Source organism: Pseudobdellovibrionaceae bacterium (genome assembly GCA_023898385.1).
Classification (GTDB): Bacteria; Bdellovibrionota; Bdellovibrionia; order Bdellovibrionales; family UBA1609.
The window spans coordinates 2,191,514-2,306,180 of record CP060220.1; the positions used below are offsets into that span (position 1 = coordinate 2,191,514).

Consider the following 114,667-nt stretch of genomic DNA (forward strand, 5'->3'; position numbering starts at 1 on the left):
CAGTTTTACATATTCCTCGGAGGCCTGTTGTACTCCAGCAGGGTCATCCAAATCTTTTCGAGGAAGCACCGGCCCCACAACAGGTGTGTCATCGGTCAGTGTCACCCATAGCGGGTCATAATTGGGGTTGCTGTAATGAAACAATTTTGATTTGACGGCGGGATAATTCACATCGGCCATGGCGGGCAAGATTAAAGCCGGCACAAGCAAACTGAAGACAAGCCCCCGCAAGAGTTGGCCGGTGACAGTGGCCAACCAATAAAAAATAGGGGCTAACAATTCATTAAACTTAATCCGCAAAACGGCTCTCCCAAACGTCCAGTATTTTCCACCCATTATCCCCCCAAAAAAGTAGCAAAACCTGGTCCTACGCCCACTCCCACCTAATGGGAGCAGAGCCCAAAACCCTATGCAGATTACACACATAGTGACAGAAATTGTCCGTCAACACCCACCAAGATGGACGCGCCCCCAATTATTGGATAAACTAAGCCCATATCCACCCAAGATCCCCTGGAGCTAAAGGGTTGGTTGGAGCGCGCGCCCGGACTCACATCACGATGTGCATGGCGTATCCGGGTTGCGGCACGAAAGTGACGCAATCCGAAGACGACATGCGGCCACTCGTGCCGTGAGTCCGGGCGCGCGCTCCAACCAACCCTTTGGCTCCAGGGGATCTTGGGTGGGACCTCATTTTAGGAGCACATATGAGTCCATCTATCTGGCAAATTTTAATTGTTCTTGCGATTATCTTGATCCTGTTTGGACCAAAGAGAATTCCTGGCCTTGGGAAATCTTTAGGTGAAGCCATTCGCGGGTTTAAAAAAGGTCTCAATGAAGACGAGATCGACGTGACTGATTCGGCCCGAAAAGAAGAACTTCGCGATGGCAACAGCGACAAAAAAACCTCCGAAAAGACAGAAAAAGAACGAGTCTAATTGCGTCTAGTTGAGCAGTGCTTTTACGGCCTGGGTGATTCCCGACGAATCCAGGCCATGCTTGGCATAGAGCTCAAGCGCTTTATAGGCACTTTGACCGAATTCATCTTTTACTCCGAGTGATCGAGCGTTGACGCTCACACCCTCATTCACCAATGCGTGGACCAACAAACTGCCCATTCCCCCTATTAATTGATGATCTTCAACAGTAAGCAATAATCCATTCGTTTTCGATAAACACTGAGCGATGGTTTCCACATCTGGCCTATTGATGACCGACGGATTTACAACGAGGGCTTCAATGCCCTCCGCTGACAAAGCGTCGGCAGCCTGCAGGGCCTGACCAAGCAGTGCACCACTAGCCACTATGGTCACTTTTTGCTGACATGATTCTTCGATGTCGCGAATCACTTGCGCTCGACCCAATTGATATTGATAGCCCTCTGACAAATAGGTTTCTGGAAACGTCTCTCGGCCAAGAAAGAAAATCTGGCTTCTTGGGACCTCTCCCTGTTTAAGAGCGGACACCCATCGGTCAATTGCCTGCCCCACAAGAGCATCCGCCTCATTACTTGAAGTTAGATTGTACACATCCACATGGGGAATACTGCTCGCCATAGAAAAATATGTGAGGGCCTGGTGAGAGGCACCATCGGCGGCATCTTGAAATCCCACGTGAGAATAAATCGCAATCACCGGTGCTTCTGACAATGAGGCCATAATCAAGGGAAGACCGCCTTTAGTCACACCAAATTGGGCAAAGGTGTCTACTACTGGGATATAACCTTGCTTCGATAATCCGGCTGCCATACTTAGCATATTGGCTTCGGCCACACCCACATCCAGACTCTGATGGGGAAACTCTTTTTGAAAGGGCTTTACCCCGGTCGATCCTGCTAAATCAGAGGAAACCGAAACTACTGGTAAACCTTCTTGGGCTTTTCGAATCAGAGCCTTGGCCACTCCGGTCTGTACTTTGTCCTTCGGCTTTGACGATGAGTTTTTTGACGCCGACTTTTTTACTTCAAAGGTATTCACTAATTCTCTGGCCCATTCGATAAACTCGGCAGGCACTGAGTCCCCATCATAAATTTCTGACAAAAATGAGTGAAGATCATTGGGATTGCTCAACGGAAATCCATGAGCCCCCGAACTCGACGCCTCAGTGGCTTTTGTTCCGTAGCCCTTGATCGTATGAACATGCAAGGCCACCGGGTGACGGGGATTGTTGCGAACCATTGACACAGCTTTATCAAAAACTTGAGCGCAAGCCTGCAAATCATGGCCGTCTTTTAACTCCAGCACTTGCCAACCCAACTCTTTTAGTGAAGCAAAAGTTGGCGCCATCGAAAATGACTCTTCATCAATTCGGCCAGAAAGTTTTGTGTTGTTGTCACTAATCACCAAAACAAAAGGAGCCATTTGCCCTTTGGCCGCCAAGCCTGGTATTGCGGCAAGGGCTTCTTTGGCTTCACCCTCCATGCATGCTCCATCAGAAATCGCAGTCACTATGACACGATTCACGCCAGCTAACGCATCAGCAAATGCCAAGCCCTGTGATTGAGGCAAAGACGAACCCAAGGGGCCGTTGCTTAAATAAACTCCCTCCGGAAACAAATGGGATTCACCATGCCCAGTCAAAACACTTTCAATAGAACGAAAGCCCTTGAGGCTGTCTAAACTAAGGTTGGCCACACCAAAGTTGGCCTTTAGTGCATACAATCCGTTTTCGCAGTGACCTGCATCATTGATCACATGAAAATCATTGTACCAGGGACGGTTATTTTTCTTTGCCCAATAAAACACCAATCCATAAACGGCTGACATGATTTCAGCAAATGCGGCCGGGCCACCAAAATGGCTGGCCGCCCCACCCATCACCGCTTGCATATCCATCAGTGCCACCATAGCCCGTGTGGCTTGCGGATCAGGCAACGAAATGGTTTCTCCGGAGGCCAGAACGACGTCCTTCGAATACGTCGGATTCGAAGCTGGATTGCCAGCCAATTTTACGGGTCGTTCTAGTGGTGTAAGATGTGGCATAGGCCTCTCCCATTTCGATGCTTTTAAGTCCCGTTTATTATCGAAATAACTGGCGAGTTTCAATGCCCACGCCGGCAATGGTCAGGATCGAACGTGCTCCGCATCATTGACGGCCCATTTCCATTCAGATCCCCCACAATGGTTTTGGCATTTAGATCCCTTTCACGGTAGTTTGGGCCCATGAACCTTAAAGATCTTCCCAAAGTGGAGCTGCATCGACATCTTGAACTTTCTTTGCGTCACAGCACCATCCGTGAACTGGCCCCGCAAATAGGTGTCATAATCAAAAACGACAAAGATTTTGCGGATCATTTTCTCATTGAAGACCCCATGCTGGATCTGCAATCCGTCCTCCATAAATTTCTCGATACACAAAAGCTGCTTCATTCAGAAGAAATTATTGAGCGCATCGCCTTTGAAGCGGTAGAGGATGCCGCCCGTGAAAACATTCGATGGCTTGAATTGCGCTACGCGCCCACATTTGTAAATCAGGGTCACCCCCATTTGAATTTTAAAAAAATTCACTCTGCCATTGTGCGCGGAGTGAAGCTTGCTGAATCTAAATATAATATCGGCGTTGGCCTTATTGGTATTGTACAAAGAACGCTCGATGACCTTGCGGCACAAGCGGTGGCCGAGTTTATCATGGATCACAATGACACTTTCTTAGCCATGGACCTTGCCGACAATGAGGCTGGGTTTGATGCAAAAAGATTCAGCAAACTTTTTCAAATGGCAAAGGACGTGGGACTTGGCATCACCGTGCATGCCGGTGAAGTGAACACACCCGAAGCTCCCACGGCCGTGAAAGAAGCCATCGAATACCTAGGGGCCGACAGAATTGGGCATGGAGTACAAATTTATCGTGATCCAGAAATTATGAACTATGTAAAACAAGCCGGCATCCCGCTTGAGCTGTGTCCCACAAGCAACTATCTCACGCAAGCCGTGCCCACAGTGGACGATCATCCCCTAAAACAGTTCATGGATTTTGGAATCATCGCTACGATCAATTCGGATGACCCAGGCACCTTTAACATCAACCTCACCCACGAATTCGAATTGGCTAAGAGCCGCTTCAAACTTACAGACACCGACATCCTCACCTGTGTCAAAAATGCCGCTCAACACAGCTTCATTGAAGATGCCCGAAATTGGTCGCCATAAAAAAATGGCTCCCCTAAGGAAGCCACACAAAAAACTAATCTTGTTTCTGCGCCATCAGTTGAGGTGCTGCGGCTGCGGTCCTCCCCGACGAATGACCTCCTCAGAAATGCTGTTGCCCTTGGCTTCAGCGTTAGCCATAAATTTCTTGGCTAGCTCTTGCACCTGCGAACCTTCGGGAATGGTTAGCCATTCGCTGTCCACACCGGGTACGGCTTTAGGTACTGAAAAACCAAAAACAGGATGGCGAACCATCTCTGCTTTTTCCAGCTCGCCACTTTGAATGGCAGACAGGAGCGTGCGGCTCACGGGAATGGGGAATCGCCCTCCCTTGCCGTAGCCTCCGTTGGTCCATCCCGTGTTCAAAAGCCATACGGGCACATTGTATTCACGCATCAATTGAGCCAAAAGATTTCCATAAACAGACGCGGGCCGCGGCATAAACGGAGCGCCGAAACAGGCACTAAATGTAGCCTGCGGCTCAGTGACACCCATTTCTGTACCAGCCACCTTGGCCGTATATCCCGAAATAAAATGATACTGGGCCTGCCACTCATCCAACTTGGCCACAGCCGGCAAGGCGCCAAAGGCATCGGCCGTCAAAAATACAATGGAGCTTGGCGGTGCTGCCTCGCGGCCTTGATCAAAAACATGATTGAGAGCTTCGATGCTGTAAGAGCCACGAGTGTTTTCAGTCAATGTGCCATCGTTAAAATCTATCGTTCTTGATTCATAGTCAAACCGCACATTTTCTAAAATGGAACCCTGTCGATTGGCGGCCATGTAAATGTCTGGTTCTTTTTCTGGATCAAGATTAATGAGCTTGGCATAACAGCCGCCCTCTAAATTTGACAGGCCATTTTTTGACCAAACAATCTCATCATCACCAATTAAAAACCGGTGGGGATCGGCCGATAAAGTGGTTTTACCTGTTCCTGACAAACCAAATAGCACACATGAATTGGATCCATCGCCTAGGCAGTTGGCCGAGGCGTGCATGGGAAAAAGGCCATACTTCGGCAAAAGATAATTGCACAATGTGAATGCGGATTTTTTTATCTCACCAGCGTAGGCCGTACCCACGATTCCCACTTTCATCGAATGAGGATCTAGGACGATGGCCTTTTCAAAGGGCATATTTATACCCAACTGTGAGGTGGTCAATTCGGGAGCGTGGTAAATCTGAATAGTGATATCATCGGCGATCTGCTCCTGCAGACTCTCGATATAATTTTCACGAAACATATTGCGAGCAAAGGCTATGTGCCATGGACTTGTGGATCGAACTCTGACTTTGAAACAGCCCACGTACTCTTGCATTTCATAATAGCTTTGGCCGGCCAGCTGCTTTTCTAGTTTTGCAAAAAACTCTTCCGCCTCGTTAGGAGAAATGCCCTGGTTGACTTTGCCCCATTCAATATCTGAAGCCACATCGGGGTGTTGAACGACAAATCTTTCTTTTGTGGACCGACCCGTTGATGCCCCTGTTTCTACCATAAGGGCCCCATCACGACTTAAAACTCCAAAATTCGCCTGTACCGCGGCTTCAATCAGTTGAGTGGTATTCATAGTTTTTTCACCCTTTCCCCTGTGCATTGGCTGGTTTGAAAACTGTTAGTACTACGAAACTAGTTTAGATGCGGCGTGTTTACCAACTGTTTGCCACTGATTTTTTGACACGCTCGCTCACTCTGCGGGGTCTTCTGGGGCATGAAGCCGGCCCCCTTGAATTTTCACCACCCTATCGGCCACCACTTCTAAATCCTGCGGATCATGTGTGACTAAAAGAGCGGGAATTTTATAGGCCGTGATGATGGTTTTAACCAAATGCCGGGCCTTACCCTTAAGAGCGGCATCCAGGGCCGAAAAAGGCTCATCCAATAATAAAAACCGAGGCTCGCCGATTATGGCGCGGGCCAGAGCCACTCTTTGTTGCTCTCCTCCAGAAAGTAATCCCACTTTGCGCTCAAGAAACCCTGTTAACTCTAAAGATTCAGAGAGTTCGGCTATTTTTTGTCTGGCATCTTTAGTATCTCTGGCCTTTGCCGCGAACTTGATATTTTCAATGGCCGTCATATGCGGGAACAATTCAAAGTGTTGAAACACCACTCCCAAACGCTTCTCCGGTACAGAAAATTTGGCCACATCACCATCCGGAAAAACCCAACTCATTCCGGGGCATGCCTCAAGGCCAATCAACAAACGCAGCACACTGGTCTTACCCGATCCAGATGGTCCCCAGAGGGCCGTGACGCCGTGATCTGGGATTTCCCAAAATGGTATTTCAATTTTAAAATCCCCATAGTCTTTAATTAAATTCTTCACTACCGACATGAATTACCCTTTAACACCGCTGAACACTCGCCCCAGCGTCACAAACAGGCCCCATAAAGCTCCGCCTAAAATTAGAATCACCCAAACCAACTGGGCTGATTCTTCAATCCGGTAAGAGGCCAACAGAGATTTCGCCCTCAGCGCCACGGTCAACTCCTCGGGTGCGATAATGCTTGATAAAGCAAAATCACCCGTGGCCCAAAAAGCTGTAAACCCTGCGGCTAAGCCAATAGCCGCTGACACCTGCGGCCGCGTGATCTTCCAAAAGATCATTGACCATGAACCCCCTAAGGTTCTGGCCGCACGCACCTGGCCCAATAGGGGCGTAAAGGCGCTGTCCACATTGTAGCGGTACATCACAGGTAAAGAGATAATCGCCACTCCCAGAGCGATCAGCAATAAACTCGTTCCTACATCATCGCCGCTGATCAGCCATAAACCAAAACCAGTTACCGCCGCACTGGGTGCCGCATAACCCACTAGAAAACTTTGAAATCGACTGTGGGGCAAACAATAAACCACCAGAGCTAGGAGGATAAACACAAACGCTCCGGCCAAAAAACCTACGGCCAATGTTCCTGCAACATCAGGCCACAAATTCTTAAAACCTGAATGCAACAAAATTCCGATGTCGCCGCTAGCTACCAGTTGCCCCATAACCACCACCAAAACCGCTGACAGAGGAAATAAAATCCCCCAAGGCCAATGTATGAGGTCTGTTCTCAATTTTCGAGACTTTAAACTTTGAGTTTGTCGAGACAACAAAAAACCAAACGCCAACAACACAACTGTTTGCCAAGTGCTTAACACGAGAGCCTCTCCCAAGGCGCCCGACATTCCCATCTTGTTATAGATGAGAACCTCCATGGTTGTTCCCTTAACGCCCCCCAAGATCAGTGGCACGGCAAAACTTGTAAAACTCACGGAAAACAAAAATAAAAAAAGCAACGCAAGATCACGTCGCAAATATCCCCATAGGCCTGCACGCCACAAATCCAGTCGGGTAGCCCCTTCAATCCATGCCAACTCCAACATGCCACCCAATTTGTAGTCGACCATTCGGCTCACAGCTACCGCTACCAAACCCACATTGATCACCCAGTGAACAACTACAATCCCCCACAGACCGAACAACTTAAGCCCCACCTCCTGGGCCACTCCCATGAGCGAAACCAAAACAAATAATGTGGGCACAAGGCTTGGCAAAATGAGAAATAGCTCAAAGACCCTTCGCCAAGTACGGTCTGCAAGAAACAAGAGTCCAAGGCCGCCGAGACTGCCGAACAACAGCGCTCCTGCGGCACTTAAAAAAGCCTGAAGGCACGTGAAATAAAAAACGGGCCCCGCTTCAGACCACAGCGGCCAACGCCAATGATCTACAAAACCAACAATAAGAAGAAAGGGAGATATGAGAAGTACAACGATGGCAAAGCGAATCCAATATGGGCTATTGGCCACGACTGACCTGCACCCAATTTTGCAGCAGCTGATCTTGCATGGTTAGAAATTCTTCCCAACGATTGGCCGGCAATATTTCAAGGTCCGGCAGATCCTTCCACAAGGGATCGCTCTCTACGTTCTCGATGACTGGCAACATAAAGTTGTGATCCGCAATAATTTTTTGTGACGGTGGTTCCAATAAGTAGCGCACAAATTCTTTTGCCAAGTCACATTCTTTACAGCGCTTAGGTACGGCCATAAACTCCACTTGAACCGGGTGACCTTCTTTGATTGCAGCCGCTTGATAACTACGGTCGCCATCTTCGCGCCAATGATAAAGTGGTGATGTCAAATAAGACAGGGTAAGACCCGCTTGTTTCTGCTTAAACAGCCCATAAGAAGCTGACCAAGAGGGCGAAATACTTTGTATGCTGGGTTGGATTTCTTTCAGGTAAGTGAACATTCCCTCTGACCCGTAGACGGCGTACAACCAATACAAAAACTGCAGGCCTGGCGTGCTACTTCGAGGGTCTTGCAAGCTCAGTTGACTTATATATTTTGCATTTTTTAAATCTTCTAAGGACTGCAGCTCTGGCAACTCGCCTTTGCGATAAATAAATGTGATTGGTGCCCAATCGTAGGGTATAAAAACATCTTTTGCGATTCCACGAAGTTCTTCTCGCCACTTTACATCTGATGCCATTTCTAGGGGAAGCCACTCCAGCTCACTTGCTGCCATGTTTTGAGTGAATTGGTCTAAGCCGATCACCACATCAGCCGCCAATTTTGATTTTATTTTAAGCTTTTGCAGCATAATCACTGAATCGCCCGCATTGAGATAACGAACTTTACAGTGGCAGTTTTTTTCAAATTCCTCTTTCAGTTTTGGCCCCGGTCCATAGTCACTCATAAAGCTGGGGTAAGTAAATACGGTGAGGTTTCTTTCAATGGGCGCACTTTCACGCATTCCTTGGGAGTCTTTTTTAAACTTCCAAAGTCCAAAAGCAAAAATGACCGCGGCCAATAAAGTTAATATGATTATGGATTTAATTCGCATAGCAGCCGATTATCATAGCTCGGCTTAAATTACCACCAGATGCCTCGCTGGCGTTTAAAAAAGAAATAATCAAAACCCAAACAGCGCCCTGCCCCAAGCCAAAACATCATCACAAATACGGCAAGATACACCTCAGTGAGATCTCCGAGCGACTGGACATCGGCATAAACGAAGTTGAGGTACAAAAAAATTCCAATCAACGCCGCAGGACGGACCAAAAAGCCCACAATAAAGGAAATACCAATGAAAAATTCACAGCCCGTCAAAAGGTACGAAAAGGCCTGCCAATAAGGCACAATGACGGATTGTATAAGATCTATGTACCACTCTGCCGCCGTGGTGTGAGGAATCCACTCTTGCACTGCGCCGGCCAAGTGAGCTTCCCTCAAATATCCAGTCTCCAGTCGTTCCAGGGCTCCGTGAAAAAAATAATACCCGACATAAATTCGAAAAAACGCCACCGGAAACAGATGACCTACATATTTAATACTTTCTAAAAATGCCACGCCCATGCGACCATACTCCGGCACGCCATCCACTGGTGTCAAATCAATTTCGGACAGTGCTCCTCAAGAAAACACACCTCACATTGAGGTTTCCTGGCCTTACAAACAAGACGCCCATGCTGGATCAACCAATGTGAAAATACAATCCAGTACTTTTTGGGAATCAGTTTCATTAGTTCTCTTTCTATCAGCTCTGGGTTTTTTGACGCCACCAACCCCAGACGCCGACTCAGGCGCCCCACATGGGTATCAACCACCACGCCAGAGGCCACATCAAAGGCATTGCCCAAAACCACATTGGCTGTTTTTCGACCCACTCCTGCAAGCGCGACGAGCTGTTCTAAATCTTGCGGAACCTCTCCACCATAGTGATCCACAAGATCTTGGCAGCAGGATTTAATATTTTTAGCTTTATTGCGAAAAAAGCCCGTGGGTCTGACGTCTTCTTCTAGGCCTGAAAGATCGGCTTCAGCAAACGCTCTGGCCGAAGTGTATTTGGCAAATAGATTTTTGGTCACCAGGTTCACACGTTCATCTGTACATTGTGCACTGAGAATAGTGGCAATCAGAAGCTCCACAGGATTTTTGTGATGCAAGGCACATTCGGGATTGGGATAATACCGCTTCAATAGGCGTAAAATGGCGTCCACTCGATGCTGTTTTGCCTCAGCGTTTTCCTTTTTCGTGACTTTTTTTGCTGAGGTTTTTCGAGTTTTTTCTAGACCTTTTGCCACAATTTCTCCTTGGAAAACTCCGAATCTCGACCAAGGGTCAGATGTAGCCCACTCCCTTTCCTTAGTAAAATAAAAAAAGGGGGATGCCTATGGAAGGACCGCGAGCACCCAAAGAATCTGAGCTTAGCGATGTCATAGAATTTTTAGATCGATATTTAAGACCACAATGTGAATGGTCTATCAGGGACGAATATCCCAACTCGCTTTGCATAAGCAACCAATCCAATATTCGCGTGATCATGGATGGTCCGAAAGTCATCTCTCATGCGGTGGTGAAATACCTAATTATTAAAACAAAGGTGGGTTTGTTTCGGGTGGCGGCCATTGGCAGCGTTCTCACTCACCCCGACTACAGAAGCCAAGGACTCAGTCAAAAAATTCTCAAAGATTGTCTGCAGCTGGCAGAATCACAAGGTTGCGATTTTTCAATTCTATGGACAGACCTCTATGAGTTCTACCGACGAATGGATTTTGAACTGGCGGGCTCAGAGGTTAGTTTTCTTATTGATCGGGAGCTCGCCGCGCCTTTTGACACTCAAATAAAAGTTCTTAACTCCCCTCAAGTCCAGCCTGAAGCACTTTTGAAATTATATGGAGCACACACCGTCACCTCCATGAGAAACGTCAACGACATACGACAATTCTTAAAGATTCCAGATAGTCGTATTTACACGGCGTGGAACAAAGACAACCAGCTTCTGGCCTATGCCGTTGAAGGCAAAGGCGCTGATTTGCAAGGATATATTCATGAGTGGGGAGGCGGCCTTAAAGATTTACTCCCCCTTTTGTCGCATATTTACAGAGAACAAGGGCGAGCTTTAACTATGATCGTCCCCGGCCATTCCACAAACCTGATAAAAAATATGCGTGACCGAGGGCTAAGCCCCATATTCGGGCATCTTGGAATGATTCGCCTTATGAATACCGAGAACGTTTTTACAAAACTTCGACGATATGCCCACTCTATTGGCATCAATGACTTTGTGATCGGAGAAGATCTTGAAAGTCACAGCTACTATTTAGGAGCTGGCAATAATATTTTGAGAACAAAAAAAATTACGCACTTGACCCAATTGTTGTTTGGCCCGCTTCGCGCCTCACACATTGATGCTTTTCAACTAGAAACTGTAAGAAAACTCGAGCAAGTTCTGCCAATACCCATGTGGATTTGGGGATGGGATTCTGTATGATCAAATCGGTCCGCACACAATTACAAAAAGATTTTATTCTCTTAGCGGGAATTCAAATTGCCTCTATCATTGTCGCAGTCATCCTTGTTGCCATCGGCCCCGCCTGTACACCTGAACTTGAAGAGATACAAGCTCCGCTTGGGCCCGAGGCCACACCCGATGCTATTGCCACGGCCTTTATTGAAGCCCTCTCGGGCAATTCCGTTTTGCAGGCAGACACCGGGGCCAGAGTTTACTATGAGAGTAACGTGAGAGTGGATATTGGTTCAGTCAATCTCTTGGCGACCACAGAACGCGAACTCATTCAAAAAGAAGAAGACAGTGAAAAAATCAGGCTCGTCATAAAACATACACAAACAGACCTCACTCAAGGCGATGACCCCGTTGTGACCATCACGGACGACATCATCGACATCTCAAAAGAACAGGCTCTCGCCGCTCTTAAACTCTCCAGCCAAAACCAAAAGTCGTCGGTTATCAAAGAGATGTCTGAGTTGCACGCCAGTGCCGATGAACTCAAAGACACCTATCACAATCTCCGCACCCGAAGTTTTAAGCTAATCCCCCCTGGACCCATCGTTGATTCCTCTGATTGTCGGGGGTTGCCCGGCTGCCAACTGGACGCCACCGAGGTGTCTTATGATGTGGTCATTTGGCAAGGCGAGAAAGAGCTTCAACGTTACTCTGTGTCGCAAGTTTTCAGCCCTCAAATACCCTATTTAATGACCGGTGAAGAGCACCTTCCTGTGGTGCAAGAGTGCTATCGATACTTAGAATCCCTTGATGGCCGCAGCTACTATGTCAGCCGATGTTTTGCCTTAAAGGACTTTGAACAGTAATCAACTCTTGGCCTCCACTAATGCGCCGCAAAGATTATTAATCTCCCTATGAGAGAACGCCGTCTTTTGTTAAAGGTAAGGCCCTTGGAGGTGTTCCTATGAAAAAGATAGCCGTGGTGTTGTCGGGTTGCGGTTTTAAAGATGGATCTGAACTCACCGAAGCTGTGAGTACATTGATTGCACTGTCTGAGAGCCACGCCAACTACAAGGCCTTCTCCCCATCCGTTGATTTTGAGGCTGTGGATCATTTATCGGGCGAACCGCTGGGAAGGAGAAATACTCTTTCTGAGTCCGCTCGTATTTCTCGTGGTCAAATCGCTGATTTAACCCAATTGAATGTGGACGATTATGACGCGCTTGTTTTTCCCGGCGGCTATGGGGCTGCCAAAAATCTCTGTGATTGGGCCAGTAAAGGGGCTAAGTGCCAAGTGCACCCGCAAGTGGAAAAAGCCATTTTAGATTTTCACCAGCAAAACAAACCCATCGGTGCCATCTGCATTGCGCCCGCTTTAGTGGCTCGAGTTTTGGGATCTCACGGAGTAACGGTCACCATTGGAAATGACGTTGAAACTTCGCGCGAGATTGAAAAAACCGGAGCCGTCCACGTCAATTGCCCTGTGGATGATTATGTCACCGACCGCGAAACAAAGGTCATCACCACTCCGGCTTACATGTATGACGCTAAACCACACGAAGTCTTTACCGGCATTCAAAAGCTCGTTCGAGAACTTGTGGAAATGGCTTAGATGTTTTTTTAATAATGAGGTCAATGTGACTCGAGAAGATGTTTCTGATCGCCTAGGAGTTTTCATTTCCAGTGTTTGTATCTTTCACTGCACGGTGGTTCCCATACTGCTCGCAGCCCTTCCGACTCTGGGCCTTCAATGGCTTAACCATAACCCGCAAGTGCATTTTGGTCTTTTTCTTTTGATGCTGATATTGGCATCGGCGGCGTTTGCTTGGAGATTCACCAAGCACCGCTCACTTCGGCCAGGAGTTTGGATGGGTACAGGAGTTTTGCTAGTGGGCCTTGGGCATTTTGTCTTGTCTAATCATCAAACCCATGAAAATCACGGGCAGAGCTCCCATCATCATGGGACCACCCATCACGCCACTATGGCCATAAACCACTCGGCGACGACCATGGCAATTGGCGCCTATGGGCCCACACTTTTTGCCATTGCCGGGGGAATATTTTTAATCATTGGGCATCGGCTGAACCAAAAGTTGGGGCGCCAGTGCTGCCGCGTCAAAGAGATGCATTGATTTTGCTGCAGAAAGCTCCAATCTTGTGATCAATACAATACAATACAATACAATACAATACAATCCAATCCAAATTAGTTTAACAATCAATGCTGTGGAAACTCGAGAGTCAAGCAAGCAAACGATCAACGAGTAGGGCAACAGGTACGTTTTTTTCTAAAATTCGGTCACCTTCTTGATGGCAAATGATCACCTCAGGTATCGACTCACCAAAGACACGCCTTACTTCTCTATATTTTGAAATGTTTGGTGTTCTTTGCACACTGACCTTCGCTTCTACAAACAAAAAAGTACTTGGGTCTTTTTCGATAAGAAAATCTATTTCCTCATTGTCCCGGGATCGCCAGTGATAAATTTTCCAATCTAACCTAAAGTTATTTATGGCTTTATAAATTTCTGAGTAAACCAAATTCTCAAATAGCCCACCTTGCTGAGGAGACGTAAGGATAGGTCCGGGGGAACTCCAACCCTGAAGGCGAGCCGCCAAACCTGTGTCGATAAAATAAACCTTTGGCGCTTTCACCAATCGAGAGGACATGTTGGTCGAATAGGGTTGCGTCACACATACCAAATTCATTTGCTCAAGCACAGAAAGCCACTCTTTGGCGGTTTTGGCTTCGACGCCGGATTCTCTACCCAGGCTTGCGTAATCGACCAACTGCCCCACCCGTCCGGCCAAAAGACGAAGAAACTTCAAAAATTCAGCTCGCTTTTGAATCCCTGCAGACAGGACAATATCTTTTTCCACATAGGTATTGATGTAATCGTCAAGGTAGTCTTTGGCGTTAATCCCTTCTGTGGCGTAAAGCTCAGGCCAGCCTCCTTGGTACAAAATGGTTTGAATGGGAACGTCTAAGTGTTTACGAATTTCATGAATCGATAATGTATTCATGTCAAAGTAGCTGACTCTTCCGGCAAGACTTTCTTTTACATTCTTGTCCAAAAGTATTTGGTTAGAGCCAGTTAGTCGATACAATGTTTGTTGCGATTGGTTCGTTCTTTTCCATAAATCCACTTGCCGCTTGATGGATGGAAATAAATTTGGGGCATACTGAACTTCGTCTATAAACAACTTTCTTCCACGAAATTGACTCAAAAAAACTTCAGGATCGCGGTTAGCTAGCTCTCGGAGTTGGGGGTCGTCCAAGGACACCTCTATAAAAGACGGGTCCAACTTCAAAATGAGACTGGTTTTGCCGCATTGCCGGGGGCCTCGAATGATCTGCACTGCCCTGCGGCTTTCTACGATTTTATCCGAAATATCCCTTTTAATCCACATACTTGGCTATTATGTATTAGGATTCCTTAATTGTCAAAGCGATCTAGACCAAAAGGCCTAAGCTGCGCTGGGGCGATCTCCCTCATGAATGGGCATCGCCTCAACTAATTTTTGTCTTTGAACTTCTGAAGCGCCTTTTTGTGGGAGGGGTTCCACCAAAGATCTTGGAATCGGCCTTGCTCTGATTTTGAATCAAAATCTTTGATTGCGGCAATCGGCTCCTGGGGCCACGAACTTTGTTGCATCACCCAGGCCTCTGCCGCCTGATAAATGGAATGTTCCCCCTCAATCCCATCAATCAACCCGAGCCGAAGCGCCTCATAGGCACTGAAGGAGCGTGCCTCCAACGAGAGCGATCGCAAGGTGGACATGGGTATGCGAGACAACCAACGGCCACCCCCTTTCCAACCCCAGGTGAGACCTATTCGCCGTTGCCAAAAACCAAAATAGCTATGAGGCGTAGCCAACACATGATCAAACGTACTCAATAGCTCCATACCACCACCCAAACAATCACCTTGCACCACACAGATTGTGGGCCCCGGCCATTGGCTCAACTGATCTAGTACTTTAGCAATCACTTGGTTGTCGGCGATGCCTTCCTCCCTCGATTGTTGCTTTGAATAATGCGACAGATTGCCTCCGGCGCAGAAAAATCGGCGTGAGCTAGAGCCAAAAATAATACCCTTCAGTGAATGGCCTGAGTATGTATCGAGCCCATCACGTAGCCTATTGGCTTCCTCAATTCCGAAGCTATTGCCGTATTTAAGGTTATCTAGAGTGATATAAAGAATCTGATTTTTGTTCACGAAGTTTAAAGCCATGCGAAGACAGTATCATATTCCACCACTAGGCACCAACAAGCCACCGGGCCAGGGAGAGCGGGGCGCGCGGCCCCCTTGCGCCGACCCGAGTGGCCGCATGTCGTCTTCGGATTGCGTCACTTCGTGCCGCAACCCGGATACGCCATGCACATCGGGAGGACGCAAGGGGGCCGCGCGCCCCGCTCTCCCTGGCCCGGTGGCTTGCTGGTGATTCATAACATTGTTGATCTACGTTTGAGAAAAATAGCCTGAATACAGCACGATCAACCGCCGCCCTCTATTGCAATCGTTTTTGCTTCTAAAAACATGCTAATTGAGCCCGCCAACTGTCTGACGACTAGGCATTTATTTACATGTAATTTCAAATCTTCGTTTGGGTTGTTTAAAGTTCGATTGGCACCAACAAAATCGGACATCTCCCTGAACTGGACAACTCGTATTTGACTTTCTACCTATCATGGAGAGACCACAACCGCTATCATTTATCGTATAATTTGAACAAAGTTGACCCATCGAACCAGCCTGCATAGGCATCGCTGTCACTTCCCACCGCCCATCAAGTGCACCGCCCCCACCAGAACCTCCACCACTGCCTCCACTTGCTGCGATACAAATTGCTGTTCCGTCATTTCTGTAACCTCGAAGAGCCTCGCCTGTGGGACACTTTTCTAAGTTGGCTCCTGCCGGCTCGCAAATAATTGCTCCAGAGTTGTCATAGCCTCTAAAAGACTCATTGACGCCACAGTTTCCAATGCTGGCAACGATAGATCGGCATATTTGAGTTCCATCTTTTTTAAATCCCGCAGACACTTCACCGGCGGGACAAGCGCCGCCGGTCATGGAGCGAAGGCTGGCACAGCGGCGTGCGCCTGAATCGGTAAAGCCAACAACCACTTGTCCTGGGGGACAGTCACCCACTAATTGAGTTAAAGTACACTGACCGTTGTTGAATGTTCCGCCCAAGGCCAAACATGAATCTTTAGCTGGGTTTCCTAAGTTACATGTGCCTTTACTGGCATTGTATTTACCCCCCAGAGACTCACAGGTGGTTTCTATGCTGTTGTCCACCTGTGTGGGCAACGTGCAATTGCCCGTGGTGGCATTAAATGTACCACCCACGGTCTCACACACTGTTTTTTGATCTGTACCAAACTCACATTTTTTGGTTTGGTCGTTATAAGTACCACCCATTTCTGCACAGGTCTGTTGAGCGGTGGGGCCGGGCACTATTCCCATGTCGCAAGATTGGGTTTTATCATCATACTGACCACCCATGGTGCTGCACACTTGCTGGGGATCAGTATCCACTACACACTTTTGTGTGGCTTGATCAAAAGTTCCGCCCACCGAGGCACAGTTAAATGACAACGTGAGTGGTACACCAGGTTTTCTAATTTCTATATCAAATCGATTGATGTTAAAGGGCACGGGTTTGGCGTCACCAGGGTCATAGGTGAAGTCCACAGTGATCACAGCCGTTGGGTTTTTACAGCCCGTGTTTGCACAACTCGCAGATGCATCGGGTTTCCAGCTGATGTCCATAGAAATCGGACATTGGGATGAGGGATAGGGCGTCATCGTGCCATCACACGCGGCTCCTGTCGCCGTGAATCCATTGCCTGGCCCCGCTGTGGATTCATACTTCACACCGCCAGCGGCATCCATAATTTGGGGAATGGCCTGACCCGCATCCACGACATCTTTACATTCGTAACCACTGGCAGCATCCGCAAGACAAGTGCCGCCCTGATTCACATTGAGATCTTCAACGGTTTTACCCCAGGCTTCTTCATTCACAATAAAACTGCGCACATTTTCGCGAAGGTCTTGTACAGCCAGTCGCATCTCGATGGTCTTTTGACCGCGCAACATCTGAGCCATCATTGACGCCGTTCCGGCAATCACGATGCCCATGATTCCCACTGTGACCATGATCTCAATTAAGGTCATACCTGACTGATTAATTTTTTTGTTGGCAAACATACTTATCCCCCGGTTATCCCACCTTTTATCTTATCGTCATAAGGCCAGATCACTTGAATAAAATACGCCCACTTTCGAAGAAATTTTTCTGAAATTGAGACAGCGAATTGCCTCAAAATGAGAGTTACTAGTTATTTTAAGGGGTTACTATCGAGACTTTGGTATTGTGAAAAACAGCTCCGCTGCCTCATAATAACGGTTACCACAACTGTGATTGCTAAGGCATTGAAACAACGGAGGAAACCACCGATGGATCGCGGAGCTGTAAATCAATATTTAACACTTTTGAGACAGAGTTACCAAGTTACTTCTTACCAAGAAAAGCAAAAAATTATTGATGTGGTTGGTCTTAATTTTGGTTGGCATAGAAAATCTGTGATTAGGGCTTTGAATCGGCCTGATAGTGAACGAAAGAGCCACCCTGGTCGAAAGCGGAAGTACTCAGCGGGAGCCATAATCCATCTGAAAAAGGTATGGCTGAAGATGGATCAAATGTGTTCTAAACGGATGCGGGCGGCACTGCCACGGTGGTTAAAAGATTATAACCACTGCAGCGATGCGATAAAGGAAGAATTGATGAGCATGGGGGCAAGTACGATAGACCGCTACTTGCGAAGCTACAAAGCTCAACTTAAGCGAAAAAACAATACTGGCACGAGGCCTGGCAGTGACTACTTTAAAAACAGGATCCCGATTAAGCCGCTGGATCACAACGTCCATGAAGCTGGGGTCGTTGAGGCGGATACAGTCGCTCATTGTGGCGACTCGTTAAGTGGAGTCTTTGCCTGGAGTCTGACCTTAACAGATGTTAAGACGGGTTGGACAGAAGTGCGAGCCCAATGGGGTAAGTCAGGCATAGGAGTGGTCAACGGTATTACAAATATCGAAGAAAATCTTCCGTTCAAAATTAAAGAATTTTGCTGCGACAATGGTTCTGAGTTCTTGAATCACCAGCTGCTCAACTATATGTCTCAACTTGGCCAGGCACACAAGATAAAGCGTGGTCGTCCATACCGCAAGAACGATCAGTGCCATGTTGAGCAGAAGAACTACACTCATGTACGGCAGCTTTTTGGTTACCATAGAATAGACCAAAAAGAACTCATAGAGTTAATGAACGACATTTACGCTAATGAGTGGTCACAGTTGCAAAACTATTTTATGCCGCAGATGAAGTTAATCAGAAAGACAAGAATAGGTTCAAAGTACAAGCGAGAATACTCAAAACCAATGACACCCTATGACCGAATCATGGCTGAACCAACCATATCCTCAGAAGTGAAAGCTCGTCTAAAGCGGCAATACGACAACCTCAATCCCTTTGCGTTAAAGGAAGCTCTCGACAGAAAGGTCAATCGCTTCTTCAAGCTAGTGAACTTCAAACCCATAAGGAACGCATCATGACCAGACGAAATGACAGAATGCAGGAAAGTAACTCAAGTAAATGGGTCAATATGACAGTTCAAACAGGGGCCGGCTGAGATCCAGAAAGTGTTGCCTCAGTGTTGCCTAAAGGTGCTTTAGAACCGATCGATCAGATACTTGTACGTATCTTGGGCGTTAACGAATTGCATACCCACGCCTGGTCGGCCTGAAGTGCGGCCTTTGACTGTGGTCCACACCACCTTGGCATTCATGAGGCGTTCCGATTTCATGTCGGCCAAATTGATTTTCATTCGCACCAAATCACCCACAGCAAAGACTCTGGGGCCGTCAAACTCACAATAGGCACCCCCTTTTGAAAGGTTGTACATATTGCCAGAAAGTGAATCGCCTTCCATGATGGCTTCCACTTCAGCCACCTGGTTGGTGCGAAAACGTCTGAATTTTTGTTGTGGAATATTTTTTGAAACCACTAGTTTGCGGGCCAATCCGAAAAGGGTTTTTTCTTCTACGGGTTCTTGCACCACATGAAGATGAGGCATATCAAATGCATTGTAAGTATCTGGTAGCTGTTTTTTTTCTGTAATTAGAATAATCGGGAAGACGTGTCCTTCATCGGTAAGTTCTTTTAAGTGTTCATAGCCTTCATCGCTGAGCTGTCGAGCATGACAGATCATTAGATTAAAACATTTACTGTTAAGGACGTTGATTAAGCCCACTCGATTAAAGGTAGATTCAATTTGGTAGGGCAATTTAGCTTCCAGGCGCATTCGAATTTGTTCGGCATGAAAGCGAGACTCACTGAACACAATAATTTTTTGCATGAAGGCCCTCCCTATCCCAATTCCTTCTTATCGGCAGATTTTTCCAGACGTTTAGAGGGGAATGCTAAAAAATATAAAATTTTTTTTATTTGAATTTTTTGACTATTTTGTGAACAGTGGATGGACAGAGACTTTGTCCTTATAAACCACTTAGCCTCCGAATAAAACTAGGTTTTCATGCTGATCGATCAATGGTGCCGGGATGACACTCAAAATTACCCCGACACCCCACGTTGACTTAAACAGGATACTTAAGGCCGGTTTTGCCCACCCATTCACCGCGAGGGCGATAGATTCTGTTGTTGCTGAATTGCTCATAAATATGAGCTAACCATCCAGAAATCCGAGAAGTGGCAAAAATGGGCGTGTACAAATCTAGTGGTATGCCCATTGAGTAGTAAACAGTGGCTGAGTAGAAATCCACATTAGGCAACAAGCCTTTTTCACTCTGCACAGTTTTATCAATAATGGCCGACATTTCATACCACTTGGCTTCACCGGCTTTTTTCGTCATCAGCTCACTCATACCACGTAGGATCTTCGCACGAGGATCTCCGTTTTTGTAAACCCGGTGACCAAACCCCATGACTTTTTCTTTGTTTGCCAGAGCATTTTTGATCCATTCCTGAGCACTGGCCACATCGCCAATGGATTTAAGTGTCCGCATCACTTGCTCGTTCGCGCCCCCATGCAATGGCCCTTTTAGAGCACCGATGGCACTGGTCACTGCCGAATAAATATCGCTCAATGATGAAGCTGTAACTCTTCCCGCAAAAGCCGAGCAGTTAAGTTCGTGATCTGCGTGCAAAATCAAACAGGTGTCCATCACTTTAACAGACTCAGCATCGGGTTCTTTACCCGTTAAGGTGTACAGGAAATTCCACGCCACGGTCTTGTCGGGATTCGCCGGCAAATAGTCTTTACCCTGACGGAGCCGTTCGAAAAGTGTCACGAGCTGCCCCATTCTCGCTGTGAGGCGCATGCCCACTCTTTGTTGAGCCGCCAAATCGGTACTCTGAGACTCATCATCATAAAGGGCCAACATTGACACTGCTGTACGCAACCATGCCATGGGATGCACATTTTTTGTGGGCATTTGCTTTAGAATTTCTAGCTGAGCTTGCGGCAGCATGATGTAGCCATTGAGTTCTTTTTTAAAAACAGTGAACTCTTCTGGCGTGGGCAGGCGGTCGTTCCACAAGAGGTAAACCACTTCTTCAAAATTAGAATGTTCAGCCAAGTCCTCAATGGTATAGCCTCTGTAACACAACGTCGCATCAACGATGGATGAAATCCCCGTGGTACAAGCCACAACTCCCTCTAGGCCTCGGTCTACTGCGCCCGAATAAATCTCTGCCATGCTCTTTTCCTTTCACTATGCTCTGCGGAGCCAGTCTACACGAGATTGCATTCTTGTAAAAGGCTTGTTCAGCTTTTTGCTAGCTTGATGACGCGATCTTTGACCTCGGCCACGACCACCGTCAAGTCGCGGGGAGGGGCTTGCCCTCCTAAATAGTTTTGCACTTGATACAAAACCTCATTGCGCAACTCATGCACGCCACGCTCTGGGGCATTCAGTATGGCCTTAAATAGTCGGTCTTGCCCGAAGGGTTCACCTTGTAAATTGGTGGCATTGACCACGCCTGGAGTGCAAAATATGAGGCGATCTCGAGGATTCAATGCCACCGTCGCCGATTCAAGCGCCGCATTAAATCCTTTTTCGATGGGTCCACCCACAGTGGTTAAAGCCTTTAACTCACCGCTGCCATACTCTTGAACGAGGGCCACCACTTCACCCACCCGACAATAAGACAGGACAAAGTCACGACGATTAAACATTCCATAAAAAACGTCCGCCGACTCGCCCACCTCTATGTGCGGGGCCAATTCGTTAACCATCAATTGCACCACGACGTGGGGTTCTGATCCTTTTCGAGCTTCCATTTGGCCAGTGAGTTTAAGCAGGACCGACAACAACAGTGCCGACATGGCATGCCCTGAAGATCCAGCCACGATCATTCCAAACTTGGCCCGATCTTCGTGTTCAAAAATATCAAAGTAATCCCCACCCTTTACGGGGCTAGGTACAAACTTGCTAGAAAACTCTATACCTTGAATGTTCGGCAATTCTGTCGGAACAAGTGCCTTTTGTATGGCCTGACTCAATTTCAGATCATGCTGAATGCCGGCAATGAGTTTTTCCAATTGCTGATTCGCCACGGCCAGCTCCTCGCGAAACACTTTGAGGTCTTGCTCCCGGTGGGACACTTCTTTTTCTAGTTGTGAAATTCGAGCCTTGAGTTCGTCGTGCGATTGGTCTGCCATTAAGTTTATTGTTAAAACTATGACGACTGCTGTCAAGCAGCCCCTTTTCATCAATGGGGTCAGAACATAACGCTAGCTGCCAACAGAATCTCTTGAAAACGCAACGTCCCTACTCTAACTCAAAGGTATGTGCGTGGGGGAGAGCGACGATATCTTAGACCGGCTGCAAGCCGGGTTCATTCATCTGCAAAAAGGCCAAAGCGGTGGCTTAATTGCCCTGCTTACTGAAATCGAAACTTACCTGCAGCCAACATCTATGGGTCACGAATTACTTTTTGAACTTTCAATTATGCGCGACCATATTCTCCATACAAGCAAAGACGAACCTTCTTTTGAATCTTTGAATCGCTGGTTTTTTTGCGAATGGGGCTTCAATATCGTGCACCCCGATAGCATGACAGGGGAAAATCACTTTCTGCCCACGTCGGCGTTTCAGGCTCGACAGGGGCATCCATTGATCGCAGCTATTTTTTACCAGCATTTGGCAAAGGATTTAGGTATCCCCTGTGAGATCATCAATATGGTCGACACTAATATTATAAAAACTCGACTCAAAAACAAAGTGGTGTTCATAGATCTTTTAAAAAAAGGCGAGCCGCTTAAAGAAGAACACTTTCTCGAACAAATCAACACCTGTGGACATCGCCGCAACATTGATCTGCTCTCCCCGTTAGATATTCTTGACGGCCCAGCGCTACTTAGAGTTTTTCTCCGGCGCCTGGCTTCATTATTTCGAGCCACATCAAATAAACCGGCCCTTATCAAAACCCTTTCTGCCAAACTTTTATTGGAGCCCGCAAACATTCAAAAACTGGCGGAACGAGCCATCTTGTGGCGTGACGTGGGTGAGCCTGAAAAAGCACTGAATGATTTAAAACGATACTTTGCTTTTTCTGATAAGGCCCAAGCCCCGCAAGAAATAAAATTGATCTTCTATGAGCTGCAAGCCTTTCAAATGGCTGCTCGCCCCGAGCTTCTTCACTAGCTGCAAATTTTATAGACGCTGATAGGCCTGAAACACATTTTGCGTGTGCAAACGAATTTGCGCCAATGCCACAAATATATCGCCCAAGGCCTGCACACAGGCCACCGGCTCTGATTGAACCAATTTATGCATCCCAAGTAGTTCTGTGGTTACTCGCGACGTGTAACGATCATCATTAAATTTAGCTAATGGATCTTCTTTTTGATCCTCAGAGGCTGATTGAGCTTCCGTTAATCGCACAAAAACCAATTCATAGTCAGCGAGAATCGATTCGAAAAACACGGCCAGATTTTTGCGATTGTCAGTAGAGACAACAAGGCCTTGTTTATTCATTTCCAAAATTCTGTGCACTACAAATCGAGACTTGTCTGCAATACTCTCAAGCTCATGGGTGAGTCGCAGCAATGCTTGAACCCTCTGACTTTGGGTTAACGAAAGTCGACTCTGCATCACAGTCTGTAAAAATTCATTGAGCTCCACGTGCACCTTGTCCGTGATGCTCTCGTATTTAAAAATACGATCCACTTGCTCTGACTCTAGACTGCCTTTGGTCACCAATTCGTGAGTGAGCTGCAAAACGCTTTCGACCATGGCCGACATTTTTTTTATTTCTTGAACCGCTTGCTCGAGCGCCAGCGTCGGGGCGACCGAGGTGAAATGCCCCAACAAAGTGAGTTTTTGAGGCTCTTTATTTGCACTGGACTTTGGAAACACCCATTCAATCACCTTGCGAGTGGGCCAGAGCAGTAGCAAAAACAAAAACACCAAAGACACGTTAAATAACACATGAGAGATCGGCACATATAGCAAAAGACTTGGTCGTAGATGTCCTAAGTTTTTAGCAACGGCACCACAGGCCCGAACAAAATCTTCAAACGCCAATGAAACCACAACGGCCATAGCCAGATTGCTGAAAAAATGAAAAAAACTACCCCGCTTTGAATTTGTACCCACATCCAGTGATACTAAAAATGCCGGAAGTGCTGTGCCCACGTTAATACCCAAAACCATAGCCAAGGCCATCTGCACAGTGATCACTTGAGCACTTAGAGCCGCCATCACCAAACCCAACATGGCAATACTCGACCGCAACAAGGCCGCTACCAGAGCTGAGACAACCAACAGCTCCCAATAAAGAGCGCTACTTGGTCCATATACTGGGTTTAGAAAACTCAACGACGCATTGGTAAATCCACTACTTAGTAACCCGTACCCCAAAAGTAGCAACCCTACCGAAAACACCCCTCGCCCTATTTGCGAAAGCCACTCCTGTGGGGCGTAAAACATGGGCAATGCTCCCACACCAAGCAAATAAAGTTCAAAGTAACCCCTTGGCAGTAAAAATAGCACTGAAGTCAAAGCCGTTCCTAAATTTGAACCCAAGAGAAAGGCCATCAATTGATTCAGACTAAATAACCCCGAACCAGCAAACCCCACTCCCATAAAGGTAGTGGCAATACCCGATTGTACAAATAGGGCCACAAACAAGCCCGACAGGGCCGAAATAAAAACATTCTTACTCATAAACGACAAGGCCCAGCGAATCCATGCACCAAACAAAAACTGCAGCGACTCTGAGAGCAAGCGAAGGGCCAATAGGACAAGTCCAAGTCCACCAATGACAGATACAATCAGATACCAAATATTTGCCGAAAAATATAAAGCCATTTGCCTTCCTTAAATCAGTCTAATCAATTTATTGTCCTGAACACAAGTACATGTCATATCGAATCGATCTCCCTTTAAATTGGTGCTGATAGCCGGTTTTCAATTCCGGTGCCTTAATAGGCCGCTTCACAACCACCCGATGAGTGGCCACCTGCAGTGCTCGCTCCAACAATAAAACGTCAGACTCGCCATCCACCGGATCATTTTCCTGCAATACCTGCATTTGTTTTTTCGATTTTGCCGGCTTTTTGGGATCAGGAAACATGGGATCAAGATAAATCACCTGGGGGCGTTGATGCACAGGCAGCGCTTCTAAAAATTGTATTGAGTTAGCCTCAACAAGCTTCAAGTGATTCAGACATTTTGCCAACGTTTCAATGCCCGCTTGAGCAGCTCTTACCATACCGTCTCTCACCAACTCCACGACCAGTGAATTCTTCTCCACAGCCACTACGTCAAAACCAGATGCCGCCAACACCAACGCATCCGTACAAAATCCGGCCGTGGCATCGATAACTTTTGTAAGCCCCAAAGGACCTCCCAATGCCTTAAACAAGATGTCGTTTCGCCCAAGCCGTGATTTCAATCGATGGCCCACAGGCCCACCCACTAAATCTACGGATACAGAAACCGGCGACTTCATGCCTAAGGCTGTGGCGTGCATCCGACCTGAGGAGCGAAATAAAATAGTTGATGAATTCATCATGGCAAAAGAAATAAAATTGTTAATGTCACACTCACCGCTATATGGAGAGCTAGTCCATAAATTTTCAGCTGACGAATCGATGATGAAACCGGCGATCGACTGGCGGCCAAGGCTTGCGTCGTTAATATTACCAACCACCAAACAGGTAAGGTTAAAATAAAATGTTTATAGTCAATCGGACGCAACCAAAAGCTACCTGCATACAATAGAGTGATGAGGGCTAAAATGGCAATGAGGACCCCTCGGGCTCTATCAAAACCCAGTCTCACTAAAAATGTTTTTACGTTGAGCTGTCCATCGTTCATTAGATGGACAAATTGACGGGTCAACAGCACCCATGCGGCCATAAATCCAAATAGTGTGCCTAAATACAAAACCTCAAAAGCTTGGACTTCTCCAGCTACACGGGCCACACCATAAGTGAGAAGCGGCCCCAAACAGAAAAAAACAGTGATCTCGCCAAGGCCCACATACTTCAACCCTCGGCCTTTAAATGAATATCCCAAAACTCCAACGGCCGCTCCCAGTCCAGCCAACAACAAGAAACGAGGTTGAGAAATTATAAGTGGCACACCGATCAAAGCCCCCACAGCAGCACTGACCATGGCCCATCGTCGAAGCTGATAGGCCGGCACCCATCCTCGTTGAATCACTTGGCTGCCACTATTTTTACCCCTGCGATCCACACCGCGCACGTGATCGCTGAAATCATTAAACATAAACACAGCACCATGCAAAAACCACACAGACAATAGCGCTAACCCTAAAGCTCCCCAAGTCATGGAGAATCCCTGCGACCACAAATAAGCCGCCGTTACAATCATTGGCCCCAGAGTTAACGATAGAAGTTGCGGCCGCCAAGCCTTTGACAAAACAATCAGCGCAGATGGTGATCTCAGCTCACTGGTGGGCAACACACAAAAGGTCATCTGTTGAGATGATTCGATTTGTCCGAGCGAAGGCACAGGCAACGCCCGCTCAACTTCAGAAAATGTACCTAGTATATAAGCAGAAAAGTCTTGATCCTGTCGAGAAAGCGTTCGGTAGGTCACTGTCATGGAGACTTTCGCCAATAAAGCAATTCGGGCAATCGCTCTAAATCAGTTCTCACGCCTTGTTGAGATAGCGGTAGCATATCAGCTAGAGCATCTAGGTGATGGGAATAGAGCTGAATTAATTGTGAGTTGATTTCATCAAAACGCTCTAATTTACCATTGAAAAATTCAACTCCCACCAAAGCCAAAACGGCCTCCATCGAGGAGCACTCTTTCAATTCAGAACGACGGTCCTCTGTGAGTTGGGCCGATAAAAATGCCCCAAAGGAGTTAAGATAACCTGACTTCAAATCGCCTAAAACGGCTTTCCTTTCATAATTTCGAATATCAAAATCCAAGAGGTCGTCACTACGCTGAAACAATAACCCTAAAATCACGCCCATTTCATCAAGCAAATGGTGTAACGGTTCGCTGTAGTTATCGGCACAAATAAACGGCGCTCGCAGACACCAACGAAAGAGCGAAGCTGTTTTTAGTTTGTGAACCCTGTCCAATTGGTGCAGGTCCACGTTCCAATCTTCAATCAACGAATCCTGAATCCACTCACCTTCTAATAAATCAGAAATCATCTCGGCGGTGTATTGAATCAGCTTTAAATTTCCATATCGAGAGAGATTCACCATCACCCGGGCCAATAGGTAATCGCCGGCTAACACGGCATATTCAGGGGTGTATTTTAGCCAGGCCGCTGGTTTATTTCGGCGAAGATGAGACCGGTCCACAAGATCATCATGCAAAAGCGATGCATTATGGATAAACTCTATGGTTTGGGCCAATAGGTGTATCTGTTGGGATGAAAGCGACAAATGTTCTGAAAGACGTTGAATTAACTTTGATCGAAACCCCTTGCCATGGGAAAACAAATCGTCGTAGAGCGCATTGAGTTTGGGCAAGTAAGCTGGGAAATCTTGAGCATCGTAGATTTTAAGGTTGCGCATAGCGGGGTTTTAACAGATGGGACTGGGACACACAAGCCTCTGTTTGCATAGAAATCCTTTGCAACTTCAAATACTTGGCTCTGCGGCAAAAAGCCAAAGACGGGAATGACTGGGGCAACAACCACAACGGCCTTCGAAAGGGGTTCTGATGATTTTCAAAAAAGACTTCACCGTTCGATTTGACCAGGCCGATCCCGCAGGTATTTTGTTTTTTGGGCAGGCCTTTTTTATAGCTCATCAGACCATTGAAGAATTTGTGAATCATCTTGGCATAGAATGGAAAGACTGGTTTCAAAATGGTCAATGGGGCGTTCCCATTCGCCATGCTGAAGCGGATTTTAAGCGACCGCTCTTTCCGGGCCATAAATATCTAGCCCAGCTCCAAATTGAAAACTTGGGCAACAGCTCCATCCGGTTTCAAGTCAAATTTTTCGATGGCGATTCTGTTTGCGCCCATTTGATTTTAAGCCACGTCTTCACCGACGTAAACACGCTAAAGAGTCGCCCCATTCCCGAAGACCTTCGAAAATTATTGCTCCCGTATGAGGTCAACGAGCTGCCCGGTACGAACCTTGCCTAAATCAGTTTCAGGCCAAACCTCAACACTATAAGTGGAACGAATCTGCTCGTAGGGGTGAACGAGTCCTGAAAAAACACTGACCAGGTCAGGCACCATGGATTCAAGAGATTGATGATAAATAAGGGCTACTTCATACCCCAGGCGGTCTGAAGGCAGCGGCACCAAGAGCAGTCGAGAATCAAGGCCGCGATCATCAGCCAAAGAGTGGAGTGTGTGATTCAGGCGATTTAAATTCACCAACTCTCCACCCACTTTCACCACTTCATCATTGCGTCCCAATACTCTTAATTTGCTACCATCCCAAGCACCCACATCAGATGTTTGTAGCCACCCATCCACCTTTGGATCAGAAAATTCCACGTTATCAGCCGTAATTGTGGCAAGTCCCGTTAACAACGACCCACCTTTTAACTGAATAAGATCATTGCCCGCCAACTTTACTTCCAAATGAGACAACACCTCTCCCCCCGGGACCAGCTCAGGAACATCTCTCAGTGTATCTAACGATGCGGTAGCCACTTGCGAACCGGCCTCAGTTAGACCATAGCTGGGCAACAACGGCCACCCCAACTTTCGAGCCAACAGATAGATCCCCTCGCGCATGGCGCCGCCACCCACAATAGCCACTCTCAGATCTCTAGGAGCCGGCAGTTGCATGGACACTAAATCATAAACTTGTGCCGGAACCAAACTTGTCACGGTCACCGCATTTTCATCACACAGTTTTTGAAAACGCTCAGGATTCCACTTCCAATTCTCAGGAGCCAAAACTTTAGCGCCTGTCAGATGCGACCGAGCATAAATCGACAGTCCTCCCACATGAAAGTGAGGCAACACATCCAACCACACATCCCGAGCTCCGAGATGAATATGATCAATCACGGCTTGCGCAGAAACCAACAATGCTCGCTTGCTCAACGCAACTAACTTTATTTCATCTGTGGCCGAGGTCCCCGATGATGCCACCCAAATATGGCCCGGCAAATGGGGCAAATCACTTACTTCTATTTGTGTTTTTTGCGCGTCAGGCATACGCGGATTGAGAAAAACATGACTGTTTTTCTCATCTTCCCAATCAACAATCGGGTTCATGATATCGGTCTCCATGGTTCATGCGTCAACGTGCTGTCTAATCCCCAACCAGATCCCATTGGTGGTTCAATAAAACGACCGTGTTTCGTAACCATTTGAGAATAATTGCTTGCCGAATAAAAGTAAAGGTTTTGCAAACCACAATCTAACAATCGCTCAGGATAAATATCAGCAAGGTCACATGCTGCTGATAAAGCTGCAAGCTGACCCACGGGATGATCCATGGAATGAGTCACCACAAACTGCAAATCACTTTGCGCAAATCGCTCAACAATTTTTACCCAATTTTGACGGGCCGGTTTCAATACAAGAACTGAAACACCGCTCACATCTTCGATTTCAAATGGATCGGCCCCCATATCTAGCGCCAGTCGAAGTCCATAGGTTTCTGCCAAGCTGGACCACGAATCAGAGTCAAAAAAACAGGGGTCCTCAATAAAATCAAGGTGGTCGCTAAGCCAGGGCTGCACTTTTGCCATCCATCGAGAGAAGTTTTCGTCAGAAAAGTATTCGTTAAAATCAAGACGCAATTTCAACGGCGACGCTATCTTCTGGCACAAGTCATGAAGTGCGCCTGTTTCCGCTTCTATGTCGCGGCCCATTTTGATTTTTATTGTTTGATAGCCCTCTGAAATCACATTCTGGAGACTGAAATTGTGCAAATCTGTCACCAGGTAATGGTTAGAGATCTGTGATACATTTTTGTAAAGTGAGCGCGACGTTCTTTTCGTTTCAGCCTCCGCCTTGGCCCACTCAAGGGCCATTGTTGCTAAAGAGGTGGGAGAACCTTCGGCCATAGATTTCAAATGCACCGCAAGCGGCGGGTCTCCAAATTCCAAAAGCGGATGTAAATCGCTGTACCCGACCCATCCATCTTCGAACACCACTTTTAAAAGGGCTCCGCTCCACTCTGTATTTGAGTGAAGGCGATTTCTCGACGAGTTCGCCGACAAACTATAGGGAGACCACAATATGTTCATCGCAAAACAAGGCCCAGGGCCATTTGCAATCCAAATAGAATATGAACAAGAGACGAACGAGCCAAATAAGAATTATAAACAGGACCTGGGGGTGTTCGCCAAACATCCCTTGTTACCAACCACGCCACTGGCGCACTTAGTAGGGGCAACAAGGTGGCCCACACATAGCCCCGCTCCCACCAATAACCCAAAAGTAAAAAACTGAGCGCAAAGAGAAATAAAATTTCGTATCTGGCGAAGGATTCGCCAAAGCGCACAGCCAATGTCTTTTTGTTGGCCCTTAAGTCCTGATTTCGATCACGCAAATTATTAATAGCAATTAGAACTGTGGCCAAAAACCCCACCTGGATACCGGCTACCAGAACCGGCGAACTGAACTCGCCCGTGTGCAGATAAAAAACGCCACCCACTGCCACAAGGCCAAAAAACAACACCACGAAAATGTCGCCCCAACCTTTATAGGCTAATGGAAATGGACCTCCCGTGTAGGCATACCCTAAAATTAAAGATAATACTCCGATGGCAACAATCACCCACCCGCCCTTAATCACTAAAGGCACGCCAAAGGCAATAGCTAAAAGAAAACTCAAAAGGCCCCCAGTCATCACCCAGCGAGGGGAAATCAAGCCTTTTTGGGTGACCCGTACGGGTCCCATGCGATCTTCTCTGTCTGCACCTTTTTTAAAATCGATGGCATCATTGATAAGGTTAGTGCCAATTTGAATCATCAACGCCGATAAAAGGGCAAAGACTGTGATACTCCAATCGATTAGATAACCCTCGGCAAACACGAGAGCCGTGGCCACAACCACCGGCACCACCGCCGCTGAGAGAGTTTTCGGTCGAAATGCTTGCCACCAATGACCCACTGACATGGACACTATCCTGATTAAGGGTATCGTGGAAATTTAGAAAAATCCGGCTTTCGCTTTTCAACAAATGCGTTCTTTCCCTCTTTGGCCTCTTCAGACAAGTAATAAAGAAGTGTGGAATTACCGGCCATATCCAAAAGCCCCATTTGTCCGTCGCAATCTGCATTCAAGGCGGCTTTCAAACATCGAATGGCCATGGGAGAGTGTTCTAAAATTTCTCTGGCCCACTTTACGGTTTCAGTTTCAAGTTCAGAATAGGGCACCACTTTGTTAACTAAACCCATCTCCAACGCCTGATCCGCATCATACTGGCGACATAGGTACCAAATCTCACGAGCCTTTTTTTGACCCACTATGCGAGCCAAATAACTGCTACCCAATCCTCCATCAAAGGAGCCCACCTTCGGACCCGTTTGGCCAAAGCGGGCGTTGTCAGCAGCAATTGTCATATCACAAACCACATGCAAAACATGCCCGCCGCCAATGGCATAACCGGCGACCATGGCAATCACTGGCTTAGGTATGTAACGAATCATTTTTTGCAAATCGAGGACATTCAATCGAGGCACGCCATCTTGCCCCACATACCCACCGTCACCACGTACTTTTTGATCTCCACCAGCACAAAATGCATCTTTACCTTCGCCAGTGAGAATAACCACACCGATACCTGAATCCTCGCGGCAAATCTCAAAGGCATCTTTAAGTTCTTTTACGGTCAATGGGCGAAAGGCATTGCGAACCTCAGGGCGGTTAATGGTTACCTTAGCGATACCCTCAGGCGTCCGCTCCAAGCGAATATCTTCGTAATCTTTCATCTTTTCCCAGACTATGGGGTCCATATTAACCTCTTCGTGGTTGGTCATTTGTATAAATAATGAAGACGGCGGTTGCAGTGACCCCATGGCTACAATGGCTCCACACATGGAATCAAGGGCTATCTTAGGAATGATGGGCCTGTTTCAACATTAAACCCTTGACCCCCACCGATAACCGCTGTAACGCTGGGCGTCCACAGGACGTGGTACACAATCTTCTGTATCTAAATAGGGGGCTCATTATGAAGTTTTTAGTTTATCCATTCGTATTAACGGCCATTTCTACCCTGATTTTGTCATCCTCTGCTTTTGCCACACCGGGCGGCCCAGATTATCTTTGCTATAGCGATCAAGAATATAAATTCTTATTTTCGGTTTATACGGCCGATGAGGCCGGCAATGAGTCCTACCTCACCACCAATCTTGGCGGACGCACTTACGACCGACGACTCGATGGCCAATTCGAATGGGGAAAAGACGCGCGGCTCAATGATGCCACTCATTTAGCCCGCTTCGTGATCGTAGCGAAATTCAATTCAGAGAAACAACTATGGGACGCTCAAGTGCACTACCCCGATGTGCAAAAAAAATATGATGTTAAGTCATCGGCCATTGAAATGATTTGCCAGAAATACTCTGACGAACTCTACGATAAACTCTTAGATGAGGGCTATTAGCCTCTTCGTGATTCGATGAGCGAGACTATCTCTGCTGGTTTTTCAAAAATAATTCTGTGCCCAGAATCGGCAACACTGGCAAAATCCGCATGGGGCCAATGGGGTTTAAGGTCCTCGGCTAAACTTGAGTAGACTGAATCATTGCCCCCAGTCACCCAGATGAGTTTTTCTTGATACAGCTTGAACTCATTTTCATCCCAATCCTGACGACCAACACTCCACTTGTGCAATGCCGCTGCCAAAAGTTCTCGGCTAAAATGTTCTTCTTCTCGCGCGGGAGCAGAAACTGTTGTTGCCAGTGCCGGCTGTTCGTTCCAACTCTTTATTAGTGTATTCCATTCTTCGGATAAAAATCTCTGCGACCATTGATCGTCTGCTGCTTGGCGCTTTTTTCGATCTTCTTTACTTTTAATGACAAAACGAGAAGAAATAATAAACACTTGCTCCCAGAGATGGGGCGCAGCACGGAGCACGTGTAAAGCTAATCGGCCACCTAATGAATATCCAATGAGAACATTCTTTCGTCGCCGGCCCATTTTATTTTCTAGCACCCACTGATTAAAGACTTCGGCCCACGCGTTCATATCTTGCGTGGGTGCCAATGCCGTGGGTACACGAAACAGCTCCGGTGAAAACGTATGCCATGTCTTTGGCAAAAAATCCCAATCCTTCGCCTGTCCCAAAAATCCATGTAGACAATAAAAGTTCACATCCATTACTGATTGTAGCTTTCCCAAAAACAGTGGGTTTGTTCTGGATCAGGCACCAACTCAAGAATGCACGCGGCGTCTGGCAAGTTCAATTGGCTGGGAACTTGCGACCATTTTTCATAGTTCCATCTAAACATTTTAGCCCAGTTTTCAAAACTCAATGTATGATTGTTTTCAAAGTTTCGGTCATTAAAGAGCCGGTGAAAGATCATTCCCCCAGAGTTGTTCACCACCACAATACGAAGTTTTTGACAACGAACTTGGGCAGCCACCCACAAACTGTTGAGGTCGTAAAGCGCACTAAGGTCACCTACCACAGCCCAGGCTTCTGACTCTGAGTCGGACATTCCCAAAAATGTAGACACCAACCCGTCAATTCCATTGGCCCCTCGGTTACAATGAATTTCTAAATTCTTATCTTCAATGGTGGCCGCCAGATCCCACTCTCTTATGGGCAAACTATTTCCAATAAAAACGGCACTGCCTCTCGGCACCAATTGCGAGAGAAAGTGGATCATCCCAGGCTCAGATTTTGGATATCGATCAAACAAACTTGCCATTGAATTTTGAGCTCTGTCTTTTTGGGGGCGAGCTTCAAAGTTAATTTCTGACAATTGAGCCAACGGAACAGGCAAAGCACTTTTTCGCCCCAATCCCGAAAAGGGTAAATCACTCACACTCAATACAGGCCAGGACTTAAGATCTCCCTCTAGATCTCTCCAAATTCTCGCAGTCGGCACTCTACCCATTCGGATAAGACCATCGCAATGCTTTGCATATTCACGTAAAGCCCGCTCTCCACCGAGCACTCGGAAGTTTTCTAAGTCGGGATCTTCGCGCAGCCCTGAAGCCGCCTCCAAATACACCGCACTTTGCAATTGCAGAAGTTTTTCTTTGACTAGGGGTCGGTCTTTTTTCTCAAGCCCTGCTACAACCACGAGCGGACGACTCACTTTTTGAAAAAAAGCTTTCACCTCAGTATCTGAAGTCTCCAGTGATTGCCACGGCTTTTGACGGTCCAATTTTTCTACACTGGGGAACAAAGAAAAATGGGAGACTTCGCTATCGATTAGGGGTTCATCATAGCAAATGTTTATATGGGTAGGCGCATTGGCCGAAAGCGAAAGATCACTAAAAGTATCTTCGCCACCCACGTAATCCAATGACTTATCCACATACCCACTGAATAAACCCACTTGTTCGATGCTTTGTGGGGCTCCACTTTTTCGATAGCGACGAGGTCTATCAGCTGACACTATCACCAACGGCAATCCCGAGTAGTGGGCCTCGATGACCGCCGGCAACAGCTCTGCCACTGCCGTTCCCGAGGTGGTAACCACGGCCACCGGTCTCCGCTGCGACTTCATTCGTCCCAACGCAAAAAATCCAGCGGACCGTTCATCAAAAAAATTCCAAAGCCGAATTCCCTCAGCAGCTGATAACACTTTAACTAAGGGAGCGTTACGGGCGCCAGCACAAATGATATATTCGCCCACTCCCCAATGGCTCACTTTTTCAATTAGATTTTTAGTCCATGCAATATTCATAAACCCAACATCGTCTTAACTGCCAGTTGTTTATTGAGCAACTCTTGCCACTCACGGGACGGCTGGCTCTCTGGCACCACCCCGCACCCCACGCCTAAAAAGGTTTTTCCCTTCACCCACTGCACATTTCGAATAGCCACTAAACATCGGCCACTTCCATCAGCCCATCGAACCCCAAAAGGAGCACCAAACCGGGCCCTGTCCATATGGCCGTCAAGATTTTTTAACCAATGAAAATCAACTGTTCGCGGAGCCAGCCCCAAAGCCGGTGTGGGGTGCAGATCGCGGGCGAGCATTTCAAAATCTAATCCGTTCTTGGACTCTACAGTGATATCTGTACGCAAATGAGTTAAGGTGCCCACGTTCCACTCATAGGTAGGCGATACAGATGGCGTTCCATAAGTGGCAAGTTCTTCTAGTAACGCATCCACCACCAATTGATGTTCATTTTTTTCTTTAGGATCATCCAATAGCGAGTGGTCAGAGGCCGAAAGCCGTGTTCCCGCAAGGGCCATCGTGCTTAGATGATGTCTCGCCTGATCCCATTCAAACAGCAGTTCCGGTGTGACCCCTAAAAGACCCCCATCGTCCACTCCCCAAACACCATAGACACTCGACCCGCTGCCCTTGTTGAGTGCTGAGAGCAATACTTTTTTTCGTTCGTCGGCAGTAAGACTTCCCTCAGAGGAGGCCCAAGCCAACGGCACGGCTTTTTTCAACACGTGAGTATCGAAATGCTTACCAATAAAGTTAAATTTTTCAAAAAACTCCTCCTGACCCAAGCTTGAAAATTGCCGAGAACACGGCACAGAATCCGGAGATTTTTTTAAGGCCTCGACCAATAGAGACGGACACACGACGCGGTTGTTGGTGAACACCACCCAGGGTTTTTTGTTTTCAAGGTAAAAATCGGGAGCATAGAAGCTCACCGCCGAAGGGGAGGCCGATTCTAGAGCCAAAGCATCGCCCCACCCCACACAGAGCTGACCGTTGGCCATCCCTACAATGGCGCCTCGCATTAACAACTGTTGAATTTCTCTATCGTCCACCCGCACTCCTTTTGAAGGTATCTAACTATTCTGGCTCTAATAGTCAAAAATCATGGAGTTAGTGTTTATTTTACGCTAAGGTGTCAGCCGTTTGTCTGAAAGTACACGGGTTGAGGATTGGATGAGTACGAAAACCGTACAAGTGGGGCGTTTTGAAATTGGCGGGCCTAATTTTGTGGTGATTGCTGGCCCGTGCTCTGTTGAATCCAAAGACCAATTTCTTACAACCGCAGAAGCCGTAAAAAGTGCCGGAGCCCTGATGCTTCGCGGCGGCATCTTTAAGCTACGGACAAAGCCCGACACATTTCAAGGACTTGGTTCTGAGGCCTTTGCTTTAGTGAAAGAAGTGAAGCACCAGACGCAAATGCCGTTTTTTTCTGAAATCACTGACCCGCGACAAGTGGGCGACTTGATGGACGTTGTAGATGTGTTTCAGGTCGGTTCTCGAAACATGCACAACTATGCCCTGCTCAAAGAACTGGGCCAGGTGGACAAACCGGTATTGTTGAAGCGCGGTTTTTCCGGACGCATCGATGAGTGGATTCACGCCGCTGAATACGTGTCTTCTTCGGGCAATCCTCAGGTTATTCTTTGCGAGCGTGGTATTCGGACCTTTGAAACAAAAACCAGAAATACGTTTGATGTGAATGCCATTGCCTATGTGAAGCAACACACCAGCCTTCCGGTAATTGCTGACCCCTCCCATGCAACCGGTCGCTCTGAACTAGTGACTCCCGTGGCTTTAGCCGCGGCCGCCGCTGGAGCCGATGGGTTAATCGTTGAAGTCCACCCCAACCCGCCGTCGGCACTCTCCGATGGGGAACAGGCCCTTGACTTTCAAAGTTTTTCGCAGCTGATGTCTCGACTCGAAAAAGTTCTTATCGCCCTTGATCGAAGGCTGGCTCCATCATGGTAGAGTCACAAAAATCAGGACCCAACCCCACTGACGTACAAAAACTATTTAGTTCTATTTCAAAAACCTACGACAAAGCCAATGACGTTATCACTTTCGGCATGGCGCGAACTTGGCGTAAAAAACTAGTTGAGCTCAGTGGCGCCCAACGTGGAGATTCGGTTTTGGATTGCGCCACGGGCACGGGTGATCTGGCTTTAGAATTTAAAAAAACCTTAGGGCCAACAAGCCGCGTGATTGGCACTGACTTCTGCCAAAGCATGCTGGACCTGGCTCCTGCCAAAGCAAAAAAAATGGGCCTTGATGTGAAGTTCACTTGGGCTGATGCCACAGATCTTCCCTTTGAAACCAGTGAATTTGATGTGACCAGTATCGCCTACGGAATTCGAAATGTGGAAGACCGACACAAAGCCCTTTGTGAAATGGCCCGCGCGACCAAGCCTGGTGGACGCGTCATGATTTTAGAAACCGGCGACACACAGGTACCTGTTCTTAAAGGGGCCATTCAACTTTATTTCAAACATTTAGTTCCCCGCCTTGGCGGATGGGTCTCCGGAGATCGTCAGGCTTATGAATATTTAAACAGGTCGTCTAGTCAGTTTCCCTGCCGGGAACAGTTTTTAGACCTCATGCAATCCACCGGACAATTCAGCCGTTGCGAATTTTTCTCACTTATGGGCGGAGCTAGCTTTATTTACAAAGGCGTTGTTGCGCCAAAACACTAAAAGTACCTGCTTCCCTTTGTGGCGACAACGCGTCAGGCGAGTCGACCTCTCCCCATGCGCGGGCAGCGGCGTCCTCCCGATGTGCATGGCGCATTGATTTGATGCAGAGACAACTGAGGTTGTCGAACAGCAAATCAATGAACTCAAGTTCGGGCGCTTCTGCGTCCGTGCCAACTGCACGGCGCAGAAGGGTTCGAACATTCCTAATATAGGGTTGCGGCACGAAGTGACGCAATCCGAAGACGACATGCGGCCACTCGGGCCGGCGCCGCTGCCCGCGCATGGGGGGAGGCCGACTCGCCTGACGCGTTGTCGCCACAAAGGGAAGCAGGTACCTTCGATTATCGCTCTAAGATTTCTCGTTCAGTTTCTAGGTCTCTGGTGTTTGCTCGAACCTCGGTGAATTTTTCTCCATAACGAGCTTTTAATTTGGCAATATTTGTATTCATGACGTCCGCAAAGTTGACGCCCAACTCATCAGCAATAATGGCACAGTACCAAAAAATATCGCCCATCTCTTCACTTAAGTTCACCGTATCAAGATCTTTGCCGTAAAAAACATGCTTTTTCAGTGCATCCAAAAATTCTCCGGACTCTGTTGCCAATCCAATTCCGGCATGAAGCAGTCGCTGATTTCTCACTTGGCTCATTCTCTCTGCAATGGCGGCGAAATCCCTTGATTCTGTTCGAATGGCATTGCTCACATATTCTTTGGTATCCATAAAAACCCTTCCCTTAAAATACTCCATCGTCACTTGCAGTGCGCCGAGACATGGGGTCACTGAAAGCTGCGTAATACTAGCGACACTCTGACGACAATGGTACCCTTATTGCCATGAGCAATGCATTATCAAGCGCCCCACGTGAGTTTTTGCTGCGCGGTCAAGGTCTGACCAAGGTTTATCATATGGGAGAGGTCAAAGTTCACGCTTTACAAGGAGTGGATATTGAGCTTTTCCCCGGAGAATTTGTTGTCTTATTGGGCGCATCAGGAAGTGGCAAGTCCACTCTATTAAATATTCTAGGGGGATTAGATACGGCCAGTCAGGGGCAATTGTGGTACCGTAACGACGACCTTTCCCATGCCGATTCAGACCGGCTCACCCAATTTCGGCGAGACCATGTGGGATTTGTCTTTCAAATGTACAACCTATTGCCTCGCCTCACCGCAGAAGAAAATGTCTCGCTGATAACTGAAGTCAGTACCAATCCCATGCTGCCGGCTAAGGCCCTAGAGCTCGTGGGACTCGCCAACCGCAAGAACCATTTTCCATCACAACTTTCTGGAGGCGAACAACAGCGTGTGGCCATCGCACGAGCCATCGCTAAACAACCTGAAATTTTACTCTGTGATGAACCCACGGGAGCCTTGGATTTTAAAACTGGCATCTTAGTGCTAGAGGCCATCAGTAAGGTCAACCGGGAGCTTAACACCACCACAGCTGTCATTACCCATAACGCCTCGATCGCAGATATGGCTGATAGAGTGGTGCATTTGGCCGATGGAAAAATCGCTGGAATCACAGTCAATGAAAACCGCAAGCAACCAAGCGAGCTGATGTGGTAAAGGGTCTTGACCTTAAACTAATGCGCGATCTTAAGCACATGCGAGCGCAGGTGATCACTATCTCCATTGTCGTAGCTTGCGGAATCGCCACACTTGTGGGGTTTCTTAGTACCTATGAGTCATTAAAATACGCGCAACAACAATTTTATGATCAGTCTCGATTTGCCGACGCTTTTGCCTCGCTGAAAAGAGCACCCACCCATATCATTCACCTCTTAAACAACATCGATGGCGTCACCGAGGTGGAAGACCGACTTGTCTTTGAACTGTTAATAGACCTTGAAACTCGCGATGAGCCGGCTGTGGGTCGATTTGTTTCTATCCCCGACATTGGCCCCTCCCATTTAAATCGCTTGAGCCTGCAAAAGGGTCGCTGGCCCGCCCCGGGTCGCCATGATGAAGTGCTCGTGGGTGAAGCCTTTTTTAAAACCAACAACCTAGAGCTGGATCAAACCATATCTGCTGTATTTAATGGTCGCTACCGAAGATTGCGTGTTGTTGGAAGTGTCGTGTCTCCAGAATATATCTATGCTGTGCAAGGTGCTAACCCCATGCCAGATGATAAACATTTCGGTGTGTTTTGGATTCCACGCTCGGCTTTGGCGGCAAGCTTTGACATGGAAGGCGCATTCAACTCTTTGTCTTTTGCATTAGGTCCAAACATTTCAGTAAAGTCGGTTTTGCAGGCTATAGATCGCATTCTAAAACCCTATGGCGGTTTCGGCTCCATTGCTAGAAAAGATCAGACCTCTCATATGTTTATCACTCAAGAGATTTATGGCCTTCAGGTACAAGCCACTTTTGTGCCCTTTATATTTTTATCAGTGGCGGCTTTTTTGTTGAATGTTGTCATCAGTCGAATCGTAGCCACTCAACGTGAACAAGTGGCTACCTTAAAAGCACTGGGTTTTTTTGACTCAAGCATTGCCTGGCATTTTTTAAAACTCTCTGTCGTCATTTCGTTGCTCGGCGGAGCCCTTGGACTGCTTTTTGGCTATTGGATCGGGTATAGCATGACCGATCTTTACACCATGTACTTTCGCATGCCACTACTGGCTTTCATTATGCCCCAATGGCTGCCTTTTACTGGCATCGGACTCAGTTTATTTGCCAGTATTGTGGGAGTGGCTCATGCTCTAAGAGGTATTTTTAAACTCACACCCGCAGAAGCTATGCGCCCTCCGTCACCCCCCTCGTATCATGGCAGCCTAGTTGAGCGATCGGGCTTCACAAAAAAGTTTTCCACCGAAGGGCGGATGGTCATACGCGGGTTAACGCTAAAGCCACTTCGATCTGTTCTTACCAGTGTGGGGATGTCTTTTGCTTGTCTTATCATTGTACTTGGTTTTTTCTGGCAAGATTCAATTGATCATCTTTTGCAAGTGCAGTTTTCGTTGATGATGCGACAAAATGTAGATGTTACTTTCACAGGACCGGTTTCAACTATGGCTCTGGAAGAACTCAAACGCCATGAAGGCGTCATTGATGCCGAAGGCTATCGGTCTGTTGGTGTAAAGTTACACGCCGAACATCGCTCTGAACCGGCAGGACTCGTGGGCATGCCCTCCCCCTTTCACCTCAGGCAGATTCTCAATGAAAAACTCGAACCACTATCTGTGCCTGAAGAGGGTTTGTTGTTGAGCCGATCTCTGGCCAACAAGCTAAAGGTAAAATCTGGTGATTTTTTGCGAGTAGAAGTGCTAGAGGGGGCGCGTCCCGAACGTTTATTGCCGGTGGTCAACATCGCTGATGAGTTTGTCGGCGGTGCTGGCTATATGAACCTGCGAGCCATCAATCAGTTTTTAAAAGAGTCAAATCTCATCACTTCAGCCGGCCTCACCATTGACAACCGTTTTGCTCCGAAGCTGTACGCAGAACTGAAACAGATGCCAAAGATAGCAGGAGTTTCTTTTAAAGATACCACTCTAAAAACATTCAATGAAACCTCGGCAAAATACCTGATTGTCTTTTCGTTGTTTTTGCTTGGGTTTGCCATGGTCATTGCGTTCGGCATTGTCTACAATAGCGCCAGGATATCTTTTTCAGAACGAAGTTGGGAACTGGCTAGCCTTCGGGTCCTAGGCTTCACTAAGCTAGAAACTTTTCGAATTTTAGTGGGCGAAATCGTCATTCTCATTTTATGCTCCATTCCACTGGGTTGGTACTTGGGCGTTCAAACCACTAAAGCTCTTATTAATGAAATGGCTCCCGAAGCTATGCAAATCCCATTTGTCATTCAACCCAGCACATTCACCTACAGCGCTTTGGTTATGGTGGCTTCGGGTGTATTAAGTGGTTTTGTAATCTGGCGTAAAGTAAGAAATCTCGATATGATAGAAGCGTTGAAGGTTCGAGGTTGATAAAATTTAGACAGTATCAATAGGTTTGACACCTATATACAACCTGATCGCCCTAGGGCGGCATAGGGATTGCTTACTATTTAAATTGTGGGATAAATGCGGAAAGTCGCAAGGGGGATAGTGTGTCTCAAAATGGTGCAATCAATAAAAAAGTTGTTTTAATCGGAGGAGCCGTGGTGCTTTCTCTGGCCCTGCTTTCGCAAAACTGTTCTGAAGTTTCCTTCACAGAGGCCGAACTAAAAAATGTGGGTCTCGACGCCGATGGACCTGGCCTACAAAATGATGACACATCTTCGAATAATAACCCCACAGACAGTAACAACAATAACCAATCAACCATTGATCCGCTCAATCCTCCTGTCATTGTCTGCAATCCGTTGTCAGGCGACATGTGTGATGTAGATAGCAATCAGGGTCTTATCGGCAACCTCTATTATTTGCTGCCCACAACGTATCCTGGCGTGATTGGACAAGCTCTCCTTGATGATTATCGTGATGTAGGAACCAAGGTCGATGAACTTATTCTTTTTACACAAATCAATGTGACACCTCGCTCGTGGACGGCTGGTTTTTCTAACGGCAACACAGATGACTCCTTGATTTTAGATTCAGATGGAAACGTTTTGCTTGAATGGTTTTCCGTAGACCTTCATGGATACCTGGATTTACCACCCGGCGAATACCAATTTGCAATGATCTCAGATGATGGCATGCAAGTGATTATTGATGACGAAGTGGTGTTATATGATGATGGCACCCACTCGCCGCGTGTCCACTGCAGCGACAACGTAGTGGCCTTCACCGATGAAGATAAGAGCATTCAGGTGCGATATTTTCAGGGGCCACGCAACCAAATTGCTATGCAGCTTTTTATGAAGCTAAAGGACGAACCTGGCAGTTGCAGAACTGGTGCGGGAAGCCTCTCCGGCTCGTGGACAACGATTCCGAAAGAACATTTTTACCACTAATTTAACCTTGAATAGATAAGGCGCTGCCCGTAGGATACATCTTGTTATGCAAAAATGGCTTTACGGCTCCATTGGCGCCTTTGTTTTAATTGTTGTTGTTTGGTCCTTGCTGCCCAAACCCCTGCCCGTAGACAAAGCGGTTGTGGGGCGAGAAGACTTTGTAGAGACCATTGTGGAAGATGGAATGACACGCACGAAAGAGCGATTTGTGGTTTCATCTCCTGTGAACGGTGTTGTCGAACGCCTGTTTCTAGAACCCGGCGACGAAGTAAAAAAAGGGCAAAGACTCATTACAATTCATTGGGACAAGGACCTCACGCTCACTTCACCCGCTGATGGCCGAATACTGAAAGTCATGCAAGAGTCGAAAACTTATATCCCCATTGGCACCCCCATATTAGAAATTGGCGACTCTGGTCAGCTAGAAATCGTGGCAGACATTCTGACTACAAACGCCGTTTTGGTGAAGCCAGGGCAAGAAGTTATCATCGAAAATTGGGGCGGAGAAAAGCCCCTACTGGGAAAGGTCAGACTCGTTGAACCGTCGGCGTTCACCAAAGTGTCAGCGCTTGGAGTGGATGAACAGCGCGTGAATGTGGTCATTGACATCACTTCTGATGAATCTATGTGGAAAAACCTGGGTGATCGGTATCGTGTGGAATGCCATATTATCATACACAAATTGCCCCAAGCGTTGGTGGTGCCCACGGGCGCCTTATTCCAAAAAGACAATGAATGGACGGCCTTTAAAATAGAAAATGGAAAAGCCGTAAAAACCCAAGTGAGTATCTCTCGGCGCGGTCCCCTAAAGGCTGTTGTTCAGTCTGGACTCACCGAGGGAGACAAAGTGATTCTCTATCCCGGGGATAAAATTCAACCTGGAGTCCCAGTTAAATATTAGTTGCCTGAAACAAGTTCTGCTGAGCTGTGGCCTGCGATTTAAACATTTTCAAGCCCGACTCATATTCTATATTTAGATTTTTTGCGTACTCTAGACCCGGAGAATCTTCAGTGTAATTGAGATCAATCACTTTTTTCGGCTTCCATAGGGGATCGGGCCATTGACACTGGTCTTGCCGGCTCCGCCCCACGGCCCAAACAATCACATCCGGATTTACAAACTCATCGGCGTCGTGACTGATGCACTTTCCTGTTCTTGCCGAATAATACCGAGCCTGCGGTAGTGCCTTTTTCATCATTTCACGAGTTCCCCCGCCGCCCCACACGGCGACCTCGTCCATTTCTGAAATCTCAGACACCAAGTCAGAAAATCCCTTTAAGTCTGTGTTGGCACCTCGCCAGCCCTTTAACTTCTCACTCCAAATCAAAGTGTTAACCGACTCCAGCTCCTGCGCCACTGCGTCCACTTCAGAGCAAATATGAAAGGCGGCATTTTTATGGGGTGAAGTGATCGCCGCACAATTCAGGCCTATTACGTGCAGAGCTAACAAATTGTCCTTTGTAAACTCGTCAACGGACATTTTAATCGCAAGACTGGTCATATTTTTTTGCGCAAAAAACTCCTGATGCTCGATCGGTGAATAACTATGATGTACTGGATCTCCAATCACCGCAAAAAAGCTATCTGCATCTTTTGGCGCTCTCATCCAATCCATAAGTATGGGTTGATCCGGGCTAGATCCCTGTGCTTCTTTAAAAAAATTTAATTTCATCTTACCTTTTTGACAAAGTCGGTACCAGCCCCATCGGCCTTCTGCAGAATTTGGTAAAAAAGATCGATGCTCTGGGTCCGCCTGTTGCCAACGATGACCTTCTAGAAGCTCTGAAAAACTTTGAATCTCAACAGCCAACTTTAGATGTGATCGCCCCCCGCCCATCTGAACGAGATACTCGGCACAATGGCTAACAGATTCTCCTACATCTTTTGCGTGCAATGACAAAATGGGTGGGTCACCTAAAGGGCACACTCCCCACTCCACTGGCCAATCCCAAAAATAATTGGCAATATTTACGCCCTCTAAAATATCCATCCCCGGCCGACGAAAACTCATGATGATTTGATTAGACGGAATTTTTGCCAACGCTTGCCGAATGTTTTCTTCTGACAAGAAATCATCTCGCACCTCAAAGGCATCAATGCCCCAGCTCAGGCGTTTTGTAATATAGGCATTCCATGTTCGATCATTTTTGAAATTTTCAGGAAGCAACGTCTTGATACCACCCACTTCTCCTCGTTCAAGCCCGAGAAAAATCGGCTCATATGGGTTCTCGTCGTTAAGACCCTCAGGAAGAGTGAGTTCTTCATCCCTCCAGGAGACAAACCGTGAGAGCCGCAAACCATACCGTTTTGCATATCCGGCGATGGGCCCCATACTGGGTTCAAGACTGGGGCGGTCTAAAAACACCCTTCCGTCTGCATCCGTGGATCGCCTCAACCACAAAACATGCACACCATGCGGGATTTCTCCATTAAATCCAGCTCCGGCCGCAATATAAACATCGTGTGGAGCTCCCCAAAAGTTCTGCACCAATTCCTGCAGAACCTGTGTCTCCCACTTTCTAAAAATAGATTCCCCCTCTACAGAGAAAATCTGATCAACCGTTTGTCCAGTGTGATTTTCGATTTCATGATCTAAATCTAAGCAATCACATCGCAACCCCCGTTCTTCATGATAGGATTTAACTCTAGATAAGAACGCGGTCTTTCCTACACCACGATGGCCTACGATTAACGTAATCATACTGTCCCCTCAGTGATAGTCTCAGAAAGTGACTATTTTACCCAACCCTGTCGATGGGCCTCATCGACCAGATTAAGGATCTTCACCTGTTCTCTCATCAGTTCACCAGGTGACCTCATGAATATGAAATGAATTGATCCTTCGCCTTCTGATTTTTTATCTAAAATCAGTCGAGCGATCAGCTCCTTTTTCGGCATGGCCTTGTGCTTTTCATTGATTTCTTTTGGCCAAAGGCGTTCGGCTATTTTCAAAATCTCAGATTTTTTTGTTTCATGCATAAACCCACGTTGTACGCTCCATTCGAGCATGAAACGAATGCCAAACCCCACTGAAACGCCATGGGACCAATTGAAATAATCTTCAACCACATGCCCAAATGTATGCCCAAGATTAAGGAGCTGCCGCTTGCCATTTGTATCGAAGGGATCCTCCCCTACAACGGCTTGTTTCGCCGCCACCACGTCAGGAATGCAATCCCAAAGTAGATGTACGCCCTCAAGTGTTGATCGGCCTAGCTTTTCAAAAAGGGCTCCTCCGGCCACAAGCCCCATCTTCATCACCTCTACAGAGGCAGAGGCTACATTTTTCGGAGGTGCAGAAGATAGGAGTAGGCTCACAATGTACACACCGTTTGCGGGATAAAAAGTGCCTATGTGATTTTTCAAGGATCCCACATTTAAAGAAGTATTGCCCACAATGGCCGAGTCAAGCGCCGCGCCCCACGTTGTGGGGATATGAACAAGATTCACTCCTCGTTTTAAAACACTTGCCACAAAACCCGCAAAATCACCGACCGAGGTTCCACCCACAGCAATCACTCCCAATCGCCGAGGAGAACACCCCTTTGTGAGTTCAGACAATTTGTTCATGTGCTCGGAAAACTCGGACAGAGATTTTAACTCTTCGCCAGCATTGACTGGATAGCGGGTTGAAAACTGTTCCTTCCAAAGCTTGAAGGGATTAAGCTTTTCTAATTTTCGATCATACACGAGAACGAGATCGTCCACCGTTCGCATTGATGGCAGACTCTTTATCTCTGATAAAAGGGGCAGCTTATGTTGAAAAAAAACAGGTGTTTGAAACTTGTTGGTCATACTATTGTCCACGCAGCTTTGGATCTAATGCATCTCGCAATCCGTCCCCTAAAATATTAAAGGACAGCACCACGATTAAAATACAAACTCCCGGCAATGTCACGAGCCATGGTGCTGATTCAATATAGGCCCTGCTATCAGCCAACATAACCCCCCATTCAGGTGTGGGCGGCTGCGCACCCAAGCCAAGAAAACCCAAGGCTGCAACGTTCAAAATCCCATCACTGAAACTTAACGTAGCTTGAACGATTATCGGAGCCATACAATTGGGAACAATGTTCTTTGCCGCCACTCTCCAATGACTAGCCCCAAAACCCACGGCGGCATCCACATAGGGCTTGGCTTTTTCAGCTAAAACGGCCGCCCTGACAATTCGAATAAATCCAGGCAGGCCCACAATACTTACGGCAATAACACCATTAATCAGGCTGGGTCCCAATACCGCAACCACAACTATGGCCAGCAAAATTGTGGGAATGGACATTAAGATATCTACCATTCTCATAATGAACGAATCCACCCAACCACCAAAATAGCCGGCAATGACCCCCAATGTGCCGCCCAAAAGGAGCGACAAAAACACCACCAACACCCCTACCCCGAGAGACACTCGTGCCCCGTAAATGAGTCGACTCAAAAGGTCTCGGCCCAGGTCATCGGTGCCCAACGGAAAAGCCATGCTGCCTCCATTGGCCCAAACCGGAGGTATTTTGAGAGCTTCTTCATGTACGGCTTCGGGTGTGGACGGTGAAAGCCAAGGCGCTGCCAGCGCCACCACCACAAATGCGATCAAAATCACTAAACCTAGGAGTGATCCGCGATTACTGATTAATCGTTTCCACAAAGCGCTCATGCAATCACTTTCTTAAAAGTGGATTAACAATATGATAAATAAGGTCCACTATGAGATTCACCGCTACGATAATAACGGCTGTCAACAACACACCACCTTGAATCACTGGGTAATCACGAGCATCCACACTGTTGACAAGCCACTTACCAATTCCCGGCCATGAAAAAATCGTTTCCGTAAGTATGGCGCCAGTGAGAATTGTCCCCACCATTAACCCGACAACGGTGATAATGGGCATTAGCGCATTTCTCAATCCATGCTTCACAATCACTTTATAAGCACTCAATCCCTTGGCCTTGGCCGTTCTCATGTAATCTTCGCGCATGACTTCAAGCAAACTCGACCGAGTCATCCGAGCAATGGCTGCAAGCGGTATTGTACCCAAGGCTATCGCTGGCAACATCAAATGGGAAAGGGCACTTTTAAACGCCTCCCAACCCTCTTCTGAATACCAAACATCAATCATCATGAAGCCCGTCACCGGCTCCACATCAAAAAACGGACTCAACCGGCCCGACACAGGTGTCCACTGCAACTGCACCGAAAAAACCAAAATCAAAATCAAGCCCCACCAAAAAATGGGCATGGAATAACCCACCAAAGCAGATCCCATGAAAAAATAATCCAGAAATGTTTTTCTTTTTGCGGCAGCAATCAGGCCCAAAGGGATTCCTAAAATAACGGCAAAGAAAATTCCCAATAAACCCAGCTCCACCGTGGCGGGGAAGCGGCTTAGAAATTCGTCTAATACAGGCTCCTTAGAAATTATTGAAACACCAAGGTCGCCAACAGCGGCATTTTTAACAAACGAAAAGTACTGACTCAACAAAGGCCTATTAAGGCCCAACTTTTCTCTCAGTTCTTCATAAACTTCCGGTGAAGCCCCACGTTCGCCCAACATCACCTGTACAGGATCCCCAGGCACAAGGCGAATCATCGCAAAGGCAACAATAGTCACACCTAACAAAGTTGGAATTGCTACGAATAGACGTCGGCCAAGAATTCGCCACATCGTCTAGTTGACATCCACGCCGTAAAAATTTTCAGTTCCCAGCGGACTCAACGTATATCCAGAAACATTTTTGCCCATGGCCTTAAACACCACCGAATGGGCAATTGGAACCCATGGGACCTCGGTATTAAAAAGCTCTTGGGCTTTTTTATACAACGCCGCCCGACGACTGGGATCACTGGTTTGCTTGGCTTGGTTAACAAGATCAGTGTACTTTTTATTGCACCATCGAGACATGTTGCTACCGGCTTTAACTCCCGCACAACTTAATAGCATATTTAAAAAATTATCTGGATCACCGTTATCGCCACTCCAACCCAACTGCGCCAATGTGTGCTCGCCTTTACTTGCTTTATCTAAATAAGTGGCAAACTTGTAGGTCACTGGCTTGGCCTTTATTCCTACCTTCGCCAAATCCGACTGCATTAACTCACCCAATTTTTTACCGTTGGGATTATATGGGCGAGAGACCGGTAGCGTCCACAGCTCCACCTCAAAACCTTTTGCCAAACCGGCTTGCTTCAGTAGAGATTTGGCCTGGTCGGGATTGTAGTCATAGCCCTTTGTATTTTCATTGTATCCCCACATGGTTGGTGGCATCGGGTTTTTAGCCACTTCACCATGCCCCAAATAAATCGCATCTATGTAGGCCTTGCGGTTGAGCGCATGGTACAAAGCGCGGCGCACTCTGACGTCGTTAAACGGGGGCTTTTCCGTGTTTATTGCAAGGTAGGCCACATTCAACCCTGGTTGATGCAAAACTTTGATGTTTGGGTCACTCTCCATAGCCGCCACATCTGTGGGAGATGGTTCTGCAGCAAAATGACACTCACCCCGTTTTAACTTTTGATATCTTACAGTGGGGTCAGGTGTGATGCTAAAAACTAGCTTATCAATTTTAGCTTTTCCCAAAAAATAATCGGGGTGAGCCTTGTATCGAATCATACTGTCTTTCACATAGCGCTGAAAAACAAATGGTCCCGTACCCACCGGCGTTGTATCAAGATCTTCTGCCCGTCCTTTTTTTAGCAAGAAAGTCCCATACTCCGCCGACAATATACTCGCAAAATCCATTGCCAAATTCGCAAGAAACGGAGCCTCTGGCCGACTTAAAACAAACTGCACTCTGTAATCACCAATTTTTTTGATGTCCTTAATAATTTTGTCCATCTCCATAGCGGAGAAATACTCGTAAACTCCACCGTTGACTTGATGATAGGGGTGCGATTTCTGTCGCATACGATCTATCGTAAAAATAACATCCTCGGCATTGAAGTTACGTTGGGGCGTATAGTTTTCAATGGAATGAAACTTCACATCTTTTCTCAAATCAAATGTGTAGGTGAGGCCATCTTGTGAAACTGTCCAAGACTCTGCCAACGAAGGGATCACCTCTGTAGTGCCTCGTTTAAAATCGACCAAACGATTATATACAGTTTGAGCACTGGCGTTGAAGGTGGGGCCGTCTGTTGCCATCTGCGGATTGAAGATCTTCGGGCTGGCTTCCGTGCAATAAACAAAGGTTTTTGATTTGGCCGCAAAAACGGGGTCGCACGTCCACAGCAAGAAAGGCACTGAAATTACAAACATATAACGTAACTTATCTGTCACTTCTCTACTCCCCGAAAATATCGATGATTCAATCTGACATACAGCAACAACCGTGGATTTTCAATCTTACAATTGCGGCTGTTGCCCATTAGGGCCCGCTAAGATCCCATTGAATGGGCGTTTTACCGTGTTTTTTTAAATAGGCATTGATCTTCGAAAAGGGTTTGCTGCCAAAGAAGCCTCGATACGCCGACAAGGGGGAGGGGTGAGCCGACTTTATGACCAAATGGCGCTGGGAATCGATAAAACTCCCCTTTTTCTGCGCATAGCTTCCCCAAAGCACAAATACAAGATGCTCCTTATTCGAATTTAAATAATGGATGACCGCATCAGTAAAAGCCTCCCACCCTTTGTTTTGATGTGAGCCCGCACGGCCAGCCTCCACTGTCAGTGTAGCATTGAGCAATAGCACGCCCTGATCAGCCCATGAAGTGAGGCAACCATGTTGGGCCGGGGGCACAGCCAAATCACTTTCCAACTCTTTGTAGATATTCTTTAAAGAGGGCGGAATCGGCATTGTTTCACGCACTGAAAAACACAGGCCGTGGGCCTGATTGGGTCCGTGGTAAGGATCCTGCCCAATGATCACCACTTTCACCTTATCCAGTGGAGTGTGGTCAAAGGCTGAAAAATACTCGTTACCCTTTGGATAGATCACCTTTTTCTTGTTGTACTCGCCAACCAAAAACTGCTTCAGATTTGACATATAGCCCTTTGAAAATTCACCCTGAAGGGCCTTTTTCCAACCAGGCTCAAGTTTGATTTTTTGCAGATCCATCCCCACGCTCCTTCGTTGATACATATTGGGGTTTGCGACCATGGGACTTATTGAAGTGAACAGAATCAACTAGCATTACTGCATGATTGGAAGACCGACCAGCCCCGGGGGCAAATTAAAACCTAGACCTTCAGCCAACTTACACTTTTACTACACTTGACTTACACTTTTTTTACACATAATCTTGCTTTTACGAAGCCTACTCACCAAGAGGAACCTCCATGTCATTAACGCCAATGTCGCTCACGCCGAAAGAGAAACATGTTTTGGAATACATCCAAGACTATCTGTGTCAAAGAGGTTTCGCCCCCACTTACAGAGAAATAAAAGATCATTTCGGATTTGCGTCTTTTAATTCCGTTCAACGGTACTTAAAGCAGTTACAACGCAAACAATATATCTCCGTGGCTGGCGACAACCAAAAACGGGCCATATCCCTTCTTCAGCCTGCAACCGCCTTACAAAATTCTATGGAACAAATTCAACCCCAGCATAATGCTGATCCCCATGTTGAAACCGAGACTCCCTCTGGACCTCCTGGCCAGAGGGAGTCTCACACTTTACCTCTATTGGGGCGAGTGGCCGCGGGACTGCCCATTGAAGCTTTGGAAGATGACGAGTTTATCGATGTTCCCGTTTCGCTTTTGCGAAACCCGAGTAAAAGTTATGCCCTTAAAGTCGAAGGACAATCTATGATTGATGATGGCATCTTCGATGGCGATATCATTTTGGTTCAAGAACAGAGAGTGGCCCAAAATGGAGAAATTGTTGTGGCTATTGTGGACAACGAAGCCACTGTGAAACGATTTTATTTTCACTCCCCCAATCAACGACAATTTAAATTGGGACAAAAGGTTTTGGGTGACGACTCGGGCCTTGAAGACCTCTCGCAGCCACAAGTGGAGCTTCGGCCCGCAAATACGTCCATGGATTCGTTTTGGTACGCCCCAGAAAAAGTAGAAATTTCAGGAGTTGTCGTGGGTTTGATTCGCAAGTTTTGATGAGAATTTTTTGTACCCCCAATCAAAGGAGTCTTCTATGTTACCCATTTTTACGGCCTTGTCGCCACTGGCCTCTTTGTCTTCCACAACGAAATCAGCAAAACAGAAGCTTCGCTTTCCTGTTTCACTTCTGCCATTTTTGATTCACGCCATTGAAAAAGAAATGAAGCGACAGTTTTCCTATCTTTCTAGAAAAAAGAAAAACGTGGACAAGATTTACCTTAAGCTCAGCTGTGAATACGAAGGAAAGACTCATTTTCTTGAAATCTCTGCGCCCCATTACGAAGTGGATTTCAACGACTATTTGGATTTAATTGAAAATCAGCTTTCGAAGATTGATTTATCAAATCCAATCACTCATTTCGAATTACAGTTAATACCAAAATCTACGTTTCGAGCTGTAACCCCGTGGCAGTTACACGAAGTTGTCTAAATCACTGATTGCTAATTTTGGATCAAATTGCTCCGGCCGAAAATCGCCTGACCCCTGAAGCTGCCGAACTTTTTTAATCACCATGAGACCTGCGGCCTCTACTTCTCCAGATGTGGGGGTTGCATCGTTCATGGCCTCGGCGACATGTTTTTGCTGAGCACTGGATTTAAATTGAGTTACTTTTTCCAGGGTCGGCTGCCGCTCTGTTTCTGGAAGGGCAAATAGACATTTTACCCACACCTCTTCAGAGAATTCTGACATGATTCTCTCAAGCGGTTCGGCCTCCCAAGATAGCACTTTCTCAATGGTAAGCATGCGCTCTCTGATGCACTCGGCCCAATAATGATCTTCAGCCTCAATCACCCGCAGTAGGTTTTCACGCTTTTTTTCTACTGATGTTTCAACGAGGTGCAATAGTTGCTTAAATCCTCCTCGTTTTCGATAGCGCGCCAATGTGGACATACAGAACTCCCTACTCTCTTGATCTAAGACCTCTTCGGCCATTTCTTCATTCTACGATCTTGGATTATTAGGACTCAATCCTTACTGGACTCAACCTAGATTTAGATCGAGGGGCTTGCTCTCAAATCAAAAACCGAATAGATTTAGCGCCATGTCAAATCTAGTTTGTACAAAAATGAATGGGACCGGTAACGATTTTTTGATAGTTGACATCAGAGATGCGGTTCTCAACGCCGAAATCATCGGATTGATAAAAAAAATTGGCCGAAACCACCTTGCTAAAGCTTTATGTGACAGGCACCGGGGTATTGGCGCCGATGGATTATTGTTTTTAGAGTCTGACACTTCTGTTTCAAAAGTTCATTTTAAATGGGATTTCTTTAACGCCGATGGATCTCATGCTGAAATGTGTGGGAACGCCGCCCGTTGTGTGGGGCGGTATGCCCATGAGCGATGTGGTTATGGCAATCCCATTCGATTTAATACGGTAGCAGGGATCATCGAGACACAAGTGCACGAAGACCAATCTGTTGCGGTGACCATGTCGCCCATTACATCTGGCCAGTCACTACTTCAAAAAATGTCATTGAGATGGTTATCAGTGAATTCGGGAGTGCCTCATTTTGTGATTCACCTGGAAAGTCCCCCTGAGCTAGAGAATTGGCAGAAGCAGGCTGCAGAAATTCGTCATCATAAAGATTTTCAACCCGCTGGAACCAATGTCACTTTAGTTTGGCCGGTGGACAATAACACAGTAGGAAGCGCTAGTTTTGAGCGTGGTGTTGAAGATTTCACTTTGGCTTGCGGCACCGGTGCCGTGGCGGCAGCTTTTGCATTTTCGCAGTGGAATCCAGCAGCACCAACAAAAGTTTTTGTTCGCGTACCGGGAGGTGAGTTGGCAGTTGATTTATCCGGACCAACGCCAATTCTCTCAGGCCAGGCTGCCTTTGTGGCGGATTGCAAAGTCTCATCTGAATTTTTGGCAGCTATCGGAGGGACGGCATGAGTGCGATAAACGCATTTGTACCATTAAAAATTGTCGAGATCGTCGAAGAGACTACTGACTGTAAGTCTTTTTTTCTACAAGTTCCACAAAATGAAATTTCTCGTTTTAAATATAAACCAGGACAATTCATTTCTGTGAAAATGGATATACATGGAGAGTCTCTCACTCGGAGTTACTCGCTAGCCTCGACGCCCGATGAAGATCCTGATCTCCTTCAGATCACTGTAAAAAAAGTGGAGGGCGGGCGTGTTTCGACTTTTATGGTGGAACAGCTTAAAGAGGGCCAAATATTAATAGCTTCTCCACCTGCTGGAAATTTTGTCTTAGAAAAAGGCGGTCCGAAAAATCGACATATTTTTCTGCTTGCAGGTGGCAGTGGGATCACACCTTTATTTTCGATGCTCAAGCATGTGCTTGCCAGTGAACGCGACACATTGATCACCTTGCTTTATGCTAGTCGGTCTGACTCCCAGGTCATTTTCAAACAAGCTCTCTCAGATCTAGAGGCTCAATACATTTCGCAGCTAGAAATTTACTATATTTATTCCAAGCCTGAGGGTGAAGCCCTAAGAACGGTCTTTATCGATGATGAAAACCTAAAGGCACTGATTATCGATAAAGTTGAGGCTGTTGCAACAAGCCACCATTTACATGGTCGACTTTCCAGGAACAATCTAGAGACTCTTTTACAGAATTGTCGCCATGCCCGAGTGGTAAATGATATTGAGAGTAGCGAATATTACATCTGTGGCCCCGATGGCCTCATGGAAGTCATTGGCCAAACGCTAAAAGATCTTTCCGTTGATCCTGGCCATATACATGTTGAATCTTTCACCACTAGCGAAAAAGGCCATCTACAAAAGGGTTTCAGCAAAGAGGAAGACTTAACCGTGATCACCGCTGACTCAAATGTAGAGGATGAAACTGCAGAGACCCTTGTGGTTGAACTTGATGGCCAGACCTTGAACTTGGAGTACAAAGACCCCAAACTATCAATTACGGAAACTCTTCTAGAGGCGGGTCATAACCCTCCCTATTCTTGCTTGGCAGGCACATGCATGGCCTGTCTTGCAAAACTCAAGGAAGGTCGAGTCTATCAAGACGATCCAGGCATTTTGACAGATGAAGCTATCGCTGCCGGTGAGATTCTAACCTGCCAGGCTCGACCTCTGACTAAAATAGTGCGAGTGGATTTTGATGAAGTTTAAACGCGAACTACCCTATGGCCATTGGTCGCCAAGCCTTATCGCTCGCTACAGATTTTAAACAAGATATCAAAAATCTTTTTTCTCTAAAAAATTTTAAAGTTGCAGCCTCTTGCTGTTAAGACTCATTACCTCCCTACCGATTAGCCTAAGTAATGATATCAACACAGAAACTGCATCGATTTATCTTACTGGCCTTCGTGGGGTTTGCCTTATTTTTTGGCGAGAACTCCTTTGCTGTGGTTCCTACCAGCTACCGAGTGGCCCATCCCATCGGTGGCATGCACATGCTTCCTCCTGGCGAGGTCCCTGGCTGGGACAATAACTTTTGGCTTGTTTATGAAATGAGCCACGCCAACATTTGGAACGCCCCTTTTACTATGGAAAACCTAAAAACCGGTGACACACTCACCTACACTGCTGACTATGAACAATCCTATGGGAATTTAGAAATTGGAGGCGCTATCACGCCAAAAATTGGGCTCTCTTTCGAGTTACCCTATGCCTATAGAGCCGGAGGTGGTCTCGACCACATGATCGACGCCTTTCACCTATTGATCAACAGCGATCGCTACAACAGAGAATTCTATTCCACCAATCAAATGAATTTTTCCATTACGAAAAATGGAGAAGAGCAGATTGTGCCTGGCTCATATAACGAGGGCTCTGGAAATTTCAAAACCAAGTTAAAAATTTGGTGGTGGAAAAATCTCGGAAAAACCAAAGGCTCCTGTCCCTGTGGCTTCGCCACTTCTTTTCACGTGAAGGCCCCGACAACAACCACCCCAAGTGCTTGGACCTCCGGAACTTTTGACTACACCTTCATGATGCATTTGGGCATTCCCATGGGATCGGCCAGCGCTTTTTGGTGGACCTCTTCTGTCACCCATTTGGGGGAAAACATTCTATTTGAAGATTGGCCTCGTAATGACTGGCCGCAAATGCATGAGATGTCCTATGACTTTGCCATAGACAAAAACTGGGGCTTTCTAATGCAAATAAGAATGGAGTCCCCACTGTTTGATGGCAATCAGTTGGCCATTGTGGACTCCACCGCATCTGAAAAAGAATTTATTTTGCATCGAATGGCTTCTGGGTGGAATAGCCTCATTCATTGGCGCGGGTCACAAAGTTTGGGATTTCGCTACCGATCCACCAATAGTCAGCTTAATATGTTGTTCCTAGAGGACTGGGGGCCTGGAACTTATGATGAAAATGGCGATGACACCTACGTGACCAACGCCCCCGACGTAGGAGTTGCGCTGCAATACGCTTTTAGCTTCTAAAGGAATATTTATGAAATCCATCTTACTTGTTTTAGCTTCCATATTTGTTTTTGGCTGTGCTTCGCAATCGGTATTACCTGAAGCCAAAGATGTAACAACAAGCCGCAAACCTGCCGACGATGACTGTAAAGAGTTGGGACCCATTAAAGGCACTGTGGGCTCGGCTAAAGGAACCCGAGAGCAGGCCCTAGCTGACCTCAAGCAAGAAGCCGCCAACAAGGGGGCAAACTACGTTGTGGTGAAGCAATATTCTGACACTGGCACGACGGTCACCGGCATCGCCTATCAGTGCCCGTGAGTCTTTAGGAACTTCTGTAGACTGTTTAGCACTTGCGGTGGAATCTCGTGTCCTCCATTAAATGAGGTGAATTCCACTGGCCATCCTGATCGCTTAAACAGATCATAAACTTTTTGGGCGCCACCATAAGATAACACTTCATCGTGTTTGCCGTGACTTTGAAAAACGGGGGCCTTCTTCCGATCAACAATTTGACTTTGCCAAATAGAATAGTGAATGGGACCTGACGACAACAAAACAAGGGCCTTTGGCTCTATGGAAGTTGTTAAAGAAATTTCTGTTGAAAGCATCGCACCTTGGCTGAACCCCCCAACTATAACCCGGTCAAAAGAGCTCGTTAGCGTTTGAAGCAAACTCGATGCTTTATTGACCGCAGCTGATAATCCTTCGGGCTCCCAGTTGGTGAGGTCTCGCGGTTCACCTGTCAGCATTGCTTTTTGCCACGATTCCATGTCTATTTGAAACCAAGCCCTCCCCATCATTCCCATGCCAACTGACACTTCTCGAGGGCCATTTGGAAACACCCAAGACAAAGAATTGTCACGATCAAGAAAATTTGCCAACGGGGCTAAGTCGGCCGCATCAGCACCGTATCCATGAAACAAAACCACACAAGTTGACGGGCTTTGACCATGCCTGACCAACGCATCAAGAGGACCTATTTTTTCTAGTTTCATCTTGAACTCCAAATATCGCCTGTTACCGGCGTCTCAAAATGAGATTTTCAAATTAGGCGCAATTCCCTCAAATCGCAACGATTTAGACCTTACCCGATAAACCTTAAACAGTTGTCCAGTAATTCTTCATTTCTCTAACAATATTAGCTGGTTACATTTTTTTCGTGGATATCCATGAGGCCCATTTGCTAAAATATAAGTAAGCCTAGTTCTCGTAAATTCCCGTCGATGGCCTGAATAATAAATAATTAATTGAGGGGAAGTTATGATTTACGCAATCAAACCTTATGTCTTTATCTTTTTGGCTTTGGCCACGTTACCATTGAGTCACGATAATCGAGTGGGACTGGTTTCGTCTTTGTTGTTGCTCGGCTGTGGTGCTGCAATCGTTTACATGAGAAAGCAGAGTCGGCCAAAAACTTCACATGTTCGAATTCGATAACCATTCGAATCAATCAATCCAGCGACTAACACTATCAACAGATGGGCGCTCGGGTGCCCGCGGCACGCGCTCGGGCACGCCTGCGTAGATAAAACCTATGATTTCCTCTTTTTCCTGATTGATTCCAAAAATATCGTAAGTTTTATCCATCCGGGTCAATGCGCCAGAGCCCCACTTACTTCCATAGCCCTCGCTCCACAAAAATAATGACAAATTTTGAATGGCACAACTTACCGATGCGTAATCCTCTCTACTTTGCAGGCTATCATCCGACCTCATGCAACTCACTACTACGATCGCACCGGGATCAGAAAACTTTTTTTCCACAGCTATTTTTTCTGGCTTTGAAAGTTCACTTCCCTTTTTGGCTTCATTTGCAGCGCAAGCCAACTCAATGATTTTTTTTCGAGATTCGCTTCCAAGTACAGTGAATCTCCATGGAGCCGTCAAATGGTGATTAGGAGCCTGGATGGCGCATGCAAGAGCTTCTTCTAAAATCGCCCGAGGTATCGGCTCCGATTTATAATTGTGGACCGTTCTGCGTTCAAAAATAATCTCTTTTAAAGGTCGACTCATAGCCACTCCTCGACTGAAAACCTCTAGGTCGAACAAAATGCTTTTCGAAAATCAATATTGGTCGCAATTATTCTATTGTCATCAAAAATATTTGCTTATAGCCATCTATCCACACGTCCGGAATTTCAAAGCCACACTGGTTTTTAGGCAAGATCCCCGTCACCTGGCCTTGTTGTGAAAATAAGGTCATCTGAAAATAGGGGGCATGAACAAAAACATCGCCTTTTTCTCTTTGGTCCTATTAGCCATTCTCGTTGCCCGTTGCGATGGCTCCACCTTTGAACCCATTGAAAGCTCGTCTTCTTCGCTGTCCAATTCACCCTCAGATGAAACGCTTCCGAAGTGGCCAGATGGAGAAAAAAGCAACGATTCAACAAGTCCATCGGATGATTGCATTTCTTATTCCTTTTTGAACCACAACCCGGACTGCCTACCTTCATTGCCCTTAGTTGAAATTCAAAAAGAATCTTTGGATTACGAATATCGAGATCCCCTCGAAGACCCATCGTTTCCCTCTCGCTTTGACCCTTCAATTTATTCAGCTCCCTCTCGCCTACTGACATTGTCAAACATAGACCCACGTCTTTGGCTTTCTCCCTATTTTCAGTTAGGTGAATTTATGAGCACTGAAAAAGGCGCCTTTGCCGTGTTCTCCGCGTTGGCGGTGAAGCAGCTACAACTAATACGTGAAGCCATGGGTCACCCCTTGATGGTGACCAGTGGATACCGCTCTCCGGGATACAACTCCGCAATTCCTGGCGCTGCCACATGGTCCCGACACACCTTTGGCGACGCTGTGGATCTTATCCCAAAAAAGATCTCTCTCAATGAATTGGCCGAGCTTTGCTTGGACTACGGTGCCTCCTATTATCAAATTTATGAAAAGCACGTTCATTGTGATTGGCGAAGCTTTGAAAAGGACAAGCAGTTTTTTGGCGAACAAGCCCGTGGACGAACAATGTCAAAGATCACCCGCTCTCTTGAACAAGAGTCATCGATTACGAGCACAACCCAAGCGGACTATATCGAGTTCAAAGCCCATCACCCCCTATCAGAAGACGGCGAAGGCCTTCGGTATCAATGGAAAATCAAGTTTCCCGATGGCAAATTGCTTGAGGCGCAAGATCAATCTGTCGTCAAAGTACCTAGCCAAAAAGGTGTTTATAAAGTAGGCTTGCTCATCGGTGGAAATACTGAGCTCACCTATCAAATAACAATTAAATAGTGAGATTTGCAGACGATGAAGAGAGTTTTATTTGTGTGCCTTGGCAACATCTGCCGCTCACCGGCGGCCGAAGGTGTGCTAAAAAAAATGTTAGCTGATGCGAATATCAACGATGTAATGGTGGATTCCGCCGGCACCTCCGCCTATCACGAAGGGGATCCCGCCGATGGTCGGATGCAATTTTTTGCAAAAAAACGGGGCTATGAGCTGACGAGTTTATCGAGGCCCTTTCGCCCAGAAGCCGACTTCGAGCAATTCGACTACATTATCACCATGGATGAGTCCAATTACGCTCACATTACCGAAATGGACCCAAAAGGTACTTACGCTAAAAAACTCTATAAGATGGTGGATTTCTGCCGCATTCACGAAATCGATGAAGTCCCCGATCCTTATGCTGGCGGAGAACAAGGTTTTGAACTTGTGATGGATATACTTGAAGACGGCTGCGAGCAGCTCACCGAAAAATTGAAAAAACCTTAAAACTCAAGGGACCTCTTTATTCTGTGGCCACTTTGTTTGCAAAATCAACATTTTGCGATTGGTAATACGCCTCTAGTAATCTTTCTTTATCACTCTCTTTAGGGCGGTTAACCACTTTAGCTTTCTCAACAACCAATCCTGCCGCAATTTTACCCGACGAATTGTATAGTGGAGCCATCACTTTGTACTGAATTTCGACTTCGTGCTTAAAGGGGGAATCCAACTCTTTGAGCATGTGATCAGCCACATTGGGAACAAATACTCCTGTTTCCTGTCCGCTGAACGCGCGAACAGCCTCGGCTCCAATTTGTTGGGTAATCCCCTCATCCCGATAAAACAGACTGTACCAAGGCCGACAGTACAGATCTTCTAGCGAATAACTACAAAGATCAAAAAAACTCATACTTCGAAAAATCTGTAGATTATCAAGCGTATAAATCTCCACCAAATCTTCATCAGCTATGTAAGAAAAAAGATCTGAGGGTGGCCGCAGGGAAAACCTCTTCAGGGCGTGCCAGGAGAGCTGAGTGGAGCTCATCACCGACTTGCCTTCACTGATCGCCTCACTGCAAATTTGAAAAAAATACCCATTTGACTAAGAATTTGATGCCGGAGATCTGCTGGCAAAGCCGAAAACCAAGGCAGTTGGGGACTCGTATAGGGTTGAATTCGAAGCTTATCGCCCCCGGCAATCTGACAAATTTCGGCCGCTCTCAACGCAAATTGTCGCTGGTCCTCAATTAATTGGGAGGAATCAGACAATGTCCTAATTGTTTCATACATGTTTCAACCTCTTTATGGTCAACAATTTCTATTTAACACCATTGCCACATCTATGCCATCCCTGGCTCCCCTGAAATTAGCTAAAATATGACGTATTGGCCACAATTTCGGCACTTTTCTTGAATAGATAGTTGAAAAGGCCCGCTGGGCCTGGGATTCTGTCAGGAGATGCAAACCATGTCTGAAAAGAAACAACTCTTAGGAGACTATCTAAGAGAAAAGCGTCTGGCCGCAGACCTCAGTCAAAAAGAGGTGGCAGAGCGCCTGGGTTATGGCTCAGCCCAGTTTGTTTCCAATTGGGAGCGAGGCCTGTCATCTCCACCCCTTGAAGCTCTCAAGACGATCACTGATTTGTTCAAAATCAATCCCCAAGAGCTCATTGACCTGATCCTGGATGCAACCAGAAACCAACTAGAAAACTCTCTCAAGGTGAAGGCCGCAAAATCCAGGCGAACCAGCCGACGCCGCCAAGCCTAGACCAAAACTCGACTCAAGTTATCTGCCCTCTGCCCGAAATAATAAACAGTTTCAATTTATAAACTGATTTAGTTCACTTTAAAGGTGGCCGTAGATGATCGATTTGAACTCACTAAGTTATTTGATTATGCCCGCCAAGTTTTCTGGCACCCCTCCATTTCTTAATCTTCACAATCGAATTTATGAATTTTGGCATCAAATGTTCACTGATGTTCTGAGATCTCGTGATCCCCAGGCCTCGGTAAACCCAGATCATTTTATTCGACAGAATCGAGTGGCAGCTATAATAAACAATAACGATATCGTGGCTCTTCACCTTTACACATTTTTTAATTTTAGCAGTGTAGCGGCCCGAGAAAACCCCTATTTTTCTGATTTTACAAAGAGCACCTGGGGCTACTTGGAAAAAGAAAATCTGAAGCATGTCATGACTATGGAGTATCTCAGCGTCAATCCCTCTTATCGAAAATCCAAAAGTGGATTTTCATTTGGTGAAATCATGGTGGGCCTCGGATTTAAGATTATGAAAGAAAGCCAGCAGGACTGCACACTGGGAATTGCTCGCCAAGATATGCATGTGGATAAAATGGGGCAAAACTTTGGTGGCACCCCCATTCAACCCGGCATTTGGCGATATGACTATGAGTGTTCGCTCATGCTCAGTCGCGCCGAAGACGCCCATGATCATCCCGATAAAAATACACAATCGCTGGTTAATCATCTCTGGAATCAAAGAATTGATTTTATCAACGATGCGAATACATCAAGTAAACCCCTTCCACTTGCCGCCTAAAGGAGAAAAACATGTCCAATTCCCTTAACAAACTGTACCGAGAATCTGTCGAACGCATTTGTAAAATTTCAAATGAGTTGCCTTGGAGCAACCGAGAATTCTATGGCCTGTGGCTGACTCAAACCTACCACTTTGTTCGACACTCAACTCGCCTCGTGACCTTAGCCAGCTCCCGCCTGCCTTTAGATCTCGAAGGTTTAAGAAGGCGGTTTGTGGAGCATGCAAAAGAAGAGTGGGGCCATGAGCGACTGGCCGCCAACGATTTGAAAAACCTCGACTTTGATTTAAATCATTTCCGTGAACTCGGTGTTACAGCAGGTTTCTATCAATCTCAGTACTATTGGATTGAACATGTAAATCCGGTGGCGTTTTTTGGTTACATTTTGTTACTGGAAGGATTGGCCATTGAGGCCGGACCAGACATCTATGAACAGGTATCTCGCGCCTTTTCGCCCAAATCCGGCGCATTTTTACGCCTTCATGCAGCAGAAGACGTGGACCACATTGAAAAGGCTCTTCAAGAGATCAGTCAACTCAACGATGACGAAATGCAACTGGTCATTCACAATTTTCGAAATGCCGTGGAAGGCTACGAGTTGATGTTAAAGGAAATTCAAAATGAAGTGAACATTGAGGCCGCGGGATCTGCGGCCTAGGATAGAAGCTTCATTGAGCCGGACACCCGCGAAAATTGGAATTCCAGCCTTGGTTTTCAATGAAGAGATGAGTGTGTGAAAATCCCCACCTAGACGAGAATACAGTTTAGAGCTTAGACTTATTAATGCAGCCATAATAGTATCAAAAGAATATCGGACCCAACTTGACCAAACGCAATTAAACAAATATTATTTATGTCAATGACACTTGAACCTGATATGTTTCCCATTTCCATAGACACATTTTTTGGTGGTCGTGTAGCCCACGTGGACCTGTATTTGTTGATCCGTGAGAAAAAATACATAAAAATCGTAAAAAAAGGTGACGACTACGACATTAAGCGCCTCCGCAACTACGAAAATAAAGAAGTTCAGTTTGTTTACATCAACACCTCTGACATTGGGGTGCATGTTAAAAATTGTGTGCAAATTGCCAGAACCCTGGTTCGAGGTCCGGTAATACCCACTCGAAACAAAGCATTTGTGGCCTGCCGAGCGGCAGAGGCCGTTCTTGATGAGATTTATGCCCTTGGGCTCACTGACGAAGCTTATAACCATGTTCAAGAGGTGTGCTCTGCGATTAAAGATCTCTCCCAAGAACTCACCAGTCTTAGTGACATTTATAGCGAATTGACCAATGTGAGCCGCAAGCAATATCGGCATTCTATTTTTACGAGTTTTTTATCGACGATTATGGGGCACGCTCTGCAATGGACGTCCATCCGATCACTAAATATATTGGCCATAGGTGGCCTTGTTCATGACATTGGGTTTGTGAAACTCTCCCCAGAAATTGCAGAGATTGAAACCTCTGATTTTACGCCTGAGCAGCTTGAAGAGTACAAATCTCACCCAGAAATTGGGTACAATTTAATACAACACGCCCAACCTCAGGCCCGCGAGATCGCTCTGATTGTGCGGGATCACCACGAGTCACCTGACGGCAACGGTTTTCCCAGAGGTCTTACTAATGGCGATATCTACCCAATGGCCCGGACAGTGAATTTTGCTGATCAAATCACCCATTTGATTCTTGATAAAAAATCTCCACTGGCCGATCGAAACATCCGTGAAGCTGTTAAATATTTAAAATATAAAGAGCGACAATTGTTCCCTGAATTATATTGGGAGAACTTGGAAAAGTGGTTTTCCAAACTAGACTCTTAGTCATGTAACGATTTGTAACATCCTAAAATTACATGTAAATTTCAAAACTGCTAGTCCCCGATCCGTTCTGCGTCTATGCTAGAAACATCAATCATCATGGATAAGGGGTGTCGTTATGGGAAAACGAATATACGTTGGAAATTTGCCATATTCTACTGATGGTGAAGAACTAAAAACTTTATTCAACGGAAAAGTGGGCGAAGTAAAATCAGCTCAAGTTATCGTGGATAAGGTGACTGGTCGAAGCAAAGGTTTTGGGTTTGTAGAGATGCAAGTGGCCGAGGATGCGGAAAAAGCTGTGGAAGCACTTAATGGAATCGACTTTAATGGTCGCTCGCTTAATGTGTCTTTTGCAAAACCCCATGTACCGCGACCAGCTAAAAATGGATTTGGTCGAATTCGATTTTAGGGAAGCCGTTTAGGGCAACCCGCCATCATTAGTGTGTACGCTACTGGTGGATTCATTTTTTCTTCAATAATTATGTCGATGGCTTCATCTTGAGTCATCCGACCTTCACGAACCGCCTCAAAAACCTCTTGCTCCAACTGAAGCCGAAGCTCTTTTATAGCCTTATGTTCTGGCCAAAGATTTTCATCTGAATTATTCCCGCCAATGGACAAAGGAATAAAATGATCGATGGTGAAGTTATGGCGACACTTCAAATTGACGTCGTAAGTTTGATAAATTTTTGTCTTTACCGACGTGCTGACATTTCGCCGGCAATAGGCAATTTTCTGAGAGTAACGAAGTCGTTCATAATCGGGGTCAGCTTTTGAACATATATCGCCGGGTGTAATTTCTGGGTTTGGTTTCAACGGAAAAGACCAACTTGAAGACAACAATATAAATTGAAACGCAATTGCGATCAGGCTAAGTTTCATTCTCCACCCCTTCAAACGAAACTGGTTACTCTGATGAATTGTATGATATAGACCTAAGTTGTAAATCAGTCTTTGGTCTGGTTTTCCGTTAGAAGCTGTTTAGAAAGGAAAAGGTGCGCCGTGACAATCACCAGATCAGCTGTTGAAGCCAATTTCGACGGATTAGTTGGCCCTACTCACAACTATGCTGGCCTCTCTCTTGGCAACGTGGCATCAGTGCACCATGCTAAATTGCGCTCTTTTCCGAAAGCGGCTGCCTTACAAGGTCTTACAAAGATGAAAGCCCTTTTCGACATGGGCTTGGTGCAAGGCGTTCTTGCCCCTCATGACCGACCAGATATACAGACACTCAAACAACTGGGCTTTTCAGGCACAGACAACCAGATCATAGAAATGGCCTTTAAAAAGGCCCCCGACATTCTTGCTGCTTGTTATTCGGCATCCAGTATGTGGACGGCCAATGCTGCGACAATTTCACCTAGCCCCGATACAACCGACGGTAAAGTTCACATTACTCCAGCTAATTTAAATAGCAAATTTCACCGTTCCATTGAGCCCAAAACCACACAGAGAATTTTAAAAGCCACCTTTGTTGATGAAAATCATTTTTCTCATCACGACCTACTTCCGGCGTGTTCTCATTTTGGCGACGAAGGAGCTGCCAATCATACAAGGCTTTGCACCGATTACTCACAATCGGGGTTAGAAATCTTTGTTTATGGCAGAAAGGCTTTTGATGAATCCGCAGCTGGACCTAAAAAGTTTCCTGCCCGACAAACTCTAGAGGCCTCGCAAGCAGTGGCCCGGCTGCACAATATTCGACCTCATCAGGTGGTGTTTGCTCAACAAAATCCTGAGGTCATCGACAAAGGGGTGTTCCATAACGACGTAATTTCGGTAGGAAACGAAAATGTTCTACTCTATCATGAAGAGGCCTTTCTCGACAGCATCCAGTTGGTCGACCAATTGAGTGCTTTTTTTAAGCAAAGCGCCTTCTACCCCATTCTTGTTCCATCAAATGAAGTGACCGTTGAAGATGCAGTTCAGTCGTATTTGTTCAATAGCCAAATCGTGTCTTTGTCTGAAGGCGAAATGGCCATCATCGCCCCAGAAGAATGTAAGAATAATGATCGTGTGTGGTCATTTCTGCAGAATGTGATTCAAGTGAATAACCCTATTAAATACGTAAAGATTTTTGATGTAAAAGAAAGCATGCAAAATGGTGGCGGGCCGGCTTGCCTAAGACTACGAGTAGCCATGAATGAAAACGAAATAGCTGGCGTCAATCAAAACACGCTCTTAAGCTCTTCGCTTTATGATCGACTGGTCAAGTGGGTCAATCACCATTATCGCGATCACTTGGACCCCAATGATTTATCAGACCCCCATCTCATGCTAGAATCAAGAGCTGCCCTCGACGAACTCACTCAAATTTTGAACCTCGGTTCTGTTTATCCCTTTCAACGGGTAAACACTCATTAAGGCGGCCATAAGTAAGGGCGCCTTAATAAAAGCGCTGGGCTCCTCGGTAAAAACAAAACACACCAAAAATTTGAATGGTATGATAAACATCGTTGTGGTTGAAATGTTGGTGCAAGCCCCACCCACTTTGCTGAATCCCCGCGGCGACAAAGCTGATAGTCACTCCCATGACCATCCAAGGGGCGGCCCGCAATCGACTTTGCCAAAACCCAATGCCAGAAAATAAAACCACCAAGACCATGGCCGATGCGTAATCCAAAATGGCAAGATAAAAAGCTCCCTCGGGCAGAGCCAGCATCACATAGGCAATCAACTTCACTGTGGAAACTATTAACAAAAGCGGCCACCATTTTTCAGGCAACACCGCTTGACCCGTTCCCGTCACAATCAGATAAGATACCAAGCCTATCGACAACATTGTTAATTGCCAAAAAAGATCGCCGCCACCGAGACCCACTGGGCGGACGGACGTGTCCAGGCCATGATGGAGCCCTCCAAACAGTGAGGCCATACCTAAAAATAAAAGCGCCAAAGCCCACTTTCGGCCAGGAATGACTCGGGCTGAACCTTTCAGCTGCCGCCAAAGACGCACGGCCAATACCCATGATACTCCAGTGATCATCCAGTTCGTTACTACAGTTACCGGTTCATTGATCGTCACAACCCTAACCTTTGTCTTATTATTGAATATTCCCCTTTAATTTATACCTATCTAAAGCGAAAATAAAGGTTCAATGAGTAACCATCTTTGTACCTGGCTTCTATTTGTGTTCGTACTGGGTTTAACTCCGATAGGTGTCGCCCAAGAGTCGTCTAGCGACGATGACGCCGCTGTGAGTGCAGAAGCGGCTCCCGAGTATACAGAGGCCAGCGAAGCCGACGCCGAATCAGATTCTCAGTCCACAGAGTCAGATGCAGAGTCAAAGTCAGGATCAGAACCGCAGTCAATTGCCGAACCTGAAGGCGATTCCCCCAGAGCTGAAAAACAGACTGCAGATCAGTCCTCGAACGAAAAAGAAATCCCCTCCGCTAACCCTCCGGCCCAAAAAAAATCGAAAGCGAAACCCCGACGACGAACCAAGGTGAAATGGTATCAGCCAGACTTTGTGGGATACAATGACGACACCAAACGGGTGGAGCTTGCGATCACAGGGAAAACCTATGCAAACTCAGTGATCAGTGTCGGCGGTGAAGAGATTGTGGTCATAGACAAACAAGAAAAATCCACTTCCGTGCCCGCAAAGTCTACTTTCGGTCATAAGCACCCTGTCAAAGCCAACAAAGAGGGTGAATTTGAAATTCGCCTGCGACTGCCTGAAGGCCTTGTGATGATACCGCTTAAAGCCTCACATCCCAGCGGCAAACTCATCCCCAGGGTGTACCAATTGCCCCTTCAAGTCTCAAAAGACCAAGTGGTTATCAAATCAAGCCGGGTTGCAAAACGTCCTGTTAAAAAAAATAAGTGGGAAGTTTGGGGCGGGCTTGGGTTTTACTATCTGAACTACAGCCAAGAAATCCCAGGGGCGGGTCAAAATGCGGGACTTAACTCTTTTGCCTTACCCGCCATTTATGCCAAAGGCGTTTACAACTTTGATCCGCAAAAAAACCTAAACCTCGAATACAAACTCACCCCTGGATCTGTGACCAAGGTTACTGGGCTCACCTTGGCCAAACCCTCTTTTGGTTGGACCATTATTGGAGTGGATTTTTCTCACAGACCCATTCGCCTTAAATCGCCATTTAACGACCCTGGATTTTTTGGATATCGTGTGGGGATTCAGCAACATTTTGTACCGTTTATCAGCCGAACAGGAGCTTCCGAAACTGAGGTGACTATTGAAAGTAACGGATTGACCATGTTTTCTTTGGGGTGGCACCTTGAATTTTTAAGAAAGAATCGTTGGTCCTATGAAGCTTTCATGCGCCTTCAGCACCCGCTTTCTGTGGGATCTGTTTTTGAAATGACTCCCAACTTCGGTTTCGACGGCTCACTGGGAGTGAACTATATTCTGAAAAATGGATGGGCCGCATCGGTTTCATGGTACGGACAATGGCATGATTATTCATTTCGCCATTTTGATAAAGTCAGCCAGGAATCCATTTCTGGCGCCCAAGTGTTATTCTTCTCCACACTTGAAGCTCGCGTAGGCTACACGTTCTAAGCAGGAACCAAGTTTTCTACAAATTGGGCTGCTGCGTTTTCCCAAGAAAACATTTGGGCATACTCGTGACATCGATTTCGAGATTTCGATAAGGCACCAGCCACTGCCACTCCTAGGTCTTCGTGCATACAGCCCACATCTTCATTTAAGATATCTATTGGACCGGTGACAGGAAAGGCCGCCACCGGAGTTCCACTCGCTAAGGCCTCTATCATGACAAGTCCAAAGGTATCTGTTCGGCTGGGGAAGACAAACACATCGGCCGAGGCATAATACTCAGCTAAGTCTTGGCCGAATTTTGGGCCCACAAAATGAACCTGTGGGTATTTAGCTCGGTATTCTGCAAGTTGAGGTCCATCACCCACCACATATTTAGTGCCTTGAACGTCTAATGACAGAAATGCTTCCAGATTTTTTTCAATGGCAACACGGCCTACATAGAGCAAAACCGGCGATTTTCCATCAAGATTTAATCGATGTTGAGGCCCAAACAGCGCAAGATCCACCCCTCGCCCCCACCTTCGCAATCGGGAAAACCCTCTGGCCGCCAAACTCTCTTCCATAGATTGGGTAGTCACCATGGTGCAACTGGATGGCCGATGAAATCTTCTGAGCACGCCATAGGTCCAGTCCTCGGGGATCTTGGTCCTTGCGTGAACATACTCAGGAAATTTTGTATGAAATGCTGTGGTGAAATCATAATCGTGGAATTTGCAAAAATACCGAGCAGCCCACCCTAACGGTCCCTCGGTTGCTATATGAATAGAATCCGGCTTTAGACGAAGCAAGGTTTTTGACACTCTTCGATAGGGTGTGAGTGACAAGCGGATCTCACTATAAGTGGGGCACGGCAAGGTTAATTTTTCATCCGGCGCTAAGATAAAAACTTGATGTCCTTGAGACTCCAAGTGTTCTCGCGTGGCATTTAGCGTTCGAACAACTCCGTTAACTTGCGGGTACCAGGCATCTGTAACTATGGCGATTCTCATAGATAGACCTTCCTTACTGTCTCCATTTGACTTGTCATTCATTGAGGTAATTTTTGATTTGGGTTTGAATTTGGTTTGTACCGTTAACTCTAGACTATGGTCGGCGTCTTAATTCTGCTAGTTATTCATTTGCATTAATTTGTTAGACTACAGTTCTGGAGAAACCGTGCGCCGATTTAAAGAACAAGAGCAAGTTGAAGAAACCATTGAGTTGTTATCACACCGGGCAAGATGTGAAGTTTTGGCTGAAGTCATCACCGACAAACGCAGCTACCCTATTTATGGTATTGTGATCGGCCCTAATGACCCCACAGTCCCCACGGTAGGATTATTCGGCGGCGTTCATGGACTAGAAAAAATTGGAAGCCATGTCATATTTAATTACCTGCGGGTTCTGGCCGAACAACTTCAGTGGGATGAAAATTTAGCTGACAGCTTCAATAAATGTCGTCTCGTCTCCATCCCCGTAGTTAATCCTGCCGGCATGTTTCTGAACCAAAGAGCTAACCCCAATGGCATTGATATTATGCGGAATGCACCCTCATCGGCAGAGGGTAAGACGACGCCCTTTGTGTCAGGGCATCGCCTTGGCCCTTGGCTATGGTGGTACCGTGGCCAATTAGGAAATGAAATGGAAGTGGAGACAAAAACTTTGGTGGACTTTGTCACACGCGAAATGTTTTCTGCCCCATTTAGCCTGGCACTTGATATTCACTCTGGATTTGGAATGGTGGATCGCCTTTGGTACCCCTACGGAAAAACCAGGGAAGACTTCCCTGATATAAACCTGGCCAAACACTTCATTAACTTTATGAACAAAAACATGCCCTATAATGTCTATCAAGTAGAGCCCCAATCCGCCTCATACCTAATCCATGGGGATGTTTGGGACTACCTCTATGACCTTCACCATCAAAACTACAAAGACAAGAACAATACCTTCTTACCGTGGACTTTGGAAATGGGCTCGTGGATCTGGATGAGAAAAAATCCTAAACAAATTTTTTCAGCCCACGGAATATTCAATCCCATTATTCCCCATCGCTATCGCCGGATTATGAGAAGGCATCGCCCCCTGATTGAATTTATTAGGCTTGCTACACTCAACTATCGCTCTTGGATTAGTAAAGCCGCCTGAACTATTCTCAAGCGTAAGAGTGATAAACCACAGTATCTTGTCCGAGCATGGTATCTAAGAGATCTAATAAAATACCCACACTCTCTAAAAGCTCTTCATTGTTGGCCGCCTCTTCGGGATTGAGCTCCACAAAATCTGCAGACACTAACCGCCCTGTCTGAGCAACAAATTCTCCAAGCTCATGCACGTGCTGTTTGTTTAGGCCACCGGGCACTCTTAATCCTGTCGCAGGAGCCAGCTCGGGATCAACTCCATCAATGTCAAAACTCAAATGCAGGGGAGAAATTCCCTCCGGGTCTATCTTCATCATGGCATCACTTAGCACCCGAGACATGCCTCGATCATTAACCTCTTCTGCCGTGTAAAGCGCGATGCCCAGGTCGCTAATAATCTTTTTCTCCCCAGCATCTAAATCGCGCACACCAATATAGGCGATCTTTTCTGGCCTAAGGCCTCCTGGGTGCCACTCGAAGCCCGGCAATTCGCCCGACTCGATAAGGCCCAATAGGAGTGCCACCGGCATTCCGTGCAAATTTCCGGTTGGCGAAGTGGATGGTGTGTTAATGTCACCATGGGCATCCACCCACAATACACTCAAGTCAGGATATTTTTTCAGCTGAGCCGCCACAGAGCTAAGGGCTATGCTGTGATCCCCACCCACGACCAAAGAAAAATCCTTATCGGCCGCCATGGCAAGGCACTCTTCGTACAGCGCGAAAAAAACATCGCCAACAGTGTCTCCACGCCCGCTTCGATTTGTGACGTTGCCAAAATCTTCCACTCGAAAACCATGGTCTAAAAGCTGTTGAGTGATATGGTTTTTTCTTAAACTATCTGGAGCCAAAGAGACCCCGCCCTTATCTTGGCCCAAATTGATTGCGGCCCCCAACAGGCCCGCTCTGTGATAGTGCAAACTCTCATTAGAATATTTTTGTGATACTTTTGTTCTGTGAACCAATGGCTGAAGCATCTGACCCCCTTACACAGTAGGACAAGGCACAAATAGTTCTGTTACTCTCTGATGGCTAGTTTCTGCCAGGTAGTGATCCTCAACTTCTGGAGTTGCAAGAAGCGGTTCAAGGACGTTCATTTCCACCAACACCCCTTTAGCCCCCGCAAGCGCCCAAAGGTGAGGCAAAAACCCCATCTCTCCATACCAATATATCAAATCTCGATTTCTTACAGAAAGAGATTGCCCGTTCACTTGCTTGTAATTCAAACAAATGGGAAGGGTGGCTCTTTGTGCATTAATTGCCGCATTATAAAGCGGGCGCCGAAAACGAAGCACACTGTCGCCATTTGTACTTGTAGCTTCAGGAAAAACCGCAATATTCATCCCACGCCGAAGACCTTCCGAAAGCTGCTCAACCTCATTGAGTAAATTTCTCTTGTTTCTTCGCTCGACATAAAGGCAACCACCAAGGTCCGTGAGCTGTCCCAGAAAAGGGGTTCGCTTAATCTCCATTGACGTGACAAAACCTGTGGGAACTTGCGATGAAATGACTAGTACATCTAAATAGGACAAGTGATTAGACACCATCAAAAAGTTTGACTTGCGAAAATCTCGATAGCCTTTCACCTCTGTTTGAACCCTAAGAATGCCTAAAATAATTTTTGACGAAATTGAGGTCAACCGATGGCGTATCTCTCGCCGCTTCCATTCGTCCCAACAGTAAAGATTCACCACGGCTGAGCGTACGCCAAAAAACAAAAGGACTGCAAATACTCCAAGAAGTCGAGCGGTTTGGTCAAGTGAGTTCAAAATCTGCTTCATGACCCTTGTTCCACATATTTTTTTGCATGTTTTTCGGACAGTTGACTCATATCAAGGATTGTTAAGACATCGCTGCAATTGAAGTCTTCATCCAGTGCTGGTTCTCCGTAAATCTTCGCCCCTGCATTAATATAGGAACGCAAAAGCGGTGGCGTAAGTTCTAACGCTCGCTCAGCTGAAACTATCGCCGAATTTCGGTTCTGAAATCGATAAATTCCTATGGGCCGAATGTGGTGTTCGTCAGAATAGGAATCGGGCTTAAACGAGTTTAATACAGCGTTGGCTTCGCCAAAATTGGTGGTGTACAAACTAGTACATCCAAACAAGTAATCAGCCCCAACTAGTTTTGCGTAACGACCCATCCCCTTCCAGACCAAGTGAATGGCGGCACCCGTGCGATGATCCGGGTGAATACAAGCTCGACCCAATTCTAATTTCACACCAGGCACACTGAAAAAAGAATCCAAATCAAATTCATTTTCAGAATAAAATTTATTTGAAAACAGCGAGCAAACCAATCGGTATGTACCTATGACTTCATTATCGTCTTTTTTGATCAACAATATATGATCGCCCAGCAAGTCATAGCGATCAAAGTCCACTCCGCCGATTCGATTAAGCCCTAATCCTTCTTCGATAAAAACCTGATGCCGAAGGCGAAGGACCTTGTGCAGCTCCTCCACCGTCTCAGCGGTTTTTACAAGGTATTGACCTAAATCAATCTGAAACCGAATTTTCGGCTGAAACTTGTTAATCTTAAGGTGAAGCAGTTTTATACGGAGATCGACAAATGCCCGCGAGCGCAACGGCGCTGTCGTGGCATGTGCCAATTTTTTTGCAAGATTCATAACTTGGCATCCTTATAGAACCTTACATCAACACGCTGCTGCTTGATCGCCTGAAGAATGGCTCCCGGGTGGCGTGGCGCATGCACCACTGTTTTCCATGAATCCACCTGAAGGGGATGATGTAAGTCACTGTTTGCTATAAATGGCATACGACTTTCAATTACCTCATCAAATAGGTGGGGTCCACTGGCCACTTCCCAGGCGTCAAACTCAGGTTGAAGCTCGTGTCGGTTGTGCCACAAATAATAGGTCTGTGGCTCAAAGCGACGAGTGGATACGGGATGTGCTGCTATGGCAATCCCCCCCTGCTCCCTAATCTGCCTTGTAATATCTACCACATCCTGATCGGGGTCAATGAACTCACTAATGCCCAGTCCCAAAAAATGCGCAGAATCCTTATGGGCAAAGGAGTTCTTGGTGAATTCGACACCAGGAATTAACACCATTTTATACTTCACCCAAGCCCGTTCGGCCTGCTCTTGAATCTCTTCGAGATAAAGTGGAAATGTCTGCTCTGACAGGGTTTTTTCCAAATAACTCGCCGCCTTGCCAAGCAACGTGCGCTCCTCGCACAAATGATCTGTGATCGCGATGGCACCAAATCCCCGGCTCCCATAAAAATCCACCAGCTCCGAAATCGACAGCCGGCCGTCACTGAATGAGGAGTGAATATGAAAGTCGCCAATAAGCATCAATCAATACGTTACGGCAAACCCGTTAGAATCTGGTAAGGAGTTGGCAAGGAGAAGGTCAGAAATGCTCGTGTAGCCGACCGATTTATCTAGTTTCCCTGTTCAAAGGCCGAGGTGAGCAACAAATGTCGATAAAAGCGGATCATATTTTTGTAGGCCTCTTTGCTGATTCGCTCATTGTGCCCATGAAAACGCCCATAGTCCGCTCGCTCTAGGGCCACAGGCATAAACCTATAAATGTCGTCGGCCACAGGTTGATAGTGGCGGGCATCTGTGGCTGCAATGAGCAGACTCGGCGCCGTCAATGTGCCTGAGAAAATCTGCGAGACCGATGCCTGGATATGACGAAATCCCTCGCTGTCAGCGCTTGAAATGGGCGAGGGCTCTACGGCCTTCTCTCGCACCGAAACCGTAACTCGCTCATCGCTGATGGTTTCCCGAACACGGCTGGCCACACTTTCAATGGTTTCACCAGGTAGGATTCGAAGATTCAATACCGCAGTGACCGTGTCAGGGATAACATTGGGAGCTACACCTCCGTTCACCATGGTTGGGGCCATTGTGGTTTGAATCAACGCATTTGTACTTGGATCACTTTTTAAAATTCGCTTAACAAGCGGTGAAAATAACCACATGTTTGCAAAGGCCATCTTCGCCGTAAAATCGGCTTCAGATGCCAAGTATCGTGTCATATCTAAAATGGGTGCGGTGATTCGCCTTGAAAATGATCCGTCATTAAGGCGAAGATGCGCCTCACTGAGCACAAGTATGGCATTTTCCGCTCCAGGCATAGAGCTGTGCCCCGGTTTTCCCAAAGCCTTTAATTCAAGTTCCACGTAGCCTTTTTCAGCGACACCCACAAGTGCCACCGGCTTCGGTACACTGGCCATGAGGTGGCTAAATATAAACAGTCCCTCGTCGAGAACCCAGTCGAAGTGAATTCCCTGGGTTTGAAACTCTTCAGCTATTTTTGCGGCTCCATCTGATCCGCCCGACTCTTCATCGTGACCATAGGCGAGATATATACTTCGCCGGGGACGTCGCCCCTCTTTCAACAAAAGACGAATGGCCTCCAGTTGCGCAAGTAGCGTGCTTCGGTCATCAAGTGTGCCACGCCCCCAAATAAATCCATCAGCATCAGCTCCTGAAAAAGGCGGATGCTCCCACTTCTTCGCATCGCCCACCGGAACCACATCTTGATGAGCTAGCAAAAGGACGGGGCGCTCCTCAGTTGAGGTGCCCGACCATTTCATAACTAAACTTTGTTCGTTCACAAGATGATGGTCGAGATGAGAAAAAACATCGGCGTACTCCCGTTTTATTTCTGCACGAAATCGATCAAGATCATGGCCTGACTTTATGGCCTCTGAAAGACGATGAAAAATTGTGACATCATCCAAGGCAGGTTGCGGTGACTCGGTACCCCTCACTTGCAAACTAGGCACGGTGAAAGTTCTAAATAAAACGATGACCACGAGGGCCGAAATCGCGATGGCTAAATTTCGAAAAAGTTTTTTCATAAGCTCTCCACTCATGGTGTTCTAACTTGAAGTCAATGCGAAGAAACCTTACTCTAACGAGCGAGAATGACCTAGCCAAGTTGTCAATATGAGTTTAAGTCAAATTAAGAGAATCATATACTATCTATTTCTAACTTCCCTGTTTCTTGGGTCATTTTCGGCTCTTTCTGAAGGGAGAAATAATATCGAAACCTTGATTCGGGAGCAGAATTTGCCTATTCCTGAATTTGATGTTTCAAGTGAATACCTCAAATCCGAATAAATTGCGTGAGTTTGAACGTTATCTGGGGGCCGTAGAGTCTACCCTGAACGACCTTCCTGAGCCAGATGCCGATCCTTTGACGGTGATACGATATAAGGCTTCGCAGTTTTCAGACGTACTGGTCGACGATACCATTTTGGATATAGCCGGTGAAGACATTGGCGTAAAAGTCCGATGGAAATTGAATGAACTGGATCGATATATTGGACAGTCTGCTCGGTTTATCTGCCTACTTGGAGTGCTTCGAGGAGAACATGTCTATATCTTTAAAGGAGAGCTGTCCGGAAGCATTGTGCCCGCGCGCGGGAAGTCCTTTGGTTTTCTCCCCTACTTTCTACCAAACGGAGTGAAGCAGACCCTGGCAGAAAATTTACCTGACGAACTCAACCCGCGGTACTTTGCTGTAAAGGCACTTCTTGAAAATCGCCCCTGGCGAGTCTGTGCTCCACTGCCGCTGTGGTCAGGACCCTTTCAACAAAAACTGAAGTCGTGAACAATGCATCTCGCTGCAGCCCGGTCCCATCTGTCACAATCCAAGACTGTAAAATAGTGGCCCCCTGCGAAAAAAATCGAAATTGCAGACCGGCTTAGATGCTTAGTCCCATCTTCCCCCAAAATGGCTCGTTTGGCCGGCTCTTAACCCAAATATTCGCCCTCAAGGGGCTGATATTGTGCTTGCGCCCCACTTTTTTGGACGGCTAATTCCGCATCCGGAAAAGGCCGCCCCCCTTGCCGCAGTTCAGTACCAAAACAACGTTGAAACTGATCGGCCCTTTCTTGACTCTATGCCTCATTTTTAGTAGCTCTGCCAGGAATTCAACCCCCTTTAATCGAGGCTAATAATCCATGAAAATAACCCGTCGAATCGCTCTGTCGCTGCTGGCACTTGTCGCCTTGTCCACGGCTGGATGTAAGCAACCTGAAGTGGGCTCTAAAAATCGTCCGTTCACGATGTATTTCATCCCCTCCATTGACGCTCAAACATTGGCCACTACAACTGAGGGACTGGTTAAGCATGTGCAAAAATCTGTGTCGCAAAAACTTTATGGGAGTGACGAAGGTTTCTACGTAAAAAGCTCCATTCCAACTAGCTATATTGCCGTAGTTGAAGCTTTCGGAACTGGCAGAGCGGATTTTGCCGCCTTTAATACATTCAGCTACATATTGGCAAAAGACATTAAAAAATACCCATTGGAAGCCATCTTAACCGTTGTACATGGAAATGGCGAAACCACTTACAAAGGTCAAATCATTGCCCGCGCAGACAGTGGAATCAACACATTGGAAGATCTAAAAGGCAAAAAATTTGCCTTCACTGACCCGGCCTCTACCTCCGGCTACATATTGCCCTCGCAGCTGTTAAAAAAACAGGGCATTGAGCTTGGAGATACTGTGTTTGCGCAAAAACACGACAACGTGGTGACCATGGTTTATCAAAAACAAGTGGATGCCGGCGCCACTTATTATTCGGCACCGAAAATGTTTGAAGAAAATGGCAAAAAAGAACTGAAAATCCAAGATGCTCGCAACCGTGTTCTTACCCAGTTCCCCGATGTGGAAGACGTAGTTAAGATTGTGGGTTTTACTCAAGAAATCCCCAACGAACCCTGGGTGATTCGACAAAAAATGTATGAAGATCCCGCTCGAGACAAACAGGTTCGTGAAGCCGTACAGAGCGCCTTACTTGATTTCATTAAAACGCCCGAGGGCAAAAAAATCATGACTGAAACGTACAATGTGTATGGCTTGGTTCCCGTATCGGATGCTAACTATGATGAAATCCGAAAAATCATCACTTCTTCTGAACTCAATCTTGAAGATGTAATCACGAAAAAGTAGTAAAAATGCCTATTCTAGAAGTTAGAAATCTAAATAAAGTTTATGATAATGGTGTGCACGCCCTTAAAGATGTTTCCTTCACTGTTGAAGAAGGTGAATTTCTTGGCGTGATTGGTTTGAGTGGATCTGGAAAATCGACACTACTTAGGTGCATCAATCGACTGATTGAACCCACCAGTGGTGAAATCATTATTAATGGCCAGGACATCACAAAGCTCAACTATTCTCAACTGCGGCAAGCGCGCACCCAAGTGGGAATGATCTTTCAGAGCTTCAACCTCATCCGCAGAAAATCGGTTCTTGTAAACACGCTCTCCGGAAAACTGGGTCGAAAAGGTCTGTGGTCCAGCATTATGGGTTATTGGTCAGAGGATGAACGAAAACAGGCCCTTGAGTTTTTAAAAGTGGTTGGGCTGCAGCAAAAAGCCAACAATCGCGCTGACGAACTCAGCGGTGGCCAACAGCAACGCGTGGCTATTGCCAGAGCGTTAATGCAGGACCCTAAAATACTATTAGCTGATGAGCCCGTGGCCAGTCTTGACCCGGCAACATCTCACACAGTGATGGATCACTTAGAAGCTGCCAACAAACAGTTTGGCAAAACCATTCTCTGTAACTTGCACTTTTTAAGCCTTGTTCGCCAATACACACCTCGTGTGATTGCATTAAAAGGCGGCGAAGTTGTCTACCGGGGCACTTCTAAAGAAATTGATGAAGCTTGGTTTACAAAAATTTACGGTGATGACGCAAAAGAGGTTTTAATTAAATGAGTACTGCTGACGACACGATGACAAAACCCAATAGTTATTATGAAACCATTGTTGCCGGAGAGCGCAAGCGGGCTTTCCGGCGCGCGTGGTTGATTAACTTTTTCTTGGTGCTGTATTTTATTTTTGCCATCACTTATGTGATCACACTGCACGTGGAAAGCCTGGACCACCTCTTAAAACAACCGATGGCCATGGCATTGTATTTTCTGGCCGCCAATGTACTTAGTTATCTCTGGGCTCGATCTTCTCGTTCAATTGGCGGATTGATCGTCCATCGGACCAACCCCATCCTTAAAAATTTACCTGCCGAACCCGGCTCGGCCGGCTGGTATAAGTCCGTTTCTGGTGGCTTTGCCTTTGCCCTTCTCATATTAACTGTTTATTTGGGCGTGAGCCTGATTGATATTAACCTCTACACCTTATTTGATAAGCAGGGTTTGCAAGGCGCACAGCGAATTTTTAGCGCCCTTATGAACCCGAATTTATCCATTATCGATGTGGTGCTTGCCGCGATGGTTGAGACTATCTTTATCGCCCTGATGGCTACCGCACTGGCCATACCCATTGCATTTTTACTGAGCTTTTTTATGGCTCGCAACTTAATGAAGTACAGTCGCACTGCCGTTGGTGTTTATACTTTCTTGCGATTTCTTGCTAACTTTGCACGATCGGTGGAACCACTGATTTGGGCCATTATATTTTCGGTGTGGGTGGGTATCGGGCCGTTTGCCGGCATGCTTGCCCTAATGATTCACTCCATTGCCGCGCTGACAAAGCTGTACTCGGAACAGATTGAAAACATCGACCGCGGACCCATTGAAGCCATTGAGGCCACGGGCGCAAATCGCATTCAAGTAGTTTGGTATGCGGTGGTCCCACAAATAGTTCTCCCCTACCTTTCTTTTACTATTTATCGCTGGGACATTAATATTCGCATGGCCACCATTATCGGTCTTGTTGGTGGCGGCGGCATCGGCACTCTACTCATGCAATACCAGGGGATTGCGAAGTGGAACGAAGTGGGAACCATAGTTATCACTATTGCGGCTGTGGTTTGGGTAATGGATTATCTCAGTGCCCGAATTCGTGAAGCCATTTACTAGCTAAATCTAAGAAATTGCGGCTACATGTTGTTAATTATGTAGCCCAACACAATCACCTGGGGCACTGTCACTAACGGCAAAAACAAAGCAATCTTCCAGGATTTTGTTGCATCTTTAATGACCATAATTTCAGTGTAATCTGTCGCCACTCCGGTCATTAAGAACACAAAGGCATTTCCTGGAGCTCCAGCCGTTCGCAATATTTCGGCTGCAATGGGGGCCGTTCCCTCCGAGCAAACCTCAATTATCGTGGCAGCTACCAAAGTTAATGCCAAACCCATCAGCGATGGTCCAAAATAAGTTTGCATATCATCTGTGGTTAAAAAGGCTCGCATCGCACTGGCAATCACCACGCCCAAAAACACCCACCGCAAAACAATTCTCGAATCGGCAATTCCGTGGACCACGAGATTTTTAAAAAAAGCCAAATCAAACTTTACCCGAGACAGTCCTCTTTTTGCTTCAGGAAAAAACCGAAAGCCTTCAGGCAAATCAAATCGGTTCGGGTTTTTGGCAAGAATGCCTTTTTTCGACATACTCTCAAATATGAGACCCGTAATGATTGCTACCACTCCCGACAGTACAATAAATACAAGGGTCCACTTTAAACCAATTAACGCCACTAAAATAATAGTCAAAGATAGCGAGTTCCAGGGGCTTGCAATAAGAAATGCCATCAACTGACCAAGACTAGCTCCCCGCTCATAAAGCTTCATCCCCACGATCAATATCCCGTGAGAGCACAAGTCCAACAGCATTCCGGCCAGAGTGGCGCGAAGTATTCCCTTTAAACCATTTCCGTCTCCGAGTATGGCCATAACAAATTCTCGTGGGACCTGACTCAGAACTCCAACAAAGGCGATGGATGCCACTAGACCCCACCACATGTGATGCATCAGCTCTGATCCCGTTTGCACAAAAGAACTTAAATAAGGAACACCCTCAATGCTAGGCCAGAAAAACCACTTCAAAAACACTGAAATAGCAACCACTGCCCCCGTCGACCAAAACAAATAGTCCAGACGCTTTTTGGGGTGGCAACTCTCAACATTCTCGGCAGATTTGGGTTCATCACAACAGCTTGACAAAGGACCTCCTCGTACTACGATTCTTAAGAAGTATATGGGCGCCTTCATTACGTCAACTACAAGCAAATGTCGGCCTCCATCAGGATGAGATACAAGTCAAAACGGATTTTTTAGGGGTGGGGATAATGAAAACTTCAAGTTTTATAAATTCAACAGTGTTAGTTTTTCTATTGTTATTATCAAAGTTAGCATTGGCTGAGACCCTTTTAACACTTCCCAGCCCTTTTGAGGACGGCAAGACCTACCCCCTTTTGGTCGTGTTACATGGCTGCAATCAGACGGCTGATGAATTTCGTAGTGTGACAGAGTTTGATCAATTGGCGCAATCACACGGATTTATAGTGATGTACCCAGAACAAAAGCTCATCCGAAATATTAAAAGATGCTGGAACTGGTTTTTACCGCAAAACCAATCGGCCGACGGCATTGAGACAAAAGAGATTATGGCCACCATCCAAGCCGTGAAAGAAAACTACCCCATCGACTCTGAAAATGTTTTTGTAGCTGGCCTATCCGCCGGCGGATCAATGGCTGGGCTACTCGCCAAGTGCTACCCAGGAGAATTTAGGGCGGCAGCCATTCATTCGAGCCCCTCACCATTGCGAGCTCGGGGCGCCATGGAAGCCTTGAAGCTCATGAAAGACGGCCCCGCCGAATTTCCTCGCTATGAAAAAATCTGCCAACACGGCACGCCTCTTCCTATCATGGTTATTCATGGAACCGCTGACGACCGAGTGGCGCCCAGCAATGCTCCATCTGTTCTTGAGGATCTCGGCACAGGCGATACCCGCTCCCGCTTAGTTATGGTTGGGGGCTTGGGCCACGAATGGTCTGGAGGAGCTCCAGGACATAAGTATTCTGCCCCCAATGGACCGAAAGCCAATGAGCTGATATGGCGCTTTTTTAGCCGGCAAATGAATCGATAATTATGGTTTAACTCTGCACAGAGCCTCTCCATAATGCGGCGTTTAGAGGGGCAAAAATATCCCTGGCCATCATGCAAGGCATCCCCTAGGATGACCCCTTTATACGTTGCTGGGAGCACGAAATAGTTGACATTAAAGCGCTGGGTTTTTTTGTCAAATTCATTGCGGAACGACGAAGGACTGGCCAAAAGCTAATTCAAGGAGTGACAAATTGAGTTTGATAAAAAAGATCAAGCTATAATGTTAACTATTTCGCGCTCCCAGTAGTAACACCGTAACAAAAGGGCAGGCAATGAAAGCAACAAAAGGCATGGTAGTGACAATGGACTACACTCTGACAAATGATCAGGGCGAGGTGCTTGACTCATCAAAAGGACGTGAACCACTTCCCTACTTGCATGGCCACCGAAATATTATCACTGGTCTTGAAAAAGTAATCGAAGGTAAAGCTAAGGGCGATCAACTCAATGTGAAAGTGGCACCGGCTGAAGGCTATGGTGAGCGAGACGAATCATTAGTGCAGGTTGTTCCTAAAAGCGAATTTGAAGGCGCTGGTGAGCTCGAAGTCGGTATGCAGTTTCAAACTCATACACAAGACGGGCTTCAGATTTTTCAAATCGTGAAGATTGCTGGCGAAGATGTCACCGTCGATGGCAATCATCCGCTGGCTGGTGAAAGTCTCCACTTTGAAGTGACGATCACCGATGTTCGCGAAGCCACACCTGAAGAGTTGTCACACGGCCATGTCCACGGACCTGGTGGCCACCACCATTAATTGGAATTTTACTTAAATCGACTTGCCAGTACGTTAGAGTGAGCGGCAATCAGCCGCTCATAGGATTGGTGTCCATCGGCAATCAACAAAACATCTATCCCTACCGCTTCGGCCACATGCCAGTCGTGGTCCGTATCACCGATCAAAATGGTTTTTTCACGGGGCACAGTTGATCCCGCCACCAGTTCTCGACCTCGCTCGACTTTGCTATGAGCGTAGTGATCCGACAATCCATAAATATTGTGAAAATGATGATGTAGTGAAAAGTGTCTCGTTAACTCGTCAAGATGCCACTGAGCCGCTGCTGAAAGAATAGATTGTTGTTTATTCTCAGCAATAGATTTGAGTATGGCCTCAATTCCTAAAAAGGGCTGAGCATGATCTTTTGAACGCTGATGATAGCGATCCATAAATCGATCGCTCAGTTCCTCAAAACTGATTTCAGAAAAATCAAACCCTAATACCTCGTAGCTATCTTTAACGGGAAAGCCAAAAAGATCCCGATATTGTGTCAGATCAATGCTTGGCAGACCGTGCTCTTCTAATAGCTCTCCCACCACTTCAACCGCGATATGAGCATCGTTCAAAAGAGTGCCATTCCAATCCCAAATGATATGTTCATAAGGTTCTACATGTTCTAAAATTTGCTTTGACGATTCGTCAATCCCCACGAGATTCATAGTGAAGGTCATAGTACAATCCTAGCGCCAGGACAACCCCTACGTTTTTGCCCATTGAACCCTAATTCTGCAGGGAAATCTCAATTTGAGACGGCCACAAACCCTATATTGGCCGTTAAGACCTGGACTTGACGAAACCCAATGCCATTAAGGACAATAAGAGTAACGAGGAGGTGGAGCTTTCAATAAGCCACACTCTGGCGCCCTCATCTTGAATTCTGGATATGAGCCTGTTCAAATTGTGAGTTGGCAACGGGCTATAATCCTATGGCTTCAGGGTAAAGTTGAAGTGCTTGAGTTTCATGCTGAATCTGTTCAAAGTCCGAGTCACTCATTTCAACTGCCCAGTGTTTTGCGCCTTAAACAGTATATTCGCCCCTACATCACTTTAGGGGTCCGCTTTTCCCGGCAAAATGTCTTTGTTCGGGATGAATTCACTTGTCAATATTGTCGAATCCGAATGAACGAAAAGAAGCTCACACTCGATCACGTTATACCACTGTCAAAAGGTGGCGCCCACTGCTGGGAAAACGTGGTGGCCGCATGCTCCCCTTGCAATAACAAAAAAGGCGATAAAACTCCCCAACAAGCGGGCTTTCACTTAATGAAAAAACCCAACAGGCCCAACTATCTGCCAACAAGGGATATCACCCACCACCGCAGACAAGCCATACCCGATGCCTGGCTTATCTACTTACCGCAGGTGGCCTCTTAGTCCTCTAAAAGACTTCGCAACATCCAAGCCGTTTTCTCATGGAGTTGAATTCTCTGAGTCAAAAGATCCGCCGTAGCCTCATCATTGCCTTCTTCAGCCATTGGAAACACGCTTCGGGCTGTGCGAATCACTGATTCTTGGGCTGTCACCAAATTAGCAATCATATCTCGGGCCGAAGGGGTGCCGGTTTCTTCTTTGATTGTTGTCAATTTGCTGAATTCCGCATAAGAGCCCGGAGCCTTCTCACCTAGCGCGCGAATTCGCTCGGCGATATCATCCACAGCGATGGCCAGCTCGTTGTATTGGGTCTCAAACATTGTATGTAGCGCCTGAAACATTGGGCCGGTTACATTCCAATGATAATTGTGTGTTTTTAAATAGAGCGTGTAGCTATCGGCAAGAAGTTTTGACAATCCCTTTGCGATTTCTGCCCGCTTTGCTTCTGGTATTCCAATATTGATACTCATCGTAACCTTCTTTCCTTTTCACAAGGGCCCATAACCTAAACCGACTTCTGATCGGCAAAGAAATGGGCCGATTCCCGTTTTATGCCACATTCTTGATACCACCTTCACCACCCACAGCAAAGACTTTCCCATTAAGAATTGACCTAAATTTTTGTTATTTTCACCAGGATTGTCATATTGATAAGTGAATTGATCTTGAATCAGATGGTATGTGATCTGACCAACGCGGTTTTTTTTGAAAAGACACGTCTAATACAAGAGGTGATGGGTTCATGGCTTTTCGCTACATGGGGCCACCAGGAGTTCAATGCCCAAGCTATCAAGAACTTTAAAAAGACTATCGAGTCACACGATGGATTTGGCCGTTTCTATCCGCGACAGAGTCTCGGTGGCGACCCCGCAAAGTGAGGACGCATCGTCAATTCGCAACCCCGATTGAGTGCGCCTGGCGCGAACATATTGCCCCAATAAATTCGACGTGAGTGGTCCAGGTGTTGTGGGCCGCGGATACACCTTAAAAGGGCGAGCCATGTCAAACTCCATTGTTACCAATACAAGATTGATAATATCACAATGAATTCATTAAGTCAGTTATTTCTAATAAACAAGAAACAACTTTCAATTGGACCAGCCAGAATAGAAAAAACCCCCTATGTTAGAAATAATAAACTGACAAAATTTAATTGTCGGATGGCAGAGGGTTGCTATAAGAGGCTGGCAACCTCTTCAATCGGTCATATATGTTTAGTGGTTTACACTTTGAGGAACGAAGAACATGGCAAAGAAAAAAACCGCATCATCAGCGCACGGCAGGCCACAAAAAAAGAGCGAGAAGTATATGAAAGACAGTGAGCTTGAGTTAGATGATATCCCTGAACTAACCAGTGAAGAATTAAGTTCTACTCGACGGTTTGGGCGACAGAAAGGACATGCCCTATCAAACCCTTATCCATGAATTACTAGAGGAGGCTGTTTGATCAAGATTCTGCGGAATTGATTTCCGCAGCTTTCCGAAAAATTCCGTACATCACCGCATCGAAGGCCTCAAGCTCCTGGAGAGATAAAGCATGACACTTGGAATATATGTGAAAAGCTTAATTCAGTTTTTCAACAGAAACACCCCCAATAAATAAATATTGATGAGATGGCCCAACTTTAAAGATCTTCTTACCGGTCACAAGTCCTGCAGAAAAGGCAAGAAGCCCAGTGCTCCCCAAATAGTTTTTGAACAGCACCTTGGAGCAAACCTTCTGTCTCTTCATAGAGATATCCATAGTCGCCGTTATGCCACAAGACCAGCCCAATGTTTTGTCGTGGCTCGACCCAAGCCGCGAGAGATTTTTGCGGCTGATTACCGTGATAGAATTATCCATCATCTTATAATTTCAAAATTAGAGCCCTTGTGGGAGAAACAATTTTCTTCATCCAGTTTTGCCTGCCGTAAAGGCCTCGGCCCCCACCATGCCCTTAGAATGGCGCAACAGCGGGTCTCAATCATATCTCAAGGTGGCGCCAAAAGGTGCTGGGCCCTGCAGCTGGATATAAAAACCTTTTTCTCGACCATTCATCGTCCGACTCTGACTTCGCTTTTGAAATGCAATGCCCTACCCGAACAAAGTGTGATTAATTTCCTTATTGATAAGACCGTGGGCGCAGACAGCCGAAAAAATGCCATCATGGTTAACAGACACATACATCGAAAGGTTATTAGGCCGGAAAAATCTTGGTTCAACCAACCTCCAGACAAAGGCATTCCCATTGGTAATTTAACAAGTCAGTTTGGCGCCAATGTTTATTTAGATGGCCTAGATAAATTTATTGAGCATAAGTTGAAGCCCGCTGGTTACATACGATATGTGGACGACCTATTACTTTTGGACGCCTGCCCCCAACGTCTTGGTAGCATGATTCCATTGATTTCGGAATGGCTCTTTAATCACCGCCACCAAACCCTCCAAACGAATAAGACAAAACTAACCGAACTGACTGCGGGCATTTTCTTTTTAGGGTACCGGCTAAGATGTGACAAATATGATGCAAAAAACCCACTGCAGGTTTTTCATAAATCAAATAAAAAGTGGGAACTCATAAAGGCCATTAAGGGCTTAGAAAACACACGTCTGCATCCGCCCCTGAGAAATCATTGGCTCGGCCCAATCGATTATTCCGCTCAACGTCGTCAAATCCAGCCCATAAACGCTCGTTTGGGCACAATGGCCCATAGCCGCACGTACACTTATAGAAAACAAGCCCTCAATCACTTGAAACACAGCCTCACTGATGGTCACGACCAGCCTCAGGAGGTCTTTCAAACTTGGGAGCCTCTCATCGTAAGTGATGATTATTTATCTATTAAGCTACGATAAAAAACAATGCCCTGGCCTAAATCAAGGCCAGGGCATTTGAGATACCCGCTTCCACGCCTAGCGACCAACACACCGAACCGCCCTTGTGTTGTTGCGGTTGTTGTTGTTGACGTTGCCATTTGATCCGTTGAAGTTCCAGGCGTTGTTTCGATTAAACGAAACCACCGAGGCGGACCAATTCAGCAAAAAATGCACCCTGTTCTATGCCCCCCAAGAAGATAGGCCTCCTTAGGTTCGTCACTTCACGCCATACCCGTCTGGTATGGCCGGGCTCCCGTGGTAGCTAAATGTTATCTTCAAAAATCCATGAACTTTTGAACTCGAACAAGTAACTCAAACGCAGGTTTAGGCTAAATGTGTTATCCCTGGCAAGCCCTCAACTATTTTTCTTTGCCCACTTGAGCCACGCATTGATCTGCGATCCAATCTCACTCAGACGTTCTGATATCACTTGAAACTCACCACCGCTGATGCCCTTGAGATCATACAGCAATCGATAATAGGTCCACAATACTTCAACTTCGAGGCTGACCTGAACAAGTATTCGAACTCGAGACACTCCCGCATGGGAGTTCGCTAAGATGGCCCCTTTAAGAACCCGTAAACAAGACCGACTGATGTCTGAGCCCAAATCGTACTTCAATAGCTTCGGCAGCTTCGCCTTAAGGTGATAAGACTCGCGAACCAAGCTATAGCTCAGTTGGTATACCGGTAAATGCTGATATCGTGCCACATTCAACCATCTGCGGCCTGCACAGGCCACTGGAAAAAATTATTAAATCACTAAATAATACAGGCCACGCCTAGCGACCAACACACCGAACCGCCCCTGTGACGTCGCGGAAGCTGTTGCCGACGAAGCCAGAAGATCCGAGGAAGCCCCAGGCGAGGTCTCGATAAAACGAAACCACCGAGGCGGACCACTCAAAATTGCCATCGGCATCCGGTAACACAAAGCGAATGCCATTCGCATTGGCTACGTTGTAATCGTAAATGGTTGGCAGCCGCCAACGCACAGCTGGCGTAGACGCCAACCCTAGACTTCCTTTGCCTGCGTCGTCAATGGCGCCATCTGTGCCCGTGAAGTAATTCTCACCATCTTCGTAACAAGCGCTTATGGCCTTATTCCCAGGGCCTGTCCCGGTTGTTTGGTAAGTGGCATTGTCGCAATAATTATTGGGGTCATCTTGGGCAAACGGGTTATTGGTAATGAAGTTGCTGCCGCTGGCTTTACACCAGTTTAAACTCGTTGCCACTTTTGACGACCACAAGAGTCCTGTTCTTTCATCGCGCCAGACCTCACGGCCCGCACCGGCTAGAGAGCTCCCTAGGTCGCCTTCACGAGTGACCAGCTTCCAAGCCCCCTGCCCCGCATTGCCTTTAACAGCACCATCCCACGTGGCCTCAGTGCCTATGATGCCATTTGCCGCACAGTCCGCTATTCTCTGATCAACCGTGCCTGAAAGACCACAGGTGGTGGTACTCCACCCTGTGCGGTTTACGTAGGTCACGTTGCCACCTGCGTAGCCATCATCGTCTAGCAGAATGTCTGGCACGTCCCGGTACCCTGCTGGTAGGTCGACACCAGCATAAGTCGTCACCTCATCACTTTGGCTGATCTGGGTGGTCCCGAGATTTCGATGGGCGTTGGCTGCCAAGCTGGATGCGCCAGCACTGAGTGACCCTGTCACACCGAAGATCGTGACACCATTTGCAATATTGCCAGGTGTAAGATCTGAGTCTTGAGCTGTGCAGGTTTGCGCGCCAGAATAATAGCCTTGGGGAATTGAAAAAGTGACCTCACCGTCACTGCCTATGACATTGCTGCCCTCTGATGCCGAAAAATACCCAGGCTCCACCACACACGGCCCGGCATTAAAACCCTCCGAACAGGGATTGGACTGACTCGTCACCTTAACTGATCCCTTGATTGAATTGTCTCCGATTTTGCAACCTGACAACAACAGCACGGCCAATGCCAGGGAACTGGCGCCTACGACTAATCGGTAAGTTTTCATGTTTTTTGGGCGGCATTTTGTCATGCTAAAAACTCCATCTGGTTTGATGAACTTCATATCGGTCGTTGGTCCGAATTACTTGATCGGATTTTTTGGGTTTTTTTAGGCTTCGGTTGATTTTGTCAGTGAAATGGCGGGGAACGTTGATTTTACTTGAAAAACTCCAAGTCTTCTTGGTGAAATTTAATGTCTCAAAACAATAAACACCAAGAAGAACAAGGAGTTAGCAATGCGTCTTAATTTAGATAAACTGCGAAGGGAAGCCAAGAAATTTCGAAAAAAAGATAAAAATCTCACCTTGAGACTACTTGCGTTGATAGAACTGGCTAAGAGGGAACATTCTGGCAACCTTTCGGACTTAGACTATGAACTTGTGGGTCTGGAAATTGGCAAATCTGGCCGCACTGTTTATCGCTGGAGAAAGAGTTATCTCGAGGGTGGACACAAAAAACTAGCACCGAGAAAGGCACCAGGGCGACAAGCAGAGGACATCACTGGTTGGACGGCTCATCACATAAGGCGATGGCGCAAACTCTGTGGTTGGGGCGCTGAGGTGATACAAGCCCACCTCAAACGTTACCTTGGAGTGGAGCTGTCACTCTACCGCATCCATCGATTTTTGAAGAACGCGGGCCTTGTGGGCTCTAAGAGGCGAGCAAAGCCAGCATCTAGCCACACCACTGTCGTGAAAGTAGAGTTGCCAGGAGTGCACACGCAGATCGATGTTAATTGGCAAACGACTCTCCTTGAAAACGGCAAGAAGTGTTACGTCTATAACTTCGTTGATCACGCATCGAGGTGGGAATTTAAGAGGGCCTATGAAGGTTATGGTCACTGGGAGACTGAACGCTTTATGATCGAACTACTAAGAGCAGTGCCTTTTTGGATAACCAGTACTCAGACAGACAATGGCGTGGAATTTACAAATAAATTTGTCTCACGAATCGACGATCCATTGCCGCATATTTTGGATGAGCTATGCGACGAACACGGCATCAGACACAGACTCATACCTCCAGGAGAAAAAGAGCTCAACGGGCTTGTAGAACGCTCACACCGCATGGACGATGAAGAGTTATTCCATCGAGCAAAACCGCAAAACATCGAGCAGCTCAATGAATACCTCGAACAGTATTGCCAATGGAAAAACTCTTGGCGACTTCGAAAAGCTCTCGGATGGAAGTCTGCTAACGAGTACCTCTTGCAGTACCCTCAAGTGCTAAAACCCGGGGCTAAAGAAAAATTATTGGTTGCCGATACCCAAAGTGAGACAACCATGAAGGCAGCATAAGTCACTGACACCATCAACCGCAGTCTACAATTTTTTGGGTTTTTAACGGAGGGAGCAGCTTCGAATTTTGTAGGCGAATGGTCTTATTTGACGATTTTGTAGGCGAATGGCCTCAAAATGAGTCATTTGAGACCTTCTAGAGTTGATCTGGCACACTAATTTTTTACATATAAAGAAATTTACTCGCTAATTTGCCAAAACCAAATTGGTCAAGAGCTACTTCAGCCCCCCTCACCTTCATCTGTCGCCATGCCCTCCTAGCCCAAAGGTGCCCTTGCTGCCGCCGGAGGAGACTGACGGACTTATAGTTGGCCCTTTGACCCATAGATTGGAATGCATGACGAATACACTCGACATCTTTATATATGTCGAGTATACTCGACATATATTGCAACCATTGGATTTTTATGGATTTTTTTGAAATATCTAAGGACTGGCTGCCAAGACGTTCAGACGAGATTTGGCGCCGAGACCTGAAAATAGCTCCCCCAAGTCCTGATTTGGTCACGGTGATCCAAGGGGTTCGCCGATGTGGCAAATCCACCTTTCTTGGTCAACTGGTCGATGACTGGAAGCTTAAAGAAGGTCAGTGTTTTTTCATCAATTTTGAAGACCCACGTCTGATTGGTCATTTGCAGGTGGAGCTTCTTGAAACTCTTTACGAGCAAGTGAAAAAACACCATCCCACGGGCCCAATACATTTCTTTTTTGACGAAATCCAGGTGGTGCCCAATTGGCAAAAGTGGATTCGCCTGCGCGTGGACAACCCTACTGAGGATTGTTTTATCATCACTGGGTCTAATGCGTCGTTACTGTCCGGAGAATTCTCCTCTGTTCTTACCGGGCGTCACAAAAGCTATGAGCTATATCCTTTAAGCTGGAATGAAGTCCAATCGGCGTTTCCAAAAAAGAGCTTTGACAACTACCTATTACAAGGAGGTTTTCCTCGGGCCTTGAAAGAGAAAAACGCTCAACCACTTCTGGCGCAGTACTTTCTTGATATTACTGAACGTGATCTACGAGAACGGCTTAAAGCAAAATCTTCACTAAAAATCCAGCGCCTAATAAAAATGGTTTTTGAATCCGTAGGCGCTGAAATGAGCCTTCGAAAACTCGCTCCTGCTGCTGGAATATCGGCGGACACAGCGTCTCTGTATTTGGAGGCAGCGCAAGCGGCCTACTTACTATTTAGCTGCCCGTATTTTGCTTTTTCAGAAAAGCAACAAGCTTATCGAAACCGCAAATACTACGCTATTGACCCCGGCTTGAGAAAAGCCGTGGCGACAAATACCGGAAAAGACCTAGGCAAAGACTTCGAAAATTATGTATTTCTAGAATTAAGAAAAAAGTATCCACAGGTTTACTATTGGAAGGGAAAAAGCGAAGTAGACTTCGTAGTTGAAACTAACTTCGGCGTGCAGCCTATACAGGTCACCTACGGCGAGGTCCAGGCTCGACACGAACAAGCTTTGGAGGAGTTCTACTTAGCACATCCCAACGCCCTGAATCCTATGTATATAACTCCAGAAACCATTGCAGAACATCTATAACCGTTAGGTCACCTCAGAGCGAAAGAAATTTACTCGTTCGACCTGCGTTTCAAACAAAAAGATCTATTGGGACTCTAATTTCGGCCCCTTTTCTTTTCAACCCTAGTTTCGACAGTCGAACCTATACCCCACAACGTGTTATGGTGCCCATGGGAGACAGTGAAATAAAGCAGTACTGAACCAAGAAAGGAAAAAGTCCCCTCTCCAGTACGAGAGTCGGCGAACCTCGGGGCCATCGGTAGATTTCAGGGATTCGAGACGTATATGAACGAGCACTAGGACATAATGCGAAGGACGGCCACACGCTGCAGCTGTACAGCTTCGCATGCCGTGTCCCAGAAGTCCCAAGCTGACCGCTCCCACGGGCAGAATTGAGAGATACCACGATAGGGCTAGAGCAAAAGCGTTAAGTCCCGCATAAGGCAAGTCGGGCTGAAGTAGCTCTTGACCAATTTGGTTTTGGCAAACTAACGAGTAAACTTCAGTATAACTTGAACGATTTTTTCACTTTTTCTTAGGCTTCGGTTGATTTTGTCAGTGAAATGGCGGGGAACGTTGATTTTAGTTGAAACCCGCCAATGGTGTTCGCGGTCAGTGTCTCAAAACTAGATCCAACATTTAACGTCGGCCGGGTCGAATGTAAGCCGGCTTATGATCAAAGAAATAGAACTTCTTTCCTCTGTATGTCCAACCCAGCTGCCTGCGCCAAATTTCAGCCAAATAGAGGCTCCCCAAAGCCAATCGATCCACTATCAGTTTTTTGTGAGCCGAGGCGGCCTTAGCTATATCGGCTCGTCCTACCTCTTTGTCCACTTTCAATACCTCTGGTAAATGGCCGACCGATTCACTGCAGAGTTTTTGCGACAACTCAAACACGCTTAACGCTTTGTTTTCTTCTTTAAATTTTGGCCATCTCTTCTGAGCCTCAACAAACACTTCTCCGGCCACGGCCGGCTCAAGTTGATCAACCAAGACTTCTTCAAAAAAAGCATGAAGGCCTTTTTGTCCCGTGAGTTGCCCGTCATAGTTTTCACTGCAGTGGAGAGGCTGTGACAAATCCGCGACGTAATGGCCCATCACGCCCGCCAATGACAGCCACTGACCTTGAGTTTTTTGATACTTTTTAAGGTTTTTACCAGCCTTGTTTTCTTTTAGCTTGCTCGTTAACTGCGTTAGCTTTTCATTGAGTTCAGATATTCTCCAAAGTGCTCGACCGGCTAGTAGAGGAACTTTTTTATTTTTTTCCTCAAATTCTTTTCGAGAATTTGCCAGCTTATCGGTGGTTTTTTCTCGAAGAAAAATTTCCGTGTCGTGAAAGTGTTCGGCTCTCTCAATGGGGTACTTGCCCGGAAGGCTTTTCCAGACAATATCTGGCACATTGTTGTAATAGCCCATGCCCCACGAGTGACTCCCCAACATTTTAGCCTCGATTGTAGGGTCACGATCTAACAACAGTGCGGCCGTCTGCCCCACCGTAGCATGACCCCACTTACCCCAGGCATGGGCCTGAGATTGTGCAAAACTAACTCCTACAAATAAACACAATATCCAGAAACTCTTTTTCATCACTGTCTCCTAGCTCTTCAATGCCGCTTTTGTTTTTACCCATTTCTGATAAGCCTGATTGAGGTCGTCGATCTCACAGTAAGTCTTAATGTAGTTTTCCATTTTTCGCTCTACACTGAGGCGTATCAAGTTATCTAGTCCACACTTTCGATCCAACATTTCTGCCAAAGCTTGCGACGCCCGATACCGATATTGAAGCTGTAGCGGATCGCCTTTGAGTGGGTGCGCCAACTCTTTAACATCTTTCGGAAAAGGGTGTTTCGCAAGCCACTTGTAGTCTACTTTTTTTGAATTAGAGAGGTGATTTGCAAGCCCCTCTTCGAGCCACTTAGGAATTGCGGATTTGTATTTTTGGTAGATGATCACATGCACCAGTTCGTGCCCAAAAATGGCATCAAAATTATCGCGCTGAATCTTCGGGCCTAAATGTATTTCTGTCTTTTCTGGTGAGTTGATTGTTGCAGCGACTAACGCCGAACCATGCCCATGAACTTTTTCGAAATCCGTTTGCGAAGTGTACCACTGAGTTTTGACTCTTCGTGTGGACCATTCCAACTTATATTGAATTCTATTGGCCACTTTTTCTACCTGCGTGGCTTTGAGCCACTGGGGAGCATTGGGCATTATCACCTGATTGGTTAAAATCTCTTTGGCCAGACTCACTGTTGACGTAAAAACAAAAGCCGCACTTATCACAAAAACCCTCAGTTGCTGCATAGGATTCCTTAACTTCTGGTGGTTGAACGGTTCAATACGGCCTCTATTATCATTCCTTATGACTTTTTCTGACAACTGCTGATCTTATGCGTTTTCACTAAATCCACAGTTACCGCTGCCAGAGCCCCAATCGGAAGCTTTTTTGGCCACTGGCGGAGACCATTACGGGTCCTATTTTTGAAAAATATTACGTACACCAAAATAATTAAAACGGGCTCCTGCCGCACCACGCCGATTTATATGAATAAAATCAGGCCCTTACAGTGCTGCGCCTAGCTCCCAATGGGACTCGGCCGAAAGTTCAGAAAAATTTTGATTGCCTTAGCTTTGTAATTGTCTGTAATAATACGCTCTTAGGCCTTTATGAGTTAAGTTATTCGTTTGAATCACCCTTAATTTGTATCCGGTCTCAGGTGTTAACATGCTTACAAATGAGGGAAGCAATGAAAGTCTATGTAGGAAACCTTCCTTACGAAGCGAGCGAACAAGAGCTCGAACAACTATTTTCACAATCGGGTGAAGTCATTTCGGTTGCCATTATCAAAGATCGCGATACTGGCCGCTCGAAAGGTTTTGGATTTGTAGAGTTCCAAGAAAAAAACTCTAGCGACAATGCCATTTCTGAGTTTGATGGCCACGAACTCCACGGCCGAAAAATTCGTGTGAGCGAAGCTCGTGAAAAGCCTAAAGGCGACCGTCCACCACGACGTGGCGGCGGCGGCGGTGGCGGCGGCCGTTGGTAGTCGAGTCCGGTCTGATAAAGGCTGCGACTTTCAAAAAGTCACAGCCTTTTTGGCTTAAGATTTTGATGAGCCCAACAGATCGCGAATTTCTTCCAACAGTTTTTCTTGACGAGGCGGCTCCGATGGAGCCGTTTCTTTTTGCTCCTGCTCTTTTCTGGCTAAGGCGTTTACCGCTTTAATAACAGCAAAAATCACTCCGGCAATAACCAAGAAATCTATCACACTTTGCAGAAACAATCCGTACTTGATAGTGACGGAAGTGTCCCCGCCTGTCCCCGGCTGAAGAATAAGCTCCAACCCACTGATGTTCACGCCTGCTATTGCCAAAGCTAGCGGCGGCATGATCACATTGTTTACCAAGGATGATACGATCTTGCCAAATGCCGTACCAATGATAATACCGACAGCCATATCAATAGCATTTCCTTTTACAGCGAAGTCTTTAAACTCCTGAACCAGTCCCATACTAGGCCTCCTATGTTGAGTGATAGGTAGCAATCTTATTTACTTTGAGCCATTGAATTTTGGAGTTTGTGACTGAGACTCTATATAACTTTGAAAAAGAGCCCTATTTTTTCCCGGCAACCCGAATTGGCTGTTCGCCGATTCTTCTACCGATTTGAGTAACTTGGGCCTCCGCCCCTACGGCTCTCTTCTATGAGGTTCCCTCTTCTGGTGAGTGTCCTGGACGTTCACACACACCCAGCTTTTCTGCAGCCCAATTGGCAATTGCTGTACTACGGGTTTTACTATAGAGTATGCCTTTCTCTTATGGCCAACAGGCTAATATCCCGTTGGCAGGTATGTCCTAATACCAACGGAGCGCCCCATGAACCCCTGGCACGATGTAAGCCTCGGCAATGATGTCCCCCATTCCTTTCCAGCTGTGATCGAAGTACCAAAAGGATCAAAAAATAAATATGAACTGGATAAACCCACTGGGTTGATTCGGGTGGATCGTGTCCTGTTTAGCTCGGTTCAGTATCCGGCAAATTATGGTTTTATTCCAAGAACCTACTGTGAAGATAACGACCCCTTAGATGTGTTGGTTCTTGGCCAGGAGCCCGTGCACCCATTATCAATTTTAATTGCAAAACCCATAGGCCTTATGAAAATGAGCGACCAAGGGGAAACCGACGACAAAATTATCGCGGTACATGCCAATGACCCTGAATACTCTCACTACAACTCTATTTCTGAGCTTCCACCTCATCGATTGGCTGAGCTAAAGCGATTTTTTGAAGACTACAAAGCTCTTGAAAACAAAACGGTGGTGGTAGAAGAGTTCTTGGGCCCCACTCATGCAATAAAAAGCATTGAGGCCTCCATTGAGAGATACTCTAAGAGTTTTCCGCAGAAATAAATTGCCAAAATACTTCAACCTCACATCTTTGAAGCCCATAAAAACAACGTGGCAAAGCGACGCTTCTGGCGGTTTTTAAGATTAAGCAGCATCCCATGAAACATTTGGCTTCTTCTTTTTTCGCGCACACTCTCTAAGGTAAAGGTCCATTAAAGTTTGGTAATTCATTCCAGTCTCAGAAGACAAAGTCTTAAAATATGCAATGGTCTCAGCATCAATGCGTATGGTTATTTGTTTTTTTAGCATTTTTGCATAAGGGTTCTTCTTGGATTCTGAAAAATCATATTTTTTTCTCATAGATATCTCCCGTATGAATTTCGTTCAGATTTATCTGCTTTTCGAGCCGAAATGATCCTGACCAAATTATCTTGTTCTCGATAACAGTGGCAAACCACCAATATTCTCAGCTCAGCACTAATTCCCAATATGATGAATCTGTCTTCATCTTTGGAATGATCCGGGTCATGTATTAAACGAGCGTTGGGGTCAGCAAAGACGCTTTCAGCCTCAGAAAAAGAAACCCCATGTTTTGCCTTATTTGCTTTGTCTTTTTTGGGGTCCCATTCAAATCGAATCATCGTTTAGTAGTATAATTATTTTTTAATTATAAATCAAGTGATTTTTGGGCTACAGCACCACCAATACCCTTTACTGACCTATTTATTTTCTCTAATATGTATGCAGAATGTGGAAATCTTGGGCTCGTTGTATCATTGACTCCAATGGCTCAGCGTTGGCTGTTGGCGGTTTTTTTAAGGAGAATTGCATGAAATTATCCATTTTATTTTTATTGTTAACATTTTCGCTGCAAGCCCGGGCCGAAAGTGCTCTGACAAATGCTACTTTCGCAGGAGGCTGTTTCTGGTGCATGGAATCACCCTTTGAAAAATTGGCCGGCGTGGATTCAGTGGTTTCTGGATATATCGATGGCACCGTGAAGAATCCCACTTACAAAATGGTTTCAAGTGGAACCACTGGCCATAAAGAAGCTGTGCAAATCACCTATGACCCACAGGTGATTTCCTATGAGGATTTGCTTGAGGTTTTTTGGCGACAGGTCAATCCTACTGATAGTGGCGGCCAATTTGTAGACCGTGGCCAACAATACACCACTGGCATTTTCTACCACAGTCCCGAACAAAAGGCGGCTGCAGAAAAATCAAAGGCCCAATGGCAAGAATCACCCCGCTTTCAAGGTAAAATTGTAACCCCAATTATTGCCGCCAGTGATTTTTATCCAGCTGAAGACTATCATCAAGATTACTACAAAAAAAATCCGCTTCGCTATAAATACTATCGGTATCGATCGGGGCGGGATGAGTACATTGACAAAACTTGGGGCAAAGACAGAGATTATCATCCAACAGGCAAGGGCATGAGAATGAAAACTTACGAAAAACCATCTAAAGACGACATTAAGAAAATGCTAACGCCTCTCCAGTACAAAATCACACAGCGAGACGGTACAGAAAGAGCCTTTAAAAATGAGTATTGGGATAATAAAAAGTCCGGAATCTATGTGGACATCGTAACGGGTGAGCCACTTTTTAGCTCTATAGATAAGTTTGATTCGGGTACCGGCTGGCCATCATTTACCAAGCCCTTGGAAAAAGAACATATCGTTGAAAAACCTGACAATACGCTTTTTACGAAACGAACTGAGGTTCGATCTAAGGTCGGCGACTCTCACTTAGGTCATGTTTTTAACGACGGGCCCCATCCCACGGGCCTTCGCTATTGCATCAACTCTGCCTCGTTGCGATTTATACCTGTAGAGAAACTCAAAGATGAGGGTTACAAAGAGTACGTCAAACTTTTTGAATCGATCGCTAAATAGTGCCCCGGATGTACTGTTGCCTTCGAGTCTCCGGAAGCTTTTCGATGGCATATCTCAGCATGGTTCGAGGCATCTTGGTGTGGTATTTTTTTAAGAATTTTTCTAATAGGCCTCGGTCTTTTTTGCCCACTTCGCGCAGCACCCAGCCAACGGCTTTATGTATCAGGTCATGTTCGTCATTCAACAGTATCTTTGATAGTTTTAGCGAATCACTATAATCATTTTTTGAAATAAACCACATCGTAGAGATTATGGCTATTCTCCGAGTCCACAGATGTTCTGATTGGGCCCATTTATATAGAATTTTGCGGTCTCTATTGTAAAGATGTCTTCCCACAATTTTATGGCTACTCACATCAACTAAATCCCAATTATTAATACACTTGAAGTTTTTGATGTAAAACTGATAAACCTTCTCCCGTTGAACGTCGTCGGCTGCTTTAGCGTATTGATTAACGAGAATGATCACCACCGTAGAACGCACTTCGTGATAGGGTGAACGCAGCAGCTTCTGAATGTCTGATAATTTCAAGTCACCATACTGTTTTGCCACTTGCCGCAGCACCGGCACGCGAATCCCCAAAAACACATCGCCTTCGCCATACTCACCCGGTCCCGTTTTAAAAAAACGCTGGCTGTGCTCAGCAACGGCTGGGTCAGCTAGGTTTTTCAATTCTTTCAAAATTTTCATAGTCTCTCTCAAATCCAGTGTCGAAGCACGTAAGCCCCCGTTATCGGAGCGCGAGGGGGGCCTTTTTGACCGCATCCAAATCTCAAGCCTTAAACCCAAAGCCGCTCCATATTGGATACTGAATTAGTTTTATTACCAATTGGAGAAAACTCTGCCAACCTATTTGGATAGATACTCGTAGGCCTCTTTGATTTTTTTGAATGACTCTTCCAGATTTTCTCGAATTTCTTGTGGAACCTCGGAATATTTATCTGGATGAAATGCTGAACTGGCCTTTCTGTAGGCCATTTTCAGATCATTTTTATTGGTTCCCTTTGAAATACCCAAACGTGAATAGTAATCCGATGAGTGAGGGTCAAATTTCTTCATGGCCTGCTCATACCTTTTAAACTGGTCTATAGCTGTGTTGGCACTGACGCCTTGCCCCCCGCCAATATTTCTGAAGTCTGACTCGCTGTAAACGTAAGTGTACGGACGGCCGCCACTATTATAGGTGCTACTTCTTGCCTGCTGGGATGAGCTCGAAGATTGATGGCTACTCCCACTTGCACCAGCCCGATTGGACTGGCTCCCGCCATATCCACCGGCTGAACCATCAGCACGGCTCTTGCCTTCCAAATCCTCGAAAAACTTTTTAGATGAGGCACTAAATCTTGCCGTGTACAATTCATCATCGGACAGTAGCCGGGAGCGAGCGCTCACCCCATCTTCGACAACCTGTATTTCAATTCTATCTTTCTTGGGGTTGTGGACCACTCGCCCCGCCAAACGCATCCCAGATTTGGAATCCACAAATGAAAAATACTGCTCTTCACCTGAAAAATGTTTAACTCGCCAGGCCTCACGGAAGCGTTGGGTATCAACACTTGTGTTGACCCCATTAAATCGATCTTGGCTAGTCCATTTCGCTACATCTACGTTGCGAAATTCGGCAGCAGCCGTACGACTCGTCCGCAACGTCTCAATTTCGGCCTTTGAAAGTGCGCGAACCTCTTCCCCCGAAGGCAAAGTTACATAGACTTGTCCATTCTCAACGCGATCAATCTTTGCAGCCAATCTCTGGCCCGATCCCAAAAATTCGAAAGATATATAGCGATCGCCTTCTTGAATGTCCTTATCTACATATCGCTGACGCCAAATCACCTCGTCCTTAGATGGTGGATTGAAGTGTTGGCGCGCTCGCCCGTTCACTCTGGCACTTTGAGCTTCCCTCGGTGATAGCAATTTTTCAAATGCCTCTCCCTCGGGTCCGCGGTCTGGGTCAAATACCTTGACTCGAATTCTGCCATCTTCAGTTCGTCCCATGTATTGGGCAATCATTTGCTTTCTTCGGATGCCATCTTCGAACGATATATATCTAGCGTCACCACCCACTGAAACATCCTGAAGGGCTTCGCGAAATTTTCTCGCTGTGATATCTTTTGTATCTTCTGGCCGAATGAAAGATTCGTATTTCTGGCGCGAATTGGCTGCATTTTTTCCACTGAACGCATCTTTGAGCTTTTCAAAAATACCCTCTGATTTGCACGAATTGCCTGCGGACGCGGAATATCCCGGCAAAGAATAAAAACTCAAACTAAATAAAATAAAGAACCCTATTAGGTGCCGAGAAGACATTTACTCACCTCCTCGTTTGCAGTTTGGATGGCTTTTTTAAGCTCACTGTCACCCACTCTTGAACTGGACATCAACTTGAACATGTCGTCTATCTCAGAATCCGAGCGACCCACAAGACTTGAGAGCAGAACTTCTATATCATCGCCGGTATAAAGTCCCTTTTCTCGCCCCTTCTGTAGTTTCGCTACGGCCGCCCGATGCTCTTTAGAAGATAGCTTTGTTAAGATTCCAGCATATTTGGCATCAGCGTTGAGTTGACTTGCAAAATCCCCCTGCTTCCCCAGCAATCGCCCAAGAGTTCCACTAGCTCGTAAACTTGAGGCCACTCCTGCCCCGCCAAATCCAACTAAACTCAGGCCCGACTCCATCAGGTGATCTTTGGCGCGCTCGATGTTGTCTTCGATTTCAATCATTCGGTCGTATTGGTCGGGAGTTTGAACCTGCGCCATCCGCGCCTTTATCATTTGTTCTTTCTCTGATCCAAAATGCTGAAACCCTGCCGCCCCGATGCCCCCTCGTGTCGCCGCCATGGCCGCACCAGCCACGATACCAGCTTTGCCTAATCTTTTTACACCTTGAGATGCGAGGGTCGAGATTCCCTTTACAAATAACCCGGCTCCTCCAACAGCAACAAGGCCAAGAGAAGCGGCATCTATGGCTGTCATTATAGATTCAGCAGTGCTCCACAGATGCTTGTTTTTTGCATCGGCCTGGTCGATCTCAGCTATCACCTGACACACACTCCCGGTCTGCTCAGGTAAATTCATTAGTGCCTGTCCTACAGCAATTGGCGATGTTTTAACCATCTCATCAAGGGATTGTGGTTTTTGACTGTCTTGAATGTAACGCCTTACGTCCCCTCTTACTTTTATGAGTGCCGACGAAATCAGAGCCGCAACAGATTTTTCTTTGCAGTTGTGCCGGCCTCCCGCGCAGGTGGCTATTAGAGGTGAATGCTCACCTTCAATGTATTTTTTCCGACTTCCACCCACAGTGCGGCTATTGATCTCATCGAAATTTCTGATTTTTCCCATTTTACTTTGAATATCTGATTTGAATATCAAAGAGCCCAAAGTGTCTGTTGTGTAATGAACATACTTTTTAGTGTACAAATCATACTGTGAATAGGCTTGGTCTTCGCCCTCACTGCTATCTTTCTTCAGATTGGCCACCTCGCGAAGTTGTAGATTGAGGTCCTGGATTCTTTTGTTCACTTCCTCGCCAGCTGATTTCGCCGTGTAGGTTGGCAAGTTTTGGCGTCCTATCGCGTCCTCTATCTGGGCCTTGGCAATATTAAAATGTGTTTCAAGAAAGGCTCGGTCTTCATTTGGACACTTTCCGCCACACACTTCAGTTATCGCTTCTTCTACTGTTTTGGGAAGCTCTTTCGAATCTGGAAACTGATGGCCGTACTTTAGGAGGCTGGTTCCAGCATGCACTAAACCCATCATTCGTATGTTATCTTTGAAGGCTCTTTGCGTTGATGCTTGAAGAGCCGCTTTAACGCCTGATATATTTTTATCAAAGCTGTTATTTTTATCGCGCCCGGTAAGATTAAATGCAAAACACGGATCGAGCGCAGCAGCCCCAGCTAAAATTTGGGTCTTTATCTGCCGATTGTCCGCAGTCATACTCAAACAGCGGTCCATGGACTCAGATATGTTAATAAACCGTGAGAGTTTTTCATGTTGTTCGCGCATAGCTCGCTGCTCAGAAGCAGACTTTGATGCGAAGCCTTTGCTTTTTAAAAACTTGGACTGCTGCGTACGCAACTGTTTGAGGCCATCAAGATTTTTTCCCAGATAAGAAGACGGTGGCATGGCAAATAGGGTGTCATCTGCCATGGCAGACGTTAAGTTGATTAAATTTGCCACCACCAGAGCCAACAAGCTTGGATACAATACAGATTTTGTCATACCTCACTTATCGACATTTTCACTGTCCAGTTACACGGACCAATGTCGAGAAGTAAATCTATGTGCGAAAAACCTGGGTAGGCCTGTCGCACCACCGATCGATATTACGGGCGAATGTCACAAGCCTTGGCAAAGTCGTTGAACTTCCATAACGCGAATCTAAAATACCTCAGCTCAGGTGATGCCTAAAACAGCTCGTCTAGAGCAAGTTCGTAAGTTGAGAAAAATTGCATGACGTCGCAGTAGCTAATTTAGACTAAACATAACAAGCATTGTCTGACGATGATGTTGAAACAGAAAACTTTCACCAATTACCAATTAAGTGCCATTTGCAAAGCAACAGTAATGCGCAGTAGCCACAAAAGGAAGCAGGTACTAATGGAGAAAAACAGATCCCCATTGCTGGATACAGTTCTTAAACATTTTTAGGTTGCGCGAATTTACCAACTTGTTGGCAGGTGCCCTAATGCGCAGTAGCCACAAAAGGAAGCAGGTACCTAGTCTAGTGATCTCGGCCGAGACGGCGTTTGCAATAGTCGGCGGAGGCCTCGTTACGGCAGGCGGAGTAGATGTCACCCCAGTCGTGCGGTATGGCTTTGGGCTTAGATTGACAGCCCATGGCCAAGAACGCTCCAATGATAAAAAATATCGCTTTTTTCATATTTAACTCTTCGGGCCAATGGCCATAAAACTTTAGGACTAAATGCTCTGCCTGGCCCAAAACACGCCTTGTTTGGCGGAAATTAGGGTGTTTTTTTGGGGGGCTTCGGGGCTCGACCATGGTCGGGTTGCCTATCGACACCCTACCATGGTCGGGTTAAATTGAGACCATCGACGAATGGCCTAAGTCATTGGAGATAACTCGCTTGAGTCAGAATCAATTGGGTTATCCCCTCACTCGGGCCACACTCCCGATTCACTTCTAAGGGGACTTAGCAATGAAATGGCTTACTTTGACAGTATTGATGTTTGCAGCCCAGATCGCACTGGCCTCTCCCAATATCGGAGATCAGGCCACCTATACTGGCAATGCCATCACCAATACCGGCGTTGTGGGCATGACCCTGTCTAAAGAAATTCTCAACTACGACCACCGCACGAACACGTATTTGGTGAAAACAGATTATCACGATGACCGTGGCACCTTTGTTACTGAAACCGAAGTCGTGGCAAGACGGGATCTTATTTCGGCTGCCGATGGTGCCGCATTGATGGAGCGATGTGGTGATAGTGAAAAACAAGTTAAAAGCTCCCCGGCCGGTGAATTTGAAACCTGCAAAATACAAAAATCAGAAGAGGGGTTCACCGTTCACGAGTGGATCAGTGCTGTACCCTTTGGTCTAGTTTATCGCACTGAATCCATCGATGAAATAACCTATGTGGATTGGCGACTGCTCAGCTTTAAAATCGGCGAAGGTATTCACTAGCAATTAAAATCGATTTAAGTTGCTCACCAGAGTTGTCGATAAATCTTTATGATTTTTAAATTTGCCAGACAGATCGCAATCCTGCTTATCGCCACCCTTTTGGCGTTCAGTCCTGCCTGGGCTGGTGAAAAAAAACTGCCCCGCAAACTCCCTCCCCGCCTCCCCGCTTCATTTGTTGAGGGTTTAAAGAAAGTAAAGAAAACCTGTAAAGCGTATTCGGCCCCACAACAGGGAGCCAATGTCTTATTTGAAATTAAAAAGGACCGAAAAATCTGGCTCACTGGGTATGACCGTTTTTGGTATATTGCCTACACTAAAAAACGAAAAAAAGTTTACGTTCACGCAGACTGCTTCTAGGTTAATTTTGCCTTAATTGATTTCTCAAGAACATTCACTAAAAACTCATGCTCTAAAGATTTGACTTCGTCCTCTAAAGTCTCTGGCGTCCCGTCTGGATTCACTGAAAGTGCCACTTGCGCAATGATAGGTCCTGAGTCGTAATCGGACACAACCCTATGAATGGTGATGCCGGTGACTTTCTCTTTAGATGCCATGACGGCTTCATGAATTTTTCGCCCGTACATGCCCTCTCCCCCAAAAGCCGGCAAAAGACTCGGGTGAGTGTTGATGAGTTTTTCACTGAACTCTTTAATAACGAGGGGGCCGATTTTTCGTAAAAAACCCGCTAGCACGATAAGATCTGGCTCTAAGCTTTTTAGTGCCAATAGCAATTTTTGATCCCACTCAGCTTCTGAGGCCTCACTCACTCGATCCACACAAACTACCGGAACTCCAAGCTGCTCCGCTTTTTCTGCCGCCGCCACACTGGGCCGACTCACCACTAGTGCCTTTATTTGGGCGGGAATTTTGCCCTGCTCTATGGCCTCCTGAATGGCCATGAAATTAGTACCCTGCCCTGAAGCCAGCACCACTAAAGAAAATTTACTCATCTCTCACCAACGAACAATCCTTTGACCCACTTCGTGCCTCAGACTTATAGCATAAGAAGAGGGGATACCGAATCGAATACTGCCACACCCATTGGCAAAGTGGAGGGGGATATGCGGCCTATTTTGATCGCTTTTTTAGTAATCTTATCCGGTTCAACTGGATTTGCGGACAACAATAAATTCACCGAGATTCTGCACGCGCACCGTCATGCAACGGACTTCCATGCCTGGCAAGTTGACCCACACAATCCGAAAAATCTACTCCCTCAATGGCTTGTGGAAAATTCAGACCTGCACCTGCCTGATGAAATTTGTGAATCAATGCGTAGCCTACCATCTGAGGACTTATTGATCTTTTACCCTTTTCTTACAGAGACCGAGGAGGGGCAAACGCTCCCCTGCACCCTGGATCTCACCGACAAAATTGACCGCTATGTCAGTCACAAAAAAATGACCACTCGGAGCCTTCAATTTCGACGGCCGTTACAACAAAAACATTTTTCACATCGATCACTTAAATCTTCAAAATCGGGCACTCGCCGAATTCCGATAGCCACTGATGGTGGTCCCGTACTCGTCACCGGTGATCTTAGAGTGGGCGAAGTGGCGCTCACCTTTGACGACGGTCCCCACGTGAAATGGACACCTGACATTTTGCAAACCCTCTCTGAGCACAACACGCAAGCCGGTTTCTTTACAGTGGGCCAAAATGTGCGGCGACATCCCCAGCTCGTTGTGGATGAGGCCCATCAGGGCCACATCATTGGAAACCACACTTGGAGCCACAAACAGCTCCCAAAAATCAGCTATGGCAGCGCCCTAAAAGAAATCAACGATGGCTTTGTTGCCATTCATGAAGCGCTCAACTTTGACACGCCCTTGTTTCGGTTTCCCTATGGGGCTCGCACCAGTCACCTGCGCAGTTATCTAAAAAACTCAGATGTCTCCGAGTTTTTTTGGAACATGGACACTCTGGACTGGAAGATCAAAGATCCTGAAAAATTACTAGACTATGCAATCAAGCAACTTGATGCGGCCGAGCGAGGAATTATTCTGTTTCATGATGTTCAGCCTCAAACCGCCGCCGCGTTGCCTTCATTTTTATTGGCCCTTCAACAAAGAGGCTACCAAACGGTGGTTTTTGTCCCAGAAGATTGGCCACACACTCTGCCAGAAAATCCGCTTCCATGAAAATTGAAAGATTGAGCGACACTTCCTTGCCATCACAAAATATCGATGACGGGATTAAATCTGTTTTTTTTGCTACCAGTTCTCGGCAAGAATTTTTAAATAGCGAAGTGAAGTCCGATTTTTATGTATCTTGGACGAAATTCTATCTAGATAACTTTTCGGATCAGATTTGGCTTCTTATAAATAATGATTCTGTAGTGGGTTACCTCATGGGATGTTCTAGCAGTTTGGACGCCTTAGAATGGTTTCGGTCAAGAGTGAAAAGCTATTCTCTATTTTCAGACCTGTTTGAAAAATTTCCGGCTCACTTTCACATTAACTTGCTTGCTGAAGCGCGTGGTCACCGCTTCGGAGAAAAACTGGTGGATTCCTACCTTCAGCAATTGTGTTCGCTAAATTTAGGCGGGGTGCACATTGTCACCTCCGAAGATGCCCGGAATCAGCATTTTTACCGCCGGCTGGGTTTTTATGAAACAGTCGTTCGCGAATTCAATGGCCAGTCGCTTTTATTTATGGGTAAATCCCTGACCTGAATATTGATCAAGTTTTGGTGTTAAAAATTTTATGCCCACATGTTTTTGCTGCGTCGTCGTTGTTGGTTGCCTGCCTGTGAATACCTGATCTGATTAATGTTCGGATTTCATTATCAAAAAGTACATGTCGCCACGCTCTTGCTGCACAGAAGATGCTTCTTCTGCATAATAGGACTCACCAAAATAAAGATCCACTCTCGCCTTGCCTTTGATGGCGCCCCCGGTGTCTTGGTCTAAATAAAACCGTGAGTAATCCACATAATTTAGCTTCTTCGCGGTTTCCAGGCTAGAGAGTGATTGAAGATCCTCACTGAGCCGTCTGGTTTTTATAAACGTCGGGAGCCCTTTAAAGCGATACAGCTCGCTGTCAGTGGCAATAGATCGTCGATCAGTGAGGGGCACGCTGTCGTTGCCTAAGGGAGGATGATCTGTTTTTTTGAAAAACACATAAGAAGGACACGTGGAATAGATCTCTTCGGCCCGGTGCGGGTTTTTACGCAGAAACGCCCTCTGAGCGGCAATGGAGGGGTTGTTGATCAGACCCTTTTCTAACATATACTTAGATATAAATTGCCATTTCTTTTTATTGGTCCCATTAAATGAAATATAAACGTCAGTTTGTTTCTCAGAATCATTAAACTGTAACTTCCCGCCACCTTCTACGTGAAGAAGATAAAGCTCAAAAAGGTCGGGGCCAAAGCCGAGCTCAAGGCCACGCCCTTTTAGTAGGCCTTCAAAATCTATTTGCTTCCGAGTTGCTGCTGCATATTTTGCATCCAGGGGTCGTTTATAAATGGCATGGGGTGAGTGATTGTCGTGGCGCTTTTTAACGGGAATTGTTGGCGTGAAGTATCCTGTGAAAAATACCGGCTTTTCTTCGCCGTATCTTATGTCGCCAGGTTTAAGATCAGGAATGTAAACATTAAACTCTCTTCGAATTTCATCGTTGAATCTTTCATAGCAGTAGTCACGAACACTCTGACTAGGAGTCTCGCCCAGACAGGTCGTGGTGGCCACGGCTAGCCTCTTTAACAATTCCAACGAGTGACCCACTTGTTTTAAGGGATACACGTCCTCACCCAACTGAATGGTTCCATTGAGGTTTTTTTGAGCAAATCGGCTCAGCTGCCTGTTGATCACCGTGTCGAGTAACTCAAAGTCTAGATCATCAATAAACTGCGGGTATTCATGTTCATGAAGGCGACGGGTGGGTGTTTGATATTGGCGGGGTTTGCCAGTAATTGGCTTAGGGTTAAAATCCCCCTCTGATGGAGGCACTTGAAACTGCGGATTTTCTGGTTCGATCTTTTCAGAGCCTGAGTTATTGCCGGAGATCTCAACAGGCTCAATGGTTTTTCGGCCACACGAAACCAAAACCAACAATGATAGAAATAATGATTCGACGAGATAGGATCTTTGCATTTTCCCTCCTGACGCCACTAGAAATCAATTCTATGGCAACAAAGAGGGAAATGTTCCTCACACAAATCTAATCTGGACGTTGGTCCTTATGCTTGGGCCACTTTTTGCTTTATGGTTCCAAAAATATTTTGGCCATCAGGGCCCAGCATTTTTATTTCGATGGTGTCTCCCACCTTCATAAAAGGCGTTTTAATTGCACCCTCGTTGATTTTCTCAATCATTCGTTTTTCAGCCAAACAGCTACTTCCTCTTGAGGCATCTTCGTTTGAAACCGTGCCACTGCCAATGATTGTCCCCGCTTTTAAGTCGCGAGTTTTTGCGGCATGGGCAATAAGTTCACCAAAATGAAAATGCATGGCTCCAGCATCAGCGTTTCCGAAAAACTCGCTGTTATAATCTACAAGCAGGGGCAAGTGAATGCGACCCTCACGGTAGGCGAGTCCCAACTCATCTTCAGTCACTGCAAAGGGAGCAAATGCTGTTGACGGCTTCCCTTGAAAAAAACCAAAACCCTGTTTGAGTTCTTCAGGTATAAGGCCCCGCAAAGAAACATCATTGATAACTACAAACAAAATAATATGTTTAAGTGCATCTTCAGCAGACACTCCCATGGGGGTATCATCTACAATCACCCCGACTTCGCCCTCAAAGTCGGTGCCATGAGAAAAATCGCGTTGGGGAATGTCGTCGGTGGGGGCGAGAAAACAATCACTACCACCTTGGTACATCAGCGGCACAGTGAGTAGAGTTTCTGGTAGATCAGCGTTTCTCGCTTTTCTCACAAGTTTAATATGATGAATAAATGCTGAGCCATCGGCCCATTGAAAACTTCGGGGCATGGGCGAATGAAACTGCCTTTCATCCACGCTGAAGGTCCCTGGCATATCACCCTTATTCAATTTATCGTAAATGGCCTGCAACTGGGGGCGCACCACTTGCCAATTTTCGACGGCTTCGCGAAGACTGGGTGCGATATTTGTAGCCCTAACCGCCGATTGGTTGTCTTTGCTGACAACGACTAGTTCGCCATCTCGCCCCGTGCCTTTGATACTCCCCAATTTCATATGGACCCTCCTTGAGCATTCCTTTGCTAACAGGCGCCATTGAATGCCTATGGTTTGCACCTGCAGCCAAAACTAGACTATCATGTACCCCTATAACAAGGCTGGGTCAAAGCCCCTGAATCGGCTAAAAACCCTGTCACAACCTGTATTTTGCAGGAGAAGCGATATGGCGCCAACTATGACTCTTTACAGCTATTTTCGGAGTTCGTCTTCTTATCGCGTGCGAATCGCGCTTGAGCACAAAGGCATCAAATATGACTACAAGCCAGTGCATTTGCTCCAACAAGGGGGCGAGCAATTTTTGCCTGAGTTCACTCGGATTAACCCTGGCCAGCAGGTGCCTACACTGGTGCACAACAACTCTGTCATTGCACAGAGTATGGCCATTTTGATTTACCTTGAAGATTTAAAACCTGAACCCCAACTGTTTTCTTCAGACCCTGCTGAAAAAGCAAAGATCATTGAGCTTTGTGAAATCGTAAACAGCCGCATTCAACCTCTGCAAAACTTAAAGGTGCTTAAAGAGGTTGTGAGCCGTTACGGTTTAAATGAAGATCAGAAGCTTGAATGGGCTCAATTTTGGATCAATGACGGATTAAAGGCTCTCGAGGGCGTGCTTGATAAAACAGCTGGAAAATTCAGTTTTGGTGATTCCGTCACAGCAGCTGATTGTTTTCTAGTGCCGCAAGTTTACAACGCCCAGCGATTTTCAGTGGATATGAATTCTTATCCCCATATTAGCCGGGTTGAAAAGAACTGTCTTGAGCTACAGGCCTTCCAGAAGGCACACCCTTCTTCGCAACCTGATGCACCTTCGAATTAGCAGCCGGTATGCTGTTGGTTACAAAGATGTAAACAACTCTAAGCGTTGCACCCAATATCATTGTGCCCACGGCCAAATGCAGAACCGTCAAAAGGGGTGGTGTTTTCAATAGGACATTGGCAATTCCCAAGCCCACCTGCACTAAGATAAGCCCCAACAATAAAACTGACCACCTTCGAGCATTGGCGTGCACCCGAGAGCGCGCCACCGCGAGAGCAAAGCCCAAAGCTGCGACAGTCACGATATAGGCTCCCAGTCGATGAATCACCTGAAGGCCAATCACTCCAGAAAATGTCGGAAACCACTGCCCGTGACAAAGCGGAAATTCCGTACACACCAGTGCTGCATAATGTGAGGCCACAAGCCCTCCAAGTAGCAACTGTGCATACACCAATGCTAACATGACATATGAAAACCACTTCATCCCAGCTTCGGGCCGGTGGGCTGCACCCACTTCTTGTTTGTCACTGATGCCCATATAGATCCACAATAGACAGGCAAACAGCCCCGTCCCTAAAGCCAGATGCAGAGTCACTACCTTCGCATGTAAAAGAAGTAAGACCGTGAGGCCACCCATAATGACCTGAGCAATAATTATGGCAAAAGAAAGCCAAGCTAAAAACTTAATACTCTTTTTTATTTGAGGGTGTTTGATCACCTTAATATTCAAAACAAAGACGGCTATGGCCACTACTCCAGCAAGAACACGATGAATAAACTCAAAATACACTTGCGGATGATAATCAGGTATAAAATCGCCAAAACAAAGAGGCCAATCCGGGCACGCTAGGCCAGCGTTCATAGCTCGCACGGCTCCACCAAAAGCGATGAGAAACAAAACTTCTAATACTAAAAATTTATAGGCCTTTTGAACTGAAGAGCTCATCATCAGATGTTCACCAAATAAAAAAGCCACTTATCTACAACAGGCACACCGATAAACACCAAAAGGCTTAGATTCACCCACAAGAAAAAGTGAATCCATCGCTGGCGTCCATCTTCTTTAAAGAATTTAAAGAACTCTAAAACAATCTTAACAGCCAGTGGCATAACCAATAACACGTATAAAATGTTGGCTTTGAAAAACAGTGGCAGCGACAACGCAAGCCCTGCGTATACAAAGGTGTATAGCCCGATATGATAGAGCGTTTTCTCTACACCTATACGCGCCGGCAGCACCGGGAATCCACCTTTCTCATAATCGTCTTTATAACGGATGGCCAAACTCCAAAAGTGTGGCATTTGCCACAAGAACATGATTAAAAACAGATACACACTGTCCGGCGCGAAAATATTAACATCGTTAACCGCGTATCCGATCACCACTGGCATGGCGCCAGGAATCGCTCCAGGAACAGCGGCAAAAGCCCAGCTTCGTTTCCAAAAAAGGGTATAAAGGCCGTTATAAAGCAACACGGTCAGTGCCGCCAACAGGGCGGACATCTGAGAAATAAGAGCCAATAGACCCATACCCGTCACACAAAACACAATGCCCATAGCATAGGCTTGCCAGGGCTTAATGACCCCATTGGGAACAGGTCGTCGCGCGGTTCTTGGCATTTGCAAATCCCGCCGCCACTCCTGGGCTTGGTTGATAGCAAAACTCCCTGAGCTCACTAAGTAGAGGCCAACAAGCAAAATAACTGGGTCTAAGTACTCAAGCGGATGCCCAATGGGATAGCTGACAGCGTACCCCACCAGTCCGCTTACCAATACGAACAATACGATCCCTGACTTGGTCAGGTCTAAATAGGTTTTCATCGGTTCCCGTGTCCTTTCGAGCCCACACCTATAAGGGCCCAAAACATCTCACCTACATGGTGCTAAATACAGGGATGCGGCTCACGATGTCTGTATAGGTGAAGGCAAATAATACTAACAAGAAAAATACGCCGGTTAAAAACACCATCAAGTTGAGTTTATTGTCGTATTTCAAGTGCATAAAGATGGCTAAAACCAGCGACGCCTTCACTGTAGCAATAAGCATCGCAATAAACGTATTTAGAAATCCAAAGTCTACACCTGTGACGGGTTTAGCCACGGCCACGGTGAGCACCGTCAAAACCAACAGGACTGAAATCACCTTGGCGTAGGTCGCAAGCGGTACTATATGATGGCTGCCTGAATCTGATGACATAACAAAATCCTCGCTCTAGCCCACTAAATAAAGTAGCGGGAATAGATAAATCCAAATTAAATCCACCAAGTGCCAGAACAGCCCGACACCTTCTACTGGGGTATAATAGTTTTCGTTAAACTCATTTTTGCGAGCCCGCAACAACACCCACAAGATCAAGCCCATTCCAATCAAAACGTGGAGCCCATGAATCCCCGTCATTACAAAATAGAATGAAAAATACATGGGTATATTTTTAGGCAACTCATGGACCAGATGAGTCTCTGGACCGGGCTGATAGCTATAAAGCTTTCCGGGCAAGAGGCCCTCATGAATCTTATGGCTATACTCAATGTACTTCACTCCCATAAAAATAGCGCCGCAGATGAGGGTAATCGTAAGCATCAATGAAGCCATTTTTGAATTGTTCTTTTGAGAGTAGTAAATACCAAGAGCCATCGTGAAGGAACTCATCAGTAGCACCACAGTGTTTAGGGCACCAAATCGCCAATCTAAAAACTGAGCACCCGCCTGAAACAGCTCTGGGTACATGTTGTGATAGATGGCGTAAGCGACAAACAATCCACCAAACATCAGGATTTCAGTACAAAGAAATAACCAAACCCCGAATTTACTGGTGTTGAATTCATGCTCTGCATCTCGAAAATGGTGAGCGGGGTGATGTGTTGTATTAACGGTACTCATAGGGACCTGCCGTGACTACGGGTTCATCGTAAAAATTTTCATGTGGAGGCGGAGAAGTGGTTTGCCACTCTAAAGTTTTAGCACCCCATGGGTTGTCACCCGCCTCTTCACCATTTAACCAACCATGGATGATAACTCCCAAGGCTATCAAAAACCCAAGACCAATTGTCCACGCTCCTATAGAGCTGATTTGGTTCAGGCTGGTATATGGTTCAAGATAATCAAAGTACCGACGGGGCATTCCCATGGCACCAAGAATAAACTGTGGGAAAAAGGTCACGTTGAACCCAATAAAAATCAGCACAAAAGTGACTCGAGCCCAATAGTCATTGACCATTTTGCCAAACATTTTGGGGAACCAATAATAAATTCCACCCATAATGGCCATCAGCGTCCCACCCACCATCACATAGTGGAAATGCGCCACCACAAAATAGGTGTCATGAAAGTGAACGTTGATCGCCGTGGTCGCAAGAAAAATCCCTGTCACACCGCCAATGGTGAACAAGAACAAAAACCCTAGGGCAAACAGAAGTGGCGCCTGAAAAGAAATAGACCCCTTATACAAAGTGGCCACCCAGTTAAACGTTTTAATAGCTGTGGGTACACCCACCAACATGGTCAAAAATGAAAAGATAATCCCTGCAAGCTCTGATTGAGTACTCACAAACATATGGTGACCCCAAACAAAGAAACTTACGGCAGCAATACCCACACTAGAAAAGGCAATGGCTTTATAGCCAAAAATGACCTTTCGAGAAAACGCGGTGATCAACTCGCTCACCACACCCATGGCCGGTAAAATCATAATGTAAACAGCTGGGTGCGAATAAAACCAAAAGAAGTGCTGAAAAAGCACCGGATCACCACCCAAGGCGGGATCGAAGATTCCAATACCAAGAGTGCGCTCAGCAACTAATAATATGAGTGTAATGCCCAAAACGGGAGTGGCTAAGACCTGCAATATGGCCGTTGAGTACAAAGCCCAAATAAAAAGTGGCATATTAAAAAAGGTCATTCCCGGAGCACGCAGCTTGTGAACCGTAGCAATAAAATTCAATCCCGTCAGGATCGAAGAAAAGCCCATAATAAAGGCTCCGACCACCATCCACGTGGTTCCGTTGCTGGTTTTAATACTGTAGGGCGTGTAGAAGGTCCAACCTGTATCAGCGCCATGATAAAACAAAGAGAAAAATGCAACGGCTGCGCCAATAATAAGGCAGTACCAACTCATTAAATTGACTCTTGGAAACGCTACATCTTTTGCCCCAATTTGCAGCGGCAAAAAGAAGTTACCCAAGAAGGCCGGGATCCCCGGGATGATCACCATGAACACCATAATGGCCCCATGAAAAGTCATCACTTGGTTGTATTGCTTGGCTGTCATAATGGTTTCGCCGGGGCTGAAAAGCTCCCACCGAATCAGCATGGCAAAAGTACCACCAAGCAGAAAGAATATCATAACCGAAATCATATATAAGATTCCGATACGCTTATGATCCAATGTGGACAGCCACGACCATAAACCCTTTTCATGGTTTAGGTAGTTGTGTGACCGATCTGCGTGAGCCGCTGAGGACATATGACCAACTCTCCCTATTTTAACGATTTAATATATTCAATAATTCCAACAAGTTCATTTTCTTCAATTTGTCCGGCAAAAGTAGGCATTACCCCGGCCGGATAACCCTCAACCACTTTGCCGTTAGGATTTAACACCGATTCTCGAATGTAATTCTCGTTGGCCACTGTGGCGGAACCATCAGCAAACTTTCGCTCTGAACCAAACACACCAGCAAACCCTGGCCCCACTTTGCGCTCAGCTGAGACATTGTGGCAGGCCGAACATTTTTGCTCGAAAACCTTTTCTCCCACTTGGGCCATGCTTAAGCCTTCGTAAGGATCACCCTTGGCCAACCAGGCTTCATAGTCTTTACCTGAAACCACGTTCACTTTAGCTAACATGGCCGAGTGACCGTCGCCGCAGTATTCTGTGCAGAAAACTTGGAATTTACCAATTTTGTCGGCCTCGAACCAAAGAGAAGAATATCTACCGGGAACAACGTCTTGCTTGATTCGAAACCCGGGGATGTAAAAGCTGTGTAGCACATCACGAGAACTCATTATCAATTTTACGGGTTGATTCACAGGAACATAGAACTCACCACTGGATTTTCGACCACTTTTGTATTGAAAATCCCAGTACCACTTCTGCCCGACCACGTGCACTTCAAGTGCATCCTTTGGCATGCTTCGCATATCGTGGAATAACCACCAGCCCCAGGCAAACACCACTAAGAAAATTACAAATGGAATAAAACTCCACAAGAATTCTAAAGTCACATTGTGACTTATATAGGCAGTTTTGTCGTTTTCAGAACGCCGTCTGTAGCGATAGGCAAAATAAGTCATGCCCGCTATCACTAGAATTCCAGAGATAAGGCTTGAATAGATCAGAAATGAATAGAGCTGATCCCAGTGACTCGCAATTTCTGTCCCCTGCGGGGGCGTAAACGAGCTGGCATGAGCTTGATTCAGCCACAACATTTAACTCTCTCCTTTAAGCGCTGTTCCAGGTTGCTTTTTTTCACGAAACCAAAACGGTACCAAGAAAATAGCCAATACTAAAATAATCATAACACCGCCGGCACGAACCACATTATAGGCATAAATGGTGTACTTGTTTTTAGCGGGGTTAAATTGAAAACAAAATAAAATGAGGCGATCCACAACGCTCGCGATGCTGCCCTCACTGGCCTCCACTAAAGACAAGCGAAGAGTTTCAGGGGAAAATTGAATTCCATAGAGATACCGTGAAATCACCCCTGCGGGTGTCATTACGTACGCGACCGACGAATGGGCATATTGCTGCTGGGCTGCATCCCATCGAAAACCAAACCCCAACTGGTCAGCTAGAACTTTCACATTGGCTTCCGATCCAGTTAAAAAATGCCAACCCGGCTCGTCTTCCGTCAGCCCCATCTCTTTTAAGTAGTTGGTTTTCTTCTCACTAGCCAAGAAATCGTCTTCGTTGTGGTCCATGCTCACTGCCACAAACCGAAAATCCTGACCCGGCTTCATTTTCATTTTTTTGAAGACTTCAATCAGACCGTTTAAATGGAAATTACAAAGACTTGGGCAGCCATAGTAAACCATAGTCAATAGCACAGGCTTATCGCCCGTAAAGTATTGACTCAACGTCACTGACTCGCCTCTGTCATCCACAAAGGGCAAGCTGAGATTAAGTTGAGCGCCCAACTTCTCAGTGACGCCCACATTTTCAAGTTCTC

Annotated in this window: 122 protein-coding genes (2 of these 122 cut by a window edge); 53 read left to right on the forward strand and 69 right to left on the reverse strand. The window is 46.3% G+C overall.

What is annotated here, in order from left to right; all coding sequences use genetic code 11:
- Positions 1–336 carry the 5' portion of a hypothetical protein gene (locus H6626_09885; protein ID USN46522.1) on the reverse strand. Its footprint begins 1,944 nt before the window's first position, so 336 of the gene's 2,280 nt are visible here — the first part of the coding sequence; the start codon lies at positions 334–336; its stop codon lies beyond the left edge, outside the window.
- A gap of 371 nt (positions 337–707) precedes the next feature.
- Between H6626_09885 and H6626_09890 the strand changes: the two genes are divergently transcribed.
- Complete coding sequence (locus H6626_09890; GenBank protein ID USN46523.1) at positions 708–938, forward strand: twin-arginine translocase TatA/TatE family subunit; 231 nt, start codon at positions 708–710, stop codon at positions 936–938.
- Positions 939–944: 6 nt separating this feature from the next.
- Here H6626_09890 and H6626_09895 read toward each other — a convergent pair whose 3' ends face one another.
- A complete protein-coding gene (locus H6626_09895; protein USN46524.1) occupies positions 945–2,981 on the reverse strand; it encodes a transketolase in 2,037 nt (678 codons plus the stop codon).
- Between the two features lie 180 nt (positions 2,982–3,161).
- Here H6626_09895 and add point away from each other — a divergent pair, with 180 nt between their 5' ends.
- Positions 3,162–4,148: an adenosine deaminase gene (add, locus tag H6626_09900; GenBank protein ID USN46525.1), complete on the forward strand. Its 987-nt coding sequence runs from the start codon at positions 3,162–3,164 to the stop codon at positions 4,146–4,148.
- A gap of 54 nt (positions 4,149–4,202) precedes the next feature.
- On the opposite strand, the gene H6626_09905 is transcribed toward add, so the two are convergent.
- The 6 genes from H6626_09905 to nth all read right to left on the reverse strand — a co-directional run bounded on the left by H6626_09905 (position 4,203) and on the right by nth (position 10,216).
- Complete coding sequence (locus H6626_09905) at positions 4,203–5,714, reverse strand: phosphoenolpyruvate carboxykinase (ATP) (protein ID USN46526.1); 1,512 nt, start codon at positions 5,712–5,714, stop codon at positions 4,203–4,205.
- Between the two features lie 117 nt (positions 5,715–5,831).
- The gene (locus H6626_09910) at positions 5,832–6,479 is read right to left on the reverse strand and encodes an ATP-binding cassette domain-containing protein (GenBank protein ID USN46527.1); all 648 of its coding nucleotides are present in this window, start codon (positions 6,477–6,479) and stop codon (positions 5,832–5,834) included.
- Between the two features lie 3 nt (positions 6,480–6,482).
- On the reverse strand, positions 6,483–7,937 hold the full coding sequence (locus H6626_09915) for a hypothetical protein (GenBank protein ID USN46528.1): 1,455 nt from the start codon (positions 7,935–7,937) through the stop codon (positions 6,483–6,485).
- On the reverse strand, positions 7,927–8,976 hold the full coding sequence (locus tag H6626_09920) for a thiamine ABC transporter substrate-binding protein (protein ID USN46529.1): 1,050 nt from the start codon (positions 8,974–8,976) through the stop codon (positions 7,927–7,929). Before H6626_09920 ends, H6626_09915 begins: the two co-directional genes overlap by 11 nt.
- Positions 8,977–9,005: 29 nt before the next feature.
- Positions 9,006–9,524, reverse strand: a complete 519-nt coding sequence (locus H6626_09925; protein ID USN46530.1) for a DoxX family membrane protein — start codon at positions 9,522–9,524, stop codon at positions 9,006–9,008.
- Entirely contained in the window at positions 9,521–10,216 is a 696-nt protein-coding gene (gene nth / locus H6626_09930; protein USN46531.1) for an endonuclease III, read from the reverse strand. The genes H6626_09925 and nth overlap by 4 nt, the downstream gene beginning before the upstream one ends.
- An 89-nt stretch (positions 10,217–10,305) precedes the next feature.
- Here nth and H6626_09935 point away from each other — a divergent pair, with 89 nt between their 5' ends.
- The 4 genes from H6626_09935 (at position 10,306) to H6626_09950 (ending at position 13,511) form a co-directional block, all read left to right on the forward strand.
- On the forward strand, positions 10,306–11,406 hold the full coding sequence (locus H6626_09935) for a GNAT family N-acetyltransferase (protein ID USN46532.1): 1,101 nt from the start codon (positions 10,306–10,308) through the stop codon (positions 11,404–11,406).
- Positions 11,403–12,245, forward strand: a complete 843-nt coding sequence (locus tag H6626_09940) for a hypothetical protein (GenBank protein ID USN46533.1) — start codon at positions 11,403–11,405, stop codon at positions 12,243–12,245. Before H6626_09935 ends, H6626_09940 begins: the two co-directional genes overlap by 4 nt.
- 98 nt (positions 12,246–12,343) lie before the next feature.
- Positions 12,344–12,991, forward strand: coding sequence for an isoprenoid biosynthesis glyoxalase ElbB (elbB, locus tag H6626_09945; GenBank protein ID USN46534.1), 648 nt, complete (start codon positions 12,344–12,346; stop codon positions 12,989–12,991).
- A gap of 25 nt (positions 12,992–13,016) precedes the next feature.
- Positions 13,017–13,511, forward strand: coding sequence for a MerC domain-containing protein (locus tag H6626_09950; protein USN46535.1), 495 nt, complete (start codon positions 13,017–13,019; stop codon positions 13,509–13,511).
- 109 nt (positions 13,512–13,620) lie between these two features.
- Here the strand turns inward: H6626_09950 and H6626_09955 are convergent, their stop codons facing one another.
- The 3 genes from H6626_09955 to H6626_09965 form a co-directional block, all read right to left on the reverse strand.
- Positions 13,621–14,790 carry an ATP-binding protein gene (locus tag H6626_09955; GenBank protein USN46536.1) on the reverse strand — a complete coding sequence of 390 codons (1,170 nt, stop codon included), beginning with the start codon at positions 14,788–14,790 and terminating at the stop codon, positions 13,621–13,623.
- A 104-nt stretch (positions 14,791–14,894) separates the two neighbouring features.
- Positions 14,895–15,614 (reverse strand): enoyl-CoA hydratase/isomerase family protein, encoded by a 720-nt coding sequence (locus H6626_09960; GenBank protein USN46537.1) that lies wholly within the window; start codon positions 15,612–15,614, stop codon positions 14,895–14,897.
- A gap of 345 nt (positions 15,615–15,959) precedes the next feature.
- A complete protein-coding gene (locus H6626_09965; protein USN46538.1) occupies positions 15,960–17,597 on the reverse strand; it encodes a type II secretion system protein in 1,638 nt (545 codons plus the stop codon).
- Positions 17,598–17,846: 249 nt separating this feature from the next.
- On the opposite strand from H6626_09965, the gene H6626_09970 reads away from it, so the two are divergent.
- Positions 17,847–19,001, forward strand: a complete 1,155-nt coding sequence (locus H6626_09970; GenBank protein ID USN46539.1) for an integrase — start codon at positions 17,847–17,849, stop codon at positions 18,999–19,001.
- A gap of 116 nt (positions 19,002–19,117) precedes the next feature.
- Here H6626_09970 and H6626_09975 read toward each other — a convergent pair whose 3' ends face one another.
- The 3 genes from H6626_09975 to H6626_09985 form a co-directional block, all read right to left on the reverse strand.
- Positions 19,118–19,804 (reverse strand): PilZ domain-containing protein, encoded by a 687-nt coding sequence (locus H6626_09975; protein USN46540.1) that lies wholly within the window; start codon positions 19,802–19,804, stop codon positions 19,118–19,120.
- A gap of 238 nt (positions 19,805–20,042) precedes the next feature.
- Positions 20,043–21,164, reverse strand: coding sequence for a citrate synthase (locus H6626_09980; GenBank protein ID USN46541.1), 1,122 nt, complete (start codon positions 21,162–21,164; stop codon positions 20,043–20,045).
- 68 nt (positions 21,165–21,232) lie between these two features.
- Positions 21,233–22,165, reverse strand: coding sequence for a SpoIIE family protein phosphatase (locus tag H6626_09985; protein ID USN46542.1), 933 nt, complete (start codon positions 22,163–22,165; stop codon positions 21,233–21,235).
- 97 nt (positions 22,166–22,262) lie between these two features.
- On the opposite strand from H6626_09985, the gene H6626_09990 reads away from it, so the two are divergent.
- Positions 22,263–23,114, forward strand: a complete 852-nt coding sequence (locus H6626_09990; protein USN46543.1) for a hypothetical protein — start codon at positions 22,263–22,265, stop codon at positions 23,112–23,114.
- Between the two features lie 9 nt (positions 23,115–23,123).
- Here H6626_09990 and H6626_09995 read toward each other — a convergent pair whose 3' ends face one another.
- Genes H6626_09995 through H6626_10010 form a run of 4 tightly spaced genes read right to left on the reverse strand, consistent with a single transcriptional unit; the run spans position 23,124 to position 27,481 of the window.
- Positions 23,124–24,782 carry a Na/Pi cotransporter family protein gene (locus tag H6626_09995; GenBank protein ID USN46544.1) on the reverse strand — a complete coding sequence of 553 codons (1,659 nt, stop codon included), beginning with the start codon at positions 24,780–24,782 and terminating at the stop codon, positions 23,124–23,126.
- 28 nt (positions 24,783–24,810) lie between these two features.
- Positions 24,811–25,488 (reverse strand): class I SAM-dependent methyltransferase, encoded by a 678-nt coding sequence (locus H6626_10000; GenBank protein ID USN46545.1) that lies wholly within the window; start codon positions 25,486–25,488, stop codon positions 24,811–24,813.
- The gene (locus H6626_10005; protein USN46546.1) at positions 25,485–26,546 is read right to left on the reverse strand and encodes a prenyltransferase; all 1,062 of its coding nucleotides are present in this window, start codon (positions 26,544–26,546) and stop codon (positions 25,485–25,487) included. Before H6626_10005 ends, H6626_10000 begins: the two co-directional genes overlap by 4 nt.
- Positions 26,543–27,481, reverse strand: a complete 939-nt coding sequence (locus tag H6626_10010) for a polyprenyl synthetase family protein (GenBank protein ID USN46547.1) — start codon at positions 27,479–27,481, stop codon at positions 26,543–26,545. Before H6626_10010 ends, H6626_10005 begins: the two co-directional genes overlap by 4 nt.
- 148 nt (positions 27,482–27,629) lie before the next feature.
- Between H6626_10010 and H6626_10015 the strand changes: the two genes are divergently transcribed.
- On the forward strand, positions 27,630–28,061 hold the full coding sequence (locus H6626_10015) for an acyl-CoA thioesterase (protein ID USN46548.1): 432 nt from the start codon (positions 27,630–27,632) through the stop codon (positions 28,059–28,061).
- Here the strand turns inward: H6626_10015 and H6626_10020 are convergent.
- From H6626_10020 to menB, 4 genes are read right to left on the reverse strand one after another with little or no spacing between them, the layout of a single operon-like run.
- The gene (locus H6626_10020; GenBank protein ID USN46549.1) at positions 28,011–29,153 is read right to left on the reverse strand and encodes an AMP-binding protein; all 1,143 of its coding nucleotides are present in this window, start codon (positions 29,151–29,153) and stop codon (positions 28,011–28,013) included. The two genes, H6626_10015 and H6626_10020, sit on opposite strands and share 51 nt — an antisense overlap.
- A complete protein-coding gene (locus tag H6626_10025; protein USN46550.1) occupies positions 29,150–30,133 on the reverse strand; it encodes a hypothetical protein in 984 nt (327 codons plus the stop codon). Before H6626_10025 ends, H6626_10020 begins: the two co-directional genes overlap by 4 nt.
- A complete protein-coding gene (locus H6626_10030; GenBank protein USN46551.1) occupies positions 30,130–31,008 on the reverse strand; it encodes a 1,4-dihydroxy-2-naphthoate polyprenyltransferase in 879 nt (292 codons plus the stop codon). The genes H6626_10025 and H6626_10030 overlap by 4 nt, the downstream gene beginning before the upstream one ends.
- A gap of 14 nt (positions 31,009–31,022) precedes the next feature.
- A complete protein-coding gene (menB, locus tag H6626_10035) occupies positions 31,023–31,847 on the reverse strand; it encodes a 1,4-dihydroxy-2-naphthoyl-CoA synthase (protein ID USN46552.1) in 825 nt (274 codons plus the stop codon).
- Positions 31,848–32,065: 218 nt separating this feature from the next.
- Here menB and H6626_10040 point away from each other — a divergent pair, with 218 nt between their 5' ends.
- The gene (locus tag H6626_10040) at positions 32,066–32,500 is read left to right on the forward strand and encodes a hypothetical protein (protein ID USN46553.1); all 435 of its coding nucleotides are present in this window, start codon (positions 32,066–32,068) and stop codon (positions 32,498–32,500) included.
- On the opposite strand, the gene H6626_10045 is transcribed toward H6626_10040, so the two are convergent.
- The 3 genes from H6626_10045 to H6626_10055 are packed head-to-tail and all read right to left on the reverse strand — an operon-like array spanning position 32,497 to position 35,806.
- A complete protein-coding gene (locus tag H6626_10045; GenBank protein USN46554.1) occupies positions 32,497–33,156 on the reverse strand; it encodes an alpha/beta fold hydrolase in 660 nt (219 codons plus the stop codon). The two genes, H6626_10040 and H6626_10045, sit on opposite strands and share 4 nt — an antisense overlap.
- Positions 33,157–33,215: 59 nt before the next feature.
- Positions 33,216–34,757, reverse strand: a complete 1,542-nt coding sequence (gene menD, locus H6626_10050; GenBank protein USN46555.1) for a 2-succinyl-5-enolpyruvyl-6-hydroxy-3-cyclohexene-1-carboxylic-acid synthase — start codon at positions 34,755–34,757, stop codon at positions 33,216–33,218.
- Entirely contained in the window at positions 34,754–35,806 is a 1,053-nt protein-coding gene (locus H6626_10055) for a chorismate-binding protein (GenBank protein ID USN46556.1), read from the reverse strand. The genes menD and H6626_10055 overlap by 4 nt, the downstream gene beginning before the upstream one ends.
- 121 nt (positions 35,807–35,927) lie before the next feature.
- Between H6626_10055 and aroF the strand changes: the two genes are divergently transcribed.
- Both aroF and ubiE read left to right on the forward strand, forming a co-directional pair.
- Positions 35,928–36,722: a 3-deoxy-7-phosphoheptulonate synthase gene (gene aroF, locus H6626_10060; protein USN46557.1), complete on the forward strand. Its 795-nt coding sequence runs from the start codon at positions 35,928–35,930 to the stop codon at positions 36,720–36,722.
- Positions 36,716–37,444: a bifunctional demethylmenaquinone methyltransferase/2-methoxy-6-polyprenyl-1,4-benzoquinol methylase UbiE gene (gene ubiE, locus H6626_10065; protein ID USN46558.1), complete on the forward strand. Its 729-nt coding sequence runs from the start codon at positions 36,716–36,718 to the stop codon at positions 37,442–37,444. The genes aroF and ubiE overlap by 7 nt, the downstream gene beginning before the upstream one ends.
- A 341-nt stretch (positions 37,445–37,785) precedes the next feature.
- Here the strand turns inward: ubiE and H6626_10070 are convergent, their stop codons facing one another.
- Positions 37,786–38,166 carry a nucleoside triphosphate pyrophosphohydrolase family protein gene (locus tag H6626_10070; protein ID USN46559.1) on the reverse strand — a complete coding sequence of 127 codons (381 nt, stop codon included), beginning with the start codon at positions 38,164–38,166 and terminating at the stop codon, positions 37,786–37,788.
- A 113-nt stretch (positions 38,167–38,279) separates the two neighbouring features.
- On the opposite strand from H6626_10070, the gene H6626_10075 reads away from it, so the two are divergent.
- The 4 genes from H6626_10075 (at position 38,280) to H6626_10090 (ending at position 43,240) form a co-directional block, all read left to right on the forward strand.
- Complete coding sequence (locus tag H6626_10075) at positions 38,280–39,011, forward strand: ABC transporter ATP-binding protein (GenBank protein ID USN46560.1); 732 nt, start codon at positions 38,280–38,282, stop codon at positions 39,009–39,011.
- On the forward strand, positions 39,005–41,371 hold the full coding sequence (locus H6626_10080) for an ABC transporter permease (protein ID USN46561.1): 2,367 nt from the start codon (positions 39,005–39,007) through the stop codon (positions 41,369–41,371). The genes H6626_10075 and H6626_10080 overlap by 7 nt, the downstream gene beginning before the upstream one ends.
- Before the next feature lie 122 nt (positions 41,372–41,493).
- Complete coding sequence (locus tag H6626_10085; GenBank protein USN46562.1) at positions 41,494–42,339, forward strand: hypothetical protein; 846 nt, start codon at positions 41,494–41,496, stop codon at positions 42,337–42,339.
- Between the two features lie 46 nt (positions 42,340–42,385).
- Complete coding sequence (locus tag H6626_10090) at positions 42,386–43,240, forward strand: HlyD family efflux transporter periplasmic adaptor subunit (GenBank protein ID USN46563.1); 855 nt, start codon at positions 42,386–42,388, stop codon at positions 43,238–43,240.
- Here the strand turns inward: H6626_10090 and H6626_10095 are convergent.
- The 6 genes from H6626_10095 to ung all read right to left on the reverse strand — a co-directional run bounded on the left by H6626_10095 (position 43,230) and on the right by ung (position 50,389).
- Positions 43,230–45,041, reverse strand: a complete 1,812-nt coding sequence (locus H6626_10095; protein USN46564.1) for a hypothetical protein — start codon at positions 45,039–45,041, stop codon at positions 43,230–43,232. The genes H6626_10090 and H6626_10095 overlap by 11 nt on opposite strands.
- 32 nt (positions 45,042–45,073) lie before the next feature.
- A complete protein-coding gene (locus H6626_10100; protein ID USN46565.1) occupies positions 45,074–46,135 on the reverse strand; it encodes a 3-dehydroquinate synthase in 1,062 nt (353 codons plus the stop codon).
- 1 nt (position 46,136) lies between these two features.
- Entirely contained in the window at positions 46,137–46,988 is an 852-nt protein-coding gene (locus tag H6626_10105; GenBank protein USN46566.1) for an ABC transporter permease subunit, read from the reverse strand.
- 4 nt (positions 46,989–46,992) lie between these two features.
- Positions 46,993–48,000, reverse strand: coding sequence for an ABC transporter permease (locus H6626_10110; GenBank protein ID USN46567.1), 1,008 nt, complete (start codon positions 47,998–48,000; stop codon positions 46,993–46,995).
- Between the two features lie 3 nt (positions 48,001–48,003).
- A complete protein-coding gene (locus tag H6626_10115) occupies positions 48,004–49,590 on the reverse strand; it encodes an ABC transporter substrate-binding protein (GenBank protein USN48998.1) in 1,587 nt (528 codons plus the stop codon).
- A gap of 109 nt (positions 49,591–49,699) precedes the next feature.
- On the reverse strand, positions 49,700–50,389 hold the full coding sequence (gene ung, locus H6626_10120; protein ID USN46568.1) for a uracil-DNA glycosylase: 690 nt from the start codon (positions 50,387–50,389) through the stop codon (positions 49,700–49,702).
- Positions 50,390–50,610: 221 nt separating this feature from the next.
- On the opposite strand from ung, the gene lexA reads away from it, so the two are divergent.
- Positions 50,611–51,390 (forward strand): repressor LexA, encoded by a 780-nt coding sequence (gene lexA / locus H6626_10125; GenBank protein ID USN46569.1) that lies wholly within the window; start codon positions 50,611–50,613, stop codon positions 51,388–51,390.
- A 37-nt stretch (positions 51,391–51,427) separates the two neighbouring features.
- On the forward strand, positions 51,428–51,823 hold the full coding sequence (locus H6626_10130) for a hypothetical protein (protein USN46570.1): 396 nt from the start codon (positions 51,428–51,430) through the stop codon (positions 51,821–51,823).
- Here H6626_10130 and H6626_10135 read toward each other — a convergent pair.
- Positions 51,806–52,285, reverse strand: coding sequence for a hypothetical protein (locus H6626_10135; protein USN46571.1), 480 nt, complete (start codon positions 52,283–52,285; stop codon positions 51,806–51,808). The genes H6626_10130 and H6626_10135 overlap by 18 nt on opposite strands.
- A 151-nt stretch (positions 52,286–52,436) precedes the next feature.
- Between H6626_10135 and H6626_10140 the strand changes: the two genes are divergently transcribed.
- The 4 genes from H6626_10140 to H6626_10155 all read left to right on the forward strand — a co-directional run bounded on the left by H6626_10140 (position 52,437) and on the right by H6626_10155 (position 56,080).
- On the forward strand, positions 52,437–53,291 hold the full coding sequence (locus tag H6626_10140) for a diaminopimelate epimerase (protein USN46572.1): 855 nt from the start codon (positions 52,437–52,439) through the stop codon (positions 53,289–53,291).
- A complete protein-coding gene (locus H6626_10145) occupies positions 53,288–54,499 on the forward strand; it encodes a ferredoxin--NADP reductase (protein ID USN46573.1) in 1,212 nt (403 codons plus the stop codon). Before H6626_10140 ends, H6626_10145 begins: the two co-directional genes overlap by 4 nt.
- A 152-nt stretch (positions 54,500–54,651) precedes the next feature.
- Complete coding sequence (locus H6626_10150; protein USN46574.1) at positions 54,652–55,782, forward strand: DUF3187 family protein; 1,131 nt, start codon at positions 54,652–54,654, stop codon at positions 55,780–55,782.
- Positions 55,783–55,792: 10 nt separating this feature from the next.
- Positions 55,793–56,080: a DUF4156 domain-containing protein gene (locus H6626_10155; GenBank protein USN46575.1), complete on the forward strand. Its 288-nt coding sequence runs from the start codon at positions 55,793–55,795 to the stop codon at positions 56,078–56,080.
- On the opposite strand, the gene H6626_10160 is transcribed toward H6626_10155, so the two are convergent.
- Complete coding sequence (locus H6626_10160; GenBank protein USN46576.1) at positions 56,068–56,757, reverse strand: esterase; 690 nt, start codon at positions 56,755–56,757, stop codon at positions 56,068–56,070. The two genes, H6626_10155 and H6626_10160, sit on opposite strands and share 13 nt — an antisense overlap.
- Positions 56,758–57,022: 265 nt before the next feature.
- Here H6626_10160 and H6626_10165 point away from each other — a divergent pair, with 265 nt between their 5' ends.
- Complete coding sequence (locus H6626_10165) at positions 57,023–57,199, forward strand: hypothetical protein (protein ID USN46577.1); 177 nt, start codon at positions 57,023–57,025, stop codon at positions 57,197–57,199.
- 9 nt (positions 57,200–57,208) lie between these two features.
- On the opposite strand, the gene H6626_10170 is transcribed toward H6626_10165, so the two are convergent.
- On the reverse strand, positions 57,209–57,775 hold the full coding sequence (locus H6626_10170) for a nitroreductase (protein USN46578.1): 567 nt from the start codon (positions 57,773–57,775) through the stop codon (positions 57,209–57,211).
- Between the two features lie 205 nt (positions 57,776–57,980).
- Between H6626_10170 and H6626_10175 the strand changes: the two genes are divergently transcribed.
- The gene (locus H6626_10175) at positions 57,981–59,000 is read left to right on the forward strand and encodes a hypothetical protein (GenBank protein ID USN46579.1); all 1,020 of its coding nucleotides are present in this window, start codon (positions 57,981–57,983) and stop codon (positions 58,998–59,000) included.
- 15 nt (positions 59,001–59,015) lie between these two features.
- Entirely contained in the window at positions 59,016–59,483 is a 468-nt protein-coding gene (locus H6626_10180) for a low molecular weight phosphotyrosine protein phosphatase (GenBank protein ID USN46580.1), read from the forward strand.
- A gap of 16 nt (positions 59,484–59,499) precedes the next feature.
- Here H6626_10180 and H6626_10185 read toward each other — a convergent pair whose 3' ends face one another.
- Entirely contained in the window at positions 59,500–60,024 is a 525-nt protein-coding gene (locus H6626_10185) for a hypothetical protein (GenBank protein ID USN46581.1), read from the reverse strand.
- A gap of 419 nt (positions 60,025–60,443) precedes the next feature.
- Between H6626_10185 and H6626_10190 the strand changes: the two genes are divergently transcribed.
- From H6626_10190 to H6626_10210, 5 genes are all read left to right on the forward strand, one after another.
- Entirely contained in the window at positions 60,444–60,743 is a 300-nt protein-coding gene (locus tag H6626_10190) for a helix-turn-helix transcriptional regulator (GenBank protein ID USN46582.1), read from the forward strand.
- 94 nt (positions 60,744–60,837) lie between these two features.
- Positions 60,838–61,536 carry a hypothetical protein gene (locus H6626_10195; GenBank protein USN46583.1) on the forward strand — a complete coding sequence of 233 codons (699 nt, stop codon included), beginning with the start codon at positions 60,838–60,840 and terminating at the stop codon, positions 61,534–61,536.
- An 11-nt stretch (positions 61,537–61,547) separates the two neighbouring features.
- Entirely contained in the window at positions 61,548–62,192 is a 645-nt protein-coding gene (locus tag H6626_10200; protein USN46584.1) for an iron-containing redox enzyme family protein, read from the forward strand.
- Positions 62,193–62,387: 195 nt separating this feature from the next.
- Entirely contained in the window at positions 62,388–63,359 is a 972-nt protein-coding gene (locus H6626_10205) for an HD domain-containing protein (protein ID USN46585.1), read from the forward strand.
- A 115-nt stretch (positions 63,360–63,474) separates the two neighbouring features.
- Complete coding sequence (locus H6626_10210; GenBank protein USN46586.1) at positions 63,475–63,768, forward strand: RNA-binding protein; 294 nt, start codon at positions 63,475–63,477, stop codon at positions 63,766–63,768.
- On the opposite strand, the gene H6626_10215 is transcribed toward H6626_10210, so the two are convergent.
- Complete coding sequence (locus H6626_10215; protein ID USN46587.1) at positions 63,765–64,241, reverse strand: HNH endonuclease; 477 nt, start codon at positions 64,239–64,241, stop codon at positions 63,765–63,767. The genes H6626_10210 and H6626_10215 overlap by 4 nt on opposite strands.
- A gap of 126 nt (positions 64,242–64,367) precedes the next feature.
- Here H6626_10215 and astB point away from each other — a divergent pair, with 126 nt between their 5' ends.
- A complete protein-coding gene (gene astB / locus H6626_10220; protein ID USN48999.1) occupies positions 64,368–65,723 on the forward strand; it encodes an N-succinylarginine dihydrolase in 1,356 nt (451 codons plus the stop codon).
- A 22-nt stretch (positions 65,724–65,745) separates the two neighbouring features.
- On the opposite strand, the gene H6626_10225 is transcribed toward astB, so the two are convergent.
- Positions 65,746–66,384, reverse strand: a complete 639-nt coding sequence (locus tag H6626_10225) for a hypothetical protein (protein ID USN46588.1) — start codon at positions 66,382–66,384, stop codon at positions 65,746–65,748.
- A gap of 73 nt (positions 66,385–66,457) precedes the next feature.
- On the opposite strand from H6626_10225, the gene H6626_10230 reads away from it, so the two are divergent.
- Positions 66,458–67,885, forward strand: a complete 1,428-nt coding sequence (locus H6626_10230) for a hypothetical protein (protein ID USN46589.1) — start codon at positions 66,458–66,460, stop codon at positions 67,883–67,885.
- Here H6626_10230 and H6626_10235 read toward each other — a convergent pair.
- Complete coding sequence (locus H6626_10235; GenBank protein USN49000.1) at positions 67,882–68,874, reverse strand: glycosyltransferase family 1 protein; 993 nt, start codon at positions 68,872–68,874, stop codon at positions 67,882–67,884. The two genes, H6626_10230 and H6626_10235, sit on opposite strands and share 4 nt — an antisense overlap.
- 166 nt (positions 68,875–69,040) lie before the next feature.
- Here H6626_10235 and H6626_10240 point away from each other — a divergent pair, with 166 nt between their 5' ends.
- Entirely contained in the window at positions 69,041–70,012 is a 972-nt protein-coding gene (locus H6626_10240; GenBank protein USN46590.1) for a zinc carboxypeptidase, read from the forward strand.
- A gap of 7 nt (positions 70,013–70,019) precedes the next feature.
- On the opposite strand, the gene rocF is transcribed toward H6626_10240, so the two are convergent.
- The 5 genes from rocF to H6626_10265 all read right to left on the reverse strand — a co-directional run bounded on the left by rocF (position 70,020) and on the right by H6626_10265 (position 74,846).
- Entirely contained in the window at positions 70,020–70,982 is a 963-nt protein-coding gene (gene rocF / locus H6626_10245; protein ID USN46591.1) for an arginase, read from the reverse strand.
- A 9-nt stretch (positions 70,983–70,991) separates the two neighbouring features.
- The gene (locus H6626_10250) at positions 70,992–71,786 is read right to left on the reverse strand and encodes a 1-acyl-sn-glycerol-3-phosphate acyltransferase (GenBank protein ID USN46592.1); all 795 of its coding nucleotides are present in this window, start codon (positions 71,784–71,786) and stop codon (positions 70,992–70,994) included.
- Entirely contained in the window at positions 71,783–72,634 is an 852-nt protein-coding gene (locus H6626_10255; GenBank protein USN46593.1) for a GNAT family N-acetyltransferase, read from the reverse strand. The genes H6626_10250 and H6626_10255 overlap by 4 nt, the downstream gene beginning before the upstream one ends.
- A complete protein-coding gene (locus H6626_10260; protein USN46594.1) occupies positions 72,631–73,326 on the reverse strand; it encodes a phosphotransferase in 696 nt (231 codons plus the stop codon). The genes H6626_10255 and H6626_10260 overlap by 4 nt, the downstream gene beginning before the upstream one ends.
- Before the next feature lie 89 nt (positions 73,327–73,415).
- Entirely contained in the window at positions 73,416–74,846 is a 1,431-nt protein-coding gene (locus H6626_10265; GenBank protein USN46595.1) for a M20/M25/M40 family metallo-hydrolase, read from the reverse strand.
- An 88-nt stretch (positions 74,847–74,934) separates the two neighbouring features.
- Between H6626_10265 and H6626_10270 the strand changes: the two genes are divergently transcribed.
- The 5 genes from H6626_10270 to phnE all read left to right on the forward strand — a co-directional run bounded on the left by H6626_10270 (position 74,935) and on the right by phnE (position 78,820).
- Positions 74,935–75,108, forward strand: coding sequence for a hypothetical protein (locus H6626_10270; protein USN46596.1), 174 nt, complete (start codon positions 74,935–74,937; stop codon positions 75,106–75,108).
- Entirely contained in the window at positions 75,086–75,601 is a 516-nt protein-coding gene (locus H6626_10275) for a hypothetical protein (GenBank protein ID USN46597.1), read from the forward strand. Before H6626_10270 ends, H6626_10275 begins: the two co-directional genes overlap by 23 nt.
- 353 nt (positions 75,602–75,954) lie before the next feature.
- Entirely contained in the window at positions 75,955–76,947 is a 993-nt protein-coding gene (locus H6626_10280) for a phosphate/phosphite/phosphonate ABC transporter substrate-binding protein (GenBank protein USN46598.1), read from the forward strand.
- Between the two features lie 5 nt (positions 76,948–76,952).
- Positions 76,953–77,717: a phosphonate ABC transporter ATP-binding protein gene (gene phnC, locus H6626_10285; GenBank protein ID USN46599.1), complete on the forward strand. Its 765-nt coding sequence runs from the start codon at positions 76,953–76,955 to the stop codon at positions 77,715–77,717.
- A gap of 185 nt (positions 77,718–77,902) precedes the next feature.
- Positions 77,903–78,820 (forward strand): phosphonate ABC transporter, permease protein PhnE, encoded by a 918-nt coding sequence (gene phnE, locus H6626_10290; protein ID USN49001.1) that lies wholly within the window; start codon positions 77,903–77,905, stop codon positions 78,818–78,820.
- Between the two features lie 20 nt (positions 78,821–78,840).
- Here phnE and H6626_10295 read toward each other — a convergent pair whose 3' ends face one another.
- On the reverse strand, positions 78,841–79,956 hold the full coding sequence (locus tag H6626_10295; protein USN49002.1) for a permease: 1,116 nt from the start codon (positions 79,954–79,956) through the stop codon (positions 78,841–78,843).
- A gap of 77 nt (positions 79,957–80,033) precedes the next feature.
- On the opposite strand from H6626_10295, the gene H6626_10300 reads away from it, so the two are divergent.
- Positions 80,034–80,834 carry a PHB depolymerase family esterase gene (locus H6626_10300; protein ID USN46600.1) on the forward strand — a complete coding sequence of 267 codons (801 nt, stop codon included), beginning with the start codon at positions 80,034–80,036 and terminating at the stop codon, positions 80,832–80,834.
- Between the two features lie 292 nt (positions 80,835–81,126).
- Entirely contained in the window at positions 81,127–81,609 is a 483-nt protein-coding gene (locus H6626_10305; protein ID USN46601.1) for a peptidylprolyl isomerase, read from the forward strand.
- 8 nt (positions 81,610–81,617) lie between these two features.
- Here the strand turns inward: H6626_10305 and H6626_10310 are convergent, their stop codons facing one another.
- Complete coding sequence (locus H6626_10310) at positions 81,618–82,301, reverse strand: HAD family hydrolase (GenBank protein ID USN46602.1); 684 nt, start codon at positions 82,299–82,301, stop codon at positions 81,618–81,620.
- A gap of 199 nt (positions 82,302–82,500) precedes the next feature.
- Here H6626_10310 and H6626_10315 point away from each other — a divergent pair, with 199 nt between their 5' ends.
- Entirely contained in the window at positions 82,501–83,004 is a 504-nt protein-coding gene (locus H6626_10315; protein USN46603.1) for an HNH endonuclease, read from the forward strand.
- Here H6626_10315 and H6626_10320 read toward each other — a convergent pair.
- Both H6626_10320 and H6626_10325 read right to left on the reverse strand, forming a co-directional pair.
- Entirely contained in the window at positions 83,001–83,471 is a 471-nt protein-coding gene (locus H6626_10320) for a DNA starvation/stationary phase protection protein (protein USN46604.1), read from the reverse strand. The two genes, H6626_10315 and H6626_10320, sit on opposite strands and share 4 nt — an antisense overlap.
- 345 nt (positions 83,472–83,816) lie before the next feature.
- Positions 83,817–84,002 carry a helix-turn-helix domain-containing protein gene (locus H6626_10325; GenBank protein ID USN46605.1) on the reverse strand — a complete coding sequence of 62 codons (186 nt, stop codon included), beginning with the start codon at positions 84,000–84,002 and terminating at the stop codon, positions 83,817–83,819.
- Positions 84,003–84,044: 42 nt separating this feature from the next.
- Between H6626_10325 and H6626_10330 the strand changes: the two genes are divergently transcribed.
- The 3 genes from H6626_10330 (at position 84,045) to H6626_10340 (ending at position 85,837) form a co-directional block, all read left to right on the forward strand.
- Complete coding sequence (locus tag H6626_10330) at positions 84,045–84,323, forward strand: BrnT family toxin (protein USN46606.1); 279 nt, start codon at positions 84,045–84,047, stop codon at positions 84,321–84,323.
- Entirely contained in the window at positions 84,247–84,426 is a 180-nt protein-coding gene (locus H6626_10335) for a hypothetical protein (GenBank protein USN49063.1), read from the forward strand. Before H6626_10330 ends, H6626_10335 begins: the two co-directional genes overlap by 77 nt.
- 184 nt (positions 84,427–84,610) lie before the next feature.
- Positions 84,611–85,837, forward strand: coding sequence for a group II intron reverse transcriptase domain-containing protein (locus tag H6626_10340; GenBank protein ID USN46607.1), 1,227 nt, complete (start codon positions 84,611–84,613; stop codon positions 85,835–85,837).
- A 376-nt stretch (positions 85,838–86,213) separates the two neighbouring features.
- Here the strand turns inward: H6626_10340 and H6626_10345 are convergent, their stop codons facing one another.
- Positions 86,214–86,570, reverse strand: coding sequence for a four helix bundle protein (locus H6626_10345; protein ID USN46608.1), 357 nt, complete (start codon positions 86,568–86,570; stop codon positions 86,214–86,216).
- Between the two features lie 70 nt (positions 86,571–86,640).
- Complete coding sequence (locus tag H6626_10350; GenBank protein ID USN46609.1) at positions 86,641–87,879, reverse strand: DUF1566 domain-containing protein; 1,239 nt, start codon at positions 87,877–87,879, stop codon at positions 86,641–86,643.
- Between the two features lie 205 nt (positions 87,880–88,084).
- On the opposite strand from H6626_10350, the gene H6626_10355 reads away from it, so the two are divergent.
- Both H6626_10355 and H6626_10360 read left to right on the forward strand, forming a co-directional pair.
- Positions 88,085–89,146 (forward strand): DDE-type integrase/transposase/recombinase, encoded by a 1,062-nt coding sequence (locus H6626_10355; GenBank protein USN46610.1) that lies wholly within the window; start codon positions 88,085–88,087, stop codon positions 89,144–89,146.
- A gap of 407 nt (positions 89,147–89,553) precedes the next feature.
- Positions 89,554–90,696, forward strand: a complete 1,143-nt coding sequence (locus H6626_10360; protein ID USN46611.1) for an ATP-binding protein — start codon at positions 89,554–89,556, stop codon at positions 90,694–90,696.
- Between the two features lie 618 nt (positions 90,697–91,314).
- Here H6626_10360 and H6626_10365 read toward each other — a convergent pair.
- Complete coding sequence (locus H6626_10365) at positions 91,315–92,262, reverse strand: hypothetical protein (GenBank protein ID USN46612.1); 948 nt, start codon at positions 92,260–92,262, stop codon at positions 91,315–91,317.
- A 9-nt stretch (positions 92,263–92,271) separates the two neighbouring features.
- Complete coding sequence (locus H6626_10370) at positions 92,272–92,979, reverse strand: hypothetical protein (protein ID USN46613.1); 708 nt, start codon at positions 92,977–92,979, stop codon at positions 92,272–92,274.
- 443 nt (positions 92,980–93,422) lie between these two features.
- Here H6626_10370 and H6626_10375 point away from each other — a divergent pair, with 443 nt between their 5' ends.
- A complete protein-coding gene (locus H6626_10375; GenBank protein USN46614.1) occupies positions 93,423–93,722 on the forward strand; it encodes an RNA-binding protein in 300 nt (99 codons plus the stop codon).
- 54 nt (positions 93,723–93,776) lie between these two features.
- Here H6626_10375 and mscL read toward each other — a convergent pair whose 3' ends face one another.
- Positions 93,777–94,187 carry a large-conductance mechanosensitive channel protein MscL gene (mscL, locus tag H6626_10380; GenBank protein ID USN46615.1) on the reverse strand — a complete coding sequence of 137 codons (411 nt, stop codon included), beginning with the start codon at positions 94,185–94,187 and terminating at the stop codon, positions 93,777–93,779.
- Positions 94,188–94,551: 364 nt separating this feature from the next.
- Between mscL and H6626_10385 the strand changes: the two genes are divergently transcribed.
- Positions 94,552–95,085 (forward strand): inorganic diphosphatase, encoded by a 534-nt coding sequence (locus tag H6626_10385; protein USN46616.1) that lies wholly within the window; start codon positions 94,552–94,554, stop codon positions 95,083–95,085.
- Positions 95,086–95,166: 81 nt separating this feature from the next.
- Here the strand turns inward: H6626_10385 and H6626_10390 are convergent, their stop codons facing one another.
- Both H6626_10390 and H6626_10395 read right to left on the reverse strand, forming a co-directional pair.
- On the reverse strand, positions 95,167–95,382 hold the full coding sequence (locus tag H6626_10390) for a BrnA antitoxin family protein (protein USN46617.1): 216 nt from the start codon (positions 95,380–95,382) through the stop codon (positions 95,167–95,169).
- The gene (locus tag H6626_10395; protein ID USN46618.1) at positions 95,379–95,663 is read right to left on the reverse strand and encodes a BrnT family toxin; all 285 of its coding nucleotides are present in this window, start codon (positions 95,661–95,663) and stop codon (positions 95,379–95,381) included. Before H6626_10395 ends, H6626_10390 begins: the two co-directional genes overlap by 4 nt.
- 188 nt (positions 95,664–95,851) lie before the next feature.
- Between H6626_10395 and msrA the strand changes: the two genes are divergently transcribed.
- Positions 95,852–96,922: a peptide-methionine (S)-S-oxide reductase MsrA gene (gene msrA / locus H6626_10400; GenBank protein USN46619.1), complete on the forward strand. Its 1,071-nt coding sequence runs from the start codon at positions 95,852–95,854 to the stop codon at positions 96,920–96,922.
- Here the strand turns inward: msrA and H6626_10405 are convergent.
- The 4 genes from H6626_10405 to H6626_10420 all read right to left on the reverse strand — a co-directional run bounded on the left by H6626_10405 (position 96,915) and on the right by H6626_10420 (position 101,807).
- Complete coding sequence (locus H6626_10405) at positions 96,915–97,613, reverse strand: DNA alkylation repair protein (protein USN46620.1); 699 nt, start codon at positions 97,611–97,613, stop codon at positions 96,915–96,917. The two genes, msrA and H6626_10405, sit on opposite strands and share 8 nt — an antisense overlap.
- A gap of 159 nt (positions 97,614–97,772) precedes the next feature.
- A complete protein-coding gene (locus H6626_10410; GenBank protein ID USN46621.1) occupies positions 97,773–99,230 on the reverse strand; it encodes a DnaJ domain-containing protein in 1,458 nt (485 codons plus the stop codon).
- Positions 99,212–101,146 carry a hypothetical protein gene (locus H6626_10415; GenBank protein USN46622.1) on the reverse strand — a complete coding sequence of 645 codons (1,935 nt, stop codon included), beginning with the start codon at positions 101,144–101,146 and terminating at the stop codon, positions 99,212–99,214. The genes H6626_10410 and H6626_10415 overlap by 19 nt, the downstream gene beginning before the upstream one ends.
- Before the next feature lie 502 nt (positions 101,147–101,648).
- Positions 101,649–101,807, reverse strand: coding sequence for a hypothetical protein (locus tag H6626_10420; GenBank protein ID USN46623.1), 159 nt, complete (start codon positions 101,805–101,807; stop codon positions 101,649–101,651).
- 277 nt (positions 101,808–102,084) lie between these two features.
- On the opposite strand from H6626_10420, the gene H6626_10425 reads away from it, so the two are divergent.
- Entirely contained in the window at positions 102,085–102,573 is a 489-nt protein-coding gene (locus H6626_10425) for a hypothetical protein (protein ID USN46624.1), read from the forward strand.
- A 353-nt stretch (positions 102,574–102,926) separates the two neighbouring features.
- On the opposite strand, the gene H6626_10430 is transcribed toward H6626_10425, so the two are convergent.
- On the reverse strand, positions 102,927–103,523 hold the full coding sequence (locus H6626_10430) for a phosphoribosylglycinamide formyltransferase (GenBank protein USN46625.1): 597 nt from the start codon (positions 103,521–103,523) through the stop codon (positions 102,927–102,929).
- A 111-nt stretch (positions 103,524–103,634) separates the two neighbouring features.
- On the opposite strand from H6626_10430, the gene H6626_10435 reads away from it, so the two are divergent.
- Together H6626_10435 and H6626_10440 are read left to right on the forward strand one after the other, a co-directional pair.
- Positions 103,635–104,714: a polysaccharide deacetylase family protein gene (locus H6626_10435; protein USN46626.1), complete on the forward strand. Its 1,080-nt coding sequence runs from the start codon at positions 103,635–103,637 to the stop codon at positions 104,712–104,714.
- Positions 104,711–105,247 (forward strand): GNAT family N-acetyltransferase, encoded by a 537-nt coding sequence (locus tag H6626_10440; GenBank protein USN46627.1) that lies wholly within the window; start codon positions 104,711–104,713, stop codon positions 105,245–105,247. Before H6626_10435 ends, H6626_10440 begins: the two co-directional genes overlap by 4 nt.
- A 93-nt stretch (positions 105,248–105,340) precedes the next feature.
- Here the strand turns inward: H6626_10440 and H6626_10445 are convergent, their stop codons facing one another.
- Positions 105,341–106,669, reverse strand: coding sequence for an MltA domain-containing protein (locus tag H6626_10445; protein USN46628.1), 1,329 nt, complete (start codon positions 106,667–106,669; stop codon positions 105,341–105,343).
- Between the two features lie 86 nt (positions 106,670–106,755).
- Positions 106,756–107,733: a fumarylacetoacetate hydrolase family protein gene (locus H6626_10450; protein ID USN46629.1), complete on the reverse strand. Its 978-nt coding sequence runs from the start codon at positions 107,731–107,733 to the stop codon at positions 106,756–106,758.
- 178 nt (positions 107,734–107,911) lie between these two features.
- Between H6626_10450 and maiA the strand changes: the two genes are divergently transcribed.
- On the forward strand, positions 107,912–108,556 hold the full coding sequence (gene maiA, locus H6626_10455; protein ID USN49003.1) for a maleylacetoacetate isomerase: 645 nt from the start codon (positions 107,912–107,914) through the stop codon (positions 108,554–108,556).
- On the opposite strand, the gene H6626_10460 is transcribed toward maiA, so the two are convergent.
- The 7 genes in view from H6626_10460 to H6626_10490 are tightly spaced (at most 52 nt apart) and all read right to left on the reverse strand, a layout consistent with a single transcriptional unit that may run on beyond the window.
- On the reverse strand, positions 108,471–109,445 hold the full coding sequence (locus H6626_10460) for a heme A synthase (protein USN46630.1): 975 nt from the start codon (positions 109,443–109,445) through the stop codon (positions 108,471–108,473). The two genes, maiA and H6626_10460, sit on opposite strands and share 86 nt — an antisense overlap.
- A complete protein-coding gene (locus H6626_10465; GenBank protein ID USN46631.1) occupies positions 109,445–110,317 on the reverse strand; it encodes a protoheme IX farnesyltransferase in 873 nt (290 codons plus the stop codon). The genes H6626_10460 and H6626_10465 overlap by 1 nt, the downstream gene beginning before the upstream one ends.
- A gap of 52 nt (positions 110,318–110,369) precedes the next feature.
- The gene (locus H6626_10470) at positions 110,370–110,693 is read right to left on the reverse strand and encodes a cytochrome C oxidase subunit IV family protein (protein USN46632.1); all 324 of its coding nucleotides are present in this window, start codon (positions 110,691–110,693) and stop codon (positions 110,370–110,372) included.
- Between the two features lie 15 nt (positions 110,694–110,708).
- Positions 110,709–111,377, reverse strand: a complete 669-nt coding sequence (locus tag H6626_10475; protein USN46633.1) for a cytochrome c oxidase subunit 3 family protein — start codon at positions 111,375–111,377, stop codon at positions 110,709–110,711.
- Positions 111,364–112,959 (reverse strand): cytochrome c oxidase subunit I, encoded by a 1,596-nt coding sequence (gene ctaD, locus H6626_10480; GenBank protein ID USN46634.1) that lies wholly within the window; start codon positions 112,957–112,959, stop codon positions 111,364–111,366. Before ctaD ends, H6626_10475 begins: the two co-directional genes overlap by 14 nt.
- A gap of 14 nt (positions 112,960–112,973) precedes the next feature.
- The gene (coxB, locus tag H6626_10485; protein ID USN46635.1) at positions 112,974–113,924 is read right to left on the reverse strand and encodes a cytochrome c oxidase subunit II; all 951 of its coding nucleotides are present in this window, start codon (positions 113,922–113,924) and stop codon (positions 112,974–112,976) included.
- Positions 113,925–114,667, reverse strand: partial view of an SCO family protein gene (locus H6626_10490; GenBank protein ID USN46636.1) — the 3' portion only. Its footprint extends 139 nt past the window's final position; only the last 743 of its 882 coding nucleotides appear in the window; its start codon lies off the right edge, out of view — the gene reads right to left on this strand; its stop codon occupies positions 113,925–113,927. It abuts the gene before it with no gap.

What these genes read in the sequence shown, in the direction of transcription:
- H6626_09890 (USN46523.1), top strand. Translation starts at nt 708, where the DNA reads ATGAGTCCATCTATCTGGCAAATTTTAATTGTTCTTGCGATTATCTTG.
- H6626_09895 (USN46524.1), bottom strand. Translation starts at nt 2,981, where the DNA reads ATGCCACATCTTACACCACTAGAACGACCCGTAAAATTGGCTGGCAAT.
- add (USN46525.1), top strand. Translation starts at nt 3,162, where the DNA reads ATGAACCTTAAAGATCTTCCCAAAGTGGAGCTGCATCGACATCTTGAA.
- H6626_09905 (USN46526.1), bottom strand. Translation starts at nt 5,714, where the DNA reads ATGAATACCACTCAACTGATTGAAGCCGCGGTACAGGCGAATTTTGGA.
- H6626_09910 (USN46527.1), bottom strand. Translation starts at nt 6,479, where the DNA reads ATGTCGGTAGTGAAGAATTTAATTAAAGACTATGGGGATTTTAAAATT.
- H6626_09920 (USN46529.1), bottom strand. Translation starts at nt 8,976, where the DNA reads ATGCGAATTAAATCCATAATCATATTAACTTTATTGGCCGCGGTCATT.
- H6626_09935 (USN46532.1), top strand. Translation starts at nt 10,306, where the DNA reads ATGGAAGGACCGCGAGCACCCAAAGAATCTGAGCTTAGCGATGTCATA.
- H6626_09940 (USN46533.1), top strand. Translation starts at nt 11,403, where the DNA reads ATGATCAAATCGGTCCGCACACAATTACAAAAAGATTTTATTCTCTTA.
- elbB (USN46534.1), top strand. Translation starts at nt 12,344, where the DNA reads ATGAAAAAGATAGCCGTGGTGTTGTCGGGTTGCGGTTTTAAAGATGGA.
- H6626_09955 (USN46536.1), bottom strand. Translation starts at nt 14,790, where the DNA reads ATGTGGATTAAAAGGGATATTTCGGATAAAATCGTAGAAAGCCGCAGG.
- H6626_09960 (USN46537.1), bottom strand. Translation starts at nt 15,614, where the DNA reads ATGGCTTTAAACTTCGTGAACAAAAATCAGATTCTTTATATCACTCTA.
- H6626_09965 (USN46538.1), bottom strand. Translation starts at nt 17,597, where the DNA reads ATGTTTGCCAACAAAAAAATTAATCAGTCAGGTATGACCTTAATTGAG.
- H6626_09970 (USN46539.1), top strand. Translation starts at nt 17,847, where the DNA reads ATGGATCGCGGAGCTGTAAATCAATATTTAACACTTTTGAGACAGAGT.
- H6626_09975 (USN46540.1), bottom strand. Translation starts at nt 19,804, where the DNA reads ATGCAAAAAATTATTGTGTTCAGTGAGTCTCGCTTTCATGCCGAACAA.
- H6626_09980 (USN46541.1), bottom strand. Translation starts at nt 21,164, where the DNA reads ATGGCAGAGATTTATTCGGGCGCAGTAGACCGAGGCCTAGAGGGAGTT.
- H6626_09995 (USN46544.1), bottom strand. Translation starts at nt 24,782, where the DNA reads ATGGCTTTATATTTTTCGGCAAATATTTGGTATCTGATTGTATCTGTC.
- H6626_10000 (USN46545.1), bottom strand. Translation starts at nt 25,488, where the DNA reads ATGATGAATTCATCAACTATTTTATTTCGCTCCTCAGGTCGGATGCAC.
- H6626_10005 (USN46546.1), bottom strand. Translation starts at nt 26,546, where the DNA reads ATGACAGTGACCTACCGAACGCTTTCTCGACAGGATCAAGACTTTTCT.
- H6626_10010 (USN46547.1), bottom strand. Translation starts at nt 27,481, where the DNA reads ATGCGCAACCTTAAAATCTACGATGCTCAAGATTTCCCAGCTTACTTG.
- H6626_10015 (USN46548.1), top strand. Translation starts at nt 27,630, where the DNA reads ATGATTTTCAAAAAAGACTTCACCGTTCGATTTGACCAGGCCGATCCC.
- H6626_10020 (USN46549.1), bottom strand. Translation starts at nt 29,153, where the DNA reads ATGAACCCGATTGTTGATTGGGAAGATGAGAAAAACAGTCATGTTTTT.
- H6626_10025 (USN46550.1), bottom strand. Translation starts at nt 30,133, where the DNA reads ATGAACATATTGTGGTCTCCCTATAGTTTGTCGGCGAACTCGTCGAGA.
- H6626_10030 (USN46551.1), bottom strand. Translation starts at nt 31,008, where the DNA reads ATGTCAGTGGGTCATTGGTGGCAAGCATTTCGACCGAAAACTCTCTCA.
- menB (USN46552.1), bottom strand. Translation starts at nt 31,847, where the DNA reads ATGGACCCCATAGTCTGGGAAAAGATGAAAGATTACGAAGATATTCGC.
- H6626_10040 (USN46553.1), top strand. Translation starts at nt 32,066, where the DNA reads ATGAAGTTTTTAGTTTATCCATTCGTATTAACGGCCATTTCTACCCTG.
- menD (USN46555.1), bottom strand. Translation starts at nt 34,757, where the DNA reads ATGAATATTGCATGGACTAAAAATCTAATTGAAAAAGTGAGCCATTGG.
- aroF (USN46557.1), top strand. Translation starts at nt 35,928, where the DNA reads ATGAGTACGAAAACCGTACAAGTGGGGCGTTTTGAAATTGGCGGGCCT.
- ubiE (USN46558.1), top strand. Translation starts at nt 36,716, where the DNA reads ATGGTAGAGTCACAAAAATCAGGACCCAACCCCACTGACGTACAAAAA.
- H6626_10070 (USN46559.1), bottom strand. Translation starts at nt 38,166, where the DNA reads ATGGATACCAAAGAATATGTGAGCAATGCCATTCGAACAGAATCAAGG.
- H6626_10075 (USN46560.1), top strand. Translation starts at nt 38,280, where the DNA reads ATGAGCAATGCATTATCAAGCGCCCCACGTGAGTTTTTGCTGCGCGGT.
- H6626_10090 (USN46563.1), top strand. Translation starts at nt 42,386, where the DNA reads ATGCAAAAATGGCTTTACGGCTCCATTGGCGCCTTTGTTTTAATTGTT.
- H6626_10095 (USN46564.1), bottom strand. Translation starts at nt 45,041, where the DNA reads ATGATTACGTTAATCGTAGGCCATCGTGGTGTAGGAAAGACCGCGTTC.
- H6626_10100 (USN46565.1), bottom strand. Translation starts at nt 46,135, where the DNA reads ATGACCAACAAGTTTCAAACACCTGTTTTTTTTCAACATAAGCTGCCC.
- H6626_10105 (USN46566.1), bottom strand. Translation starts at nt 46,988, where the DNA reads ATGAGCGCTTTGTGGAAACGATTAATCAGTAATCGCGGATCACTCCTA.
- H6626_10110 (USN46567.1), bottom strand. Translation starts at nt 48,000, where the DNA reads ATGTGGCGAATTCTTGGCCGACGTCTATTCGTAGCAATTCCAACTTTG.
- H6626_10115 (USN48998.1), bottom strand. Translation starts at nt 49,590, where the DNA reads ATGTTTGTAATTTCAGTGCCTTTCTTGCTGTGGACGTGCGACCCCGTT.
- ung (USN46568.1), bottom strand. Translation starts at nt 50,389, where the DNA reads ATGGATCTGCAAAAAATCAAACTTGAGCCTGGTTGGAAAAAGGCCCTT.
- lexA (USN46569.1), top strand. Translation starts at nt 50,611, where the DNA reads ATGTCATTAACGCCAATGTCGCTCACGCCGAAAGAGAAACATGTTTTG.
- H6626_10130 (USN46570.1), top strand. Translation starts at nt 51,428, where the DNA reads ATGTTACCCATTTTTACGGCCTTGTCGCCACTGGCCTCTTTGTCTTCC.
- H6626_10135 (USN46571.1), bottom strand. Translation starts at nt 52,285, where the DNA reads ATGTCCACATTGGCGCGCTATCGAAAACGAGGAGGATTTAAGCAACTA.
- H6626_10140 (USN46572.1), top strand. Translation starts at nt 52,437, where the DNA reads ATGTCAAATCTAGTTTGTACAAAAATGAATGGGACCGGTAACGATTTT.
- H6626_10145 (USN46573.1), top strand. Translation starts at nt 53,288, where the DNA reads ATGAGTGCGATAAACGCATTTGTACCATTAAAAATTGTCGAGATCGTC.
- H6626_10150 (USN46574.1), top strand. Translation starts at nt 54,652, where the DNA reads ATGATATCAACACAGAAACTGCATCGATTTATCTTACTGGCCTTCGTG.
- H6626_10155 (USN46575.1), top strand. Translation starts at nt 55,793, where the DNA reads ATGAAATCCATCTTACTTGTTTTAGCTTCCATATTTGTTTTTGGCTGT.
- H6626_10160 (USN46576.1), bottom strand. Translation starts at nt 56,757, where the DNA reads ATGAAACTAGAAAAAATAGGTCCTCTTGATGCGTTGGTCAGGCATGGT.
- H6626_10165 (USN46577.1), top strand. Translation starts at nt 57,023, where the DNA reads ATGATTTACGCAATCAAACCTTATGTCTTTATCTTTTTGGCTTTGGCC.
- H6626_10170 (USN46578.1), bottom strand. Translation starts at nt 57,775, where the DNA reads ATGAGTCGACCTTTAAAAGAGATTATTTTTGAACGCAGAACGGTCCAC.
- H6626_10175 (USN46579.1), top strand. Translation starts at nt 57,981, where the DNA reads ATGAACAAAAACATCGCCTTTTTCTCTTTGGTCCTATTAGCCATTCTC.
- H6626_10180 (USN46580.1), top strand. Translation starts at nt 59,016, where the DNA reads ATGAAGAGAGTTTTATTTGTGTGCCTTGGCAACATCTGCCGCTCACCG.
- H6626_10190 (USN46582.1), top strand. Translation starts at nt 60,444, where the DNA reads ATGTCTGAAAAGAAACAACTCTTAGGAGACTATCTAAGAGAAAAGCGT.
- H6626_10195 (USN46583.1), top strand. Translation starts at nt 60,838, where the DNA reads ATGATCGATTTGAACTCACTAAGTTATTTGATTATGCCCGCCAAGTTT.
- H6626_10200 (USN46584.1), top strand. Translation starts at nt 61,548, where the DNA reads ATGTCCAATTCCCTTAACAAACTGTACCGAGAATCTGTCGAACGCATT.
- H6626_10205 (USN46585.1), top strand. Translation starts at nt 62,388, where the DNA reads ATGTCAATGACACTTGAACCTGATATGTTTCCCATTTCCATAGACACA.
- H6626_10210 (USN46586.1), top strand. Translation starts at nt 63,475, where the DNA reads ATGGGAAAACGAATATACGTTGGAAATTTGCCATATTCTACTGATGGT.
- H6626_10215 (USN46587.1), bottom strand. Translation starts at nt 64,241, where the DNA reads ATGAAACTTAGCCTGATCGCAATTGCGTTTCAATTTATATTGTTGTCT.
- H6626_10230 (USN46589.1), top strand. Translation starts at nt 66,458, where the DNA reads ATGAGTAACCATCTTTGTACCTGGCTTCTATTTGTGTTCGTACTGGGT.
- H6626_10235 (USN49000.1), bottom strand. Translation starts at nt 68,874, where the DNA reads ATGAGAATCGCCATAGTTACAGATGCCTGGTACCCGCAAGTTAACGGA.
- rocF (USN46591.1), bottom strand. Translation starts at nt 70,982, where the DNA reads ATGCTTCAGCCATTGGTTCACAGAACAAAAGTATCACAAAAATATTCT.
- H6626_10250 (USN46592.1), bottom strand. Translation starts at nt 71,786, where the DNA reads ATGAAGCAGATTTTGAACTCACTTGACCAAACCGCTCGACTTCTTGGA.
- H6626_10255 (USN46593.1), bottom strand. Translation starts at nt 72,634, where the DNA reads ATGAATCTTGCAAAAAAATTGGCACATGCCACGACAGCGCCGTTGCGC.
- H6626_10260 (USN46594.1), bottom strand. Translation starts at nt 73,326, where the DNA reads ATGCTTATTGGCGACTTTCATATTCACTCCTCATTCAGTGACGGCCGG.
- H6626_10265 (USN46595.1), bottom strand. Translation starts at nt 74,846, where the DNA reads ATGAAAAAACTTTTTCGAAATTTAGCCATCGCGATTTCGGCCCTCGTG.
- H6626_10270 (USN46596.1), top strand. Translation starts at nt 74,935, where the DNA reads ATGAGTTTAAGTCAAATTAAGAGAATCATATACTATCTATTTCTAACT.
- H6626_10280 (USN46598.1), top strand. Translation starts at nt 75,955, where the DNA reads ATGAAAATAACCCGTCGAATCGCTCTGTCGCTGCTGGCACTTGTCGCC.
- phnC (USN46599.1), top strand. Translation starts at nt 76,953, where the DNA reads ATGCCTATTCTAGAAGTTAGAAATCTAAATAAAGTTTATGATAATGGT.
- phnE (USN49001.1), top strand. Translation starts at nt 77,903, where the DNA reads ATGGCCATGGCATTGTATTTTCTGGCCGCCAATGTACTTAGTTATCTC.
- H6626_10295 (USN49002.1), bottom strand. Translation starts at nt 79,956, where the DNA reads ATGAAGGCGCCCATATACTTCTTAAGAATCGTAGTACGAGGAGGTCCT.
- H6626_10300 (USN46600.1), top strand. Translation starts at nt 80,034, where the DNA reads ATGAAAACTTCAAGTTTTATAAATTCAACAGTGTTAGTTTTTCTATTG.
- H6626_10305 (USN46601.1), top strand. Translation starts at nt 81,127, where the DNA reads ATGAAAGCAACAAAAGGCATGGTAGTGACAATGGACTACACTCTGACA.
- H6626_10310 (USN46602.1), bottom strand. Translation starts at nt 82,301, where the DNA reads ATGACCTTCACTATGAATCTCGTGGGGATTGACGAATCGTCAAAGCAA.
- H6626_10320 (USN46604.1), bottom strand. Translation starts at nt 83,471, where the DNA reads ATGAGTATCAATATTGGAATACCAGAAGCAAAGCGGGCAGAAATCGCA.
- H6626_10325 (USN46605.1), bottom strand. Translation starts at nt 84,002, where the DNA reads ATGGCTCGCCCTTTTAAGGTGTATCCGCGGCCCACAACACCTGGACCA.
- H6626_10330 (USN46606.1), top strand. Translation starts at nt 84,045, where the DNA reads ATGAATTCATTAAGTCAGTTATTTCTAATAAACAAGAAACAACTTTCA.
- H6626_10335 (USN49063.1), top strand. Translation starts at nt 84,247, where the DNA reads ATGGCAAAGAAAAAAACCGCATCATCAGCGCACGGCAGGCCACAAAAA.
- H6626_10340 (USN46607.1), top strand. Translation starts at nt 84,611, where the DNA reads ATGAGATGGCCCAACTTTAAAGATCTTCTTACCGGTCACAAGTCCTGC.
- H6626_10350 (USN46609.1), bottom strand. Translation starts at nt 87,879, where the DNA reads ATGACAAAATGCCGCCCAAAAAACATGAAAACTTACCGATTAGTCGTA.
- H6626_10355 (USN46610.1), top strand. Translation starts at nt 88,085, where the DNA reads ATGCGTCTTAATTTAGATAAACTGCGAAGGGAAGCCAAGAAATTTCGA.
- H6626_10360 (USN46611.1), top strand. Translation starts at nt 89,554, where the DNA reads ATGGATTTTTTTGAAATATCTAAGGACTGGCTGCCAAGACGTTCAGAC.
- H6626_10365 (USN46612.1), bottom strand. Translation starts at nt 92,262, where the DNA reads ATGAAAAAGAGTTTCTGGATATTGTGTTTATTTGTAGGAGTTAGTTTT.
- H6626_10370 (USN46613.1), bottom strand. Translation starts at nt 92,979, where the DNA reads ATGCAGCAACTGAGGGTTTTTGTGATAAGTGCGGCTTTTGTTTTTACG.
- H6626_10375 (USN46614.1), top strand. Translation starts at nt 93,423, where the DNA reads ATGAAAGTCTATGTAGGAAACCTTCCTTACGAAGCGAGCGAACAAGAG.
- mscL (USN46615.1), bottom strand. Translation starts at nt 94,187, where the DNA reads ATGGGACTGGTTCAGGAGTTTAAAGACTTCGCTGTAAAAGGAAATGCT.
- H6626_10385 (USN46616.1), top strand. Translation starts at nt 94,552, where the DNA reads ATGAACCCCTGGCACGATGTAAGCCTCGGCAATGATGTCCCCCATTCC.
- H6626_10390 (USN46617.1), bottom strand. Translation starts at nt 95,382, where the DNA reads ATGAGAAAAAAATATGATTTTTCAGAATCCAAGAAGAACCCTTATGCA.
- H6626_10395 (USN46618.1), bottom strand. Translation starts at nt 95,663, where the DNA reads ATGATTCGATTTGAATGGGACCCCAAAAAAGACAAAGCAAATAAGGCA.
- msrA (USN46619.1), top strand. Translation starts at nt 95,852, where the DNA reads ATGAAATTATCCATTTTATTTTTATTGTTAACATTTTCGCTGCAAGCC.
- H6626_10405 (USN46620.1), bottom strand. Translation starts at nt 97,613, where the DNA reads ATGAAAATTTTGAAAGAATTGAAAAACCTAGCTGACCCAGCCGTTGCT.
- H6626_10410 (USN46621.1), bottom strand. Translation starts at nt 99,230, where the DNA reads ATGTCTTCTCGGCACCTAATAGGGTTCTTTATTTTATTTAGTTTGAGT.
- H6626_10415 (USN46622.1), bottom strand. Translation starts at nt 101,146, where the DNA reads ATGACAAAATCTGTATTGTATCCAAGCTTGTTGGCTCTGGTGGTGGCA.
- H6626_10420 (USN46623.1), bottom strand. Translation starts at nt 101,807, where the DNA reads ATGAAAAAAGCGATATTTTTTATCATTGGAGCGTTCTTGGCCATGGGC.
- H6626_10425 (USN46624.1), top strand. Translation starts at nt 102,085, where the DNA reads ATGAAATGGCTTACTTTGACAGTATTGATGTTTGCAGCCCAGATCGCA.
- H6626_10430 (USN46625.1), bottom strand. Translation starts at nt 103,523, where the DNA reads ATGAGTAAATTTTCTTTAGTGGTGCTGGCTTCAGGGCAGGGTACTAAT.
- H6626_10435 (USN46626.1), top strand. Translation starts at nt 103,635, where the DNA reads ATGCGGCCTATTTTGATCGCTTTTTTAGTAATCTTATCCGGTTCAACT.
- H6626_10440 (USN46627.1), top strand. Translation starts at nt 104,711, where the DNA reads ATGAAAATTGAAAGATTGAGCGACACTTCCTTGCCATCACAAAATATC.
- H6626_10445 (USN46628.1), bottom strand. Translation starts at nt 106,669, where the DNA reads ATGCAAAGATCCTATCTCGTCGAATCATTATTTCTATCATTGTTGGTT.
- H6626_10450 (USN46629.1), bottom strand. Translation starts at nt 107,733, where the DNA reads ATGAAATTGGGGAGTATCAAAGGCACGGGGCGAGATGGCGAACTAGTC.
- maiA (USN49003.1), top strand. Translation starts at nt 107,912, where the DNA reads ATGACTCTTTACAGCTATTTTCGGAGTTCGTCTTCTTATCGCGTGCGA.
- H6626_10460 (USN46630.1), bottom strand. Translation starts at nt 109,445, where the DNA reads ATGATGAGCTCTTCAGTTCAAAAGGCCTATAAATTTTTAGTATTAGAA.
- H6626_10465 (USN46631.1), bottom strand. Translation starts at nt 110,317, where the DNA reads ATGAAAACCTATTTAGACCTGACCAAGTCAGGGATCGTATTGTTCGTA.
- H6626_10470 (USN46632.1), bottom strand. Translation starts at nt 110,693, where the DNA reads ATGTCATCAGATTCAGGCAGCCATCATATAGTACCGCTTGCGACCTAC.
- H6626_10475 (USN46633.1), bottom strand. Translation starts at nt 111,377, where the DNA reads ATGAGTACCGTTAATACAACACATCACCCCGCTCACCATTTTCGAGAT.
- ctaD (USN46634.1), bottom strand. Translation starts at nt 112,959, where the DNA reads ATGTCCTCAGCGGCTCACGCAGATCGGTCACACAACTACCTAAACCAT.
- coxB (USN46635.1), bottom strand. Translation starts at nt 113,924, where the DNA reads ATGTTGTGGCTGAATCAAGCTCATGCCAGCTCGTTTACGCCCCCGCAG.